Source organism: Paeniglutamicibacter sp. (assembly GCF_046714615.1).
In the GTDB taxonomy this organism is placed as follows: domain Bacteria; phylum Actinomycetota; class Actinomycetes; order Actinomycetales; family Micrococcaceae; genus Paeniglutamicibacter.
Genome location: NZ_JBKKAP010000146.1, coordinates 1 through 115,343, shown reverse-complemented (window position 1 = coordinate 115,343; position 115,343 = coordinate 1). Strand labels below are relative to the sequence as shown.

At 64.2% G+C, this 115,343-nt stretch carries 96 protein-coding genes and 4 pseudogenes (1 of these 100 running past the window's edge); 43 read left to right on the top strand and 57 right to left on the bottom strand.

Going from position 1 to position 115,343, the window contains the following annotated elements; genetic code table 11:
- The 6 genes from recO to ACLQ7E_RS17490 all read right to left on the bottom strand — a co-directional run.
- On the bottom strand, positions 1–320 hold the beginning of the coding sequence (gene recO, locus ACLQ7E_RS17515; RefSeq protein WP_411733850.1) for a DNA repair protein RecO. 433 nt of this gene lie to the left of the window's left edge; the window shows 320 of its 753 coding nt (coding positions 1–320); the start codon lies at positions 318–320; its stop codon lies beyond the left edge, outside the window.
- An 81-nt stretch (positions 321–401) separates the two neighbouring features.
- A complete protein-coding gene (leuA, locus tag ACLQ7E_RS17510; RefSeq protein WP_411733849.1) occupies positions 402–2,141 on the bottom strand; it encodes a 2-isopropylmalate synthase in 1,740 nt (579 codons plus the stop codon).
- Positions 2,142–2,396: 255 nt separating this feature from the next.
- On the bottom strand, positions 2,397–3,368 hold the full coding sequence (gene era / locus ACLQ7E_RS17505) for a GTPase Era (RefSeq protein ID WP_411733848.1): 972 nt from the start codon (positions 3,366–3,368) through the stop codon (positions 2,397–2,399).
- A complete protein-coding gene (locus ACLQ7E_RS17500) occupies positions 3,365–4,675 on the bottom strand; it encodes a hemolysin family protein (protein WP_411733847.1) in 1,311 nt (436 codons plus the stop codon). Before ACLQ7E_RS17500 ends, era begins: the two co-directional genes overlap by 4 nt.
- Positions 4,675–5,148, bottom strand: coding sequence for an rRNA maturation RNase YbeY (ybeY, locus tag ACLQ7E_RS17495; protein ID WP_411733846.1), 474 nt, complete (start codon positions 5,146–5,148; stop codon positions 4,675–4,677). The genes ACLQ7E_RS17500 and ybeY overlap by 1 nt, the downstream gene beginning before the upstream one ends.
- Positions 5,145–6,260: a PhoH family protein gene (locus tag ACLQ7E_RS17490; protein ID WP_411733845.1), complete on the bottom strand. Its 1,116-nt coding sequence runs from the start codon at positions 6,258–6,260 to the stop codon at positions 5,145–5,147. Before ACLQ7E_RS17490 ends, ybeY begins: the two co-directional genes overlap by 4 nt.
- 385 nt (positions 6,261–6,645) lie before the next feature.
- On the opposite strand from ACLQ7E_RS17490, the gene ACLQ7E_RS17485 reads away from it, so the two are divergent.
- A complete protein-coding gene (locus ACLQ7E_RS17485; RefSeq protein ID WP_411733844.1) occupies positions 6,646–7,575 on the top strand; it encodes a GerMN domain-containing protein in 930 nt (309 codons plus the stop codon).
- Between the two features lie 94 nt (positions 7,576–7,669).
- Here the strand turns inward: ACLQ7E_RS17485 and ACLQ7E_RS17480 are convergent, their stop codons facing one another.
- From ACLQ7E_RS17480 to hrcA, 3 genes are read right to left on the bottom strand one after another with little or no spacing between them, the layout of a single operon-like run.
- Positions 7,670–8,473 (bottom strand): 16S rRNA (uracil(1498)-N(3))-methyltransferase, encoded by an 804-nt coding sequence (locus tag ACLQ7E_RS17480; RefSeq protein ID WP_411733843.1) that lies wholly within the window; start codon positions 8,471–8,473, stop codon positions 7,670–7,672.
- Positions 8,470–9,609: a molecular chaperone DnaJ gene (gene dnaJ / locus ACLQ7E_RS17475; protein WP_411733842.1), complete on the bottom strand. Its 1,140-nt coding sequence runs from the start codon at positions 9,607–9,609 to the stop codon at positions 8,470–8,472. The genes ACLQ7E_RS17480 and dnaJ overlap by 4 nt, the downstream gene beginning before the upstream one ends.
- A gap of 49 nt (positions 9,610–9,658) precedes the next feature.
- Entirely contained in the window at positions 9,659–10,672 is a 1,014-nt protein-coding gene (hrcA, locus tag ACLQ7E_RS17470) for a heat-inducible transcriptional repressor HrcA (RefSeq protein WP_411733841.1), read from the bottom strand.
- A 279-nt stretch (positions 10,673–10,951) separates the two neighbouring features.
- On the opposite strand from hrcA, the gene ACLQ7E_RS17465 reads away from it, so the two are divergent.
- Positions 10,952–11,806: a DUF3097 family protein gene (locus ACLQ7E_RS17465; RefSeq protein WP_411733840.1), complete on the top strand. Its 855-nt coding sequence runs from the start codon at positions 10,952–10,954 to the stop codon at positions 11,804–11,806.
- Positions 11,807–12,030: 224 nt separating this feature from the next.
- Entirely contained in the window at positions 12,031–12,444 is a 414-nt protein-coding gene (locus ACLQ7E_RS17460) for a DUF4870 domain-containing protein (protein WP_411733839.1), read from the top strand.
- 96 nt (positions 12,445–12,540) lie between these two features.
- On the opposite strand, the gene hemW is transcribed toward ACLQ7E_RS17460, so the two are convergent.
- Together hemW and lepA are read right to left on the bottom strand one after the other, a co-directional pair.
- Positions 12,541–13,770 carry a radical SAM family heme chaperone HemW gene (hemW, locus tag ACLQ7E_RS17455; RefSeq protein WP_411733838.1) on the bottom strand — a complete coding sequence of 410 codons (1,230 nt, stop codon included), beginning with the start codon at positions 13,768–13,770 and terminating at the stop codon, positions 12,541–12,543.
- 2 nt (positions 13,771–13,772) lie between these two features.
- A complete protein-coding gene (lepA, locus tag ACLQ7E_RS17450) occupies positions 13,773–15,617 on the bottom strand; it encodes a translation elongation factor 4 (protein WP_411733837.1) in 1,845 nt (614 codons plus the stop codon).
- A gap of 134 nt (positions 15,618–15,751) precedes the next feature.
- On the opposite strand from lepA, the gene ACLQ7E_RS17445 reads away from it, so the two are divergent.
- Positions 15,752–16,327, top strand: a complete 576-nt coding sequence (locus tag ACLQ7E_RS17445; protein ID WP_411733836.1) for a type II toxin-antitoxin system PemK/MazF family toxin — start codon at positions 15,752–15,754, stop codon at positions 16,325–16,327.
- Positions 16,328–16,335: 8 nt separating this feature from the next.
- Here the strand turns inward: ACLQ7E_RS17445 and ACLQ7E_RS17440 are convergent, their stop codons facing one another.
- Positions 16,336–17,385: an AraC family transcriptional regulator gene (locus tag ACLQ7E_RS17440; protein ID WP_411733835.1), complete on the bottom strand. Its 1,050-nt coding sequence runs from the start codon at positions 17,383–17,385 to the stop codon at positions 16,336–16,338.
- 322 nt (positions 17,386–17,707) lie between these two features.
- Between ACLQ7E_RS17440 and ACLQ7E_RS17435 the strand changes: the two genes are divergently transcribed.
- Entirely contained in the window at positions 17,708–19,552 is a 1,845-nt protein-coding gene (locus ACLQ7E_RS17435) for an FAD-dependent oxidoreductase (RefSeq protein WP_411733834.1), read from the top strand.
- Positions 19,553–19,868: 316 nt separating this feature from the next.
- Positions 19,869–20,129, top strand: a complete 261-nt coding sequence (gene rpsT, locus ACLQ7E_RS17430) for a 30S ribosomal protein S20 (RefSeq protein WP_411733833.1) — start codon at positions 19,869–19,871, stop codon at positions 20,127–20,129.
- An 841-nt stretch (positions 20,130–20,970) separates the two neighbouring features.
- Here the strand turns inward: rpsT and holA are convergent.
- Both holA and ACLQ7E_RS17420 read right to left on the bottom strand, forming a co-directional pair.
- Positions 20,971–21,969 carry a DNA polymerase III subunit delta gene (gene holA, locus ACLQ7E_RS17425; RefSeq protein WP_411733832.1) on the bottom strand — a complete coding sequence of 333 codons (999 nt, stop codon included), beginning with the start codon at positions 21,967–21,969 and terminating at the stop codon, positions 20,971–20,973.
- Positions 21,970–22,033: 64 nt separating this feature from the next.
- Positions 22,034–24,592: a ComEC/Rec2 family competence protein gene (locus ACLQ7E_RS17420; protein ID WP_411733831.1), complete on the bottom strand. Its 2,559-nt coding sequence runs from the start codon at positions 24,590–24,592 to the stop codon at positions 22,034–22,036.
- A 274-nt stretch (positions 24,593–24,866) separates the two neighbouring features.
- Here ACLQ7E_RS17420 and ACLQ7E_RS17415 point away from each other — a divergent pair, with 274 nt between their 5' ends.
- From ACLQ7E_RS17415 to ACLQ7E_RS17395, 5 genes are all read left to right on the top strand, one after another.
- Complete coding sequence (locus ACLQ7E_RS17415) at positions 24,867–25,046, top strand: hypothetical protein (protein ID WP_411733830.1); 180 nt, start codon at positions 24,867–24,869, stop codon at positions 25,044–25,046.
- 294 nt (positions 25,047–25,340) lie between these two features.
- On the top strand, positions 25,341–27,257 hold the full coding sequence (locus ACLQ7E_RS17410) for a hypothetical protein (RefSeq protein WP_411733829.1): 1,917 nt from the start codon (positions 25,341–25,343) through the stop codon (positions 27,255–27,257).
- A 119-nt stretch (positions 27,258–27,376) separates the two neighbouring features.
- The gene (locus ACLQ7E_RS17405; RefSeq protein ID WP_411733828.1) at positions 27,377–27,793 is read left to right on the top strand and encodes a hypothetical protein; all 417 of its coding nucleotides are present in this window, start codon (positions 27,377–27,379) and stop codon (positions 27,791–27,793) included.
- Between the two features lie 6 nt (positions 27,794–27,799).
- Entirely contained in the window at positions 27,800–28,099 is a 300-nt protein-coding gene (locus ACLQ7E_RS17400; protein WP_411733827.1) for a hypothetical protein, read from the top strand.
- A gap of 11 nt (positions 28,100–28,110) precedes the next feature.
- Positions 28,111–28,629, top strand: coding sequence for a hypothetical protein (locus tag ACLQ7E_RS17395; RefSeq protein WP_411733826.1), 519 nt, complete (start codon positions 28,111–28,113; stop codon positions 28,627–28,629).
- A 342-nt stretch (positions 28,630–28,971) separates the two neighbouring features.
- Here the strand turns inward: ACLQ7E_RS17395 and ACLQ7E_RS17390 are convergent.
- A pseudogene (locus ACLQ7E_RS17390) lies at positions 28,972–29,475 on the bottom strand (transposase); the annotation flags it as partial.
- Between the two features lie 267 nt (positions 29,476–29,742).
- The gene (locus tag ACLQ7E_RS17385; RefSeq protein ID WP_411733825.1) at positions 29,743–30,705 is read right to left on the bottom strand and encodes a hypothetical protein; all 963 of its coding nucleotides are present in this window, start codon (positions 30,703–30,705) and stop codon (positions 29,743–29,745) included.
- An 806-nt stretch (positions 30,706–31,511) separates the two neighbouring features.
- On the opposite strand from ACLQ7E_RS17385, the gene ACLQ7E_RS17380 reads away from it, so the two are divergent.
- Entirely contained in the window at positions 31,512–33,788 is a 2,277-nt protein-coding gene (locus tag ACLQ7E_RS17380) for a beta-glucosidase family protein (protein WP_411733824.1), read from the top strand.
- Between the two features lie 23 nt (positions 33,789–33,811).
- On the opposite strand, the gene ACLQ7E_RS17375 is transcribed toward ACLQ7E_RS17380, so the two are convergent.
- On the bottom strand, positions 33,812–35,275 hold the full coding sequence (locus ACLQ7E_RS17375) for an MGDG synthase family glycosyltransferase (RefSeq protein WP_411733823.1): 1,464 nt from the start codon (positions 35,273–35,275) through the stop codon (positions 33,812–33,814).
- A 311-nt stretch (positions 35,276–35,586) separates the two neighbouring features.
- On the opposite strand from ACLQ7E_RS17375, the gene ACLQ7E_RS17370 reads away from it, so the two are divergent.
- Positions 35,587–35,949: a DUF1003 domain-containing protein gene (locus ACLQ7E_RS17370; RefSeq protein WP_411733822.1), complete on the top strand. Its 363-nt coding sequence runs from the start codon at positions 35,587–35,589 to the stop codon at positions 35,947–35,949.
- A 287-nt stretch (positions 35,950–36,236) separates the two neighbouring features.
- On the opposite strand, the gene ACLQ7E_RS17365 is transcribed toward ACLQ7E_RS17370, so the two are convergent.
- The 8 genes from ACLQ7E_RS17365 to ACLQ7E_RS17330 all read right to left on the bottom strand — a co-directional run bounded on the left by ACLQ7E_RS17365 (position 36,237) and on the right by ACLQ7E_RS17330 (position 44,839).
- Positions 36,237–37,883 (bottom strand): ABC1 kinase family protein, encoded by a 1,647-nt coding sequence (locus ACLQ7E_RS17365; protein WP_411733821.1) that lies wholly within the window; start codon positions 37,881–37,883, stop codon positions 36,237–36,239.
- 322 nt (positions 37,884–38,205) lie between these two features.
- Positions 38,206–38,448, bottom strand: a complete 243-nt coding sequence (locus ACLQ7E_RS17360; protein ID WP_411733820.1) for a cation transporting ATPase C-terminal domain-containing protein — start codon at positions 38,446–38,448, stop codon at positions 38,206–38,208.
- Positions 38,445–39,272, bottom strand: coding sequence for an HAD-IC family P-type ATPase (locus tag ACLQ7E_RS17355; protein WP_411733939.1), 828 nt, complete (start codon positions 39,270–39,272; stop codon positions 38,445–38,447). The genes ACLQ7E_RS17360 and ACLQ7E_RS17355 overlap by 4 nt, the downstream gene beginning before the upstream one ends.
- Complete coding sequence (locus ACLQ7E_RS17350) at positions 39,272–40,237, bottom strand: HAD-IC family P-type ATPase (protein WP_411733819.1); 966 nt, start codon at positions 40,235–40,237, stop codon at positions 39,272–39,274. Before ACLQ7E_RS17350 ends, ACLQ7E_RS17355 begins: the two co-directional genes overlap by 1 nt.
- Positions 40,201–40,551, bottom strand: a complete 351-nt coding sequence (locus tag ACLQ7E_RS17345; protein WP_411733818.1) for a hypothetical protein — start codon at positions 40,549–40,551, stop codon at positions 40,201–40,203. The genes ACLQ7E_RS17350 and ACLQ7E_RS17345 overlap by 37 nt, the downstream gene beginning before the upstream one ends.
- A gap of 77 nt (positions 40,552–40,628) precedes the next feature.
- Positions 40,629–40,949 carry a cation-transporting P-type ATPase gene (locus ACLQ7E_RS17340; RefSeq protein WP_411733817.1) on the bottom strand — a complete coding sequence of 107 codons (321 nt, stop codon included), beginning with the start codon at positions 40,947–40,949 and terminating at the stop codon, positions 40,629–40,631.
- A gap of 750 nt (positions 40,950–41,699) precedes the next feature.
- The gene (locus tag ACLQ7E_RS17335) at positions 41,700–42,920 is read right to left on the bottom strand and encodes an NADP-dependent isocitrate dehydrogenase (protein ID WP_411733938.1); all 1,221 of its coding nucleotides are present in this window, start codon (positions 42,918–42,920) and stop codon (positions 41,700–41,702) included.
- Between the two features lie 74 nt (positions 42,921–42,994).
- The gene (locus ACLQ7E_RS17330) at positions 42,995–44,839 is read right to left on the bottom strand and encodes a phosphoenolpyruvate carboxykinase (GTP) (protein ID WP_411733816.1); all 1,845 of its coding nucleotides are present in this window, start codon (positions 44,837–44,839) and stop codon (positions 42,995–42,997) included.
- Positions 44,840–45,335: 496 nt separating this feature from the next.
- Between ACLQ7E_RS17330 and ACLQ7E_RS17325 the strand changes: the two genes are divergently transcribed.
- From ACLQ7E_RS17325 to ACLQ7E_RS17305, 5 genes are all read left to right on the top strand, one after another.
- The gene (locus tag ACLQ7E_RS17325; protein ID WP_411733815.1) at positions 45,336–45,707 is read left to right on the top strand and encodes an ArsR/SmtB family transcription factor; all 372 of its coding nucleotides are present in this window, start codon (positions 45,336–45,338) and stop codon (positions 45,705–45,707) included.
- Complete coding sequence (locus ACLQ7E_RS17320) at positions 45,707–47,368, top strand: SulP family inorganic anion transporter (protein ID WP_411733814.1); 1,662 nt, start codon at positions 45,707–45,709, stop codon at positions 47,366–47,368. Before ACLQ7E_RS17325 ends, ACLQ7E_RS17320 begins: the two co-directional genes overlap by 1 nt.
- A gap of 170 nt (positions 47,369–47,538) precedes the next feature.
- On the top strand, positions 47,539–48,522 hold the full coding sequence (locus ACLQ7E_RS17315; protein ID WP_411733813.1) for a beta-ketoacyl-ACP synthase 3: 984 nt from the start codon (positions 47,539–47,541) through the stop codon (positions 48,520–48,522).
- 260 nt (positions 48,523–48,782) lie between these two features.
- Positions 48,783–48,989: a hypothetical protein gene (locus ACLQ7E_RS17310; protein WP_411733812.1), complete on the top strand. Its 207-nt coding sequence runs from the start codon at positions 48,783–48,785 to the stop codon at positions 48,987–48,989.
- Positions 48,990–49,304: 315 nt separating this feature from the next.
- The gene (locus ACLQ7E_RS17305) at positions 49,305–51,737 is read left to right on the top strand and encodes a phosphoketolase (RefSeq protein ID WP_411733811.1); all 2,433 of its coding nucleotides are present in this window, start codon (positions 49,305–49,307) and stop codon (positions 51,735–51,737) included.
- Positions 51,738–51,847: 110 nt separating this feature from the next.
- Here ACLQ7E_RS17305 and ACLQ7E_RS17300 read toward each other — a convergent pair whose 3' ends face one another.
- Positions 51,848–52,999, bottom strand: a complete 1,152-nt coding sequence (locus tag ACLQ7E_RS17300) for an acetate kinase (RefSeq protein WP_411733810.1) — start codon at positions 52,997–52,999, stop codon at positions 51,848–51,850.
- Positions 53,000–53,643: 644 nt separating this feature from the next.
- Positions 53,644–53,901 carry a metal-sensitive transcriptional regulator gene (locus ACLQ7E_RS17295; RefSeq protein WP_411733809.1) on the bottom strand — a complete coding sequence of 86 codons (258 nt, stop codon included), beginning with the start codon at positions 53,899–53,901 and terminating at the stop codon, positions 53,644–53,646.
- A 533-nt stretch (positions 53,902–54,434) separates the two neighbouring features.
- Here ACLQ7E_RS17295 and ACLQ7E_RS17290 point away from each other — a divergent pair.
- The 4 genes from ACLQ7E_RS17290 (at position 54,435) to ACLQ7E_RS17275 (ending at position 57,900) form a co-directional block, all read left to right on the top strand.
- Complete coding sequence (locus ACLQ7E_RS17290; RefSeq protein WP_411733808.1) at positions 54,435–55,832, top strand: MBL fold metallo-hydrolase; 1,398 nt, start codon at positions 54,435–54,437, stop codon at positions 55,830–55,832.
- Between the two features lie 105 nt (positions 55,833–55,937).
- The gene (locus tag ACLQ7E_RS17285) at positions 55,938–56,522 is read left to right on the top strand and encodes a rhodanese-like domain-containing protein (protein ID WP_411733807.1); all 585 of its coding nucleotides are present in this window, start codon (positions 55,938–55,940) and stop codon (positions 56,520–56,522) included.
- Positions 56,523–56,642: 120 nt separating this feature from the next.
- Positions 56,643–56,939 (top strand): rhodanese-like domain-containing protein, encoded by a 297-nt coding sequence (locus ACLQ7E_RS17280; RefSeq protein ID WP_411733806.1) that lies wholly within the window; start codon positions 56,643–56,645, stop codon positions 56,937–56,939.
- Positions 56,940–57,003: 64 nt separating this feature from the next.
- Positions 57,004–57,900, top strand: a complete 897-nt coding sequence (locus tag ACLQ7E_RS17275; protein ID WP_411733805.1) for a sulfite exporter TauE/SafE family protein — start codon at positions 57,004–57,006, stop codon at positions 57,898–57,900.
- Between the two features lie 268 nt (positions 57,901–58,168).
- Here the strand turns inward: ACLQ7E_RS17275 and ACLQ7E_RS17270 are convergent, their stop codons facing one another.
- The 3 genes from ACLQ7E_RS17270 to ACLQ7E_RS17260 form a co-directional block, all read right to left on the bottom strand.
- Positions 58,169–58,450, bottom strand: a complete 282-nt coding sequence (locus ACLQ7E_RS17270; protein ID WP_411733804.1) for a hypothetical protein — start codon at positions 58,448–58,450, stop codon at positions 58,169–58,171.
- Between the two features lie 131 nt (positions 58,451–58,581).
- Positions 58,582–60,168, bottom strand: a complete 1,587-nt coding sequence (locus ACLQ7E_RS17265) for a DUF4389 domain-containing protein (protein WP_411733803.1) — start codon at positions 60,166–60,168, stop codon at positions 58,582–58,584.
- Between the two features lie 48 nt (positions 60,169–60,216).
- Positions 60,217–60,399 carry a hypothetical protein gene (locus ACLQ7E_RS17260; RefSeq protein ID WP_411733802.1) on the bottom strand — a complete coding sequence of 61 codons (183 nt, stop codon included), beginning with the start codon at positions 60,397–60,399 and terminating at the stop codon, positions 60,217–60,219.
- 235 nt (positions 60,400–60,634) lie between these two features.
- Between ACLQ7E_RS17260 and ACLQ7E_RS17255 the strand changes: the two genes are divergently transcribed.
- The 3 genes from ACLQ7E_RS17255 to ACLQ7E_RS17245 all read left to right on the top strand — a co-directional run bounded on the left by ACLQ7E_RS17255 (position 60,635) and on the right by ACLQ7E_RS17245 (position 63,989).
- Positions 60,635–60,937, top strand: a complete 303-nt coding sequence (locus tag ACLQ7E_RS17255) for a DUF4193 family protein (RefSeq protein ID WP_411733801.1) — start codon at positions 60,635–60,637, stop codon at positions 60,935–60,937.
- A gap of 676 nt (positions 60,938–61,613) precedes the next feature.
- Positions 61,614–62,117, top strand: coding sequence for a hypothetical protein (locus ACLQ7E_RS17250; protein WP_411733800.1), 504 nt, complete (start codon positions 61,614–61,616; stop codon positions 62,115–62,117).
- Positions 62,118–63,089: 972 nt separating this feature from the next.
- Positions 63,090–63,989 (top strand): hypothetical protein, encoded by a 900-nt coding sequence (locus ACLQ7E_RS17245; protein ID WP_411733799.1) that lies wholly within the window; start codon positions 63,090–63,092, stop codon positions 63,987–63,989.
- 688 nt (positions 63,990–64,677) lie between these two features.
- On the opposite strand, the gene ACLQ7E_RS17240 is transcribed toward ACLQ7E_RS17245, so the two are convergent.
- On the bottom strand, positions 64,678–65,433 hold the full coding sequence (locus ACLQ7E_RS17240) for a DUF4386 family protein (protein ID WP_411733798.1): 756 nt from the start codon (positions 65,431–65,433) through the stop codon (positions 64,678–64,680).
- 665 nt (positions 65,434–66,098) lie between these two features.
- Between ACLQ7E_RS17240 and ACLQ7E_RS17235 the strand changes: the two genes are divergently transcribed.
- Together ACLQ7E_RS17235 and ACLQ7E_RS17230 are read left to right on the top strand one after the other, a co-directional pair.
- Complete coding sequence (locus ACLQ7E_RS17235) at positions 66,099–67,070, top strand: magnesium transporter CorA family protein (protein ID WP_411733797.1); 972 nt, start codon at positions 66,099–66,101, stop codon at positions 67,068–67,070.
- A 608-nt stretch (positions 67,071–67,678) separates the two neighbouring features.
- On the top strand, positions 67,679–68,230 hold the full coding sequence (locus ACLQ7E_RS17230) for a hypothetical protein (protein ID WP_411733796.1): 552 nt from the start codon (positions 67,679–67,681) through the stop codon (positions 68,228–68,230).
- Between the two features lie 148 nt (positions 68,231–68,378).
- On the opposite strand, the gene ACLQ7E_RS17225 is transcribed toward ACLQ7E_RS17230, so the two are convergent.
- The gene (locus tag ACLQ7E_RS17225) at positions 68,379–68,711 is read right to left on the bottom strand and encodes a flavodoxin family protein (RefSeq protein ID WP_411733795.1); all 333 of its coding nucleotides are present in this window, start codon (positions 68,709–68,711) and stop codon (positions 68,379–68,381) included.
- Positions 68,712–68,967: 256 nt separating this feature from the next.
- On the opposite strand from ACLQ7E_RS17225, the gene ACLQ7E_RS17220 reads away from it, so the two are divergent.
- Both ACLQ7E_RS17220 and ACLQ7E_RS17215 read left to right on the top strand, forming a co-directional pair.
- Complete coding sequence (locus ACLQ7E_RS17220) at positions 68,968–69,762, top strand: hypothetical protein (protein WP_411733794.1); 795 nt, start codon at positions 68,968–68,970, stop codon at positions 69,760–69,762.
- Between the two features lie 388 nt (positions 69,763–70,150).
- The gene (locus tag ACLQ7E_RS17215; RefSeq protein WP_411733793.1) at positions 70,151–70,384 is read left to right on the top strand and encodes a hypothetical protein; all 234 of its coding nucleotides are present in this window, start codon (positions 70,151–70,153) and stop codon (positions 70,382–70,384) included.
- Between the two features lie 206 nt (positions 70,385–70,590).
- Here ACLQ7E_RS17215 and ACLQ7E_RS17210 read toward each other — a convergent pair whose 3' ends face one another.
- The 5 genes from ACLQ7E_RS17210 to ACLQ7E_RS17190 form a co-directional block, all read right to left on the bottom strand.
- Complete coding sequence (locus ACLQ7E_RS17210; protein ID WP_411733792.1) at positions 70,591–70,896, bottom strand: hypothetical protein; 306 nt, start codon at positions 70,894–70,896, stop codon at positions 70,591–70,593.
- 741 nt (positions 70,897–71,637) lie between these two features.
- Positions 71,638–73,536 carry a heavy metal translocating P-type ATPase gene (locus ACLQ7E_RS17205; protein ID WP_411733791.1) on the bottom strand — a complete coding sequence of 633 codons (1,899 nt, stop codon included), beginning with the start codon at positions 73,534–73,536 and terminating at the stop codon, positions 71,638–71,640.
- A 448-nt stretch (positions 73,537–73,984) separates the two neighbouring features.
- A complete protein-coding gene (locus ACLQ7E_RS17200) occupies positions 73,985–74,938 on the bottom strand; it encodes a lysostaphin resistance A-like protein (protein WP_411733790.1) in 954 nt (317 codons plus the stop codon).
- 1 nt (position 74,939) lies between these two features.
- Positions 74,940–75,473, bottom strand: coding sequence for a type II CAAX prenyl endopeptidase Rce1 family protein (locus tag ACLQ7E_RS17195; protein ID WP_411733789.1), 534 nt, complete (start codon positions 75,471–75,473; stop codon positions 74,940–74,942).
- The gene (locus tag ACLQ7E_RS17190; protein WP_411733788.1) at positions 75,467–75,787 is read right to left on the bottom strand and encodes a hypothetical protein; all 321 of its coding nucleotides are present in this window, start codon (positions 75,785–75,787) and stop codon (positions 75,467–75,469) included. Before ACLQ7E_RS17190 ends, ACLQ7E_RS17195 begins: the two co-directional genes overlap by 7 nt.
- Before the next feature lie 317 nt (positions 75,788–76,104).
- Between ACLQ7E_RS17190 and ACLQ7E_RS17185 the strand changes: the two genes are divergently transcribed.
- Positions 76,105–76,995: a lysostaphin resistance A-like protein gene (locus ACLQ7E_RS17185; protein WP_411733787.1), complete on the top strand. Its 891-nt coding sequence runs from the start codon at positions 76,105–76,107 to the stop codon at positions 76,993–76,995.
- A gap of 40 nt (positions 76,996–77,035) precedes the next feature.
- Positions 77,036–77,872 carry a type II CAAX prenyl endopeptidase Rce1 family protein gene (locus tag ACLQ7E_RS17180; protein WP_411733786.1) on the top strand — a complete coding sequence of 279 codons (837 nt, stop codon included), beginning with the start codon at positions 77,036–77,038 and terminating at the stop codon, positions 77,870–77,872.
- Between the two features lie 409 nt (positions 77,873–78,281).
- Here ACLQ7E_RS17180 and ACLQ7E_RS17175 read toward each other — a convergent pair whose 3' ends face one another.
- The 5 genes from ACLQ7E_RS17175 to ACLQ7E_RS17155 form a co-directional block, all read right to left on the bottom strand.
- On the bottom strand, positions 78,282–78,644 hold the full coding sequence (locus ACLQ7E_RS17175) for a hypothetical protein (protein ID WP_411733785.1): 363 nt from the start codon (positions 78,642–78,644) through the stop codon (positions 78,282–78,284).
- Positions 78,641–79,657 carry a serine hydrolase domain-containing protein gene (locus ACLQ7E_RS17170; protein ID WP_411733784.1) on the bottom strand — a complete coding sequence of 339 codons (1,017 nt, stop codon included), beginning with the start codon at positions 79,655–79,657 and terminating at the stop codon, positions 78,641–78,643. The genes ACLQ7E_RS17175 and ACLQ7E_RS17170 overlap by 4 nt, the downstream gene beginning before the upstream one ends.
- Positions 79,658–79,995: 338 nt before the next feature.
- Positions 79,996–80,592 carry a DUF3267 domain-containing protein gene (locus tag ACLQ7E_RS17165; RefSeq protein WP_411733783.1) on the bottom strand — a complete coding sequence of 199 codons (597 nt, stop codon included), beginning with the start codon at positions 80,590–80,592 and terminating at the stop codon, positions 79,996–79,998.
- 38 nt (positions 80,593–80,630) lie between these two features.
- Entirely contained in the window at positions 80,631–81,617 is a 987-nt protein-coding gene (locus ACLQ7E_RS17160; RefSeq protein WP_411733782.1) for an alpha/beta fold hydrolase, read from the bottom strand.
- A gap of 75 nt (positions 81,618–81,692) precedes the next feature.
- On the bottom strand, positions 81,693–82,199 hold the full coding sequence (locus ACLQ7E_RS17155; RefSeq protein WP_411733781.1) for a flavodoxin family protein: 507 nt from the start codon (positions 82,197–82,199) through the stop codon (positions 81,693–81,695).
- An 803-nt stretch (positions 82,200–83,002) separates the two neighbouring features.
- On the opposite strand from ACLQ7E_RS17155, the gene ACLQ7E_RS17150 reads away from it, so the two are divergent.
- The 7 genes and pseudogenes from ACLQ7E_RS17150 to ACLQ7E_RS17120 form a co-directional block, all read left to right on the top strand.
- Positions 83,003–83,626: a lysostaphin resistance A-like protein gene (locus ACLQ7E_RS17150; protein ID WP_411733780.1), complete on the top strand. Its 624-nt coding sequence runs from the start codon at positions 83,003–83,005 to the stop codon at positions 83,624–83,626.
- 1,094 nt (positions 83,627–84,720) lie between these two features.
- Entirely contained in the window at positions 84,721–85,014 is a 294-nt protein-coding gene (locus tag ACLQ7E_RS17145; RefSeq protein WP_411733779.1) for a universal stress protein, read from the top strand.
- Between the two features lie 257 nt (positions 85,015–85,271).
- Positions 85,272–86,183, top strand: coding sequence for an ATP-binding cassette domain-containing protein (locus ACLQ7E_RS17140; RefSeq protein ID WP_411733937.1), 912 nt, complete (start codon positions 85,272–85,274; stop codon positions 86,181–86,183).
- Positions 86,183–87,634: an ABC transporter permease gene (locus ACLQ7E_RS17135; protein ID WP_411733778.1), complete on the top strand. Its 1,452-nt coding sequence runs from the start codon at positions 86,183–86,185 to the stop codon at positions 87,632–87,634. Before ACLQ7E_RS17140 ends, ACLQ7E_RS17135 begins: the two co-directional genes overlap by 1 nt.
- 388 nt (positions 87,635–88,022) lie before the next feature.
- Complete coding sequence (locus tag ACLQ7E_RS17130) at positions 88,023–88,928, top strand: potassium channel family protein (RefSeq protein ID WP_411733777.1); 906 nt, start codon at positions 88,023–88,025, stop codon at positions 88,926–88,928.
- A gap of 1,433 nt (positions 88,929–90,361) precedes the next feature.
- Entirely contained in the window at positions 90,362–91,711 is a 1,350-nt protein-coding gene (locus tag ACLQ7E_RS17125; RefSeq protein ID WP_411733776.1) for a sensor histidine kinase, read from the top strand.
- 152 nt (positions 91,712–91,863) lie between these two features.
- A pseudogene (locus ACLQ7E_RS17120) lies at positions 91,864–92,001 on the top strand (DNA polymerase V subunit UmuC); the annotation flags it as partial.
- Positions 92,002–92,342: 341 nt separating this feature from the next.
- Here ACLQ7E_RS17120 and ACLQ7E_RS17115 read toward each other — a convergent pair.
- Positions 92,343–92,892, bottom strand: a pseudogene (locus ACLQ7E_RS17115) (Na+/H+ antiporter NhaA); the annotation flags it as partial.
- A gap of 187 nt (positions 92,893–93,079) precedes the next feature.
- On the opposite strand from ACLQ7E_RS17115, the gene ACLQ7E_RS17110 reads away from it, so the two are divergent.
- Positions 93,080–93,505, top strand: a complete 426-nt coding sequence (locus ACLQ7E_RS17110) for a universal stress protein (protein ID WP_411733775.1) — start codon at positions 93,080–93,082, stop codon at positions 93,503–93,505.
- A gap of 304 nt (positions 93,506–93,809) precedes the next feature.
- Positions 93,810–94,262: a universal stress protein gene (locus ACLQ7E_RS17105; protein WP_411733774.1), complete on the top strand. Its 453-nt coding sequence runs from the start codon at positions 93,810–93,812 to the stop codon at positions 94,260–94,262.
- 596 nt (positions 94,263–94,858) lie between these two features.
- On the opposite strand, the gene ACLQ7E_RS17100 is transcribed toward ACLQ7E_RS17105, so the two are convergent.
- Complete coding sequence (locus tag ACLQ7E_RS17100) at positions 94,859–95,590, bottom strand: hypothetical protein (RefSeq protein WP_411733773.1); 732 nt, start codon at positions 95,588–95,590, stop codon at positions 94,859–94,861.
- 218 nt (positions 95,591–95,808) lie between these two features.
- Here ACLQ7E_RS17100 and ACLQ7E_RS17095 point away from each other — a divergent pair, with 218 nt between their 5' ends.
- Positions 95,809–96,270 carry a hypothetical protein gene (locus tag ACLQ7E_RS17095; RefSeq protein ID WP_411733772.1) on the top strand — a complete coding sequence of 154 codons (462 nt, stop codon included), beginning with the start codon at positions 95,809–95,811 and terminating at the stop codon, positions 96,268–96,270.
- Positions 96,271–96,398: 128 nt separating this feature from the next.
- Here the strand turns inward: ACLQ7E_RS17095 and ACLQ7E_RS17090 are convergent, their stop codons facing one another.
- The 5 genes from ACLQ7E_RS17090 to ACLQ7E_RS17070 form a co-directional block, all read right to left on the bottom strand.
- Complete coding sequence (locus ACLQ7E_RS17090) at positions 96,399–97,052, bottom strand: helix-hairpin-helix domain-containing protein (protein WP_411733771.1); 654 nt, start codon at positions 97,050–97,052, stop codon at positions 96,399–96,401.
- A gap of 230 nt (positions 97,053–97,282) precedes the next feature.
- Positions 97,283–98,434: a DegV family protein gene (locus tag ACLQ7E_RS17085; RefSeq protein WP_411733770.1), complete on the bottom strand. Its 1,152-nt coding sequence runs from the start codon at positions 98,432–98,434 to the stop codon at positions 97,283–97,285.
- Positions 98,435–98,456: 22 nt separating this feature from the next.
- Entirely contained in the window at positions 98,457–100,973 is a 2,517-nt protein-coding gene (gene leuS, locus ACLQ7E_RS17080) for a leucine--tRNA ligase (RefSeq protein WP_411733769.1), read from the bottom strand.
- 242 nt (positions 100,974–101,215) lie between these two features.
- Positions 101,216–102,730 carry a glycerol kinase GlpK gene (gene glpK / locus ACLQ7E_RS17075; RefSeq protein ID WP_411733768.1) on the bottom strand — a complete coding sequence of 505 codons (1,515 nt, stop codon included), beginning with the start codon at positions 102,728–102,730 and terminating at the stop codon, positions 101,216–101,218.
- 46 nt (positions 102,731–102,776) lie between these two features.
- On the bottom strand, positions 102,777–104,495 hold the full coding sequence (locus ACLQ7E_RS17070) for an FAD-dependent oxidoreductase (RefSeq protein WP_411733767.1): 1,719 nt from the start codon (positions 104,493–104,495) through the stop codon (positions 102,777–102,779).
- A 185-nt stretch (positions 104,496–104,680) separates the two neighbouring features.
- Here ACLQ7E_RS17070 and ACLQ7E_RS17065 point away from each other — a divergent pair, with 185 nt between their 5' ends.
- Positions 104,681–105,697, top strand: coding sequence for an alpha/beta fold hydrolase (locus ACLQ7E_RS17065; RefSeq protein WP_411733766.1), 1,017 nt, complete (start codon positions 104,681–104,683; stop codon positions 105,695–105,697).
- A 78-nt stretch (positions 105,698–105,775) separates the two neighbouring features.
- Here the strand turns inward: ACLQ7E_RS17065 and ACLQ7E_RS17060 are convergent, their stop codons facing one another.
- The 8 genes and pseudogenes from ACLQ7E_RS17060 to carB form a co-directional block, all read right to left on the bottom strand.
- Positions 105,776–107,827: a primosomal protein PriA gene (locus tag ACLQ7E_RS17060; RefSeq protein ID WP_411733765.1), complete on the bottom strand. Its 2,052-nt coding sequence runs from the start codon at positions 107,825–107,827 to the stop codon at positions 105,776–105,778.
- A gap of 226 nt (positions 107,828–108,053) precedes the next feature.
- A complete protein-coding gene (gene metK / locus ACLQ7E_RS17055; protein WP_411733764.1) occupies positions 108,054–109,259 on the bottom strand; it encodes a methionine adenosyltransferase in 1,206 nt (401 codons plus the stop codon).
- A gap of 200 nt (positions 109,260–109,459) precedes the next feature.
- The gene (gene coaBC, locus ACLQ7E_RS17050; protein WP_411733763.1) at positions 109,460–110,752 is read right to left on the bottom strand and encodes a bifunctional phosphopantothenoylcysteine decarboxylase/phosphopantothenate--cysteine ligase CoaBC; all 1,293 of its coding nucleotides are present in this window, start codon (positions 110,750–110,752) and stop codon (positions 109,460–109,462) included.
- Positions 110,753–110,857: 105 nt separating this feature from the next.
- The gene (gene rpoZ, locus ACLQ7E_RS17045) at positions 110,858–111,121 is read right to left on the bottom strand and encodes a DNA-directed RNA polymerase subunit omega (RefSeq protein WP_411733762.1); all 264 of its coding nucleotides are present in this window, start codon (positions 111,119–111,121) and stop codon (positions 110,858–110,860) included.
- Between the two features lie 111 nt (positions 111,122–111,232).
- Complete coding sequence (gmk, locus tag ACLQ7E_RS17040) at positions 111,233–111,811, bottom strand: guanylate kinase (protein ID WP_411733761.1); 579 nt, start codon at positions 111,809–111,811, stop codon at positions 111,233–111,235.
- 11 nt (positions 111,812–111,822) lie between these two features.
- Positions 111,823–112,158 (bottom strand): integration host factor, actinobacterial type, encoded by a 336-nt coding sequence (mihF, locus tag ACLQ7E_RS17035; RefSeq protein ID WP_411733760.1) that lies wholly within the window; start codon positions 112,156–112,158, stop codon positions 111,823–111,825.
- Positions 112,159–112,552: 394 nt separating this feature from the next.
- Positions 112,553–113,416 (bottom strand): orotidine-5'-phosphate decarboxylase, encoded by an 864-nt coding sequence (pyrF, locus tag ACLQ7E_RS17030; RefSeq protein ID WP_411733759.1) that lies wholly within the window; start codon positions 113,414–113,416, stop codon positions 112,553–112,555.
- Positions 113,409–115,118, bottom strand: a pseudogene (gene carB, locus ACLQ7E_RS17025) (carbamoyl-phosphate synthase large subunit); the annotation flags it as partial. The gene pyrF and the pseudogene carB, both read right to left, overlap by 8 nt.
- Between carB and ACLQ7E_RS17020 the strand changes: the two are divergent.
- The coding region (locus ACLQ7E_RS17020) for a hypothetical protein (protein ID WP_411733758.1) at positions 115,117–115,343 on the top strand (227 nt) is incomplete at its 3' end. The pseudogene carB and the gene ACLQ7E_RS17020 overlap by 2 nt on opposite strands.

Sequence of the window (115,343 nt, the reverse complement as noted above, 5' to 3'; positions counted from 1 at the left end):
GCCGTCTCCAGCATCGCCGCACCGGCGGTGTAGGCGGAGTAGTCGGCCACGAGCGCCTGCCCGTAGGGGTGGCGCAGCTGGGCCTGGATGATGGTGTGCAGCGAGCGGCCGGCCACGATCTGCGCATCGACCTCCATGAACGGCTCGAGGGTTGCCCCCATTTTGGAGCTGGTGCGCCGCACCCCCTTGGCCACCGCACGGATCAGGCCCAGTTCCGGGCTCAGCAGCGTGATGATCCGGTCGGCCTCGCCCAGTTTGTGGGTGCGCAAGACAATACCGCGGGTGCGGTAACTCTTTGCGGTAAACCCTGAACGTGCCACGCTGTCCATCATCTCAAAATAATGGGGGTCCCGTGCACCGTTGCGGCGTACGGGACCCCCATGTACTACGTTTTCCCGGTGTCAGTGCTGGTCGCGCACCGCGCGGTTGACGGCCGAGATCACTGCCTTCAGCGAGGACATGGTGGTGTTGGTGTCAACGCCCACGCCCCAGAGCACGCGCTCGCCCACGGCGCATTCGACGTAGGCCGCGGCGGAGGCGTTGCCGCCCTCGGACAGGGCGTGCTCGGTGAAGTCCAGCACGCGAACGTCCACGCCCTCGTTGGACAGGATGTTGACCAAGGCGTTGATCGGACCGTTGCCGGCGGCCGAGCGGCGGTGCGGGGTGCCGTCGATGAGCAGCGTGGCGGTCAGCGCGAAGCTGCCGTCCTCGGCGGTGTCGGCGGTGGCCGAGCCGAGCTTGAAGCGGCCCCACTCCTGCGCATCCGAGCCCTCGGTGACCGGCAGGTACTCGTCCTGGAAGACCGACCAGATGGCTGCCGAGGAAATTTCCCCGCCCTCGCCGTCGGTCTTGCGCTGGATGACGCCGGAAAACTCGATCTGCGCGCGGCGCGGCAGGTCAAGGGAGTGCTCGCTCTTGAGCAGGTAGGCGACCCCGCCCTTGCCGGACTGCGAGTTCACGCGGATCACTGCCTCGTAGGAGCGGCCGATGTCCTTCGGGTCGATCGGCAGGTACGGCACGCCCCAGGTGATCTCGTCCACGGTCTTGCCTGCCGCGGCGGCCTCGGCCTCCATGGCCTCGAAGCCCTTTTTGATGGCGTCCTGGTGGGAGCCGGAGAAGGCGGTGAAGACCAGGTCTCCGCCGTAGGGGGAACGCTCGGCGACGGGCAGCTGGTTGCAGTATTCGACGGTGCGGCGGATCTCGTCCATGTCGGAGAAGTCCAGCATCGGGTCGATGCCCTGGCCGAAGAGGTTCATGCCCAGGGTCACCAAATCGACGTTGCCGGTGCGTTCGCCGTTGCCAAAGAGGCAGCCCTCGATGCGGTCGGCGCCGGCCAGGTAGCCGAGCTCGGCGGCTGCAACGCCGGTGCCGCGGTCGTTGTGCGGGTGCAGGGAGAGCACGATCGAGTCGCGGTTCACCAGGTTGCGGTGCATCCACTCGATGGAGTCGGCGTACACGTTCGGCGTGGCCATTTCCACGGTTGCCGGCAGGTTCAGGATCATCTTGTTTTCCGGGGAGGCCTCGAGGACCTCGGCGACGGCGTCGGAGATGCGCTGGGCGAATTCCAGTTCGGTGCCGGTGAAGGACTCCGGGGAGTATTCGTAGGTGATCTTGGTGCCGACCAGCTGCTCCTCGTACTTCTTGCACAGCCGCGCGCCGGTCAGGGCGATGTCGACGATGCCGTCCTGGTCCTGGTTGAAGACCACGCGGCGCTGGAGCACCGAGGTGGAGTTGTACAGGTGCACGATGGCCTGCTTGGCACCCTCGAGCGCCTCGTAGGTGCGCTCGATCAGGTGTTCGCGGGACTGGGTGAGGACCTGGATGGTCACGTCGTCCGGGATGCCGCGCTCGATGAGCTGGCGGACGAAGTCGAAGTCTGTTTGCGAGGCGGACGGGAAGCCGACCTCGATCTCCTTGAAGCCCATCTTGACCAGGAGGTCAAACATCTTGTGCTTGCGCTCGGGGCTCATCGGGTCGATCAGGGCCTGGTTGCCGTCGCGGAGATCCACGGCGCACCAGCGCGGGGCGGTGGTGATGTATTTGTCCGGCCAGGTGCGGTCGGGCAGCGAGACGTTGATCTGGTCCTGGAACGGCACATACTTGTGGACGGGCATTCCGGAGGGCTTTTGCAGGTTTTGCATTTCAGTGGGCCTTTTCCTTGGTGGTGAGAAAGTGGGCCGGGACAGTGGGTGACTCCGCAGCGAGGGGTCGGCCGAAGGACGCGTTAGAGTCCTGTTTGGGTCTCGCCGCGGCGGCTTAGTAGAAGTAGTCCGAAATGCACAACTTCACCATAACACCAGGAGTTGGCTGCACCGGAAGCCGGTCGCACAATATTGCAGTTGCTTGTCACATAGTGCCGGGCGCCCCGGAATCCCGGAGCGCCCGGCGGTGCGCATCTAGAAGCCGAGCTTGCCCAGCTGCTTCGGGTCGCGCTGCCATTCCTTGGCGATCTTCACGTGCAGGTCAAGGTAGACGCGGGTGCCCAGCAAGGCTTCGATGGCCTTGCGCGAACGCGTTCCCACGTCGCGCAGGCGCGCCCCGCCCTTGCCGATGATGATGGCCTTCTGGCTCGAGCGCTCCACGTAGAGGTTCACCCGCACATCCAGCAGGGGGCTGTCCTCGGGGCGTCCCTCGCGCGGGATCATTTCCTCGACGACCACGGCCAGGGAGTGCGGAAGCTCGTCGCGCACACCCTCCAGGGCGGCCTCGCGGATCAGCTCGGAAACCATCTTGGCCTCCGGCTCGTCGGTCAGTTCGCCATCCGGGTACAACGGCGGGGAAAGCGGCATCTGCTTGACCAGCACGTCGGCGACCTCGGAGACCTGGAAGTCCTTGGTGGCGGAGACCGGGACGACCGCGGCCCAGCCGCCCTCGCCCAGGGTGTCGACCCCGAGCTGGGTGACTGCCATCAATTGGGCCATCAGCGCTGCCCGGTCAACGGTGTCGGCCTTGGTCACGATCGCGACGATGGGCTTTTTCTGCAACTGTGCCAGCTGGGTGGCGATGAACCTGTCGCCGGGGCCGATCTTCTCGTTGGCCGGCAGGCAGAAGCCGATGGCGTCGACCTCGGAGAGGGTGTCCGCGACCAGGTCGTTCAGGCGCTGGCCGAGCAGGGTGCGCGGGCGGTGCAGGCCCGGGGTGTCGACCAGGATCAGCTGGGAATCCTCGCGGTGCACGATGCCGCGGATGGTGTGGCGGGTGGTCTGCGGCTTCGAGGAGGTGATGGCCACCTTCTGGCCGACCAAGGCGTTGGTCAGCGTCGACTTGCCCGCGTTGGGGCGGCCCACGAAGGAGGTGAATCCGGCGCGGAAGTCATCGGGCCAGCCTCCGGTGGGCAGCATCTGTGGCTTCTTGATGTTCCGGCTCATGATTGCTCCTTGTGATGCCCTGCATCTTTGGCGGCGGATTGTTCGCCGGTCTTGGGTTTTGTTTCTGCCTTGCGCACCAGGATCTTGCCGATCCTGTTGCGTCGTCCGCTCAGGGAGAGGACCTTCATTTCAATGCCTTCGATGGTGGCGTGGGATCCGAGCACCGGCACCGATTCAAGCACCTTGCCCAGCAGCCCGCCCACCGAGTCGACCTCGTCCTCGTCGATGTCGATGTCGAAGAGTTCGCCCAGTTCGTCGATGGAGGTGTGGGCGCGCACCACGAAGCTGCCGTCGCCCACCTCCTCTATCTCGACCTTTTGCCGGTCGTACTCGTCGTCGATCTCACCGACGATTTCCTCGATGAGGTCCTCCAGGGTGACCAATCCGGCGGTTCCGCCGTATTCGTCGATCACGATGGCCATGTGCGTGGATTCCTGCTGAAGTTCGGGCAGCAGCTCGGCCACGGTCTTGGACTCCGGGACGTAGCGGACCTTGCGGGCCAGGTCCTCGACCAGGTCGGTGCTTTCCGGGCTCAGGTGCAGCTTGTAGGCCACGTCCTTGAGGTAGACGATGCCGAAGATGTCATCGGCGCTCTCGCCGATCACCGGGACGCGCGAGCATCCCGAGGCCAGGAACAGGTCCATGGCCGCGTTGAGCCCCTCGCCCTTGGCGATGGTCTTCATCTCGGTGCGCGGCACCATGACCGAGCGGACGTAGGTGTCGTCGAGGTCGAAGACGGAGTTGATGATTTCCGCCGCTTCGTCCTCCAGCCCGTCGCCCTCGGTGGCCCGGTCAACCAAATCGCGCAGGCGTTCCTTGGACAGGAAGCCCTCTTCCTCGGCGACCGAGCGCGGGCTCAGGGCCTGGCCGATGCCCACCAGCCAGGTCGGAATGGGCCCGAGCACCACGCGCAGGAAGCGGACCAGCGGCGCGGTGTAGCGCACGACGGTGTCGGCGTGGCTGCGCCCCAGGCGGCGCGGGGAAACCCCGACCAGCACGAAGCTGACGGCCGCCATGGTGACGGTGGCCAGCAGGCCGGCAAGCCAGATGTTCTCGAGGCGGTCCAGGTAGAGGATGGCAACGGCCACGGCCGAGGCCGTCTCGAACCAGATCCGCCAGAAACGCACCGCGTGCGTGTGGCTCTGGGCGTCGGAGAGGATGTTGGCCAGGTGCGGCGAGGCGTAGTCGTTGCGCAGCGCCTCGGCCTGCTGCCGCGAGATGTAGAGATACGCCGACTCGGCGGCGGTGAGGAGTGCTGCACTGAGGATGAAGACCAGTGCACAGAGCGCGAGGATGACCGCGGTCACTAGTCCATCGTCTCCAGCGGAGCCGGGCGGCCCAGGAAGGCTTCGAGCAGCTGGCGCTGGAGGGAGAACATGATTTCCTTCTCCTCCGGCTCGTCGTGGTCGAAGCCCAGCAGGTGCAGCATGCCGTGGGTGGTGAGCAGCAGGATCTCGTCCTCGACGGAGTGTCCCTGGGCCAGGGCCTGGGTGGTGGCGACCTGCGGGCAGATCACGATGTCGCCGAGCATGCCGGCCTGGGTGGGCGAGCCGGGGACGCCGGGGCGCAGCTCGTCCATGGGGAAGCTCATCACGTCGGTGGGGCCCTCAAGGTCCATCCACTCCACGTGCAGCGCGCTCATCGGCTCCTCGTCGAGCAGGATGATGGAGACGTCGGTTTCCGGGTGGACATAGAGTTCGGCCAGGATGTGGCGTCCCAGCGCGTTGATGCGCTCCAGGTCCGCGGCGATCGCCGATTCGTTGTTGACCTCTACGCTCATGGGGACTGCTCCTGGTTTTCGGGCGCGCGGCCCTGCTGTTTCTTTTCGGGCGGGTGTTCGGGGTTCTTCGAGGTGGTGGCCCGGCGGCGGGCGCGGGCCTTGGAACGGTTGAAGTTGGGGTCCTGGCGCACGGTCCAGCGCTCGTAGGCGCTGACGATGGCGCCGACCAAGCGGTGGCGGACCACGTCGGTGGCATCCAGCTCGCAGAAGGCGATGTTGTCAACGCCCTCGAGGATCTCGGTGACCACCCGCAGCCCGGACTTGGTGCCGCCGGGAAGGTCGACCTGGGTGATGTCTCCGGTGATCACGATCTTGGAGCCGAAGCCCAGGCGCGTCAGGAACATCTTCATCTGTTCGGGTGTGGTGTTCTGCGCCTCGTCCAGGATGATGAACGCGTCGTTCAGGGTGCGCCCGCGCATGTAGGCCAGCGGGGCGACCTCGATGGTGCCGGCTGCCAGCAGCCTGGGCATCGAGTCGGGTTCGATCATGTCGTGCAGTGCGTCGTAGAGCGGGCGCAGGTAGGGGTCGATCTTGTCGGTGAGCGTGCCGGGCAGGAAGCCCAGCTTCTCCCCCGCCTCGACGGCCGGGCGGGTCAGGATGATGCGGCTGACCTCCTTGGCCTGCAGGGCGGCGACCGCCTTGGCCATGGCCAGGTAGGTCTTGCCGGTGCCGGCGGGGCCTATGCCGAAGATGACGGTGTTCTCGTCGATGGCGTCGACGTAGCTCTTCTGGTTCACCGTCTTGGGGCGGATGGCCTTGCCGCGCCCCGAGAGGATCTTCAGTCCCAGCACCGATTGGGCGTCGTCGGCACCGGAGTTTTCCAGCATGCGCACCAGCTGCTCGATGGTCTGGGCGGAAATGCGGGTTCCGTTGCCGGCCAGCGTGCGGGCCTCGGTAATCACGCGCAGTGCCTTGTGGGCCTGGGTCGCATCGCCTGCGACCTTCAGCTCGTTGCCGCGGGCGTGCAATTCCACCTGCGGATAGGCTCCGGCGATCACGCGCAGCAGCTCATCGTGTGCGCCGAGCGTGGCGACCATTTGGTCCGAACTGTCGAACTGGACCAGGGCGTCGGTTCCCCGGGGCTGGCCCACTTGGCTCACTTGTTGGTCCATACGACTGTTGCAGCCTCCGCATTCCGTGCCGGCGAATGGCGCCTGCGGTCTTTCCGCGGCCATGGTTCCCTGCACTTCACCAATCCTATCGTGGATGGCGGCGCCGCGACCGGGCCGCGGCGGCCAAGACGGCCGCGGCATCGCTGCGGGGCATGGGTCCGGCCAAAACCGGAGGCTGAAAGGCATTCGAACCGGTTGTGCAACGATTCGGGCACAACTTCCATTCGTACATATCAATCACGCAACAGTCCACGCGAATCGCGGATTTCAGGCCCTACCGGCAGTCAACTTATGCCAAGCTGGGAAGCGACCGGAGGCAACACTCCCCGCCATGCCGGTCCCGCCGTACTCCCCCAGCGTCTTTGCAGAGAGCCTTCCTATTCCGATGTTCCGTTCCCGTCGCTCCCCCCGTTCCCGCCTTGCGGTGCTGGGGCTCACAGTGGTGCTTGGCACCCTTGCCGCCTGCGGGCTGGCAGTCCCGGGCGAGCAATATTCCATGCCGAAGGCGGCAACCAGCGTGCAGACGCCGGCGCCGCTGCCGAGCGTGGAGATGGAATCGCTGAACACCAACGCACACATCCCGGTGTACTGGTTGGCGGAGAACGACGGAACGGTCTCGCTGTATCGGGAGTTTGTCCGCGTCAAGGGGGCTGGGGACCCGATTGCCGATTCGGTGCGCTACATGCTCTCGCAAAAGCCCGCCGACCCTAGCTACTTCAGCGCCTGGCGGCCCAGTTCGGCGGTGGGAGCGTCGATCAGCTCCGACAACGTCATCACCGTTGACCTCTCGGCCAAGGCCTTCGACTCGAACGTCGACGAGGGCCTGGCCGAACGCTCCATCGCGCAGCTGGTGTTTACCGCCACGGCCGCCGCCTCGAACGCCGGGATCCTCACCGAGGGGCTGGAACCAAGCGTGCGGATCCTCGTCGACGGGGAAACCGGGTACGACGCCTTTGGGCGCATTGCCCTCGACCACAACTTCGTGCGCGATGCCACGCTGGCCGCACCCCTGTGGATCATCGACCCGCAATTCGGCACCACGGAAAAGGCGGGCCAGGTCACCTTCCACGGAGTGAGCGCAATGTTCTCCGGCGGGGAGTTCTGGGAAATCACCCGCCGCGGGGAATCCACCGACGAGAGCACCGTCGTGGCCTCCGGGGCGCTGCACACCGGCGGCGACTCGCTGGGCCACAACGAATTTTCCTTCAGCTATGTGCTGGCACCCGGGGACTACAGCTTCTCCGCGTGGGGCATCGACGCGCAGACCGGCCACCACGCCGGCACCGAATCCAAGGACTTCACCGTCAAGCAGTAGCGTCGGTACGCACCTTCCCGGTGCCCCCCCCGGATGCAAAAGATCCCCCTGCCCCGTCCGGATTTTCCGGCCGGGGCAGCGGGATCTTCCGGATTTAAAGCTGTCCCAGCAGGTGTCTGGTGAGCACCAGGGCCGCGGGACCGGCGGTGGAGGCGCGCAGCACGTGGTTTCCCAGCAGCGCGACCTTGGCCCCGGCTGCGGTGAACTTCGCCAGTTCGGCATCCGAGATCCCGCCCTCGGGCCCCACGACCAGCTGGATCTCCGGCCGCGTCCCGGATTCGGCTGACGCCGGCACCGGGTTGGTTTCCAGCCAGCCGGCCACGATGGCGGCGAGGGACTCGGTGCCGGCCTCGTGCAGGACGATGACCAGGGCCGGGGCAGGGTCGGAGATCCGCCCGGCGATGTCCCGGGCGAGCTCTGCGCTGTTGAGCATCTGGCGGACCTCGGGCAGGAACGTGCGGCGGGACTGCTTGAGCGCGGCGAGCACCGTGCCCTCCCACTTGGCCAACGCCTTGGCCGCCTTTGCGTCGTTCCAGCGCACGATGGCACGATCCGACTGCCAGGGACGCACCGCGTCGATGCCCAGCTCGACCGCCGACTCCACGGCCTGCAGGTCCCTGTCCCCCTTGGCCAGCGCCTGCACCAGGGTGATGGCCACCGGCGGCAGCGCCTCGATTTCCAGGCCGCGCACTGTCGCATCCAGCGCGGCCTTGTGCGTCGCCGTGACCTCGGCGATCGCCCGCACCCCGGAGCCGTCGACCAGGTCGATCGTTTCGCCGGCGCGGACGCGCTTGACGGTCACCGCGTGGTGGCCCTCGGGGCCGTCGAGCCGCAGTTCGGCGCCCACGTGCGCGTCCTTGAGCTCACCGGGGGCCAGGAAGAAGCACTGGTTGCTCATGCGCCCAGGTTGCCCAGCTTCCCGCGCAGCCGCGAGAACATGCCGCCGCTGTTTTCCATGCGGCCCTCGGCGAATTCCTCGCCGCGGAGCTTGGCCAGCTGCTCGAGCAGCTCGCGTTGGGCGGCATCGACCTTGGTCGGGGTCTCGACCTGCAGGTGGACGATGATGTCCCCGCGCTTGCCGCCGCGCAGCCGCGGGACGCCGAGGCCCGGAAGGCGCACGGTGTCACCTGACTGGGCACCGGATTCGACCTCGATGACCTGGGAACCGTCGAAGGTCTCCAGGTCCAGGTCGGCGCCGAGGGCGGCGGCGGTCATCGGCACGTTCATGCGCGCATGCAGGTCCACCCCGTCGCGTTCGAAGATCTTGTGCCGACGGACCTCGATCTCCACGTAGAGGTCGCCGTTGGGGCCGCCGCCGGGGCCTGCCTCGCCCTGGTTTGCCAGGTGGATGCGGGTGCCGCTGGCCACGCCGGCGGGAACCTTGAGCTGCTTGGAGATGCGTTCGCGGACGCGGCCCTGGCCGTTGCAGTCGATGCAGGGGTCAGGGATGGTGGTGCCGTAGCCGCGGCAGGCGGCACAGGTCTCCACCGTCATCATCTGGCCCAGGAACGAGCGCACCGGGCGCTGGACCTGTCCGGCGCCGTGGCAGATGGAGCAGGTGACCGGGGAGGTGCCCGGGCGGCAGCAGCTGCCCGCGCAGGTCGTGCAGGTGACTGCCGTTTCCATTTCCAGCGGGTACACGGTGCCGGCGACGGCATCGGCCAGGTCGATGGTGGCGGTGATCAATGCGTCGCGGCCGCGCTGGGTGCGCGATGCGGGGCCCTGGGCCCCGCCGCCTCCGCCGAAGAACTGCTCGAAGATGTCGCCGAAGCCGCCGCCCCCGCCAAATCCGCCGCCGCCGCCGAAGCCGGTCTGGCCGGTGCCGTTTTCGTTGCCGGTGGAATCGTAGTTGGCGCGCTTGTCCGCGTCGGAAAGCACCTCGTAGGCGCGGGTGACCAGCTTGAACTTCTCGCTCGCGTCATCCCCGGGGTTCACGTCGGGGTGGAGCTTGCGGGCCAGCTTGCGGTAGGCCTTCTTGATTTCCTCGCTGGTGGCGTCCTTGCTGACGCCCAGGACTTCGTAATGGGTGCTCACAGTGCTCGCTGTGTCCTTTCGTACTTCACAAAATGTGTTTCGACCCGCATTAGCCGGCCAGGATTCGGGAAAGATATCGGGCGACGGCGCGAACCGCGGCCATCGAGGTGGGGTAGTTCATCCGGGTCGGGCCCAGCACGCCGATCATGGCCTGCTCGCCGGGACCGTATCCGGTGGCAACCACCGAGGCCTCGGTCAGCGCCCCGTACTGGTTTTCCGTGCCGATGCCCACGGCAATGCCGTGCGCGTCCTGCTCGAGTTCGGAGAAGAGGCGCAGGAGCACCACTTGTTCCTCGAGCGCCTCCAACACCGGGGTGATGCTCAGCGGGAAGTCCATGTTGGCCCGGGCCAGGTTCGCGGTGCCGGCGGTGATGATGCGGTCCACCGAGCTGTTCCGGGCCAGGGCACCCAGGACCTCGGCCAGGGCGCGGACCGCCGGGGCCAGTCGCGGATCGACCGTGTCCGGGACGCCCTGGGCGAGCCGGGCGACGTCGGAAATCGGCTTGGCATCCAGGACCGAAAGCAGCGCCGCGCGCAGCCGCTGCAGGTCCGTCTCCCCCACCGTGGGCGGGAGCAGGATGACGCGCTGTTCGACCTTGCCGCTGGAGGCGATGAGCACCACCAGGGTCTGCCCGGCGCCCAGCCCGACCAACTCGATGTGGCGCACGGTGGCGTTGGAGTAGTGCGGGACCTGGATCAGCGCGACTTGGCGGGTGATGCTGGCCAGCAGCCTCACGGTGTTTTCCAGCACATCGTTCACATCGTGGGAACCCTCAAGCAGCGCCGCGATGGCACGCCGCTCGGCGCCCGAGAGTGGCTTGATGTCGCCGATCTGGTCGACGAAATGCCGGTAGCCCTTTTCCGTGGGGATCCGCCCGGAGGAGGTGTGCGGGGCAACGATGAGCCCCTCTTCCTCCAGGGATGCCATGTCGTTGCGGATCGTGGCGGCGGAGACGCCCAGGTCGTGGCGTTCGAGCAGGGCCCGCGAACCAACCGGCTCGCGTGACTGCACGTAGTCTTCAACGATGGCTCGAAGGACCTCGAGCCGACGCGGTTCGGTCATTCTCACCTCTCCTGACAAGCCGGATCACCATGGTCAAGGGGGCGCTGCACTGGCCCCGGCCGGGCACCGGGGTCCGGAGGCGCGCATTGGCACTCGACACGTTCAACTGCTAAGTCTAATACGTTTCACATCGCTTGTTAGCATGGTTTGGTCCTTGACCGCGATGCCGCGTTCGACACACCGGCCAATCGCCGCACCGCACGCGGCCCGCCGTTTGGCGATCGGCGCCGCCGCAGGCATCGCCCGGGGACCTGTTGACCACTAGGTGAAAGTGACACGATGAGCAACCACGGCTGGGGCGCCCAGGACATCAGCGCCCCCAAGAAACTCGTACTGCGCAAGGTCCCGCTGGCGCTCGGCCTGCTGCTGGAGGACGTGGAGAGCGGGTGGGTCGGCGAGGTCGTGCGGACCGAAAAATCCGGCGGCATGCGCGTGATGGTCCTCGAGGACCGGCGCGGGCGCACCAAGTCCTTCCGCGCCGGCTTCGGCTTCCTGCTTGAGGGCGAGCCTGTGGAAGTCATCGAGCCCGCCGCCGCTCCCCCGGCACCCCAGGGAACCGCGCGCAGCGCCTCGGGTTCGCGCATGGTCACCGAGCTGAAGGCGCGCACCGCCCGGGCCAGCCGCATCTGGGTCGAGGGCAAGCACGATGCCCAGCTGGTCGAAAAGGTGTGGGGCCACGACCTGCGCGTCGAGGGCATCGTGGTCGAACCGCTGCACGGCGTCGACGACCTGGCCGGCGCCATCCGCGCCTTCGCCCCCTCCCCGCAGCGCAAGCTCGGCATCCTGGTCGACCACCTCGTTTCGGGGACCAAGGAGGCGAAGATCGCGGCCGAGGCGATGCGCGTGCCCGGCGCGGCCGGCAATGTGCTGATCGTCGGGCACCCCTACGTCGATGTGTGGCAGGCCATCCGGCCCTCCGTCCTGAAAATCAGGGCGTGGCCGGTGGTGCCGCGCGGCACCGACTGGAAGACCGGCATCCTCAAGGGACTGGGCTGGCCGCACCAGGAGCAGATCGACATCGCCCAGGGATGGGAGAGGATCCTGGGCCAGGTGCGGTCCTACGCCGACCTGGAGCCCTCACTGCTGGGCCGGGTCGAGGAAGTCATCGACTTCCTGACCGCCGAGGACCACTGAAAACCGCACGGAGCGGGCAACCGGCCCGCCTGCCGGGCAGTGAGGTTACTCACCGCGCGCACGCATAGTGGGCACGTGGGCCATTCGGGATGGCGCATAATCCACACCAAATCCGCGCGCCCGGCCCAAATGCGCGCAGAACGGCATTTCGTGTTCACCCGCGGTGCCCGTTTGGGGATAAACTGGCCAACGGTTCATCCAACCCAACGAAGAGGACATCAGAAGTGGTAAACGAGGCACGAAATGCACCCGGCGGCGACAGCCAGCCGGATCGATTCGAAGGTTCCTCGGCCGCACCCCTGCCCCTGACTCCCTCCGAGGATCGCCAGTGGGCCATGATCGCCCACTTCGGCGCGATCCTGGGATGCGTTCCCGCGCTCATCATCTACGCGGTGTTCAGGGCCCGCGGCCCGTTCACGGCACAGGAATCCAAGGAAGCGCTGAACTTCACCTTCCCGCTGACCGTCCTGGCCATCGTGCTGCACCTTTTCTCGATGATCCCCGGTGTCGGCTGGTTCTTCGCGATCCTGGTCGTGGCCATCTGGCTATTCCTGACCATGAGCGGCGTGCGGGCCGGAATCAACGCCAACAAGTCGCGCCCCTACCGCTACGGATTGAACCTGCGCCTCTTCCACTAGGAATAGCACACACGTACAAAAACGGTGTGGAACTTGGAAACGCCTCAAGGCGAATCCGGGCTCCACACCGTTTTTTGTTGCCGGCCGATGCCGGGTCTAGAAGTCCAGCAACCGCCGCAACACGGCATCTGCCAACAAACGCCCCTGCAGGGTGAGGACGACTTTCTTGGCGAACGCCGCCTCCGGCACCACCAAACCGTCGGCGATCAACCCCGCAATGGCGGCGCGTCCAGCTGGCTCCAGATCTCTGGTGTCCATGCCATCGACGATGCGCGTGAGCAGCATGGCCCGCTCCAGGTAGCGCGCCTCGGCGTCGGGGGTTTCCCGGCCTGCCGCCGGTGAGGTGCCAGCGTCGATGCGCTGCTGGTAGGCCGCCGGGTGCTTGACGTTCCACCAGCGCAGCCCTCCCACATGGGAGTGCGCGCCCGGGCCCGCTCCCCACCAGTCACCGCCCCGCCAATAGGCCAGGTTGTGCAGGCAGCGGTTGGCTTCGTCCTTGGACCAGTTGCTGACCTCGTACCACCCGTATCCCGCGGCGGCGAAAAGCTCGTCGGCGATCAGGTACTTGTCCGCGTGGTCGTCATCGTCGATGTTGGCCACTTCACCGCGGCGGATTTGCCCGGCCAGCCGGGTGCCCTCCTCGATGATCAGAGCGTAGGCCGAAATGTGGTCGGGATCGTAGGACAGCGCCGTTTGCACGCTGGTGCGCCAGTCCTCGATGGACTCGCCCGGGGTCCCGTAGATCAAATCGACGCTGACCTGTAGGCCTGCTTCCTTGGCCCAATTCACTGCCATGCCAACCCGCTCGGGGTTGTGGGTCCGGTCAAGGGTCGCCAAAACATGAGGGACAGCCGACTGCATGCCGATTGACACGCGGGTGAAACCGCCGTCGGCCAGCACCTGGAGCGATTCTCGGGTGACCGAGTCCGGGTTGGCCTCGGTGGTGATTTCCGCATCGGGAGCCAGCTCCCATTGCGTGCGGATCTCGGCCAGCACTCGCACCAGATCCTGCGCGGGCAGCAAGGTAGGAGTACCGCCACCGAAGAAGACGGTGGAGACTTCGCGCCGGGGAACACCGGATTGCTCAAGGACCTTCGCACCAAAGGCAATTTCCGCGGAGACCGCCTCGGCGTAGGTGTCCTGGCTGGATCCGGAGCCGAGCTCGTGCGCGGTGTAGGTGTTGAAGTCGCAGTAACCGCAGCGCACGGCACAGAAGGGAATGTGGACGTACACCGAGAAGGTGCGCTCCGCGGCGCCGTCGATGCAGGTTGCCGGAAGCAACCCGTTGGACGGCGCCGGATCCCCGAGGGGCAAGGCAGAAGGCATAACTACTTCTTCTTGGGCTCGTCGGATGACAGGGCGACGATGAAGGCTTCCTGGGGAACCTCCACGCGGCCGACCATCTTCATCCGCTTCTTGCCGGCCTTCTGCTTTTCCAGCAGCTTGCGCTTACGGCTGATATCGCCGCCGTAGCACTTGGCCAAAACGTCCTTGCGGATTGCGCGGATGGATTCGCGGGCAATGATGCGTGAACCGATGGCTGCCTGGATCGGCACCTCGAACTGCTGGCGAGGAATGAGTTCGCGCAGTTTTTGGGTCATCATGTTCCCGTAGGCGTACGCCTTGTCGCGGTGTGTGACGGCGCTGAACGCGTCGACCTGCTCGCCCTGGAGCAGGATGTCGACCTTGACCAGATCAGAAATCTGTTCGCCGTCGGCCTTCCAGTCCAATGATGCATAACCACGCGTCTTGGACTTGAGCACATCGAAGAAGTCGAAGACGATTTCTGCCAGCGGAAGCCAGTAACGGATCTCCACGCGTTCCTCGGAGAGGTAGTCCATGCCGCGCATGACGCCACGACGTGACTGGCACAGTTCCATGATGGCGCCGACGAATTCGTTCGGTGCCAGGATCGTGGCAGCCACCATCGGCTCGTGGACCTCGAGGATCTTCCCGTCGGGGAACTCGCTCGGGTTGGTCACGGTGCGCAGCTTCTTGTCATCGGTCATGACCTCGTACACCACGTTGGGCGCGGTGGAGATCAAGTCCAGATTGAATTCTGCTTCGAGGCGTTCACGGGTGATTTCCAGGTGCAACAGGCCCAGGAAGCCGACGCGGAAACCGAAGCCCAGGGCCACGGAGGTCTCAGGGACGTAGGTCAGTGCCGCGTCGTTGAGCTGCAGCTTGTCCAGCGCGTCGCGCAGTGCCGGGTAGTCCGAACCGTCGATCGGGTACAGGCCGGAGAAGACCATCGGCTTCGGGTCCTGGTAACCGCCCAGGGACTTTTTGGCCGGCTTGGCAAAGTTGGTGACGGTGTCGCCGACCTTGGACTGGCGCACGTCCTTCACACCGGTGATCAGGTAGCCGACCTCGCCGACACCCAGGCCCTTGGAGGGAACCGGTTCCGGTGAGGAGACACCGATTTCCAGCAGCTCGTAGGTGGTGCCGGTGGACATCATCTGTACCTTCTCGCGCGGCGAGATGTGGCCGTCGACGACTCGGACATAGGTCACGACGCCGCGGTAGGTGTCATAGACCGAGTCGAAGATCATGGCGCGGGCCGGTGCGTTCGGGTCCCCTATGGGTGCTGGCAGGTCGCGAACCACCTTGTCCAGCAGTGCCTCGACGCCCATGCCGGTCTTGCCCGAGACCTGAAGGATGTCCTCGGGGTCGCAGCCAATGAGCTTGGAGATCTCCGCTGCATACTTTTCCGGCTGCGCGGAGGGAAGGTCGATCTTGTTGAGCACGGGAATGATCGTCATGTCATTCTCCATGGCCAGGTAGAGGTTCGCCAGCGTCTGGGCCTCGATGCCCTGGGCGGCGTCGACCAGCAGGATCGCGCCTTCGCAGGCGGCCAGCGAACGCGAGACCTCATAGGTGAAGTCGACGTGCCCGGGGGTGTCGATCATGTTCAGCGCGTAGGACTGCCCGTCGACCTCCCATGGCATGCGAACGGCCTGGGACTTGATGGTGATGCCGCGTTCGCGCTCAATATCCATCCGGTCCAGGTACTGGGCCTTCATATCGCGTGAGGAGACGACTCCGGTGAGCTGCAACATCCGGTCGGCCAGGGTCGACTTGCCGTGGTCGATGTGGGCGATGATGCAGAAGTTTCTGATGATCGCCGGATCAGTCGCGGCAGGCACCGGTGCGGTGCGGGCCATGGGTGACACGTAAGGGACCTCGCTAATGGGGGACGAAAATGTTTGGTGTGGTGCAAAATACTTCGCACAGGCCATTGTCCCATGATTGCGGCACCGTGTCGCACTTCGACTCAGGGGCCTGCCCCTACTGGTAGTTTGACCACATGAAGTTCAACACCGCCGCCGTTCTCAGGTTCCTGGGCCGCACGCTCTCCTCCGCACTCAGGGGCGCCACCAAGCAGCAACCCGGCACCAGCCGCCCGGCAGGCAAGCGTCCCGCCGCCACCTCGACCCGCAGGCCGACCTCGGCCCTTTCCCCCGCAGCGGGCGAGTCCGCCGGCTGGGAATTCGGCGGCTACCCCGGGGACTTCCGGGGACCGGTAAACGCACGGTACGCCCCCCAGGCCGACGGGCAGCCCGATCCCGGGGAAATCGTGTGGGCGTGGGTGCCGTACGAGGAAGACCATTCCCAGGGCAAGGACCGTCCGGTGCTGCTGGTTGGGCGCGATGGCCAGTACCTGCTCGCGTTGATGCTGACCTCCAAGGATCGGAACAACGAGCAAACCCGGGACCGGGACTATGTCGACATCGGCACCGGCAGCTGGGACCGGCAGGGCCGCCCCAGCGAGGTGAAAGTGGATCGGGTGATCCGCCTGCGCGAGGAGGGAATCCGCCGCGAGGGTGCCGTTCTTGGCCAGCAGGCCTTTTCGCGTGTCTCCGAACGGCTGTCCATCGCCTGATCCCCGGCCTACCGCGCGGGTCCCTGCAACGCTTGCCTGCGCAGGGCCAACGGCGAACTGCCGAACCGGGCCTTGAAGGCGCGTGCGAAATAACCTTGCGACGCGAAGCCGACCTGGTCCGCAATTGCACCCACCGGTGTCGCATGCCTGGCCGGATCGGACAAGAGGTCCCGGGCCAGCTCCAGGCGGCGCTCCCGGATGTAGCTGCCCGGCGGCTCCCCCGCCTCCGCGAATATCCGTGACAGGTGGCGTTCGCTGATGCCGATGCCCGCGGCAATCCTGGGGGCCCCGAGCTCCGGATCGCACAGATTGTCCTCGATGTAGCTGCGCGCGGTCGCCAGGTGTCCGACCCCGGACCCGCTGTGGCCGCCGGCAATCAGGTGCCCGAGCAGTTCCAGGGCAGAGCCCTCGGGACACGCCGGACGGCCGGAGGCCCCCTGCCCGGCCAGCGTGTCGCTGACCAATCTTGCAAGTGCACGCAGCTGCTGGTTGGATGCCGCGCCGTGGTTGAAATCCAGGACCCGGGGCTTGAGCAGCGGCTGGCCACCGGAAAGTTCCATGTAGGCGTCCCGCGGAATCGTGAGGACCATTTCCTTCAGTCCCCTGCTGAAGCCCCGCATGAATGGGAGGTCCGCGTCGGCGATGATGGCCTGGCCTGGCTTGACCGATTCGTGGCCATCACGGTGGTAGAAGAGGGCTTCACCCTGAAGCGTGAAGAAGACGGCGATGGCATCCGTGGGATTCCGCCGAATGAAGCGCTCGTTCCGCTCCACGATCTGCGCGCTGCCCGTGACGCCGGCAAACCTCAGCGACCCGTAGCCCAAGCTCACTTCCCGGGCCTCCAGCGGTGATTCATCCATGGTCCGGATATCCAGGGGAATAAGCGCCCTGGCATTGTGGTGCTCCCACAGGTCGAGTCGGTTGGCTGCGGCAATTCCGTTGGTGCTGAACCTCAGTTGCCTGGCCTGCCGGGATCCGGGCAACGAGGAGCCGGGTTCGGCGCTTTCTTCCGGCCCGGCGGCGGATCCCTGCCCGGCATCAACGTGTTTATTGCCCATGGAGCCACCAGTGTAGCGCGAGTCACATGCAGTCGATAGCGCACTTCCGACCGCCTGCCGGCGAGTCCTGTGGGGTCGCGAGTGCAGGGGGTTCCAGTCGAAGGGTGGGGCGCAGCACCCAGGCAACCCGCCGACCCGCCTGCCCGCCCGCCCCCACAATGAACCGCGCTGAGTGATTTTGCACACAGCGGACAACTTTTGGCACCAGGCGGCCACGGACGCCTTTGGCCGCCCCACCCGCGCCTGTGGCCTGCAACACTTTTGGCATAGCCCAGCTTCCCCGCCCAAGGCGGAGAGCGATAGCCCGAAAGGGAGGCACCCAATGCCTATTTTCAATGATGGAATCGCCGAAACCGCATCGCCGGAGACCGCGAACGTTGTCCAGACGGACGTCCTGATTGTCGGCTCCGGCCCGGCAGGCAGCTCGGCGGCACTGTTCCTGTCCAACCAGGGCATTCCGAACATCATGATCACCAAGTACCGCTGGACCGCCAACACCCCGCGGGCCCACATCACCAACCAGCGCACCATGGAGGTGCTCCGCGACGCCGGCATCGAGGACCAGGTCCTGGCCGAGGCGACGCCGCACGAGCTCATGGGTGACACCGTCTACTGCGAGTCGATGGCTGGCGAGGAAATCGGGCGCCGCCCCACCTGGGGGTTCCGCCCCGATCGACGGGCAGACTACGAGCTGGCTTCGCCGTCGATGCCCTGCGACATCCCGCAGACTCTGCTGGAACCGATCATGCTCAAGAACGCCACGATGCGCGGCACGCAGACGCAGTTCTCGACCGAGTACCTCAGCCACACTCAGGACAGCGAGGGAGTGAGCGTTCAGGTGCTGAACCGGCTCACGGGCCACCAGTACACGATCCGCGCCAAGTACCTCATCGGAGCCGACGGCGCGCGTTCAAAGGTCGCCGCAGACATCGAACTTCCCATGGAAGGCGCCATGGACATCGGCGGCTCCATGAACATCACCTTCAAGGCCGACCTTTCCCACCTGGCAGCACACCGCCCCTCCATCCTGTACTGGGTGTTCAACCCCGGATCCAACATCGGCGGCTTGGGGGCCGGACTGATCCGCATGGTCCGCCCCTGGAATGAATGGCTGATCTGCTGGGGCTTCGACATCAACGGCGAACCTCCGGTGCTCGACAACGTCGAGGCCATCCGCGTGATTCGCAACCTGGTGGGCATCCCTGACCTCGAGGTGGAGATCCTGGGCTACTCGCTGTGGGGCAACAACGAGCAATATGCCACGCACCTGCAGAAGGGACGTGTCTTCTGTGCGGGAGATGCCATCCACAAGCATCCACCAAGCCACGGGCTGGGCTCCAACACCTCCATCCAGGATGCCTACAACCTGTCCTGGAAGCTGGCTGCCGTGCTCAAGGGGCAAGCCGGCGAGGAGTTGCTGGAAACGTACTCGGTCGAACGCGCCCCCGTGGCCAAGCAGATTGTCACCCGAGCGAACAACTCCGGACGCGAGTACAAACCGATCTTCGACGCACTGGGCGTCACGGATGCAGCCACCGATGAGGAATTCATCGAAAAGCTCAAGCTCCGAAAGGAGAACTCCCCCGAAGGCGCCGCACGCCGCAAGGCACTCCGGGTTGCCCTGGACAACAAGGACTATGAGTTCAACGCCCAGGGTACCGAGATCGGTCAATTCTACGAATCGAGCGCGGTGGTATCCGACGGCGGCACGCGCCCCGAACCGACGGAAGACCCGATGCTCCACCACCAGAAGTCCACCTACCCGGGGCTGCGCCTTCCGCATGCCTGGATCGGCGACAGGGACAAGAAGTTCTCCACCCACGACATTGCCACGGGCACCCAGTTCACGCTATTTACCGGCATCACCGGACAGGCGTGGGCCGATGCGGCGATCGAGGTCGCCTCACGGCTGGGCATCGCGCTGCAGGCCGTGGTCATCGGCGAGGGCCACGAGGTGCAGGACCTCTACGGAGACTGGTTGCACCAACGCGAAGTCGAGGAGGACGGCGTCATCCTGGTCCGCCCGGACAAGCACATCGGATGGCGGTCGCATTCCATGGTTGAGGAGCCGGAGACTGCGCTTTTCGAGGTGCTGTCCTCGATATTGGGACTCACCTCCCCCGGCGCAGGAGCGTCGGTCGACGAGCTGATGGAACTTACACACTAGATTCCGAGACGTACGGCGGTGCTCCCGGCACCCTGCCTTTCGAGGCGGGGTGCCGGGCTTTCCGTTTCCGGGGCACGGCATCGCTTGGGGAAACCCACGAACCCCGCTTCGCCGCGGCAGGCGTAGCTCACACTGCTGGCGGCGGTATCGACTCGTGATGGCCATCCGAACCTGCTAGTATTATTTCTTGTGTGTCCGCGCAGGTCGACGGGCACTTCTCCCGGGTCGCCATAGGTATCCCCACGCCGCTCAGTCAATGGCCCGGAAGATATCCCTCACCGACCATTACAAGCGATGAGCAAGAGAGTTTAATACAGTGGCTAATATCAAGTCCCAGAAGAAGCGCATTCTCACCAACGAGAAGTCGCGCCAGCGCAATGCTGCCGTCAAGTCCGAGATTCGCACCGCAATCCGCGCAGTGAACACTGCCGTTGCAGCCGAAGACAAGGATGCAGCAGCAGTTGCCTTGGTTGCAGCCGGTCGCAAGATCGACAAGGCCGCCACCAAGGGTGTGCTGCACAAGAACAACGCAGCAAACCACAAGTCGGCCATCTCCAAGAAGGTTAGCGCCCTCTAAGGATTGCTTCACTGAAGCGTCAGGCTCCTTTTCCTCCATATCTAGGGGAAAGGGAGCCTTTCGTGTTTAATCAGCCCGCACGGTTCTCCCCCCCAATTCGCGGCCAACAGTAAGAATGGTTGTCGGAATCGCCTGCGACCGTCCGTTCAGAATGATCGGCTTTTCATCGCCCGCTTGCCGATTCCTGCCGGGAAACAGACAAGGGTACTATCACCTACGTGCTCAGAACACCTGTACCGGCAGATACCTTAATGGGGCAGGACACGTAGGCCAAAACCGACCTTCTCCGGTAGGTTCCGATTGGATCGCCAAAGCTCGGACCACGGAAGCACCCGAACGATGGACAGTCGCTATTAGAATGGACGTGACGTTGCCCGGCATTTCCGTGCCAGACTGGCCTGAGTCTTGCAGCAGATAAGGCGAAGACTGCGGAACCGTCCATTTGCCGTCAGCCGATCTCATGACGGGTTGAGGGTTGCACTCGCTCCCGAAGCAGGCGGCAACCGAGTCCGGCTCGCTGGCAAACTCGAGTTCCACATCGCCCACATACACATACCCCACTGCCGGGCACGCGATGCCGGGCCGCACCGCGATCAGGACAAGGGTGGCGAGAACCGCAAACATCGCCAAGGCAAGCACGGCGACCCATCCAGACTTCATGGTTAGAGACTAGCTCACCATAGGTCGCGCGCCTCTGGCCATGGGGATGGGTCCTGCCATCGCCTTTCCAGCCCGAGGCACCCGGCCACAATGGTTCTCGGTATCGCGGGGTCGTTGGCTTTGCACCTTCGCGCTCCAGGGCTCGTGCGTAATAGCCAATGACCGTTACGAAGGCGGTGCCCTAGCGGCGTGCTGCCAAAGAAATCTGGGTCACGGCCCGCTCTACGGCGTATTCCGGGTCGCGCGAGGCACCCTTGACCTGCGAATCCGCCTCGGCCACCAGTCGGATGCAGCGGGCGAGGTCATCGACGTTCCAGTGCCGGGCCTGTTCCTGCGCCTGCTGGACCTGCCAGGGCGGCATACCCAGTTCGCTGGCCAGCTGCCCGGCCGACTTGCGTGCTCCGGCAACCTTGGCGACCTGGCGCAACTTCATGGCCAGCGTGGCAACGATCGGTACCGGGTCGGTGCCCGTGGCCAGGGCGTGGCGCAGCGTGCTCAACGCAATGTCGGCCCGGCCGGCCAACGCGGCATCGGCCACCTTGAATCCCGTGGCCTCCACACGGCCGCCATAGTACTTGTCCACCATGTCCTGGTCGATGGCACCGGTGGTGTCCTGCAACAGCTGCGAGCAGGCAGCGGCCAGCTCCGACAGGTCACTGCCCAGGGCGGCAACCAGGGCGCGGGCGCCCTCGGCACTGAGCTTGCGCTTGGCGGCCCGGAATTCCTGGGCCACGAATTCGATCTTTTCGGCGTCCTTCTTCAGCGGCTGGCAATCAACCACCACTGCACCGGCGGCCTTGAGCGCATCCAGCAATTTCTTGCCGCGCACTCCCCCGCCGTGGTGCATGACCAAGGTGACCTCGGGTGCCGGGGACTTCGCGTAGGCAAGTGTGTCGTTGAGGAAATCTTCGTTCATGGTGGCCAGTCCACGGACCTCAATGAGCTTGGTTTCGCTAAAGAGCGACGGGCTCGAGGCCATCAGCATTTCGCCGCGCTCGTAGCTGTTGGCCTCGAAGCGGGTCAGTTCGATTTCGGCTGCGGCGCGCAGGGTGCTGCGTACGGCCTCGAAGGCCCGGGTGGCAAGCAGCTCCTCGGGACCCTGCAACAGGATCAACGGGGCAGGCACGACGGACCGCCATGAAATGCCCGCATTCTTGGATGTGCCTCGTGGCGCTGCCATGACCGACCTTTACCTAGTGTTTGACGAACCCCATCGATCCTATCGCCAACCCGAAAGCGCTTCGTCACTCCCCGCCCTTTGCCGGCTTCCGTGTCGATGCCGGTTCCGGTGACGGGCCCAGCGAGGAGACCCGCAACGCCTCCCCGTCCCAGCCAACGATAATGGTGCCGCGGAGGTCGGTGCGCATCACGGCCACGTGGTTCTCCTCCAGGGCCCGCAGCGCCTCGTCGGAGGGGTGGCCATAGGTGTTGTCACTGCCCACGCTGATCAGCGCCAGCGCCGGGTGGACCGTTGGCGCCGTGCGAACCCCGCCGTTTTCGGCACCGTGGTGCGACACCTTCAGGATATCGGCGCGCCCGATGAGTCCCCTGTCGATGAGCTGGTCCATGGCTTCATCCTCCATGTCCCCGGTCGCCAGGATCGATATCCGCCGTTGCACCCCCGGCACCTCGATCTCGAAGCGGATGACCAGGGATGCGTCGTTTTCGCCAGTGAACACCCCGTCCGCGAATGGACCCAGTACCCGCCAGGCCACGGTCCCGGCGGTTCCTGTCGCCCCGGATCCGAGCTGGGTGGCAGCTACTTGGGTGCCCCGGGAGTCGGTGAGCCGTGGCGGATCCGCAGGGTCATCCGCCGCCGAGTAGAAGATCCTGTCAACTGGCCGCCGTTCACCCACTCCGGAAATCCCGCCGTCGTGGTCGGCATGGCGATGGGTGATGAAGAGGGCCGCGACCTTCTTGACGCGCATCCGTTTCAGGCAGGCGGCGATGTCGTCGGCCGTTTTCCCGGTGTCAATCACCACCGCCCCGGCATCCCCGGCGTTGAGCAACAACCCGTCTCCCTGACCGACGTCGCAGGCAACCACAAGCCAGTCGACGACTGGTGCCGGCACCAGGGCAGTGACCGGCAGCAGCAGCCCCAGCAACACCCCCGTCACCACGCCCTGCGCCGCCAACGCAGTGCGTGATCTCCAGGACCCGGCGGACGGCTTTACGTGGCCCAGCCCGATCAGGGTCCCAAGGACGATTCCCCAGGCCAGCAAGACGCCCGCCACCCCGACCGGCCACGGACGCAGCGCCCCTGGCAGCGAGGCGATCCAGGTACCCACCAGACCCACCAGCATGGTGGGCATCCCGGCCACCCACACCAGGACCATGCCCACCAGCGGAAACACCATCAAGACCACCACGGCGAGCGTCCCGGCCACGGTGATGAGGGAAATGAACGGCGCGACCAAGAGGTTTGCCGGCACCGAGTACAGCGAGAAGGCCGGGTTCAGCGCCACCAGGACCGGAAGGCAGGCGATCTGCGAGGCCAGGGAAATCGCCGTTCCCTCGGCCAGGATGGCTGGCAGCCAGCGATTCAACCGTGCAGCCATCGGTCGGCCGATGACCACGATGCCTGCGGTGGCCAGGACGGAAAGCTGGAATGCCGGTTCGCCGGCCAGCCACGGGTCGATGGCCAGCAAGACCACCACCGCCAGGGCCAGGGCCGCGAGGGCGTTCCTGCCGCGGGAGACGTGCAGACCCACTGCCGCGATGGTGCCCATCACCGCTGCGCGCAGCACACTGGGTTCATAGCCCACCAGGAACACGAACCCGAGCAATGCCGCCAGACCCAGCCCCAGCGTCGGCAGGCGGCCGAGTCCCAGTAATCGGCAGAGGGACATGACGAAACCGAGCACCATGGCACAGTTTGCGCCGCTGACAGCACTCAAATGTGAAAGTCCGGCCACCTTCATGGCCTCATTCAGGGCCTCGTCCGCCCCGCTGCGGTCCCCGAACACCATGCCGGGGAGCAGGGCGCGGGCCGGTTGCGGAAGCGATGCGCAGGCCGCCACGAAGCGGGCGCGCATCGCCTCGAAAACCCCTGGCGGCTTGGGCTCGCCCACCGGCAGCAGGTCCGCGGCGGCGTTGAGCCAGAAGCGCTGCCGGTCCCCGGGCTCGGCGGCCGAAACCTTGGCCAGCACCTCGACGGTGCTGCCGCCGGCCGGCGGGACGCCTCCGGCGCGGGATTCGGCATAGCTCAGCCGCACCGGCACTCCGGAGACGACCCAGTTCCCTCGCCGGGCCACGGAGAGCACGCGCGCCTCGACGGTGAACTGTCGATGTTCCCGGGCGTCCTCGGAGAACCTGTCGATGACGCTCCCGGCCCTCGGGGCTGCGGTGAAGGCGAGCTGGACACGCACCGGCGACCCGCCGGACGCCGCTTCCTCCAGCTCGGCCGGGTTGCTGCCAGCCCCGGTCAGCACCAATTGCGTTAAGACCAACGCGGCAGCGGCACAGGCAAGTGCCGGTGCTGCAAAGCTGGGCGTCGCAACTCCGCCCAGCCGCCCGTGCCGGGGACGCAGCAACGCCAGCAACCCCGTGCCGGCGGCCAGCCACAGCCCCACCGCCCAATACACCTGGCGGGCTTCGGCCAGCTGCACCCCGCCCAGCGCCGCGGCCCAGGTCGCGGCCAACGCCCAGCAACCGCGCACATCGATTGGCCCCGGTTCCGGATCCGGCTCGTCTTTCGGCCGCCGTGCCAGCGCAGCGCGGAGGAATTTTACGAGCCTGCCGACGACGGGAGCCAGGTTCCGCCAGCTTCCTACTGCAGCATCGCCCCATTCGTGAGAACCCATGCACTCAAGACCACACGATGACCGTTGCCATGCGGTTCGGGCAGCGCCCGGCTGTGGACAACAACGGTGCCTTCCGGGAATCGGCAGCAGGAAGGAGCACGGTATCGGCACTGCTGCCAAGTCGCACCGTGGGCTCGGTCTGGCCGATTCAACCGGCATCATGGCTGGTTTTTCGGACAGGCGGACGCACATAAAGGAGGCTGGCGGCAACGATTCGGCTTCTCCGAGGTCGAGTAGCGCGCGTTCAAAGTTGGCAAGTAGCCAGACGTTGCCCGTGGCCAGATTGGAGGGGCACCTCAGGGGTGGCGGCATTTTTCACGAGGCGGGAGTCGACCCGAGCCAAGGCCTGCTGGTGCGCAACATCTTCAAGAAGGAAAGGCTGACCGGCCCCGATGGCCTCACGCCCGCCAAGGCCATGGCCTACGTCCGCGAGCAGAGGGTGAAGAGCCTCTAAATTTGCGAGTCTTGGAAAATTGCAGTTAGTAAACCATTTGGCGTTTCATCGTCCTGTGGATACGATGGCCATGTTGGAAAAGGTGCGCACAAAGCGCGAAGAGTGGATCCAGCTGCAGTGGCCTTCTCAAAAATGTTGTCACCACGGTCCTGCGGCACCTAGTGACACCGTTGCTGCGGCAGGGCCGGGCGATTTCTGAATGTTGAGGATTGTCGGCGCGCCCTCCTTCCCTGTACTGGGATATGCCAGCGCACGGGGAGGGCGTTCCAAGGTTGCGTGTGGGAAAGGTTTCGAATGGACTTCGACGAGAGTGTCGCAGATCAGCTGATGTCCGCGTCCGATGAGGCAGTTGCAGTGTTGAGCGAGCAGCGTGGGCCGCGAGCATCGGTGACGGGAGAGGCGCTGGATGAGTTTCGTGGGCCGTTCGCCGTTATGTTCCAGCGGAATGCTGCTGCCCAGTCGGCGGCACGGAACGGCCTGGTTTCGGCGTTGGAGGAACTAGTGGATCAGGTTCGCTTCGCGAAGGCCCGGGCCGAGGAAGCAGGCCGGGAATTGAAGGCCGAGCAGGACAATGCTCGGTGGCACCTGATCCATGGCGAGACCTTGGTTCCTGGTGTGGCAAATATTTGGACCCGGGTTCTGGGGCTTGCCTTGTCCCACTGGTTCTCCGAGTCCGAGGTACGCCGTCCTGAAGTGGCTCTTCCACCGCTAATCTTCGAACCACACGTGTGGGCAACCAGCGGGGGGTCTGGCACGAGTTCTGCCGTTCCGGACGCCTTGAGGCAGGCGGCGTCATTGGTCTTTGACCAGAAGGATGCCGCTGAGCGGGTGTGCCAACGCGTCGTGAGTGCCCTTGGTCGGTTCCAGGCTTCGTGTTCCTGGGCATTGAGTGACGTTGGCACGTTCACGCCAGCGGTTTCTCAATTCAACAAGGATGACCTTGTTGATGCCGGCAAATTGTGGCGGATTGCGGAAGCGTTCGGTACCGCGGGGCAAGACACCGATCTGGCGGTGCCGGTTGAATTGTCCACGACGGCTTTGACCCTCGCGGTCTCCCCGAGCGAGGTGCCCGGGGAAACTCTCTTGACGTTCCTCGCAACGGCTTCGCCACTGGAGGTGGAAGTTGCGTCGGGGAATCGGGAATGGGTCAAACCCTTGGCGTCAGTGCCCCTGGAACGGATCGCCAAGTGGTGGGCCGGGCTCAAGGGCAACGGCCCCGACATCGGGGGTGGGCTTGACGCGGCGAACGGGTATTCGGCGCAGCAGGCGATGTTGCTGGGGGCGGCACCCACGGTGTTCAGGAACCTGGACGGGATGCCCGCGTCGGCCCGGGTGTATGCGAATCAGCTCGCGGTTCCCACGGATATTGAGGCAGCCGAAAAAGAGCTGACCGCGCTTCAGGAACACAGTAGGTTCTCTCGTGCCGATCCCAAGGGCGACGATAACCGCATGGAGTTCCTCACCTCGGAGATCGCGTACCTAAAGGCCGTCCAGTCCGGGAACGTGCAGCTCTACCTGTATGACCGTCGACGGTCGCGGATCGTTGAGATGATCGGCACCCCGGGCGAGGACACGCGGCGGGTGGTCACGTATGTGCCGGGCACGTTCACGAGCCTGAAGAGTTTTTACGACGGTGGAACCCAGGAATTCTCGAGGTACCTGGTGGGGGAAGCCCGGGGCACGGTGGCGTTTGTGTACAAGGACGGGCTCTTCCCGGGGGAGAACCAGCGCGAGGGCGGGTTGAATCTTCGCCTGGGCGAGGCCAACGACCCGGAACGTGGCTTAAACGCTGGACGGCAGTTGGCAGGCTTCCAACCGGGGATGCAATCGGATCCGCTCCTTCGGGGCACCGAGCAGGTAGGGATCGGGCACAGCTGGGGGTACCAGAACCTCACAAGCTCTGAAATCTTTGGCGCCGAGTATGAGAAGTCCATCTCCCTCTCCGGGGCCGGGATACACGAACAATGGGTCCCCGACGCGGGGACACTCTACTCGAATTTCGTGTACGAGGACGACGCCCTACGCTGGGCGCAACTAACGGGACAAGTCTGGGACGGTAAAGTGCCTAGTGCCGAAGAGGGCTTTGCGAATCATTTCTACGCCAGGCCCGACGGTGAGGTGCATCCGATAGATAGCCATAGTCTCATCGCGACCAACAGCCAAGAAAACGACGAGGTACTGAAGCACGTGCTCAACGAGGTAATGAAGTGATCCGGACCCGATTCGCAGCCATCGCTGCGGTGGCGCTGATGTTAAGTCTTAGCGGGTGCATGCCAAGTGATCAGTCTGGGGACCCGACCAGCGTGACGACAACGGAGGAGGGAGGCGCTGTGGAGAGCGAATTGACATGGCAGGAAGCCAAGGCCCGGACGTTGGCCATGCAACTGGAAATCGCGGAGCTGATTCCCGAAGCCAAGGTCGTCAAGATCCATAACAAGAAAACCGGTACCCTGTTCAGCTGCAGCGAAACACAGCATCGATGGAAAGGTTCAAACACCGTTACATTGACAGAGGGCACTGAACCAGAGCCCCTTGTCAGGGCAATTGAAGCCCATTTCCAGGACAGTCGATTCGATATCGAGGCGGGCATTGACAATGTGGGAAATTATGAAGTCCAGTTACGGTCATTGAACACTGCAGAGAACTATATCGTGGCTGCAGGATGGGACCCTGACACAATTCGTATCGATTCAGGATCTCCCTGCTTCACGTTGCCTGAGGGTGTCTATCCGGGCGGCGATTTCTAGGCATTGATGGCACAGGGGGTGCTCGCTGGACGCCCTGCGACACTTCCTGATTTTGACCTTGATCGACAGAATTCGGCCAAGGCTGACGCCTCGACATCGGTAGTGCTGACGGCTGCGCACGACGAGAGAATCGCTGGCTGGTCCGCTGCTTGCGCCGTGATGAGCATTTCAGCGACCCGCTCTGCGCCAGTGAGCGACAGCATTCGTCTACGAAGTCTAGGAGATGAAAACGGTGGTGCCATCGCGTCCGACAGTCAAGACAATAAGAAAGTACTCAAGGACCTGGAAAAGCTGATGAAGAAATGAATCGGTTGCGATTGGCCGCCGTCGCGGTGGCGCTGCTGGCAAGTCTCAGTGGGTGTATGCCAAGTGATCGCTCTGGCGATCTAACCAGCGCGACGACAACGGAAAATGGAGAAGCTGTGGGGAACGTATGGACGTGGCAGAAGGCCAAGGCCCAGACGCAGGCCATGGAACTGGAAATCTCCAAGCTGATTCCCGAAGACAAAGTGGTGAAGATCGACCGAGGCAAAACCGGCATTCTGCTCAGCTGCAGCGAAACTCAACACAATTGGAATGGGGCGACAACTGTCACCTTGAACAAGGGGACAGAACCAGAGCCTCTCGTCAAGGCGATTGAAGCGCATTACCAGGACAGCCGCTTCACCATCGAAACAGATCTCGACATCGTAGGAGACCACCGGATTCAGCTACGCTCTCCGGACACTGCAGAGAATTACATCATCGTAAAAGATGGCCCGGGGACGATCAGTATCGATTCTGGTTCTGCATGCTTCACCCTGCCTGAAGGAGAGTATCCGCGTGGTGATTTCTAGGCATTGATGGCCAAGGTGGGTGCTCGCTGGGTGTCCCTGGGATTTAGGTACTGGGGGCTTATCTGGGCGCACATGACCGATGCAGCCTTCGGTACGGGCGTCGACCAACGTCATAGTCTCTCTCGGGCCTCATCATTGTCCGCAAGCGCGAAATCAGCCATGCCCCAGCCCGGATCTTTCATCGGGCGCCCGGGCGCCGTCGGTTCCGTGATTTTCCCGGGTCGGCGGCCCTGCCCGTTTTCGGGCAGCCGGCTGGCGGCCAGGTCGCCGGCCGGTGACGCAGGGATCCACGTCCCGGGGTCATGGTCTTTCGTCTCGTGGTGGATAGGGAAGCCCGCCGGTTCAGGCGGCCAGGTGCCCGTGCCTGAAGTGCTGGTGGGCGCGGATGATGCGTCGGTACAAGTCCAGGGCCAGTTCCGCCTAGGGCGCCGTGCGCGGGAGACGCAAGATGGTTTGCCGTCCGCCGGGCACCAGTTTCCCCGCCACCGAAAACACCCGGTACCACCACCGTTTCGCGTCCCAAATACCGGCGGCATGAACCGAGGTCAGGATTGAGAGCTGGATCCAGCTGAGAAGGTTCATCGCGAACATCGCCTGGTTCGCCCACGCCTCATCGGCGGCAAACGCAAAGTAGGGGAACCTGCCAAGTCCCGTGTTCTTCAGCGCACAGATCCGGTTTTCACACCGCCCCCTCCCCCGGTGCCGGGCGTCCAGGATCGACAGGCTGTAGCGCGGTGCGTTGGTGAGGAACACGATGACGCGGTTCTCGTCGGTGTCAAACAGGCTCGTCTTCGCCCCCGGGTGCAGGGGCTCGGCCTGCAGTTAGTTCGTGGTTCCCGGCGGGTACTTGCCGCGGAACGGGTCCTGGCGCTCATCGACTAGTCCGGCGTACCTGCAGGTCGCCGAACGAAGGACAGACTGTGGGGGCACAATCGCGCACTAGACAATCGCAAGGTTGAGGCAACCACCGACAAGATTTACTGAATATTCCCCAAAACCCACTTCGGTGTCATCATTACTCTTTCCCGCCAGGAGCACAGCGTGCACACTGTGGCGGAGCCGTTAAAACAACGGGGCTGCTCCGGGTGCTCGCGTACAACCTGCTCAAGCCTGCTAGTTAATGTTCAACCCACCTTTATAGACAACAGTATCTCCGCTGACCGCGCTGAGGTGGGACAGCCCCGAGACCTTCATCGCCTCGCCCAGCGCCTCGTCTGTCCCGCTGCGGTCCCCGAACACCATGCCCGGAAGCAGCGCACGTGCAGGTTGCGGCAGTGCCGCGCTGGCACCGACGAGGCGCTCGCGCATTGCCTGGAACACCCCCGGGGCCGGCGGGCTGCCCACCGGCAGCAGGTCGGCGGAGGCATTGAGCCAGAAGCGTTGCCGGTCCCCCGGCTCGCTGTCGGCGACGGTGGCGAGCACCTCCACCGTGCTGCCGCCGGTCATCGGAATTTCCGGGGCCCGGGATTCGGGATAGCTCAGCTGCACCGGCACCCCGGAGCTCCGCCAGCTGCCGTTGCCGGCAACCACCAGGGCGCGCGCGTCGACGGTGAATTGCCGGTGCGGCCGCGCGTCCTCGGAGAACCTGTCCGTTTGCATCGATGCCCGCGGTGCCGCGGTGAACGCCAGCTGGATCCGCACCGGGGTCCCGTCGTGCGCAGCCTGTTCCAGCGAGACCGGGTTTGTGCCCGCCCCGGAGAGCACCAGTTGCGTGAACACCAACGCCGCCGCGGCGCAGCAGAGGGCGGGTGCGGCAAAGCTGGGCGTCGCGGCCGGCCCCAGTCGCCCGTGGCGCGGGCGCAGCAACGCCAACAGTCCTGCCCCGGCAAGCAACCACAATCCAACCGCGCAGAACGCCTGGTGCAGCTGTCCCAGCTGCACCCCGCCCAGCGCCGCAACCCAGGCGCCGGCCAACGCCCAGCACCCGCGCAGGTCGACGGGTCCGGGTTCCGGATCGTTCTCACCCTTCGGACTCCGGGCCAGGGCTGCATGCATCAGGTCCGCGAGCCCACGCATGGCGAGAGCCGGATTCCGCTTGCCTCCTGCGACGTGAGCACGCCGCGCGTAAGAGTCCATGCCCTCTAGTGCACGCGATCCCGGCTACTACAAGGCCCGGGCGAGAACCAGCTGTGGAGAACGAGCCTAGAAATCATCACCCGCATACTCGCCCTCTGACAACGTGAAGCAGGGAGAACCAGAAGCAATACGAATTGTGTCAGGATCCCACCCCCGCTCCGATGAGGTAGATTTCTGCAGTATCCGGTGAGCGTAGCTCATTGGCACGCGCTGGACTTAGACATTTTCCGCCACTCGATTCGTTCCACCCATCGCCTCGGCCGCACTGCGACAGGCCACGAGCAACCGGCCCGCCGAACATGGGCCGGCCGGCCCGACGCGTCGACCGCAGCCTTCCACTCACCCGCCGTCTACGAGCGACACACTGCAACGAGTTGCCTGCACGCTGCGCACCACGGGACCTAAGTGCACAATTTCCCGCCAGCACCATCAAAACCCCAGTGATGAAACGTGGATTGCTGACGAAACCGTAGACGGTGGTGAAGTCCGGGTTATCCCCGAAGAACATAATGAGCACCCAGATTGCGCCGGCGAGCATCAACACTGCATACACCAACACGAACCACGTCCCACGCCAGGTGGGAGTGAACCGATTGAAGTAGGCCTCAAAGGGGTCGCCGCCACACCTACGTGATTGAAGTGTTGGTGTGGAAGGAAGTCAGGTAGCGAGGCATCGACGGGATCGGTTCTGGGAACTTCTGCGGCAGGGCCACTCGGCCGGGCGTCGTGTGAGGCTGTGGGGTGCATAGGACTCAATGTCGGTTGGTAGATACCGGATGAGGCCAGCAGAGTGCAGACTTTAGTGCATGGACATGATTGCAGGGCCTCGGGTTGCGCGAGCGCAGAAGTGGTGGAGCGGCGATACGCGCCCTGCGTCGGGGAAAGCGATGACGGCTGAAGGCGGCGCGTATGACGAGGCAGTCCGGTCAGTGAGGGCGGGCACCCTCGATGCGGACGAAGCTGCGGGCCAGCTGATTGACAGGATGACCGATCGGGAGCTCCTCGGGTTGCTCGACGGCGACTCCCCCAGGCGGCTGCTGCCGATCATCCCGGTTTTGCACGGTCGGCGACCGTTCGTTGCCGGGGCGGTTCCGCGGCTCGGCATCCCGGGCATTCGGTTCAGCGACGGTACCCGCGGCGTCGTGATCGGCGCCTCCACCGCATTCCCTGCGGCGATGGCGCGGGCCGCGACCTGGGATCCGTCGCTGGAGGAGCGCGTTGGCCTCGCCATCGGTTTGGAGACCAGAGCGCGGGGCGCAAACTACTCCGCTTCCATCTGCGTCAACCTGCTTCGCCACCCCGCGTGGGGCCGGGCGCAGGAGTGTTACGGGGAGGATCCGGTGCTCACAGGCCTGATGGGATCGGCCCTGACCCGCGGTGTACGTGTGAACGTGATGGCGTGCGTGAAACACTTCGCGCTGAACTCGATGGAGAACGCGCGCTTCGAAGTCGATGTGTCACTCGATGAGCACTCCCTGCACGAGGTGTACTTGCCGCACTTCAAGGCAGTCATCGAGGCCGGCGCCGATTCCGTGATGAGTGCCTACAACAAGGTGCGCGGCGAGTACATGGACATCAATCGCGCGCTACTCACCGAGGTGTTGCGGCACGAATGGGGTTTCTCCGGGTTCGTGACGAGCGACTGGGTCTTCGGTACCCATGACGCGGTGCTCAGCCTTGAAGCGGGAATGGATATCGAGATGCCGTTGCGACTACTGCGCGCCCGCGATCTGCCGGTCGCGCTACGCAGCGGCGAGGTGGCCCGCGCGACGGTGGAGCTGTCCGCGCGCCGCATTCTGCGCACCAGCGTGCTGCATGCCGCGAGGCGCGAGGCGGCCAGGCCAAGCGTAAGCCTCATCGCTTCCCCGGCGCATCGGGCGCTGGCCCACCAGGTCGCCGCGGAGTCGATCGTGATGTTGAAAAACGACAGCATCGGTGCTGCACCACTGCTGCCGTTGGCCCCCACCATCGGTCACCTCGCGGTGATCGGGCGACTTGCGACTCGCGCGAACCTCGGCGATAACGGCTCCGCACGCGTGCGGCCCCCCTCCACCAGCTCGCCGCTGCAGGGCCTGCGGGAAGCGCTTCCCCGGGTGCGGTTCACGACCGCCTCCGGTCGGAACGTGTCCGCAGCGGCCGCGGCGGCTGCCGCGGCCGACACGGCGATCGTCATCGTCGGGCTGGATGAGCACGATGAGGGCGAATCGGTCGTCACCGGCGGCGTCGACGTGGGCGTGCTCGGACGGGCATTCGCCTCCGGCCCCCTGCGTCGGACGTTCGTCGCACTGGCACACGTGGCGTCGCGCTTTGTCCACGGCGGCGACCGCACATCGCTTGATCTGCACCCCTTAGATGTGCGCCTCATCCGCGCGGTCACCGCCGCCAACCCCCGGACCGTTGTGGTTCTGATCGGCGGCAGCGCGATCCTGACGCAGGCGTGGCGAGCGAATGTGCCGGCGCTCCTGCTGGCGTGGTACGGCGGGATGGAGGGCGGCCGCGCGCTGGCGAGCGTGCTCACCGGCGCCGCGGAGCCCGGCGGACGACTGCCCTTTGTGCTGCCGACGGACGCCGGGCATCTACCGCCCTTCGACCCCGCGGCGAAGAACGTCGTCTACGACGAGCACTGGGGTCAACGCAGGCTCGATCGCGAGGGACACGCGCCAGCGTTCCCGTTCGGGTTCGGCTTGGGCTACACGAGGATCGAGCATCGGCTGCTCGGGCACAAGTTCAATGAGACAGGGGGCAGCGCGCAGGTGCTAGTCACGAACACCGGGGAGCGCGCGGGCTCAACGGTCGTGCAGGTCTACGCCGCGGACATCTCGGTGCGCAGGCCGGTAGCGCAGCTGTTGGGCTTTCGAAAGGTGATGCTGCAAGCAGGCGAGGAGAGAAGCGTTCAGGTCACCCTGGATGCAGGGCCCACGCTGCAGCGTGATCCGGTGACGCGGCGCTGGTCCCCCCGCGCGGGTGACTGGGCCCTGCTCGCTGCCCAGCACAACCCCGACAGTTGGGCGGGTGCTGCCCCATTAGAACGCCCTGGGATTCGACCAGGTGATAAAGGCGCCACGGATCCTCGGCCGGCGTGAGGTCACCATGGGTCGTATACCGCTCACTCGGGCAGAGTGCTAAATGGTGCCGAGGGGCCCTCGACACGCACCTGCAGCACGTCCTCGCCCCGCAGCATGGCGCGGAATAGCCGTCGTTCCTCCCACTTCAACGACATGGGCGAGTGGTCGCGGCGCAGGATCAGATTCCCGTCCTCGGTCGCATACCGCTTCTGCAGCACCACCAGCTCTTCTGCCCGCAGCAGCGCCACGGTGCTGCCCTCCGTCTTCTCGATGAGGCGGACCAGCGATGAGGGGCCCGTCAGATCGGTGGCGACAACGCGCCGCTCACTCGCGTCAAGGATCGTCTTCTGCGCAGCACGGGTCACCACCAGGGGACGCGACGGCCCGTCCAGCAGGCCGCTGAGCACGTCGGCCGCCGCGTCAGGACGGCCGGTTTTCTGCGCCGCCACCTGCATTCTCCGAAGCCGGCTCGGCTCACGCAGCACCTCATCAATCTTCCAGCCGATCGTGGCGGCAGAGTTGCAACGCACGGCTGCCCCCTGCTCCATGAGGTAGTCGCCGTTGCGAATTTCCTGCCCCGGGATAGGGTTCACCAGCACCATGGGCAACCCTGCGGCCATGCACTCCGACGCAGTTAACCCGCCTGGTTTACCCACGAACAGATCGGCGCGACGCATCAGCTGCCCCATCTGAGTCGTGAATCCGAGCACGTGGTAGCGGTTGGAGGCGGGCGCCACCAACGCCTCGATGCGTCGCCGCAACGCGTCATCGTGTCCACAGACCACCGTGGCCGTGTAAGCGGAGCGCATATGCAGCGTCTGCCGCACCACTGCCTCGGCATAGTCGCCGCCTTTCGCGCCAGCGGAGATCAACAGCATCGGGGGCCCGCTGCCATCGCGCGCGGGCGTGAGGTGCGGCTCCGCCGCGATAGGGATTCCCGTGGCCTTGATGCGGTCGGCGGGTAGGCCCAACGCCGTCAGCTCGATTCTCCCTTCCTCCCTGGCCACAAAGAGTTGGTGGAAGGCGCTTGTGAGCCACAGGCCCTGGAAGTCGTAGTCAGTCGTGACGATGGCAGTCTTCGCATCGATCAGACCACGCAGGAGCAGGGTCGCCAGCAGCTGGGCCGGCAGGAAGTGCGTACATACGATCGATGTCGGTCGGAATCGCTTGATCGCCCGGATGACGGGAAGGGCGTTGATCCCTGTCCAGGGGTCGATCGGTCCGCGGCGCCGGAACGGCGGGTCGCTGGCGTCGTAACCCCACTCGATGAGCCATGGCAGGTCCTCGACTAAGGCGAAGTAACCCTTCGCCAGCACGTCGCGGTAGAGCGCGCTACTGACCTGCAGCACGTCCAGCACCTGCACCTCGTGAATGTCGGTGCGCGCGGAACACACCTGCTCTACCGCCGCAGCGGCGCTGTTGTGCCCCGATCCCACACCTGCGGACAGGATCATGACGCGCTCACCTCCGGCGGTGTGGGGGCCAATTGCCGACGTTTTGCGCATAAAGAAAGGCTAGCGTACCGCATCACCCCCCACCGATCCTGTCCATCCTCGGGCGGAGCGAGGCGCCAGCGTCGGTTCACCGCGGGACAACCAAACCTAACGTCGTGGCCCTTGACCGGCCTGCTCTACGGGCTTCAATCGGGTCAGTGTGTCAACTACCCAACCGCTCCAGCAGCAGGCTCAAGCGTGATTTGGGCTGAAGGGGCCCTTTCTCGGAATAGGCTTAGCCATGGACAATCAGCAGAAGACATGGCACGCCGAGCATAAGGCCTCACTTACCAACGGGCAACGGGCAACGGGCCGCTGACTATATGCGTAACGGGATGGGTAGTTGGCCGTTCGTGGTGGGCTTTCTTGTCTTCATGATCATGTGGGCTGCGACCAATACGTGGGTGCTGTCTTCCCGTGCGTGGGATCCCTACCCATACATTCTGCTCAACCTTTTCTTGTCCATGTTGGCTGGCCTACAGGGTGCAATCTTGTTGATCGCCGCCAAGCGTCAGGACGCCATTGCGGCGGCCATGGCGCAGCACGACCTAGAAACCAACTTGATGGCAAAAGCCGAGATCGAGCAACTCAGCGTCATCAATGATCAGCAGTTAAAGATCCTGAAGGAGTTACTTGCGCTGGGTGCGGTAAGGAGTTCCGATGCCGCTGTCCGGGAAGGGATCTGATGTCGAAGGAATGATGGTTTGCAGCCGGACAGTATTTTTGCAGTCGGCCGATGGGATCGAACCGAGGTCTTAATCACCTCCATGATCGCGTCATCACAGCGAAGACCGCCCGCCCGGGCTTCGGGTGTCTCAGGAGTGCCGCCCCTTTTGACGGTGATTGTGTCAACGACACCGGCGTGGCCAAGGAGGAGGAGAGGATTCCTTCCATAAACTCGCCTAAACGGGTGGTCCAAGATATCTATATCTTCTCAGGAAGGGATGCCATGATGTCAGGCCGCGGCCCCCAGTTAACGGTTTCCTCGGTACTTCCTACGTCGGGCCGTCCAGGCTAGGTAGGCTCCCAGGGATCCGGCCGCGCCGAGGCCGGCGCCCAATAGCGGATTTTGCCAGGTCCGCAGCCGCTCCCGGTCGGCCGCCGTCAGTTCGCCGATTCCCCGAATGAAGGCAGCGGCAATCATGCCGGCCACCAGCCGGTTCCCGATTCGTTCCACTCGTCCCACCAAGGGCTCCAGTTCCTCAGCGCGCAAGTGGACTTCAACACCGCCATCAATGTTCTCGAGGAGCGTGCGTAGCTTCTCGGGCAGGATCATTCCCAACTCAGCGGCTTCCAATCCCGCCTTGCCCAGCCACTGCGCAAGATTGCGGGGACTGAACCGATCTCGCGCCAGGGCCTTGGCATAGGGACGAAGTATCTCACCGAGGCTAAACTCCGGGTCCAACCGGACACCCATGCCTTCGGTCATCAGGACCATCTTGAGCAGCATCGCCATCTCCCGGGGCAATTGGAGATGGTGGTTTCGCAGAATGGCCAGCATCTGGGTGATCAGGGGCGCGATCTCGACCTCGCTGAGTTCGTGTCCCTGGTAGAGCTGGATAAAACGGCCCGAGTCTTGCCGGAGCACACCGCGGTCCACGACCGGGCGGGTCACGGAGATCGTTCGCAGTGCGGAGCTGACCTTTTCAGGATCGTTGCTGGTGAAAGCGAACAGCAGCGTTCCCAACTGTCCACGGAGTTTTTCGTCAATTTCCCCGACCATCCCGAAATCGATCAAGGCGATCCTGCCGCCGGGCTGAATGAACAGGTTGCCGGGGTGCGGATCGGCGTGGAAAAACCCGTCTTCAAAGATCATCTTCGCTGCGGCCCGTGCCGCACGTTCGGCCACCTGGCCTCTGTCGATCCCGGCGAGGTCCAGGGCCTCGATTTGGTCCACCTTGATGCCCCTGATCCGCTCCATGGTCAGCACTCGGGACGTGGTTGTCGCCCAGAAGATCGCGGGAACATAAATGTCCGGGATTGCCGCGAAATTCTCCGCAAAGCGCTCGGCATTGCGTCCCTCGCGCAGATAGTCGAGCTCGGCGCGCAGGGTGTCTGCGAACTCGGTGGCGATCCCCGTCACATTGTAGTCAGCGGCGGCTTCCCAGCGCCGGCTGGCGTGGGCGGCCAGGTTTTGCAGGATCTCCAGATCCTCATCGATCCGGCTGACGATGCCCGGGCGTCGCACCTTCACCACGACGTCGGTGCCGTCAGCCAGCGTCGCTGCATGGGCCTGGCCAATCGAGGCGCTGGCCAAGGGTTCATCGTCAAACGAGGCGAAGAGCTGTTCAGGGGTTGCGCCGAGTTCCTGGTGGATCAATGACCGGATCTCGGCAGGTGACACCGGGGGCGCGGCATCCTGCAGCTTGGACAGTTCGCTCAGGTAGGCGGCCGGCAAGATGTCGGACCGGGTGGAAAGAAGCTGGCCGAGTTTGATGAAGGTGGGACCCAGTTCCTCCAACGCCAGCCGAAGCCGCATAGGACTGGTGGGCTCCTCTGTGGGCATCATGGCATGCCCCTGCAGCCAGCGCTCCAGCCCCATGGTGCTGGCCAGGAATCCCAGCCCGTGCCGGGCCAGGATTTCGGCAATCTGGGCAAACCGTTCCAGATGGGTATTCATGTGCGGCAGCTTCCTTCCCCTGGTGTCCCGGCCCATGCGGTCGGCCCGGACAGGTCGGTCATGGTCTTGATCCTACGGCGCGGAGATGGAAATCCTGTGTCACGCGGCTCCGGACCCTCGAGGCATCCGGAATGCTGGAGTCTCTGCTTCAGGCTTCCTGCTCGGCATGGGGAGTTGATCCTCGTTCTTGCCCCGGGGTGATCCACGACGGCGGTCGCTCCTTCCCGGGATCCCCTATGGGTTCGGGGTTACCGAGACGCCGCGTCGGGTGCGCATGGTCCCCTTGCCGATCGCTGCACCGCAGATTGGCTTTTCGTGATCGTCAAGGCTTTCTCGGGTTGTTTCGCTCCAGCATCCGGTAAAGCAGTTTACGCAGTTCATCGAACCACAACACGGTGGAGGCCATGGCGATGCAGACGGCCCAGTGCGCAGGGTCCAGGGACGCGGTTCCGAAAGCACGTAGCAGCAGCGGCAGTTCCACCACGGCCAGCTGTAGTGCAGCCGCGAGCATGACCGCTCCCCGCAGCCATTTGTTGACGAAAAGCTGGTGGAAGGCACTGGTCATATCCGAACGCGAGTTGAAGGCGTTGAACAACTATGCCAAGACCAGGGTGGTGAACCCGGCGGTTCGAGCCACATCCAGGGAGTCGCTGCCGCCGGCAGGAAGATGTCGATGGTCGCCAGCGAGGCAACGCCCATGACCAAACCCACGGACAGGATCCCTACCCACATTCTCCGCCCGAGGATCCGGTCGGTCATTTTCCGCGGCGTCCGCGCCATCACATCGCCTATTTCCGGGTCCACCCCCCTGGCCAGAGCCGGCCCTGAATCGGTGATGAGGTTGATCCACAGGATCTGGGTGGCCAGCAGCGGCAGCGCCACTGCCTCGCCGCCGGCCCCTGCCAACCCCATGGCACCAGCGAAGGCCACCCCGAGGAAGACTGTGAAGACCTCCCGCATGTTGGAAGAGAGAAGATAGCGCAGGAATTTTTCGATGTTGTCGGAGATGACCCGCCCCTGGCGGACCGCGGAGACGATCGTGGCGAAGTTGTCATCGCCGAGGATCATCTTGGAAGCCTCCTTGGTCACTTCGGTTCCCGTGTTGCCCATGGCAACGCCGATGTCGGCGGACTTCAGGGCCGGGGCGTCATTGACACCGTCCCCGGTCATGGCCACGACATTGCCCTGCGCCTGCAGCGCATCGATGATCTGAAGCTTGTTATGCTGGGACACGCGTGCGTAGACGGACATGGACGCGGTGACGGCGCGCAGCCCCGCGTCGTCAAGTTCATCGAGTTGGGCCCCGGTGACGGCCGTGTCACCGGGTTCCGATAAGCCCAGATCGCCCGCAATCCGCGCGGCGGTGACGGGATGGTCACCGGTGATCATCACCACCGGATGCCCGCGCGCCGGGCCTCGGTCACGGCCACTGCCGCTTCGGCGCGCGGCGGGTCAATGATGCCGGCCACCCCGACATATACGAGGATGTTTTCATCGGCCTCGTCAATCAGGGCTGCTTCGTGACGGACGTGCTCCCCATACCGACGGTAGGCCACGCCCAGGGTACGGAAGGCCTGCGCGGACAGGGCCTCGACGTCGGCCAGGGCCTTGCTGCCCAGCGTCGCATCCAGCGGAACGCTGTCCTCGCCCACCTGCATCCGGGTGCACCTTCCGAGAAGAACGTCCGGGGCACCCCTAGTGACCAGGGTGAGGTGATCGAACTCCTTGTGGCGCGCCAGCGCCGACATCAGCTTGCGCTCCGAGGTGAACGGTACTTCACCCTGCCGTTCAAACTCCCCCACGCGTTCGGTCCCCCCCTCAAGCTTCAGTGCGGCAACAAGAAACGCCGCTTCCGTGGGGTCGCCCTGGATCTGCCACTCACGCTCGTTCTCCGTAAGCTGGGCGTTATTGGCGAAGGTCCCGCCCGCCAGGACCATCAGGGCCTCCTGCAGCACCATCGGATCCTTGGCCTCCTGGCCGTCCTGGAGAACCAGGCCTTCGGGCCGGTAACCGATGCCGGTGAGCTCGATCTGCCCCGATGCCGTGAGGATCCGACCAATCGTCATCTCATTCCTGGTCAGCGTTCCGGTCTTGTCCGAGGCGATGACCGAGGCGGAGCCAAGGGTTTCCACCGAGTGGAGTTCCTTGACGACAGCATCTCGTTTGGCCATGCGCTGGACACCGATCGACAGCACGACCGACAGGATGGCAGGAAGCCCTTCGGGCACCGCGGCCACCGCCAGCGAGACCCCCGGCAACAAGACCGTCACCAGGTCCGCCAGCGAGGAAACGTCGTTGACCAGGACGATGGTCACCATCACCACGGCGATGACAATGACCGTGATGCCCAGCAACTTGCCGACGCCGCGATTTCCACCTGCAGAGGAGTCGGCTCGGACTCGGTCTGTTCCAGCATGCCCGCGATGGCGCCCCCTTCGGTGTCCATGGCCATCCCGGTGACGACCGCACGGCCCACCCCCTGGACGACCCCAGTGCCCTTGAAGACCATATTCAGGCGGTCACCGAGCGGCACTTCCCCGTCCAACATCGAGGGGTCCTTGATGACTGCTTCACTCTCACCGGTCAGTGATGCTTCGGAAATGCGCAACGAGGTGGCGGTAATCAGCCGGGCATCGACCCCGACCGCATCGCCCTCGCCCAGGACCAAGATGTCTCCGCGGACCAACTCCGCGGACGGGACCGTCTTGAGCTAACCATCGCGCCATACCGTGGAGGTTGCGGCCGTCATCGATGCAGGGCAGCGACGGCGTTTTCCGCCGCGTTCTCCTGAACGAATCCCAGCATCGCATTGAGCAGGACCACCGCCGCGATGACCACGGCATCTATGGGCACACCGATCGCGCCTTCAATCACCCAGGCACCCAGGGAGATGGCGATGGCCGCCAGCAGCAGATAAATCAGCGGATCCTGAAACTGGGCCACAATCTTTCGCCACATCGGCACCGGCGCGGCGGCGCGAAGTTCGTTGGGCCCCTCCGACCGCAACCTGCGTGCGGCCTCGGCTTCCTCCAAACCCGTTGCCGGGTCAACACGAAAGACAGTCAAGGCATCCGCAGTTTCCTGCAGATGTCAGGCGGCATGTTCGGGGACGGTGATTTCTGCTCCGGAAGACGACATGAAAACTCCTTGAACACAGGTGGAGGGTCCCGCGGCATCCCAGACACTGTGTTGTCGGGCCATAGCTTTGAGTCTAGGCGGTCTCAGTGGTCGCGTAAGGCCGGCTACCGCGGTGCCAAAGCGGCGCTGGTAAGGACGGAGGACGGGTCGGAACGAGAATCCCCGGGCCAAAGACTTGCACGTCACCATTCACGACTCACGCCAGACATCGGAGTCGCACTGGGGCGGAATGAGGGGCTGGTTTTACGATTACCTCCAAATGTACCTGCCCTGCACTCGCGCATTTTGAGGCCGTCCGCGTTCACCCACTTAAACAAGACGGTTCATCGCATTCTGCGGCGGTAGCGTCCAAAGCGAGAATCGTGGAGACGCTCATTGGCGCCGTCATACAGGTCAATATGAGCAGGGTTCCGGGGCTTCCCACGGTGCCAATTGACTGTGGCAAACGACGCGAAGAAAACCACGGACATGGGCGCGACGAAATGAATCGGGCCGGGAACAAGCGGTAACGTACTGTGTCTCCGGAACAATCATCACGGCGGCCGCGAACTTCCCCGCTGTACTCGTCACCGCGACACGCGAGCTCATGACAGCACCCTGGACAACCGATCGATACCGGTGCCCAGGGTGCTGTGATCCGCACCGTTTCCAGGCGTACTCGCTACCGTGGGGACCGGGCTATCGGTTCAGGCGCGAATTCAAGCGGGTATCAAGCTCTGCGAGGAATTGTTCCGTCGTCAGCCATTCCTGGTCCATTCCCACCAAAAGAGCCAGGTCCTTGGTCATGAACCCTGCCTCGACGGTCTTGATGACGGTGTCTTCCAGATCCAAGGCAAAACCGACGACGGCCGGGGTGCCGTCCAGTGTTCCGCGGTGGATGAGTCCGCGGGTCCACGCAAAGATGGAGGCGATGGGGTTGGTGGAGGTGGGTTTACCTTGCTGGTGCTGCCGATAGTGCCGGGTCACGGTCCCATGCGCTGCCTCGGCCTCGACGGTCTTTCCGTCCGGGGTCATCAGGACGGAGGTCATCAGCCCGAGCGATCCGTAGCCCTGGGCGACGGTGTCGGATTGGACGTCGCCGTCGTAGTTCTTGCAGGCCCAGACATAGCCGCCTTCCCACTTCATGGCCGATGCGACCATGTCATCGATGAGCCGGTGCTCGTAGGTCAGCCCGTCCTGGTCGAAGAGTTCCTTGAATTCGGTGTCAAACACCTCCTGGAAAAGGTCCTTGAACTGTCCGTCGTAGGCCTTGAGGATGGTGTTCTTGGTGGAGAGGTAGACCGGGTACTGCCGCTTGAGTCCGTAGGCGAATGAGGCGCGGGCGAAGTCGCGGATGGAGTCGTTGAAGTTGTACATCCCCATTGCCACGCCGCCGCCTGCGGGGTAGGTGATAACGTTTTGGTGGATTTCTTCACCTCCGTCGGACGGGGTGAACGTCATGGTGAGGGTGCCTGGACCCGGGACCTTGAAATTCGTTGCCTTATATTGGTCACCAAAGGCGTGGCGGCCGATGATGATGGGTTTGTTCCACCCGGGAACCAGGCGCGGGATGGTTGAGATGATGATCGGTTCGCGGAAGACCACGCCGCCAAGGATATTGCGGATGGTTCCGTTGGGGGACGCCCACATCCGTTTCAGTCCGAATTCCTCGACACGGGCCTCATCCGGGGTGATGGTCGCGCACTTGATTCCGACGTGGTGCTTCTTGATGGCGTGTGCCGCATCCACCGTGACTTGGTCGTCGGTGGCGTCGCGGTTCTGGATGGATAGGTCGTAGTACTCCAGATCCATGTCCAGGTAGGGAAGGATCAGCTTGTCCCTGATGGCCTTCCAGATGATGCGCGTCATCTCGTCCCCGTCGAGTTCGACGACGGTTCCGGTGACCTTAATTTTTGGAATCATTTTTTTCCTGGGTTTCTGGTGTCCCTGTGGAGGTGATCGCAGGGACACCGGGTTTCCGCGCGGTTGCGCAACTAGCTGATGGACGAGGACCGGGTGAAGCGTTCGGTGAGCACGTCCAGTTGGGCGGATAGTTCTTTCGGCAGGGAATCCCCGAAACGGGCGTACCACTGCTTGATGCTCTCGATTTCCTGGTCCCATTCTTCGGGGTCGACGTCCAATGCGATGCTCAGGTCCTCGTCGGTGACATCCAGTCCGGCGGTGTCGAGGGATCCGGGGGCCGGGACGTAGCCGATCGGTGTTTCGATGCCGGCGGCGGTTCCTTCGATCCGCTCGATGGCCCATTTCAGGACGCGGGAGTTTTCCCCGAAACCGGGCCAGAGGAACTTCCCGGCGGCGTCGCGGCGGAACCAGTTGACCAGGAAGATGTGCGGCAGCTTTGACGTGTCCGTCGATTTGCCGATGTCAAGCCAGTGCTGGAGGTAATCGCCGGCGTCGTAGCCGATGAATGGCAGCATCGCCATCGGGTCGCGGCGGACGACGCCGACCTTGCCTGCTGCAGCCGCTGTCGTTTCGGAGGACAGGGTCGAGCCCATGAAGACCCCACTGGTCCAGTCGCGTGACTGGGTGACCAACGGGATGGTTGTCTTGCGTCGGCCACCGAAGAAGATGGCGGAGAGGGGGACTCCGTCGGGGTCGTCATATTCGGCTGCCAGGATGTCCACCTGGCTGATGGGTGTGCAGAACCGCGAATTGGGGTGGGCCGCAGGCTCGCTGCTGGCCGGCGTCCACTCTCTGCCGGTCCAGTCCGTCAGGTGTTCCGGCGTTTCTTCGGTCATGCCTTCCCACCAGACGCCCCCGTCGTCGGTTAGGGCAACGTTGGTGAAGATGGTGTTTCCCTTGGTAATGGCATCCATGGCGTTGGGGTTGGTGTGCCAACCGGTTCCCGGCGCGACGCCAAAAAGGCCCGCTTCGGGGTTGGTGGCCCTTAGCCTGCCGTCTTTGCCCACGCGAATCCAGGCAATGTCATCGCCCAGGGTTTCGACCTTCCAGCCCTCCACGGTGGGGTTCAAAAGGGCCAGGTTGGTCTTGCCGCAGGCGGACGGGAAAGCTGCGCTAATGAAATGCGACTGCCCTTCGGGGTTGGTGAGCTTGAGAATGAGCATGTGTTCGGCCAGCCAGTCCTCCTGTCTGGCCATCGCCGAGGCAATGCGCAGCGAGTAGCATTTCTTGCCCAGGAGGGCGTTACCCCCGTACCCGGAGCCGTAGGACCAGATCGATTTCTCTTCCGGGAAGTGGACAATCCATTTTTCCGCATTGCACGGCCAGCTCACGTCTGCCTGTCCCGGTTCCAGCGGTGCGCCCACGGAATGCAGGGCGGGGACGAAGTCGGCGTTGAGCTGGTTCATTTTGGCCAATACGTCGGACCCGGAACGCGTCATGATGTGCATCGACGCCACGACATACGCGCTATCGGTGATCTCCACGCCGAACTTGGGGTTCTCCGCCTCCAAGTGCCCCATGACGAACGGGATGACATACATGGTCCTCCCGCGCATGGAGCCCGTGAACAGCCCCCGCAGCTTCTCTTTCATGGTGGCCGGGTCCATCCAGTTGTTCGTGAACCCGGCGTCTCGCTCCTGCTCGGAACAGATGAACGTCTGTTCCTCTACCCGGGCAACGTCGTCCGGGTCGGAGAACGCGGCAAAGGAATGGGGGTACTTTTCATCTGCAAGCCGTACCAAGGTGCCGGCACCGACAAGCTCATCGGTGAGCTTCCGGTACTCGGCTGCAGAACCATCAACCCAATGGATCTTATCCGGGGTGGTCATTGCTGCGACCTGCTCAACCCATTGCAGCAGGCGGGCAGGGGCATGGGGTGTGAAACCTCGGACTACGGGTTCTGTGAAGTTGTGCATGATCGTCTTCTTTCCTTCTCGATTCGGCACGGGATACAGGGAGGGTCCTTTGCGGCTTAGATAACGCAAGTGCGGCGGTGCGCCAAGGTGCCGTCGTTTCCAGTCTTTTGGACTCATAATTTCGTCATGTGGCTTGTCGGCCTGTCGAAGGAAGTAGCTAAGTCAGCACGTGCTGAAGGGCTCTGCAGCAAGGGGGCTCTGGGCCGTGGTTTGGGGATCATTCCTCTAGGGATCGAGTCGGGGAGCAACCACAAACGGGATCAGAAATGCCGTCGTCACTCCTATGATGCCTCCGAGGAATACGAGCCCTTGCCATTGCCATTGCGGAAGTGCCCAAGCTTCTCCGATGAGGTAGATCCCCCCGACAAAAAGCGCAAACGAGATCAGAAAGACAAGGACATTCTTCATATGTTGTATCCAATCGATGGATGGGTGGTTCCATCATCTTACAACATCATGATATGATAAACTCATCAAATCATGAGAGGGTTCAACCATGGAACAATACTTTGACGCGCAGCGTCCGCTGTATGAGGTGAAGGCGAACCTCTTCAAGGGCCTGTCACATCCAATACGGGTCAGCGTGCTGGAGGTGCTAACCCGAAAGGCCGAGGTTTCGGTGGCGGAGTTGCTCACGAGCACGGGGCTGGAGGCCTCGCACCTCTCCCAGCATTTGTCGGTCCTGCGGCGGCACAACCTTGTAGTCGCCGAACGGCGTGGCAGCCAGGTGTTCTACAGGCTGGCTTATCCCCAGGTAGCGGACCTGCTTCGGGTGGCCCGCGCGCTATTGGGCGAAATCTTGCAGACAACACATGAGCAGCTCGCCACGAGCGCCAGCTTGCCCGAGCTTGTCCAGGATCTCAGCTAATGCCGCGACTCCCCTCCGCCCTGCGTTCCGTGGCAACATTGCTGCCCAGTTGGCGTGATTACCGCCAGCTCCCCACGACATGGCGACAGGACCTGCTGGCCGGCGTGACCGTTGGAATCGTCGCTCTACCCCTGGCGCTGGCGTTTGGTGTGAGTTCCGGCGCCGGCGCCGAAAGCGGGTTGATTACCGCCATCATCGCCGGCATCATCGCGGCAGTCTTCGGCGGCTCCCATATCCAGGTGTCGGGTCCCACCGGGGCGATGGTGGTGGTCCTCGGACCGATCGTGGCAACCCAGGGCCTTGGCGTGTTGGCGGTGGTTTGTGTGATGGCCGGCCTCATCGTGGTGGCGGCAGGATTGCTGCGCCTGGGTCGGACGATCACTTACATACCGTGGCCGGTGATCGAGGGATTCACGCTGGGCATCGCCGTCATCATCTTCCTCCAACAGGTCCCCTCGGCCTTCGGCGTCCCCGCAGGGCCAAGCAGCAATGCCTTCATGGCCGCCGCGCAATCGCTCCAAGCCGTGGACGCGGCAGCCCTCTGGGTTCCCTTGCTGGTTGTTGCCGTGGTCATCGCCGTGATGGTCCTTGCCCCGCGCATCCACAAGGCCATCCCCGGGTCGATCATCGCGATCATCATCGTCACCGTGGGCGTGAACCTGGCCCAGCTGCCCGTCGCGACCATTGGGGCATTGCCCGATTCCCTGCCCGCACCCCGGCTCCCCTCGGCGGACTGGGAAACCCTGACAGCCCTTCTGGGGCCCGCCCTCACCATTGCCGCACTGGCCGCCATCGAATCCCTGCTGTCGGTTCGCGTTGCGGCCTCAATTTCAAACACGGGACCATACGACGCCGACCGTGAACTCGTCGGCCAGGGCCTCGCCTCCGTGGCCTCGGGCTTCTTTGGTGGCATGCCCGCGACCGGCGCCATCGCCCGAACCGCGGTGAACATCCGCGCCGGCGGGCGCACCCGCATGTCCGCAATTGTCCATTCGCTCGTTTTGATCATTGTCATCTACTCCGCGAGCGGTGTCGTGGGCAGCATTCCCCTCGCCGCACTCTCCGGGGTGTTGATGGTCACGGCGGCCAGGATGATCTCCATTGCCACCGTCAAGACAATTGTCGGGTCCACCAAGTCGGACGCTGTCGTCTTCATCGTCACGGCGCTGATCACGGTCAGCGTCGACCTGATCTACGCGGTGGGCATCGGCATTGCCGTTGCGGCCTTCTTCGCACTGCGGGCCTTGGCGGATTCCGCCGGGGTACACCGGGAAGAGCTCCCCATTCCGGAGGCTCCGGGGGACGAACACATCGCCGTTTTCCGCCTTGACGGGGCACTGTTCTTCGGAGTCGCCGAACGAATCCTTGCCCGCGTCGGCAAAATCGAGGACGTCACCGTGGTGATCCTGCGCATGTCGCAGCTCCAGATCCTCGACGCCACCGGCGCACAAGTCATCACCGAGCTCATGCACGGACTGGAACGACGTGGAATCACCGTGCTCATCAAGGGAATCCGCCCCCAGCACCTGCGCCTGGCCACCAGGATCGGTGTCATCTCATCACTGCGGCACGAAAACCACCTCTTTGACACGCTCGAAGACGCCGTGGAGCATGCGCGAAGCCATATCCTCCGGGCTGAACACGGACCGAATCCTTCCTAAGTCCAAGAAAACCCTATTGGAAACAATGGTCGATGCCGACAGGTCCGCACCTGAGGGGATACGAACCCTTAGGCTCAGTAGGAGATCTGGGCTGGGCATTCGGTGTCCGCCAAGAAAATTCCGCAATATCCTCCGCGTCGCAGTTGGCGCATGGAAACAATGGAGTCACTATGCAGTTACTGAAGGGTCCTGTTGGTTCCCAAGTCGTCGGGTTAGGCCATTACCAGCCAGCGAACTCGATGACAAACCATGATCTTGCCAAGCTGGTCGACACCACCGATGACTGGATTCAGTCCCGGACTGGTATCGTCACCCGGCACATTTCCGAGCAAACCGAAACCGTCGCGGACATGGCTGTCGCCGCCGGGCGGCACGCCCTCACCGACGCAAACGTCGGGATCGACCTTGTCGACTTGATCATTGTTGCCACCACCACTGCAACTGATCGCACGCCGAATACCGCCGGACGAGTTGCCCACGCCTTGGGTGCCCTTTCGCCTGCAATCGTTGACATCAACACGGCCTGCTCGGGATTCTGTCATGCCCTTGGGCTCGCGGACAGCGCCATCCGGACCGGTACTGCCACTGTCGCTCTTGTCATTGCCTCCGAGCAGCTTTCCGCCGTGACTGATTGGACGGATCGTGGCACCTGCATACTGACCGCTGACGGCGCCGGAGCCATGATCGTCACGGCCAGCGATTCTCCGCGCATCAGTACCGTCACTTGGGGATCCGATAACCGGATGACCGATGCGGTTCGCATCCAAGCGCCGAGCAATCGTTTCGAACAAAACGGCCAAACCGTGTTCCGGTGGGCGATTTCCGACGCCGCCAAACACGCCAATAAAGTCATCGAACAAGCTGGCTACACCGTCGATGACATCGACGTCCTCGCCGCTCACCAAGCCAATCTACGCATCATTGAACCTCTGGCCAAGCGCCTTGGACTTGATCACAAGATCGTCCTGGCCGACGTCTCGGAATCGGGTAACACCTCGGCGGCCAGCATCCCCCTGGGGCTCTCCAAATGGTGGCATAACGGCAAAGTACCCGCCGACGCACTCACCCTCCTTTTCGGTTTCGGTGGTGGCTTCGCCTACGCCGGCCAACTCATCCGCACCCCGGCCAGGAATCCGAACCGTTCCCATCCATAGGACGAGGAAGGCCGACCTCCGACTCGTGCAATCCCTCGTCGGGGAGTCTGCGTCGAAGAGCTTCACATATCCGGGAACCTTCTACTCAATGTCTCCCCGCCACCACTTGTTTCTCTTCACCGACTTCGCCACGGTGATCAAGCTTCTGCTTGAGTCCGCGACGCACGCGCCGACGGAGGACACTCTGGCAGGAGCCAACGCCTGGATTGCCGCAAACCGGCCTTTGGTCACCGATTCCGAACGGAACGAATGATATGGACTTGCATCTGAAAAACATCAAGGCAGCGGCGGCCCGGAACGCGCCCCGTCAGGCCCCTGCCACACCGAATTACTCCGGAGTGGAACACACCGAGCTGGTCCTGGCTTTGTGCCGCGCCATGGCCGCCAGGGTTCCGCCCGCCGACGCTGCTTCAGCGGCAGGCCTGAGCCTGCCCGAACTCTTCAACACCCTGCGGGGCCACCCCTGATTCCAATCGCCCTAGCCGGAGTTGTTCGCCCACGACAGTACCCGACTGACGGCCCCTGCCAATGGCCAAGTTTTCATAAAAGCCTTTCTGTCTATGGCTTATGCGCGTCATAGCCAGTAGGTTCAGAGCCGTCGCCTAAACACTGTTTCCCCGCCATCCACCTCAGGGAATTGTCCCTGGATCCGGGTTAGACATCCTGATCGGAACTATTGTTCTGACGCTGCCGATCGCAACGTCGGGACCCGGTGGCGCACGGCATATACAGCGGTTCGGTCACTCATCATCACGTCGAAGCGAAAGGCACCGACCTCCTCCATGAATCTCCCCCCAGAACTGTCCGAAACGGATAACGTCCTAACACCGCAAGAACTGCAGCGCATCCACGCCTGGTGGCGGGCGGCAAACTATTTGTCCGTGGGGCAGATCTATCTCATGGACAACCCGCTGCTGCGGGAACCGCTACTGCCTGAGCATGTCAAGCCGCGACTCCTGGGGCACTGGGGCACAACCCCGGGGCTGAACTTCATTTACGCCCACTTAAACCGGGCCATCATGGAACGGGATCTGGAGATGATGTACGTCATGGGTCCGGGACATGGCGGGCCTGGCCCGGTCGCGGCGGGATGGCTGGAAGGCACCTACAATGAGACCTATCCCAACGTCTCCCAAGACCTGGAGGGGATGAAACGGTTGTTCAAGCAGTTCTCCTTCCCCGGAGGCATACCCAGCCACGTTGCCCCGGAAACCCCCGGATCCATCCACGAAGGCGGGGAGCTGGGGTATTCGCTCTCCCACGCCTACGGGGCGGCCTTTGACAATCCGGAGCTCATAGTCGCCGCCGTGGTGGGAGACGGGGAGGCAGAGACCGGACCGCTGGCGGCCAGCTGGCACTCCAACAAGTTCATGAACCCCGCCCGTGATGGTGCCGTGCTGCCGATCCTGCACCTGAACGGCTACAAGATCGCCAACCCCACAGTCCTGGCCCGGATGGACCGGGACGAACTGGACGCACTGCTGCGAGGCTACGGCCATACCCCCTACTATGTGGAGGGCGAAGACCCCGAACAGATGCACCAGGACTTCGCACGGACCCTGGATGCCTGCATCGACTCGATCCAGGAGATCAGGCGCGGTGCCCGGGAGGACGGCCGGATCGAGCGGCCCCGCTGGCCGATGATTGTGCTCCGTTCTCCCAAGGGGTGGACCGGCCCCGCCGAAGTCGACGGGAAAAAAGTCGAGGGTTCCTGGCGATCACACCAGGTGCCCTTCAGCGCCGCACGCGAAAACGACGGCCACCGTCAGATCCTGGAGGCCTGGCTGCGCAGCTACCGCCCGGAGGAGCTCTTCGACGAATCAGGGGCCCCGGTTGAAGAGATCCGCACCCTGCACCCAACAGGTCCGCGGCGGATGAGCGCCACCCCGCACGCCAACGGCGGGGTTCTGCTGCGGGACCTGCGGATGCCCGATTTCCGCGACTACGCGGTACCGGTGAACGAACCTGGCACCGGCGCGGTGGAAGCCACCCGGGTGCTCGGGCAGATGCTGCGGGACGTCATGGCGGCGAACATGGACAACTTCCGGGTCTTCGCTCCGGATGAGAACAACTCGAACCGGCTCGCAGCCGTCCTCGAAGCCACCGACCGCACCTGGAACGCCCGTACCGTGCCCGAGGACGACCACTTGGCTGCCGACGGACGGGTGATGGAAATCCTGTCCGAACACACCTGCCAGGGTTGGCTTGAAGGCTACCTGCTCACCGGCCGACACGGATTTTTCTCCTGCTATGAGGCGTTCATCCACGTCGTCGATTCCATGTTCAACCAGCACGCCAAATGGCTGGACACCAGCAACGGGATTCCCTGGAGACGGCCGGTCGCCTCCCTCAACTATCTGCTGACCTCGCACGTCTGGCGGCAGGACCACAACGGTTTCTCCCATCAGGACCCCGGCTTCATCGACCATGTGATCAACAAGAAGTCCGAGGTGATCCGGGTATATCTCCCTCCGGACGCGAACACCCTGTTATCGGTCGCCGACCACTGCCTACGCAGCCGCCAGTACGTCAACGTGATCGTGGCCGGCAAGCAGCCGCAGATGCAGTACCTGGGCATGGCCGACGCCATCGTGCACTGCACCAAGGGCATCGGCATCTGGGACTGGGCCAGCACGGACTTGGATGCCGAACCCGATGTGGTGATGGGCTGTGCCGGGGACGTGCCGACCATGGAAACCCTTGCCGCCGTCGCGATCCTGCGCTCCCGGTTCCCGGACCTCTCCATCCGGGTGGTCAACGTCGTGGACCTGCTGCGGCTGCAGGATGAGGCCAATAACCCGCATGGTCTGGCCGATCGTGAGTTTGATGCCCTGTTCACCACGGACAAGCCCGTGATCTTCGCGTACCACGGCTACCCGTGGCTGATCCACCGGCTCACCTACAGGCGCACCAACCACGGTGACTTCCACGTCCGCGGGTACAAGGAGGAAGGCACCACCACAACGCCGTTCGACATGTGCGTGCTCAACCAGATCGACCGGTTCAACCTGGCCATCGATGTGATCGACCGGGTGCCGCGGCTCCAGGATATCTCGGCGCACGTGCGCGAGGAGCTCAAAAACAAGCTCATCGAGCACCGCCAATACATCCGAACCCACGGTGAAGACATGCCCGAAATCAGGAACTGGCAATGGACGGCTGTTCCCGGTGTCGCCGACCAGTCCAAGCATGAAGCACTGGAGAATCCCGTCTAACGTGGCCCAGGCCCATCCCGGCGGTTTGCGCCTTCCCAGTCAGGCTGTCGCGGTGTCCTTTGATGCCGTGCCGTTGGACATCGTTCCGTCTTGCCCGCGTGGGGGCAGGTTCAGTGGGCCCCGACGACGGCGACGGTTGCCTCGGCGATGGCGTGCTCCTCATCCGTGGGGACCACCAGCACTGGAATGGCCGAATCCGGTGTGGAGATGGTCCGGCCTTCTTCCAAGCCAGTGGCTTCCTCGTTCGCGGCAGGGTCGAGGCTGATGCCCAGCGCTCCGAGCTTGGTCAGAAGCCGGGCACGGAAGGGGGCCGAGTTCTCTCCGACACCGCCGGTGAGCACTACTGCCTGGGCCCCTCCGCAGGCCACGTGGTAGCCGCCGATGTACCGGGCGAGCCGGTGCGCCGCTGTTTCCAATGCCAGCTCCGCTTCCTCGTTCCCGGCCGCGGCCGCCTCGGTGATGGCGCGCATGTCGTTGTGCCCGGCCAAGGCCTTGAATCCGGAATCCTGGTTGAGCAAGCTGTCCAGTCCGTCGGCGTCGTAGCCCTTGCGCAGCAGGAATACCAGCACGCCGGGATCCACGTCCCCGGACCGGGTGCCCATGACCAGGCCCTCGAGGGGCGTGAAGCCCATGGAAGTGTCCACGCTTCGCCCACCACGGACCGCTGTGACAGAGGCGCCATTGCCCAGGTGGGCGACGACGCCGTCGAACTCCTCCCACGGCACGCCCAGCAGGTCTGCGGCCCGCCGTCCCACATATTGCACGCTGGTGCCGTGAAAGCCGTAGCGGCGGATCCCGTAACGCCGGTAGAGCTCGTCCGGCAGGGCGTAGCGCCAGGCATGCTCGGGCAGGGTGCGGTGGAAGGAGGTATCGAAGACCGCCACCTGCGGCACCTTCGGCCAGGCTCGGGTAGCTTCCCGGATGCACTGCACACCGGGCGGGTTGTGGAGCGGGGCCAGCTCGTTCAGCTGCTCGATGGCGCGGATGATCTCATTGTCGATCAGGGCGGGTCCGGTGAAGCGTTCACCGCCGTGGACCACCCGGTGTCCTACGGCGTCTACGGTGCGTCCGCCGAGGACTTCGGCGAGTTCACCGCTGACGATGTTGAAGGCCTGGACATGGTCGGCCACTTCTCCTTCGCCGATCTGTTCCACGATGCCCTTGGCGATCCTCACGCCGCCGGCGCACGGCTGGTCCGGGTCGAATCGGCGGACCGAGTACTTTAGTGACGAGGAACCGGCATTGAGGACGAGGACGAGCATTGGTCAGCCTCCTGGGATCGGGCGGGCATTCAGATTCCGAATTTACCGGCTAGCCGGCAGCACCCACGATCCTACATCCGTGCTGAAACGTACAGGAGGACCCCCAGACCTCAATCGTGCCTGGAAGGACCTTGAAACCCACGTTGATGCACCGAGCGGGACGCTCCGAGCCCGATTGGCCATTGTCGGCAGAAGTTCCTGTTCAACTATTTTCATCCCTACCCCCTGGCTTCCTGCACATCCCGATTGGTATCATTTTCGCCACCCCTCTCGCAGCGGGCGCAGAGACTAGGACCGATGAAACGCCTCATGGGGGCAGCGACCGGTCCGGCGCGCGGGCAAGTCCTCGCCGCCACCTCGGATGCCTGACGGCAGCCCCCAGTGGTGGCTCGTGACAGCTTCCTTGATGCACGCAACGGGCCATGTTCTTGCCCGAACCCGGCCAGGGGCACCTCCCGGTCATGGCTCTCAATGGCAGGAAACCCGTGTGCCGATGAACTTCACCCCAGGTACGGCTCCATGGAACCGTCGTGGGCGTCCAAATACTCTTGTGACCCGACAATCCAGGAATAACCATGAGCATCTGAGTTGATCATTCCGGCCTGCTTAGCTCCTGAAGGAAGCGACTGCTGGATAGGCTGAGACTAGGCCAATGAGAGGAAAAGCTTTTCCATGTCGGCAAGGTCTGCCGTGGAGTCCTCGCTCTTCAGGCATTGCTCGAGTCCGGTGGCGATGATGGAGAACCCGGCGCGGTCGATGGCCTTGGAGGCGGCGGAAAGCTGAGTAACCACCGCGCGGCAGTCACTGCCTTCCTCCAGCATGCGAATCACCGCATTTAGCTGGCCCTGGGCTCGCTTAAGCCTGTTGATCGCGGGTTTCACAGTGTCCGCTTCCAATTGCATGGCGGTTTTCTCCTTGGTGGTCGTTTCAGTCAATTGTATACCCCCGGGGGTTTCCGGACGTTTTGAGAGCGATGACTTTAATACCCCCAGGGGTATGTGCGATACTCGAATGCAAGAGGGGCCGCCGAGCCCCGTTGATATCACAAGAACCAAGGAGCCAACACATGTGCCGCGCCACCAAATGCCGCAAGTGCCAGAAAACCACCTGGGCCGGATGTGGCCAGCACGTCAAGCAGGTCATGGCACACGTGCCCCGCAGCGAGCGCTGCTCCTGCGATCCGAGCGCCCCGAAGGAGCCCGGCAAGGGAGGTGGATTTTTCGCACGCCTCTTTGGTCGCTAAACCCAACCGCTCAAGGCCTGCGGCGATCGACACCACTGACGACGGTGACGATCGCCGCCTTTTTGCTTCCGCGAGCACTTCCCGAATGGCCGATGAGCCATTTGACGGATACCCCAGGGGGTATTATTGTTGGTACAAAGCCAGATACCCCTGGGGGTATCTTGAATGATCTACGGAACCCAAGGAGAGACCATGCTTCTCGAACGCATCTATGACGAGGACCTCGCACAGGCCAGCTACCTCATTGGCTGCCAGGCCAAGGGCGAGGCCGTCGTGGTCGACGCACGCCGCGACATCCGGGTGTACCAGGACCTCGCCGCAAAAAACGGGATGAAGATCGTCGCCGTCACCGAGACGCACATCCACGCCGACTACCTTTCGGGCACCCGGGAGCTGGCCGCGGCAACCGGCGCGGCGATCTATGTCTCGGGCGAGGGCGGGACGGACTGGCAGTACGAGTTCGAGGCCGAACGCCTCCTCGACCAATCCACCATCACCCTGGGCAACATCACCGTCAAGGCCCTGCACACCCCCGGGCACACCCCCGAACACCTCTCCTTCTTGGTCACCGACGGCGCCTTCAGCGACAAGCCCGGCTTCCTGCTTTCCGGGGACTTCGTCTTCTCCGGCGACCTGGGCCGTCCGGACCTGCTCGACGAGGCAGCCGGCGGCATTGACACCCGCTTCGCCGGGGCCCACGACCTGTTCACCTCCCTGAAGGAAAAGTTCCTGGTCCTGCCCGACTACGTGCAGGTCTACCCGGGCCACGGCGCCGGCAGCGCCTGCGGCAAGGCACTGGGAGCGATCCCCTCCTCCACGGTCGGCTACGAACGCAACTTCGCCTGGTGGGGCCCCTACCTGCAGGCAAATGACGAGGAAGGCTTCATCGAAGCACTGCTCGACGGGCAGCCCGACGCCCACGCCTACTTCGGCCGCATGAAGCGCGAAAACCGCCGGGGCCCGGCCATTCTGGGCTATCGCCCGCCGCTGGCCGAGCTCGCTCCCGGGGATGTCGCGACCGCCCTGGCCGCGGATGAAATCGGCGTGGTCGACACCCGCCACCATGCCGCGGTCCACGAAGGCACCGTCGCCGGGGCCCTGAACATTCCCGCCGGGACCAAGGCCGCCAGCTACGGCGCCTGGGCCGTGGACCCGGAAACCGACCAGCGCCCGCTGGTGCTGTTGGCGCCCGACGCCGAAGCCGCCACCGACATGTGGGACCACCTCATCCGCGTGGGAATCGACAGCGTCGCCGGCTACATCACGTCCCTGGACGGCCTGCCGGTCTACGTGCCTCGCACGATCTCCCCGGCCGAGCTGGCGGGGTTCGATGCCGCCCTGCTGTTGGATGTGCGCAACAAGACCGAGTACTCCGCCGGGCACGTGCCGAGTTCCGAGCAGCTCAGCGCCGGACGCGTCCTTTGGAACACCGACAGGCTTCCGTCCGACGGCGTAATCGTGAGCTACTGCCAGTCCGGGGTCCGCAATTCCGTGGCCTCCTCCGCCCTGCGCCGCGCCGGGTTCGACGTCGTCGAGCTCGAGGGCAGCTACGCCGGCTGGGCCAACTGGAAGCAGCTGCAGGACGCCTAAATCCCCACACACCACCACCCATTCCGCTTATTTTCGGTCCCGCATCCCCCTTTCCGGATGCGGGACCGGCCAGGTGCCATGCCCGGCAGAAAGGGCCCACAAGCCATGAACCCCACCCCCCAGACCACCAGCCCCGAAGAACTCCAGGAATGGATCGCCACCGGCTCCGACGTCGTGGTGCTGGACGTACGCTCCGCCGCCGAATTCGAATCCCTGCACATCCTGGGCTCCTACAATGTCCCCCTCCCGTTGTTGGCCGAACACACCGAGGAACTCGCCACCAAGCTCGCCACCAAGGTGGTGCTGGTCTGCCAATCCGGCGTGCGCGCCACCGAAGCCAAGACAAACCTCGCGTCAGTCGGATTCGGCAACGCCCATGTCTTGGCCGGCGGCGTCCCCGCTTACAAGCAGGCTGGCGGCCGGACCGTGGAGGGTTCCAAGCGCTGGGACCTGGAACGCCAGGTGCGCATGGCCGCAGGTTCCCTGGTGATCGCCGGCCTGGCCGGCGGGAAGTTCCTCTCCCCGCAGATCCGCACTGTCGCCGGGGTCATCGGGGCGGGCCTGACCTTCTCCGCGGCCACCAACACCTGCGCCATGGGCAAGGCCCTGGCCAAGATGCCGTGGAACAAGACCGGCAACGAGCCGACCCGCGCATCGGTCCTCGCCCAGCTTCCGCCCAAGAAGTCCTAGCACACACCCGGTTGGCCCGCGGCCAACCGGGTTCCTCCCGGTTTCCGGGCCCGGGTCGCGTTGATCCGGGCCCGGGAACCAGCCACATGCCGCTTGAACACGCCCCCGAAGGAGCAGACCATGCCAGAAATCACCATCACCGACACCGACAAGCGACGTGCTGCGGACCAGCTCCTTGACGTCCGCGAAGACTTCGAAATCACCGAGGGCATGATCCCCGGCGCCATCCACATCCCCATGGGGGAACTGAACACCCGCCTGGGCGAACTCGACCGGGCCCGCCCGGTCATCGTCATCTGCCGCAGCGGCAACCGCAGCGCCCGCGTCGCCGACGCCCTCACCGGGGCCGGTTTCACCGCCGACACCATGGCCGGCGGCATGATCGCCTGGCAACGCGCCGGCCTAGCCGTCACCTAAAGCCACGCCCCGGCGCCAACCCCGCGCGCCCCCCTGCCCTTCCTCCCCAGACAAGGCCCCCTCCATGACCCTCACCCTCGTACTGACCCTCCTGCTTTCGGTGCTGATCGGGCTCTCGCTCGGCCTGCTCGGCGGGGGCGGGTCCATCCTCACCGTCCCGATCCTCACCTACGTTGCAGGCATGAACCCCAAGGAAGCCATCGCCGCCTCGCTCTTCGTCGTCGGCGCGACCTCCGCCGTCAGCGCCGTGACCCACGCCCGCAAGAAACGCGTCAAATGGCGCACCGGGCTGATCTTCGGGGCCGCCGGCATGGCCGGGGCCTTCGGCGGCGGCCTCCTGGGGGGCCATATTCCCGGAACGATCCTCATGATCGCCTTTGCCCTCATGATGGTCGCCACCTCCCTGGCCATGATCCGCGGCCGCAAGAACCACACCACCGCCACCCGCGACGCCGAGCTCTCCGTGCTCAAGGTCATCCTCGAGGGCCTGGTCGTGGGCCTGGTCACCGGACTCGTCGGCGCCGGCGGCGGTTTCCTCGTCGTCCCGGCACTCGTCCTGCTCGGAGGCCTGTCGATGCCCGTCGCGGTCGGCACCTCGCTGGTGGTTATCGCCATGAAGTCCTTTGCCGGCCTCGGCGGCTATCTCACCGCCGTATCCCTGGATTGGGCGCTGGTTGGCGGGGTCACCGCTGCCGCAATCCTCGGCTCGTTCATCGGTTCCCGCCTGAGTGGGCGCATCCCCGAAGCCGCCCTGCGCAAGGGCTTTGGCTTGTTCGTCCTGGCCATGGGCGTCTTCGTGCTCGTCCAGGAACTCCCCTCCCCCGCGAACCTCGCCCTCGGCCTCACTGCCACCGCAATCACCGCGGCCTCCGCACTTTGCTGGTTTGCCATCCCCGCATGCCCCCTGCGACGCAAGTCCCTTGAGTCCTCCGCTGGCTCCCAGATTGCCGAAGTCCACTAGCAGCCGGCTCCTTCCCGTCCCGCACCTTCATCCCGCCACGCGAGGAGTTCCCGTTTGAAGTCGGCCGTCGCCATGCGCAGCGCTTCCCTGGGATTCGGTTCCGTGAGCCGGAAGTGAGTCCGACGTGCCCTTTGCCCGGCCATGGTCGTACGACCGCGCGACTGAGCTTCAACTTGACACGGTTCGGAAATGATCACCAGACGATCGCCGCCCTCGCAGTTGTTACGTCCAAGATCGCGAGGATCAGCCTATTGGGACTTGGGCGATCTCAAGCAGCGCTGTCAAGGCGGCGGGACCGACGGTTGAAGAGCACTGCAGCGACCGCACACGCGATCCCGAAGGCGATGACACCAGGGAAGCCAATATAGAACTCGAACACCAATGTGCCGCCTTCAGAGAGTCGGTCCGCGGTGAAGAACGACGGCATTGTGACCGATCTTCCCGTGATCCAAACCACCAGACCGGCGATCATGCCGAAAATGAGGGCAAGGATCAGACCGCTTGCCAGTCCTTCGGCAGCCGATTTGGCCATACTCTGAGTCTTGCTCATTGCCCTCCTGTCAGTGCTGATGCTGAGAGCTTACGTGACACCGTGTCGAAACATGGCTCATCAGCTGGGTGCGGCCCGGCCTCGGCACGCCGCTCCGAAGGGGCTGAACCCATCCGGCGGACCACGCAGGTTCAGGTGGAAACGGGCGGTTGGTTCCCCGGTTCCGGAGTCCCGTTCCCCTCCACTGTTCCCTGCCCATCGGGCGGAGCGGCGGTCGGGTCAAGTGGTCCCTGATCGAGGCGAAACGGCGGGTACTCATCGCGCATCAGCAACACATACGCGGAGACCCGGTAGACCCAGCGGTTCACACCCATGATCAGGGCGAACAACCCGTGCCAATAGCGGCCGGTGAACAGCAGTAGCACCGCGGCGACCAACACGAGCAGCCCCAGCAGCGAAGGTCCCCAGGTATTGCTGGAAAGCTCCGCGCCGTCCTCCCAGCCGCCGCTCCACGTGGCGCCGGTGCCGCTGGTGAAGATGCCAATGACCAGCAGGTGCGGGATCGCCAGCAGCCACCACTTCACCAACACCAGTCCACGAGAGAGCCGCTGCGGGTAGGCGACATCAAGGTCGGCGGGATAATCGGCGCTCGCCAAGGTGAAGGGCGGGTACCTGTCGGTGCCCAACGCGGAGTACCCGTAGAAACCCACCCTCCAGGACCAACGGAGCACACCGACGTTGTAGCAGAACCAGGACCTCGGATAGCGGCCGGTGAACAGGATCGCGACCCCGGCAGCGATGGTGGTCACCACGAGGCCGACCCACAGCAATGCCAGGACAATGTAGTGCGGCACCGCCAACAACCACTTCACCAGCCACAGCCCCCGCGACAGCCGTTCGTCCAGAACACCGGAAAATCTGAGCGGATACACCGAGAACGGCGTCTTCCCCCGCCCCGCATGCTCCGCCAGGGCGGCCCCGGGACCTTGGCCGGTGCGCGGACGGGCGGCGTCGATGTCCCGGCCCAGCCCGGCCGTTCCCAGCAACAGCAGGGGGATTCCGAGGACCAGCGCAATCAGGCCGGCGACCAGCAGGCCGGTGCCGATCGGCCCCAGCAAGTCAGAGCGGGCACCGGCCTGCAGGTCCACCCACACCGGAGCGCTGGCATCGGCGTTCATGACCACCAGGGCCCATCGGCCGGGCTCCAGGTCCCACGAGATCTCCTGGGAACCGGGCCCCGAGGCCGAGGCGGTCCAGAAGTCCTGTTCCCCCGGGGCGGCCGGGACCCGGTTCCCGGCCGTCGTCCGCTCATTGTCCTTCAACCACGACATACGCCCCGGCCATTGGTCGGCAGAAGACAAAGTGGTGTCCCCGAGGGAGGAGCGAGCCACGTCCTGCAGGTACGCCTCGACGTCTGAGGCTTCGGCTATCCCGACGAAGATCTCCTGGTCCGGGACGACATTCGCGACGCGCACGTGGATGCTGGCCAAGTCCCCGATCTGAGGGAGGGCACGCATGCCCTCGGACCCAGGGTCGAGGACCACCGACGGGCTGGTCAGCGCATATCCCGTGCTCCGATATCTTTCGGTGTCACCCACAAGGTAACGGCCGTCGCGCTGGGCTGCGTCGGCGCCCAGCGTCACGGCTCCGCCGATGGCCAGACCCAGTCCGAGCGTACTGAGCAGCACGCCGAGGACCAGCAAAACCCAGTGTCCTGGCTTCATGCGTGCCGGCGGCGAAGGGAGGGGTGCAAACGGTGGAGCTGCATGGGAGGCCATGGCAATCCTTTCGATGCTCGTGACTGTACCGTTGACCAGCGTGAACGCCTATGGTGGGGCGGGCCGGATCCTGGCAGCAATAGCGGCTCCCCACTGCCGCGCCCGGGTTTCATCCTCGGGCGGCAACTGGTTGGTGGAGCTGACGAGGAAGTTCCCCGGCCCGGCCACCAGGCTGAAACCGTGGCGGCGCAGGGCCTTCGCGATCGCCTTGCCGGCCCGACCGATGAACAAAGCCGGAGCCTTGACCCAAGGGTCCAAACCAGCCGCTCCTCTGCCGTTGGGCATGTCTTCTCAAAGTAGGTGCCCCACCGTCCCAAATACCGTTTCCTTGGTTTTCTTGAGTAACTGGTTGAGGGATCAAGCGGATATCCTTCGTTCGAGCACGCGCGGTTTTTGGGGGTTTGCCTCCGCGAGTTCCCCGGGTCTACACTTTCGACACCACACAGACCTGCCCGGGGGAAAGACCATGGCCCAGGATTACGACGAAGCTCGACCGGAGGTGGCTGAAGCTTCCGAACGCACCTTGAAAGACGTCCGGCAAATGGATGCACCCAGCGCCAAGAGCGTCCAATCCGACCTGGAGGAAACGGACCTTTCCGAGGGAACAGAGCTTCCGGGGGCGATCGTGCTCGATGAGCTCGTGGTGGAGGTCGTTCCCCAGGGATCGGATGAGTTTGTCTGCGGGGAATGTTTCACCGTCCGGCACCGAAGTCAGGCAGCCAGGGAGTTCGATGGTGTGAAGATCTGCCGCGATTGCGCGGAACTCTAGGAACCCCCGGCTCCTGGCGACGAGACGACGCAAGGCCCGGTTGGCGGCCGCGGCACTATGGCATCCATTCGCCCGCGCAATCTGGCCAGCTTGGCGACGGCGAACAGTTCACCCTTCGTTCCGGTCTTGAACGCCGTCCGTGCGTGGGCCACACTGATTCTGAACCCTTGGATCAAGCCGCGTGAACGCGTCAACAAACAATTGCATAGATCAGGATGGACCATGAACGTGCCTCAGCCGTCTTCCGACGGAGCCGAACCCCACCACCCTTCCTTGCTTCTTGTTGGCAATCCGGAACCTGTTCCCCTGGCATTTGGATCGTCTGCCACATGCGAAGTGTGCCAAACCGCGGAATTTCTGGTCTTTGAGAAAATCGCTCCCGTCCAGGGTTTGGGAGCGGTCCGGCCCATTGAGTGGGACGTCGACTACTGGTGTGGAAAGTGCGAAACCTATTACGGGTTTCGGGCACAGGGTCGCAGCAGGGACCAGCACATCCTGTAATCGAACCCCGCGGGACATGTCAGAAGCCCCCGACCTGCGCACCGGTCGATTTCGTCGAAACGGCCTCCAGCGACTGATACCGAATATCGGTGATTCATATCGGGACCACCGCCACGAGCTATCTCTAGCCAGGCACACATGGCCCAGCGCCAGAACCTTAGGAAGGTCGTGAATCGTGAGTCTCCCGATTTCCAGCAGGATATTTTCGAGCGCACTCGTCGTACTTCTGATTTTCGGTGCCGTTTCGGCATTCGGTGGAGCCGTGCTGGCGATTGTCTTCAACGGAGCGGGGGTCCCGTTGGAACATCTGGCTGGCACTCCGTTCTCGACCTTTTTCATCCCGGGTCTCATACTGGGCGGCATCTTGGGCGGAACCCAGTTGGTCGCAGCATTGGCCTTGCTCAGACGACGCCATTGGGCGCCGCTGATGGCGGCGATTGCCGGTTTTGGAATGTTGATATGGATCTTCATCGAGCTGGCCATTGTTGGCTATTCCTGGCTGCAGAGCGTCTACTTCGGGCTGGGCGCGTTGGAACTGATCCTCGTTCTGGCCCTGCTGGGAATCGCGCCCGGACTCGTTTCTCCCGGGCACACAAACCTGCCAGCAATTGCAGGACCGATTGGTACCGGGCCCCGTCAAGCCAGCCGTCGTAAGAAAAGGCAACGTAGCCGCGCCTAATGGGATGCGGAATACTTTCCTGCGCTGCTGGGGCCTCCTCTGTGGCCCGTCCTCCGGGCCTGCTGTGCGGTAGATGGTGTCCATGGGGCGTGCATCGCATCCGCCAGCGGAAAATCGTCCGGGGCTTGAAAGGGACGCCACCTCTTCGCGGGAGCTTTGGGGGTGTCAGGCCACGATCGTCTTCGGCCTCACGCAACACCCTGGCTGCACCGTCATGGCATGTTGTCGCCGTCCCACCGCCGCAAATGGCGGGTTCGGGCGCTCCACACCATCAACGTCGGCCCTGGCGGGCCTATGCACGGTTCCTGCTTCCGTTCAGAAGACATCCGTTGATGGAAACGGGGTTTGCCCCCGAGCACAGGACCGTGAGATACCGGTCTGCATACTGTCCTGCACACACCGGCCTTTCCACGTTACTAAGTGCCACGTTGAATCGGCCCCGCCTGATGCACACACACACACACACACACACACACCGGGCGGGGCCTCCCATCATATCGCCGGAAGGCCGGCCGCTCCCCGGCCTTACGGGTAAGACCGATCGATTCGGCCTGCCGAAAACATTGCCATGATCTTGTGCAATACCAGATCGCGATCTTGAGGTACCCCCGGGATAGTGATTGATGTAGCCGGTCTTGGGGGCCGGCTAACCAAATGCAGCGGCCTGCCAGCCCTGATTCCCTTTCCCTGGGGACATCGCCCCGCGGATCTTATGAAACCTGCGGCAACACGCAGCCTCGAAAATATCCGAAGCCATCTGCACAGGTTCCGGTGAACGACCGGCTTGCGGGAAGCCAAGGAACCTGTTGCATGAGGAGCGCGTGGGCTAGCAACCCACCTACACGCGCGATGACAATCCGAACACTTTCGTGGCGAGACGGCCGAGGCTCAAGCTCAAGGCGCGTTTGATAAGCAATTCTGCCAGGACCTTCGCCTCTCGCGGTCCGTCGGTACGCGGGCTTGACTACTCGCATGAACACGAACGTGGAACCAAGGGCCCGGACCTTTCGCTTTCTCATGCGGGCGACGATGCTGCATGTCGTCACGTATCTGGTGGTCGGGATCGTCGCGTCGATCGTGCTCGATTATGCGTCGTTGTTCGCCCGGCCTGTTATCCGTGATTACATGGTCGAGTTCGGATCGGTGTCTCTGTTCATCGGCCCGGTCATTCAGGTGTTTCGTGGCATCATCATCGCGGCCGTGTTGCTGCCCTTCCGTGAAGTCTTCGCGCAGCGGCTGGGATGGCTCTGGTTGTGGTTGATCCTCGTCGGCATCGGGATCTTGTCCACCTCGGCAGCAGCGCCGTCCTCAATCGAAGGCATCACCTACACGCAGCTTCCACTTTGGTACCACGCCATCGGGATGCCGGAGATGCTCGTGCAGACACTCACTTTCAGTGTGCTCGTCGCCCTTTACGAACGCCACCCGGAAGGCCTGCTCGCAGGGCTTCCACCAGTCTTCGAACGTCTTGTGCGCGCGCTGGTCTCAGCATCGCTAGCCTTCGTCGGCTACGCCTTGATATCGGTGGTATTCGCCGTCTTGTCCGGCGCTACCATCGACGCCGCACAGTCTTTGAGCGTGCAGGTCCAAGGATTGTTCGTGGGACCTTTCCTCATCAACTTCGCGCTCGCTTTCATCGCCGCGGGGGGCCTCACCCCCGCACGGCGCATTATTGTCGGAGTCGGGTCATATGTCCTGAGTGCCGCGATGATCCTGACGTACCAGACGATCTTTCTCAGCATTCCCAACATCGTATACGCGTCGGTCGCACCGATTCTTCCAGCGGTCGTGGTCTGGCTGCTCGCCCCCAACCGAGAACGGGCTGAGCCCAACACGCCAACAATCTCGGCAACCCAGCGCGATCTTCGATAACGGGGCACGACTGGATTACCCGTCCCGCAGCCATGATAGAGATTTGCTTTTCAGGCAACGCTGGAGGATTGAGCGGCACGTTCAAGAAGGCACGGCGCGCATCAAACTGTCACGGACGGGCGCCCACGTACGACGACGCTCTAGCCCAAATGAGTTTCGGATCGTGGCGCTCCCTGATCCTGCGCCGATCGTAGCATCCGGGAGGGGTCGAATCTGGGACGAAGCTCTTTCAAAGGCACCTGCAATCAAGAGTCATTCAGTTTCGCTACACACGCGGACAGCTTTCCCTTAGATTGCCAGGATCAGGCCTAGCAGAGGGCTGCGCCATGACGGTGGAGGCGATCGCGAACCACCACGCTCTGTCAGAACTTGCGGACCGGTCTTGAAGAAGGCGGGCATGTGGAGTTTTGGCTAGTCATTCGTTGAGAAGGTTCGCCACGGGGTCCTGAGGCTTTGTGGTTCATGCACCAGCGTCTAGCAACGGTGACGAACCTCGACGAAAAATAGGACAAGGTGGTGACCTCGCTGCCACGGTCCCCAATGGCATCAACGGTCGGTTTCCCGCCGGGCAGGCATTTAGTGGGAAACAGAAAAGAAATGACGTGCAAGTCGATCGAGGTGAACCTGCTTCCCTGGGCAGTGCCAGGCCAGTCGAATGACGAGATAATGAAGCCATCGGCCCCGAGCTTTAGTTGGTCGTTGGCGGGACCATCAGCCCTCCAGCGGCGGACACGGGTGGTGTCCGCCGGCCGAGCAAGATGAGTGCGACCCCGACGGAGATGAACCAGGCCCAGAGCAGGATGCCGTAGCCCCAGTAAAAAAATGGCGCGGCGTACCGGAGTGCTTCGCTGAGCATGCCCAGCGCCCCAGTCACCGCTCCGAGCCATCCGATTGCGCGCGGCATGACACCTCTTGTCATCACGACAGAGATCAGGAGGATGCCCGCGGCGGACAGGACAGCGACAATCGCCGGGGTGTTGTTCTCGGCCACAATCGCCTCCGCAGCGATTGCGAACCGGTCGCGCTCCGCGACGGCTGCAGCCATATACTGATCGCTGAGGTACACGAGGGTGAGCGAGCCACGGCTGGTGACGGGGATGGCCAGGAACATGGCCCACGACAACGCCCCGAGGAGGGCGCCGATCAGGGCGAAGCTCTTGTTGATGGGTTTCAGCGCAATGAAAAGAGCGACGAAGACCAGCACAGCGAGAACATTCGGGAGGATCCACAGCACCTGTTCCAGCACATAGGGCACCTTATTTGCGGCGATGAACTCCAGCGTCTCCGCACCTCCATCCACCGGCGGTGGAGCGACGAAGTCCACGACAAGCGCGCCGATCAACAGCAGCACAAAAGCGATAGACCCGATCCCGGCCACCAAGTAGAGGGAACGCCACGTTGGCATCCCCGCCTCGCTGAGCGTTCCTGACGCGTTCACGGTCATTTTCCCAGTCCTTCACGCCGGCCTAGTCAGACCCATCGGCGCAGGTAGCGTGTTCGGGGCGGTCGGCCGGTTCGGTTCGGTGTGTTCCTATCGTCGTCCTACTGAGGCTGTTGATGAAGTGGCTTAGGTCCCATGAGCAATAGATACAAACCATACGGCGGCAAGTGGGCGGTCGAGACTGAGGCCTACTGTCTGCTGGCTGAACTTGCCTCACAGAGGAACAACTTGGAACAGACCCAAGGACTCTGAACGGGATCAAACACTATTGCTCGGTAAGATACCGGATGCGCATGCGATCGCCGAGCAGCTGATGTTCCATGTGCCCGATGGGGGTGGCGAATGGATCTTGCTGCCGAGCCTCTAGATCGCATACTCCGCGGTCGGCCTTGGGGAGCTCGGGTGCGTACTCGCATTGTCTCTCGCCTCAGGACGGATTAGGGGGATCCGACCTCTTTGGCGGTGAGCCGTTTCCGCGCGGACTCCTGCTCGAGGAACTCCCGCTCAAATGCCCCCAAGACACGGAGAGCGTCCACGAAAAGGCCAGATCCATAAATGTCGTTACCTTCGCACAAGCTGGAACGGTTCACTCTCAGACGGGCTTCTTGATGCCAGCGGTTTCGGCGATGCGCCGGCCTTGATTGCACAGCGACTGTGATACTGGCGGTATGAACACCACAAGATGCTATCGTCGAGGAGTCCTACTGGATGAAGGCTTCCCGCTGGAGGGGCTCGATGAACATCTGATTCACGAAGACACCGTCATCTGGGTCGACCTGTACAGGCCCACGCCGCAAGACCTGCAGACCGTTGCCGACGAACTCAGCCTGCATTCGCTCGCCGTCGAAGGCGCTACGACGGTGCAACAGCGACCCAAATTCAACCGCTACGAGCATCATGACTTTCTCAGTGCTTATGCTGTCCGCCTTGATACAGCCTCGGGGGAGCTGGGTACGGCTGAGATTGCGGCCTTTATCACTCCCAAGGCCCTTATCACTGTGCGCAAGGATGATGCTTTCCCCATTCAGGATTTGATTGACCACCTAGAACAGAACGCCGAACTCATCACGCATGGCATCAGTGCGCTCCTCTACGGGCTGCTCGACTTCATAGTCGACGGGCACTTCGACACCGTGCAAATGCTCGATGAACAAATAGAGACCCTCGAGGACCTGCTCTTCGACGAACGATCCCACGACACTGACGTGCAACGCCGCAGCTTTGAACTGCGAAAGAGTCTTGTTCGACTACGTCGGGTGGTGCTTCCAATGCGCGAGGTTATCAACACGCTCATTCGACGAGACGTCCAGCTGGTTCCCCGCGAAATGGCACCGTACTACCAAGACCTCTACGACCACGTGCTGAGAGCCACCGAGTGGACCGACAGCTTACGGGATCTGGTCTCCACGATCGTGGAAACCAATCTGACCATCCAAGGCAATAGACTCAATATCATCACCAAGAAGGTCACAAGTTGGGCCGCCATCATCGCCGTACCGACCGCTATCACCGGTTTCTACGGCCAGAATTTGCCCTACCCCGGCTTCGCCCACGAGTCCGGCTTTATCGCATCAACGCTTTTGATTGCGGTGCTGTCGGTAGGTCTCTTCATAATCTTTAGGCGCAAAGACTGGCTATGAGCCCACACGCTTCGCCGCAGTTGCGCGTTGAGGTTTCCGTGCCCGCGAAGATCTCCATGAACAATGAGCCCTCGCCTCCATCAGCGGTCGGGCATCACTAGTGCCGACCTTGCACGACTCGAGAGCGTGAGCCCACAGTCGATGAGCTCGACAGTCGGTTCCCTCATCCTGGGCGGCCACGTGCTCGCAACCCCGTCTGCGGAAGACGGCCGGCGGCGCGAGTTGCATCTCACCGATACCGGGCGTGACCTCGTAGAGGCGGTGCGCCCTGAAAAAGTCCTGAGCAGCTGCCCTGAATCTCCCTCCCTACTGTCAGACTGGCCGTGTCTGTAGGCTCGGGCTATGGATACCGCGGAGCCAGGACCCGAAACCAATGTACTCAGGGTGCATGACTGCTGGAGGTATCTTTGCTCTGCCTCCGACTGCAGTGGAGCCTACCTCTTCGGGGCACAGAGACGTCGGCTCGAGCACGTGGCAGGCCGCACTGTCTGGAGTGGACACCGGAGAGCGGTAGGCGCATGACAGGCTCATTCATGCGGCGGTGGGTACTTGCCGTTACTGCAGGGGAAGCCATCGGATTCATGGTCCCGGCCGCAGTGGGTGGACTGTTGGCGCTGGCAGCAGCGCCGGGCATTGTGGTCTACCCTTTGATGATTGTTGCCGGCGCGTGCGAAGGGGCCCTGCTCGGGGCCGGTCAGTCGATCGGTTTTGGTCCTTCGGTCGTACGACGTTCCTCGTGGGTCGTGGCTACCGCAGGGGGCGCTGCAGTCGCATGGGCCATTGGTATGCTGCCCAGCACGATCGCCGGCTTCGACCCAGGTTCTCCGTCAGCCCTGCCCTGGATTCTCGTGGGCGCGGTACTGCTTCTGGTTTCGATTCCGTCCTTGCAATGGCTTGTCCTGCGCCGCCTGATCCCGCGTTCCTTCTGGTGGATTCCCGTTAACTCTCTTGCGTGGTCAGCCGGTATCCTCTGGACATTGGCACCGTCGCCGTTCATCGACGAAAAGACACCATTTCCGGTGCTGTTGGTGGTCTACGTATTGGCGGGGATTCTTATGGCTGCCACCGTAGCTTCACTGACCGGCTTCGCTGCGCGGCGCGTCGTGGAATCCGCTACTTCCAAGGGAGCAGGAGGCACCGGGGCCGTTGCATCCGAGTAGCAGAAACGACCTCTCTGGAACTGGACTCGGCCCGCGGCCAACTGTCCTGCTCCACCACATCGCCCGTGGCCATGGGCATCGAATGCTTCGAGGATAAGGCCGAACAAATCCTCGCCGAGGCCGTGCAGGCTGCTTTCGGAACTACCACCTAACCTGCGGACCGCCCCGGGGAAGCGTGCTGCTCTCTGTGCTTGCGCATGCCTCGTTGAACGCTGGGTGGGGTTTTGTCGCGTTGACCCGGCAGACATCGATCACTGTCTTCGTGTGTGGGTCCCCCGACGACCAACAGATCGAGGCCCCTTAGGTCTATCCTGCCTACAGCGTAGACGGAAACCACGTCAGTCGCCGTCGCCAGTCCTTCGGCTATTGCTTGGGCAATGCGGTGAGTATTGCCGTACATCGACTCGTAAACAACGGCTGCTTTCAATGTCCTGCCTCCAAGCTGCAACTTGTTTCGGCATCCGTCGTCGAACGTGGGCATTGATAGGGATGAACGCCTCTGACTTCCGACGTTACAGGTCCGTGTTTTGGCCTGCTGCTGAGGTAGTCCATCGTGTTCTTTCTCGGACAGGCCTTGCGGCTATCGCCGCCACCGACTTCACTGGGGCATACAGGCGCAGCTCAAAGTACTCCGCGCCGCGACCCCGAGAAAAATCAGCCAGCGCACCCTTCCCCGAAAGGGCACCATGCTCAGTCATATCAACCTTCATCGGTCCCTGTGGGCTGTTATCAGCATCATGACACTCGTTGCCGCAGCATTAGGGCTGTGGCGCCCCGCGATCTACGACGGAATCGTCAGCGAAGAACTCATCCCGGGGGCCTTTTCACAGGACCTGCTCTCCGTGGCTGCCGCGCTCGGCCTTCTGTACCTGGCCGTCACGGCCCACGGCAACCGGGTGAAACGGCAGATCATAGCTCTGGGGCTCCTGGGATATCTGTTCTACGCATACGGGATATACGTCATCGAGCGCGCCTACAACGGCCTGTATCTCGTTTACATGGCAGTTTTCACCTTGGCCTTTTGGGCTCTGGTCTGCGCCGGAGCCCACATACGCCGTGACCTCCCCCAGCCGGCCCTCCCGAAAACTGTTCGGCTGCTATCGGCCTCCGGTGCCATCCTGCAGCCACTCATCTTCTACCCACTCTGGATAGGGATGCTCCTGCCCTTGATGCGCACCGGGGAGCAGATCGACTCCCTCTACTCAATATTCATTCTGGACCTGTGCTTCATCATGCCCACCTTCCTGATCCTCTCCGTCCTGGCCTACAGGTCGCATGGAACCGGGCTGCTTCTACTGCCTGCTATCTACGTTCTCGGCTTCACCCTCATCTTCTCCCTGGCGGTGGGCGAGCTGGTCAAGCCGCTGTTCAATGCCACGCTGAACCCGGGGGAATTCTGGCCCGCACTCGGGCTTTCCATGCTCTTCCTAGTACTGGGCATCCTGCACTTGAACAAACTTCGTATCGACGAGGCTGGGATGACAGCGGCAAATGGTGACAACGGCGCCTATAAAGCGGAAAGGCCGGCGTAAGGGGAACGCCGCGCAGAGCCCGTCTGCGACGGTCCTGCCGCCGGGTTGTCAACAGCCCGTTTCTCCGGCTCCTCGCCAACAGCTCGGGTCGAGGGCTCCACCGGCAATGATGCTCCCCATCATGGTCATTGCCGGTTTGGTTGGCGGCCCTCTAAATGGCCAATGCCGACCAGTGCCTACCCACGGGGCTCTTCTCGGCCATGAAACTTCCGCTGACGTGCAGAAGTTGAAGAGGACAGTTACGGGAGAGACCAACAAAACATGCTGCCTCGCTTTAGCGTCCTGAAGCCTGCGGTTCGTGAGACGGATAGACAGACAGTGGGGCACTACCGGCAGTAGCGGACCCAAAGCTACATGCACCCTATTGCGGTGGGCTCTACTTCGCCAAATGGGAGTTTCCCGGAACGAACACCTGGATCTAATTTCCGTCGTCCTTGACGAGCGCGTCGTGCTGCTCGTGATGGGGGCGACCGTGCTGCTCGGCACGATCCCCTTCGCGCAGTGGTTTGTGCTGCACCGCGAGGGGGCGTTTCGATGGGTTCCGGTGAACGTGGGTGCCTGGCTTCTGGCGATCCTGTGGACTGCGGCGCCGTCACCCTTCGTCGACGAAGGCAGCCCCTGATTCTGGTCGCAGCCCTCTACCTCGTCGCGGGCCTGCTGATGGCTGTCACGGTCGCTGCGCTGACGGCTCCTCTGGCCCGGTCGCTCTTCGGGAGATGACCGCGCGTGTGTGTGTTGCCGGTCGAACAGACCGAGCAGCGCGAGCACACAGCCGAGCTTCGCCAGGCCGATAGCGGAATAGACGATCTGGAGGATTGGCAACGTGATTCATCCACCGCTGATGTCCGGCACATGGAACAGCAGTTGCTCCGCGATGATCCAGATCACAAGCGCGAATCCTGCGACCGCGGTCCAGAAGGCCGCCGAAGCCCGGCGGAGCAGCAGGTGCACGAAGGCAAGCAGCTGTGTTCCGCCGACCACGACGAAGAGGATGATCGCGGGCCACAGGTAACTTTCGAACGGACTGCCCTCAAGGAAGTCGAGTCGCCAGCCCGGAGCGCCACGGGGGCCGAGATAGACGAATCCGGCGATGGCCGAAACCACGCAGAACCCAGTGAAGATCAGGAGCAGCACACGCCACACGCTTCATCACCCCCCTCGTGATGCGGCCCAGTCTGCAGCGATCCTCGTAGCGACACGAGTGGTCGCGATGACTCACAAGAAACCTCTGCGTAGGTAACCTTTCTCTCATAGGTAGTGGCAAGCCTGAGGCTGGATGCCAGACTTGACCCGCATGGGCCGGGCGTGACTCGTAACTGTTTTGACCTGCCCTCGGCAGTGTCTTTCCCCTGGCTTGTCCGCTCAGCCCGTGAGGCCAGTTTGGCTCGCACGGTGGCCTGATAGGAGGTTGTCCATCCCGCGGCACCCCGCAGGACGTGACTCGTTAGAGAATTGCCTCGGCGCGATCCCACCCCGGCTGGCCGACCATTATCCCGTCTTGGGAAGGAAGCCACTGCCATGATTGCAGTCCGGGAAAAACTCAAACATCGTCGGCGTGGGCACCCACGCCCGCACCAACACCTACGCCATCCTGGAGGCAGCCACCGGCGAGGTCGTGGATACGGCCACGTTCCCCGGTCGCCGCCGCCCTCTTCGCCCACACCGCCGAGGACGCACACCGCACCGCCGTCCACACCCAAATCCTGGCCGCCGAGGCCGACGAGTCGTATGAGTTCTGAATGACGAGCTCGTTCCACATGTCCCAGCAGAAGAGGCCGGCCTCTACCCTGTCGTGCAACGCACTGTCGGCGCTTTATGGGATGCATCATGTGCTGAACCTCCACTTTGCCAAAGTACAAGGTAGAGGAAGTGTGGTCAGCCCGTGTGGCGTGCGCCCGCTCGCGGGCTTTGGTCCGTCTGCGCCGCGTTCGTATCCGCTTCGCGTTCGTCGAGCCGACCGCCGACCGCGCGCAGGGCGGCGAGGATCGCCGCCAGATCGACAAGTTCCTGGATGAGCGCGCCAGCCGTCGCGGGAATCACCCCGAACGCGGCGATCACCATCAACACGACCGAGATTGCAATTCCTAGCCAGATGCTTTGCAGGGCGATCCGAACGGTGTCGCGTCCGACTCTGACTGCCAGTGCAACGCGGGAGATGTCGTCGACGAGGATCACGGCATCCGCCGATTCGCTCGCCGCCGTTGCGCCTTTGGCGCCCATGGCGATGCCCACATCCGCCGCAGCGAGCACGGGCGCGTCGTTCACTCCGTCACCGACCATGATCACCGGCCGCTCCGCGATACCTCCGACCTCGGCCACTTTGTCCGCTGGCAGGCATTCCGCGCGAACCCGGGTGATGCCCAGCTCCGACGCGACGTGCTGTGCCGTTTCTGCGGCATCACCGGTGAGCATCATCGACTGCCTGACGCCCAGCTTCTCGAGCCGTTGCAGCGTGGCTTTCGCGTTCACCCGCAGGCGGTCGCTTGCCAGCAGTGCTCCCGCGTACACCCCGCCGATCGCCACATAGATTGCCAGTTCGCCAGGTCCGATCTGCGTGCGCCGCGCTTCCGGAGCGTGCTGGGCGACGAACGCGAACTTCCCGACCACCACCTCGCGGCCCCGAATACTAGCGACCACGCCATTTGTGGCGGCTTCTTGCGCCGTCGCGGCCTCGTGCAATTGGAGTCCACGTTCTTTGGCCGCAGCGATCATCGAAGCCGCGAGCACATGCGACGAATACTGCTCGGCGCTCGCCACGGAGCTCAGCACCTCGTCCGCTGTGAACGGAGGCTCGGGCCGAACCTCCGCGAGGGCTGGCGTTCCATAGGTGAGGGTGCCGGTCTTGTCGAAAACGACCGTCTTCGCCGCCGACAGCTGTTCCAGAACCCCACCGCTCTTCACAATGACGCCATTGCGCGCTGCCCGGCTCATACCGCCGATGAACGCCACTGGCGCCGCGATCAGCAACGGGCACGGGGTGGCAAGCACCAGCACCTCGGCGAACCGCACGGGATCACCACTCAGCCACCAAGCGACCGCCCCCAGGGCCAGCGAGAAGATCGTGAACGGTACGGCGTACCGGTCGGCGAGCCGAACGACCGGCGCTTTGCTCTCAGCGGCCTGGGCGACCAGTGCGACGATCTGCTGGTATTGACTAGCCGACGCTGTCTCCGTGGCTCGGATCTCCACGGCTTCCTGCCCGTTCACGGCGCCACTGAGTACCGCGTCTCCGGTCCGTTTCTCCACGGGGATGCTCTCACCAGTGATCGAGGATTGGTCGAGGGTGGTCTCGGCGGAGAGGAGCACGCCATCGACCGGCACGATTTCCGACGGGCGCACGAGCAGCACGTCGCCCACCCGCACCGCATTGACCGGCAGGTCGCAGTAGCCGCCCTCCATAGAGCGGTGCGCGAGCTGCGGCACACGGTTGAGCAGCGCGTCCAACTCGCGTTTTGCCCGCTGGTTTGCATAGTTCTCCAGGGCGTCGCCGCCGGTCAACATGAGAACGACGACTAGGGCTGCGATGTACTCGCCGACCACGACCGTGGAGACGATGGCTGTCACCGCAAGGATGTCGAGCCCGAATTCCCGACGCAGCATTGCCCGCACCATCCCCACGGCCTGCCAGGCAGCGATCGTGAGGGAATATGCGCTGAACAGCCACTGCACGAGCCAGCCTGCGCCGCCAAGTGCCAGAAGGATCCCGGTGACGCCCACAACAATCGTGAGCGTGACCAGCCAATACCGCCGTGCGAGATCAAGACTGTGGGACATGAGACCAGTCTTGCAGAAAGGCCACGGCGGCACGCCAAAATTGGTGAAACCGACTCCGATAAACCCGGAATTCTCCGGACGAGCCGCACCTCAGCCGAGCATGGGGCCACCAACTGGAACAGCGGACCGAATTGGATGGATGACGCGTGGATCGCAGGATCGAGTTCACCAGGTCCTGCGCGACGGCGACGAGAAAGGCGACGACGGGAAGATCGCCATGCGAACGGGCACTGCACTCAGCGGTTGGCAGAGGAGAGACCAGCTTCGGCCGCGACTGATTGCCCACGCGGAGGCGTTGACTACCGCTGAGACGGCACCTAGTCCGTGAACGCGAAGCATGTCATTCCTGAGGCCCGACAGGCCGACACCCAATCGGCACGGGTGGCGCACCCGAGAGACTGTGGCGGTGGAGACCCTAGAGTGGTACCTGCGGGCCCGCTGCGGAGCCTCATCCCATGCTGTTGACCGCGATGTGCACGACGGACGGGACGAGCAAGCTGCGTGTGCGTTCAAAGAGAATCCCGAATGAGAGTCCCAGGAGCCCTTGCTGGACGATGGTGATGGCGATGGCCGGCAACAGTCCGGCATGACCAGTGTTGGCAAAGCCGGACCCGAGGTGCCAGACGCCGAACATGAGGGCCTGAAGCACCAGCGCCCAACCTGCCCCTGCGAGCAGCCGCAGGCGCGTTTGCAAAAGACCCCTGAACAGGAACTCCTCGAGGAAGCCGTTCTGCATGAAATCCGATATGAAGCCGCCCAATAACCGGACGATCGTCTGCTGCCCGATGATCAAGGTGAAGGCGAGCCAGATGACCGGAAGGGCGCAACAGATCAGCAGCGCCCGCCCCACCCGGTGGCCTTTCACGAAGCCCAGCGCCGGAAGGCGCGCGCTGGCCAACAGCAGCACGACGAGCGGAATGAGCACATACGTAACAGGGTTGACCAGGAAGGTGCCCAGCCCCTCACCGAACCACCGTTCGCCCAGGCGTTGGAGCCATTCGACCAGAGGCGTCCACAACGGGATGTCCGCGTTTCCGTCGATGACTTTGTGGAAGGCAAGGCCGTTCCACGCGGTGAGGGCGATGAAGACCGCGACCAGCCCGAGCTGCACCCACACCCGGCGGCGTGCGGGGCCGGCAACGGCTCTCACGGCCCGTGCCGGCTCGGTGACTCCCGTGACAAACAGGCTGAGCAGGAGCAGGACAGAGCCGACGACTATGCCGCCCACCGGGATGCCGTGCCCTCCCGCAATCAGCACCATCACGGAGGTGAACCATACCGCCGCGAAGAACCACGCCGGCTTTGAGACGGCCGATCGTTTCAGCGCGTGGACAATGTTGCCGCGAAAATTCGATTGCGTGCGGGTGGCAGTCAGGTGGCGCTTCGCCGTTTCTCCTCTCACATCAGCCGACCCGAGAGCCGAGATCGGTCGAAGGGAAAACTACCTCGGTCGCTGCCGTGCCGCGATTGAGCACGGCCACGATGATCGCCACGGTGACAAACAACCACATGTCCCAAGGCTGGGCGTCGGGCCAGATCGGATTGTTCATTTGGGCATGGAACACGAAGGCCACGGCGAGGCTTCCGCGAGCGGTATTGAACATGGGGGTGAGGATGACGCTGATCGCGATGATCCCGAAGAAAAACGGCCAGTAGTCCCACGCCGCCTGCTTCGTGCCGCTCAACAGGAAGGACGGGGTGTGCCAAAGCGCCACGACGAGACCGAGAAGGAGGCTCGACCACAGAGGCACAAGCCGCCGCTGCAGCAGCGGCAGCGCCACACCTCTCCAGCCCAGCTCCTCGACGGGGCCGATGAGCAACATCGCGAGCAGCGCCGGCAGCAACTGCCAAACCGAGGAGAACGGGAACGGGTCGGCCAGGCTCCCCTTGACCAGGGCACCGGCGTAGAACACCGCCGGCATGCCCAGTATCAGCACGAGCCACCACACCACTGGCATGCGCCACAGTGCGAAGCGGCGAAAAACGAGCCCAGACCCTTGAGCCCGTAGTGGCGCCATACCATCAGGACGCCGACGATGCCCGGAGAGTAGACCATGAAGATAAAGACCGGATTCGTGTAACCCATGGGCCCAAAGATGGCTTCCACCTGCTCCTGGAACACCACGTAGAGAATACCCGCCCCCCAGGACAGCGCGAATGTGGCGATGAAGAAGGCTAGCATCGAGCGGAACGTCATGCTGTCCGTCGTCGACGTGGGAGTGCCAGGGAGCCCGGTGGTGCTGCTGGTCACGAGGACCTCATCTTTCGGATGCGGCCGCCTCGTCGCTGCCATCTTCACGAAGCGTGGCAACTCACCGACGACTCAAGGCCCACGGTAACGCATCGGGGACGGCCTGTCGCCACCCGGGGACACTTCCGCGGACAGGCCCTGCGTTTGGGGAGTGACAAAGGACCATCATCGACCCCCGCACCGGTCTTGTAATGGGACGAATATGTGGTGAGAACCCCAGCCATGATTGGCTGGGGCTGCGTCTCCCGTGGCCAGCAGCCGGACCCCGCGTACCTGATGCCCGTTCAATTCGCCGATAAGAGCTAGAGTTCGGTGGTATGGCCCTATACAACAGTCCGACTTGGCGGCAACCTGTGTTCGGTGCGCTCTCAGGGATCGTGGCTACCACCGCAATCAACCTGAGCGGACAGTCTGCCTTCGCCCTTCGCCGCCCTCGCACTGTTTCCCTTGATGGGTGTCTATTGGTACCTGGGGCGCCATTCCCGCAACAAGATGGGGCTGGTCCGCGGTCGACCACGCCATTACGGTGTTGGTCTCCTTCATCCGCTCCTGGTGCTGGGCGTTCTTGCCTTAGCGGCGTGGCTCGGCGATGCCATCAATACGCGTGGCACAGACTGGTCAGCCGCGATGATCGGATTCCTGGCCACTACGTTCGTGACCATCCTGATGGGGTTGCTCACCGAGGAGGGGTCTTCCGCGGTTGGTTATGGTCGTCCCTCCGTAGCTCGGGTGTCGGGGCCGGCGAGCTCGTGGTGTGGACGAGTCTGGCGTGGAGTCTTTGGCATGTTCCGGTGTTGCTCTTGGGCACGGACATCGAGACGTCCGCGGCCCAAGTACCGATATACTTCGCCAGTGCGTTCACGATTGGGATCATCTGGGGCATGTTCCGGCTGATCTCAGGGTCAATTGTCGTCACGAGCGTCGTCCACGGCGTCTGGAACGGCGCGGTGTGCGTCTTCTTCGGAATGGGGGCCACTGAAGGTGCGCTTGGCATCAAGGAAACTGCTGTCTACGGTCCGGAAGTCGGTGTGCTCGGGCTCGCTATCAACATCGTAATAGCAATTGGGCTCTGGCAATGGTACCGAAGTGCAAGCCGGAAGAGGCTCGCTCGCGTGCAGCCGAGTCCGTCTGTGGAGCTCCCGCTGGATACCATCCCGAAGGCTAAGGGCAGCGCCAGCAACGGTCTGGAGGCCGAAAATTTCAGCTAAAGAAGTACGACATCTCCGAATCTTCTTCACTACAACAATTTTGTGGACGTGGACTGCCGGATCAGCTTTCGTTCTGCTGGGTGTCAACGACACCGCCGTCGGCGAGATCATCTTCTTGTTCTCGGCCGGGATAGTTCCGTCGGCCGTCGGGCTCATCATGGTGTTCAGGACCTATACGAAGGACGCTCGCAAAGACTACTTCAAACGGTTCACTCCTACCTGGCGTGGGACGTGGTTCGTGCTGGTGTATGCAGTGTTGCTGCTCGCCGTTGCAACTTGGGTGCTCGTCACGTTCTTCGGGGAGAACCCGGACTTCGCAACCGTCAAGGGCTTTGTCAGCATTCCGTTGACCATCCTGGGTTTCATCTTCGGCCTGTACATGTGGGGGCCAGTGAATGAAGAGTTCGGGTGGCGGGGCTACGCCCTCGACAAGATGCTGATCAGGCACGGCTTGGTGAAAGGCTCGCTGATGCTCGGCTTCGTCTGGGGCATCTGGCATCTCCCATGGATCTTCTTCCCCGGGCAGTGGCAGGCCCAGGCGTTTCAGGTCTCGCCCTGGTGGTTCGTCGTGTACGTTGTGCAGTGCATGATCTTCAGCGTCGTGATCTCCATCGCGTACATACTGTCCAAGCGCAGCTATTTTGTCGCCGCTACCGTGCACGGCGTCGGCAATGTGGTCGTGGGCCTCTTCTACTTTGAGGTTTCTCTATCGGGGACGGTCTGGTTCTCCGTCACGGCAATCGCAGTGAGCCTGGCGATTATCGGAGCGACGTTTGGGCTGTTCGGCAGGCGATTCAGAGCACTGTGCGCAAGGGAATTCGAGCAGATTCACGCAGACCGAGACGAGTTCGGCGTGAGTGAGGCGTACAGCTCTTGAACTCTGCCTGATGAGTACGGTCGGGAAGCTGGGTGGATTAGTCGAAGGAGCGCCAGTGCGTGCGTACACGCTGGGGTGGTTGCTTGACGGCGATCCCTCTATCGGTTGGCAAGTGCTCCGCGATCTGACCGGGGCACCACGCGAGGTTGGTTGAGGCAGAACGGGCACTAATAACAACGAGCGGAGTCTACGTTGTCCCGTACAACCTTCTTCGCTCTGCTCTTCGCGGCTACCATCTTGGGGATTCTCGCCAGCCGCAGACGCACGAGACGGCGTCTCGGTCAAGCAGGGCTGGTTGCCGTTGCTGTCCAAATGATCGCGGTCGTCGCATCCACCGTGTGGGCGCTGATCGATCGGGCGCCTGCCCACCACCTCAAGCTCGATCCTGGGCATCACGAAAGCCGTGGCTTCACGTCACCGCGATGCCGGCCATCGCGAGCACCAGGAGCAAGATGCATGAGGTGATCACCAAACTGGGATGGCTGCCCTTCCCGGATTTCAGTGCGGGCCAGCGCCACGCGAGCACGGCGGCGGCCCCGACCGCGAGAACTGCGTAGCCGAGCCATATCCAGAAGGGATCGAGAGCCCCCATCAGAACCGCTGGGAGCACCATACCCAGCAGTACGGTCCCGGCGATGACACCCAGTACGTGCGTTAGAGCGCGCTGGCGCGTAGGACTGTGCCGGGCGATGTGCCAGATACCCCAAACACCCCACCCGGGAACGCCGAAAGCAAGCAACGCGGTCACAGCCAACACGAGGGTGTCACTCACGTTGACGCCCCCTCGTCCAGCAGCGCCCCAACAAGGTCGCCCTGGAGCATCACCAGCTGCGCCCCCGTCGGCACGGAATTGACAATGTAGGCTAGACCGCGCCCGGTCCGGGGGCAGTAGCCCACGAAGGAATGGTGAGACCCGGTTAGCCCGTTGTGGAAGATCAAGTCCTCCCCTCCTGGAGTCGTGGCGCGAACCCAGGTGATGGCGATCTGCGCTTCGGGCATCCACGGCAGGATCGGTGCGGATGCCACCGGCTCAAGTCCAGCCGCCCCAGGCTGGCGCTCATCCCGAGTCAAACGCATCCAGGAGGCGAGGTCCGCGCTGGTGGACCACATGCCGCCGCCGGGCGCCAGTCCATTTAGTGTCCATGGCTCGGCAGGACGCCCGCCGAGCAGACCCTTCTCCCACCCCTTGGGCAGACCGCCCCGGTTAACCGGAAGGTGAGTATCCCGCAGGGACAACGGCTCGAGGATCCGCTCGGTGAGTAGCTCCTTGTAGGTAGCTCCGGCCTTCCTGGCCAGCAGGTGTGCCAGTAGTGCAATGCCCGCCGTGGAGTAGGAGTATTCGCCCCGCGCCTCCAAGCACTGTCCGAGTACGTCGGACACCGTCTCATCCCCGTCCTGATGTGCTCCGTCGGCGTGGAACAGGCCAAACCACGCGTTGCGGCTACCGGTCTGGCTGGGCGTGAAGTCCGGCAGACCAGATGTGTGCGATGCGAGTTCCTGCAAGGTCACGCGCGCCAGCTCCGACTCATTCGCATCGACGATCTCGGTGACCGTCGTGTCCAGGGTCACTTCACCCGTTGCGACCATGTCCATCAAGACAGCTCCACAGAATGTCTTGGACACCGAACCGATCTCGAACGGCGTTCGCTCGTCGGCACCGATGCCTGCGTATCTGGTGGCGTCGCCGTCGACGTAGGCAAGTGCAACCCGGTTAAGCCCTCGCAGGTGTGGCTCCACCTGAGCCAGCAATGCTGGGTCCCCGCTGCGGCCGGACGCCTGGCCCACCGGATGGGGTCCGACCGAAGTCAATAGCCCTGCCGCGCCGAGACCCGCCCCCGCGCACAGCAGGGCCCTTCTGGAAATCTGACTTGGTCCCCGGCTTTGCTTCATTCTTAAGATCCTACGCAAAGCCGCCCGGATAAGGCGCAAGTGAGCCGCCCTGTTCGTCGTACTGCGGGCGACGCATGCGAACGGCGTCTGGACGTCGGTGCCATCGCACTCGTGTGGAGACGTTTGAAGATGACAGCTGCCAAAGAGACCACCACAACTTGCGGTTTCACTAAAGCCGCCACCGTCGGGAGTAAGGCCCACCCAAAGTGATAGAGGCCCTATCGTGGCGGACTCTACTGCGCCGCACTGGAGTTTCCCGGCACGTACACGTGGATCTGATTTCCGTCGTCCTTGACGAGCGCGTCCTGCTGCTGCCGTGACACGACGTAGACCTCGACGAAGTCCCCGGCCGATCCGGCAAAGTTCAGTGTCAAGAGGATGTATGCGCTCAGCAGATAGTCCGACGGGAGTGTGAACAGGGCTACGACCAGCACAATTCCCCAGATGGCGGCTGGGGCCAAGGCAACGATTACCGCGCTCCGGCGAGTGAGAAAGGCATGGTTTCCGGTGGTCAGGAAGGGGAACCTCACCGCGTATGAAGGCTTCATCTTGGTCAACAGCTGCAAGGCCACCCCGTGCGTCACTTCGTGGACCGCCATGTAGACAAGGCAAACGGCCAACGTCACAGGGATGGTGACGAGGTGAGGCCAGGACGTGGCCGGGGGTAGATCGAGTAGCAGCGCGGCTACCGCGGCAAGGAGAACCACCAGTACGAAGATTCCCTGGACTGCGACGGTTAACTTTCTGTCCTTCTTGAGATCGACCGTCGTGTGCTGCTGGTAGCTGGACGGCAATTCGATGGTGTCCCGCAACCTGGACTGATCGCTCATACTGTGTCTCCTTTTAAGTCCGTTCGATCTCTGGTAAGTCATCTGTACACGGCCGGCCGCTGGGATTCCTCGTTTCCGAATGACGATGCGGTTGCTCTGCCGAGAAACTGTTCGATCGATTCAGCCATTTCCTTTGAGTGCGTCCAGTGCAAGTAGTGACCGCCATTGAACACCACGAGTTCCGAACGATCCACGGATTCCAGTTGCTGCTCGTGCGCAGGACGCCACTGCGCGTTGGCGTCGATGAGTTGCTGCGACAGGAACGCCAGCACCGGAAGCTCTGAGGGGTAGCTCAATCCCGCCACCGCATCGAAGTTCTCCGCGGACCTGTTGTTCTCATCGATCATCGCCGGATTGGCATAGTTCCAGATCGTCATCAACCGGATCTGCTCGATGGCGCTTTCGGAGTAGACACCAGCGGGGGCCGCTGGTGCGGTGATTGCCGGGCTCAGCACGGTCATCCATCGCACCCAGCCGGTCACCAAAAGGAACCGTTCCCAAACGCCGATCTCCGGCGCAACGGCGAAGGCCTCGGGAACTGTCCCGTCCATGGTGACCAAGGCCGAGACCTCGCCGGGGAAACGATTGACGTAGTCCAGGCTGTAAATTCCGGCCAGGGAGTGGGCTGCCAGGACGTAATCTTTGACCTTGAGTTCCGCGAGCGTGTCATGCAGCTCGATGGAGATTTTTTCAACGGTTCGCCCGGGGACATCCAGATCGCTATAGCCATATCCGAACCGTTCGATCACGACAACGGTGTAGGTGTCGTTGAGCTCTTCGACCAGGGGCGTGAAGTCCAGTACAGGTGAGGCGGTGCCGTAGCCACTGAGTAGTACCAGGGTCTGCTCACCATTCCCGGTCACCGACGCGTTGACTTTGCCGCCATCGATGCTGACTCTCTCGCCATACGGGTCAACGTTCGCCTTCTCGATCGCGCCCAGGACCAAGTTGCTGGCCATGGAGAGCACCACCAGCGCAACGGTTGAGATCCCAATGCCCCCGGCAACCCGCAGACGTTTTCTCACCCTTCATCCACGAACTGCGCAGCAAAGGCGGGTTGAGGCCGTTGGCGCACTTGCGATCGGGTGTGCTGCGAGATGTCAGTCGCCAAGGGATGCGAGGATCTCATCTGCCCACACCGCCGCGCGTTCGAGTTCTCCGTCAAGGAGTGGACCCTCGTAACCGTGCACGCGGAAGGTCTCCTGCTTGATCGAGGTCTCGAAACCAAGGGATCGTATTTCGTGCTTGGCTGCCTTCGCCGCTGAGCCCGGCAACCGCGGCTTGTCGACGCGGGTGTCGAACGTGGCCGCGGGGATCTTGGTACTCGGTCGTTCGAGTTCGTTCAGCCATTCGCGGATGCCGCGAACCGGTTCGTGCGGGGCTTGGTGCGACTTGACCGCATCAGCTCGTGTCGCGGCTCGCGACATGGAGAAGGCGTGCGTCGGACCCCCAACAATGATCAGATCGTAGCCACCGACGGACACTGGAGCGGCGTCAGAGTCGACCACGTCGACGGTGGCGCCGGTGCTGAGCCTGGTGGCGATTGCGCGGGCGACCATCTCGGAGTTTCCCCACAGGGACTCGTAGATCACTAGTGCTCGCATCATCTCTCCTCTGTGAGCGATACCAAAAACAAGGGTCATTCCCACACTAGACCCAACGTCGTGTCGTTGGCGGGCCTCGGCGGGGCGGCGTCGAGGTTTGCCCCTGCTGGCGTGTCTGCCATTTTCGGAAGTCGTCTGCGCGGAATGGTCAAAGACGTCTACGCAGCGACTGCAAGCCCGGAAGGTAGCGGTCTCCGGGGTACCTCCGGCAGGTGACTACTCCCATCCGACCAACCGGCGTCCACCTTTATGGATTCCCAGACGGTCCCCTACGCGTCAGCGCCGAAGCGTGGGGTCCATGCCACCAGGCCCAAGCAACCCAAACGACCCAGTGCGGATCATCGCGTTCATGGCTGCCGTTGTGGGCGGAACCACCTTGGTCATAGTGGCCGCGCATTGGGTGACCGATTCCGGGGCGGTCGGAACGGCCGCTGGCGTGATCGCAGGGGTGCTGTCCGCGGCAATGTACCCGGTCCTGTTTCGGAAGCACTGATGGCTTCGCACCCGCATTTCCTGAATCGTCCCGGGATGCTTCACTGAAGCGATGTGGCGGGTCGTTGGCAGTCCCACCATCTGTCATGGATTCCCGCAAACAAACCCCAGCAGCGACCCTAAGAGTCCATGCAAGGGACGTAGTCTGGCCAAGACCCGTAAACACGGATCATCATCGGAGGAGTCACATGCGCTAGCTGCAGGACACCAAGCCCATCGGGCATGCACTGATCTGGATTGCGATCTACATCGTAGCGGTCAGCATCGGCGACTTCTTCGGGGAGAAACTCGGCTTTCCCGGGTTCACCAGCATCGTGCTCATTGCTCTGTCGATCGTGCTGATCGTCTATCTGCGGTTTGGTGGACGGCTTGCGTTTTACGGAGTTCGATCGGTGCAGCCCGGCACACTGCCAGCCGCGCTCTTCTATCTCCCTCTCTTTGCGATCGCTTTTCTGCAGTATGCCAAGGGATTCGCACCCGACCTTGACCCGCAGATCATCCTGTACGCGATTCTCCTGATGACGGCCGTCGGATTCATTGAGGAGCTCCTGTTCCGTGGCTTTTTGCTCCAGGCGTTGAGGGCGCGCGGCAGATCCACTCGCGCGATCGTCATTTCGGGAGTCACCTTCGGCAAAGGCCACATCATCAACCTCTTGCGCGGGTACTCGCTCACCGACCAGGCTCTGCAGCTGGTCGCGGCAGTGCTTATCGGCATCGCCCTGGCATACTGCGCAGTGCTCACCGGAAGCATTATGCCCGGCGTTGCATTCCACGTCTTGTTCAACATCAGCGGCACGATCACCGCTCACTCCGTGCTGTGGGATTCAGTCATGGTGGGGATCATCGCGGTCGTGATGATCCCCTACATTCTGTTCTTGCGGAATCGCCTTGCCAAGGTCGGACCAGCGGTCAGCGCTCCTGCCTTCAAGGTGGTCTGATGCCACGGCAACGTCGTGCACCGTCAGTCCCTGACTGGTTCCTCGCACCGAAAACGGCCCGGCATTTCTTTCTTGGCGGGTCAGAAGGTCATTCAATGAATCAGGCAACACTCCGTCTGATAAAGGCTGAATGAAATGAGCTTGGAGCAGCGCACGGCCGGGAATGGTAGGGCGCGGGGTTGGATTGCATGCTCGACAACGAGGGGACGGTTCCGTGCATGAAATGCATCGTCAATGAATACGACTGTGGACGATATGGCAGAGTGGCGCCGATGACTCCTGACAAACCACGTCAGAAGTCGCCTGCACCCGCCCCAAAATCCGGGAATCCCAATGCAGTCGACTTCGGAAAGTGACAGACGAACCAATTTTCCAGGGCGGGAACCCACATCCCCACGATGAGGGGCCCGCACCGTGAGTTCTCGATTCGTGTCTTTCTCGAAATCCTTCGTTTCCGAGAACTGCGATTGCCAATCGTTCCGCCACCACCCCCTGCGGTCCCGATTCTCTTCCCACTGAGGTGTAGCCACAAGGGGTAGCCGACAGAATCTTGGATTCTTCATCAACCCTTAGGTGCTTCAGTCTTCCTGTCAGTCAGGTACACAGATCGTAGCGATCATTCTTTGTCGGCCATTCCCATCGCCGAGGCCAGCATGGGCAACGCCAGTTCGTTACTTTTATCAAGCAAGTCCGAGTTCTTTCCTTGATACTCTACAAAAACTTGAAGTGTGGAAAACGCCGCCACAGATGCAGGTCGTCGACAAGGGGCATCGCCAGTCCCCGACAGACAACCGACAAGGCTTCGTCGGCATGGGCGGCTGCAACCGGCAGGGCGCTCATCGAGTATGTTGCCTCAATCTTCCGAAGGCTTCACTACGCCTCGCACGGCGCCTCGAATAACGTGGAAAGACCACCCACCAGACATCGGAGATTCTCATGGGGCAGGCATCCGGAACACCAACAATCATCGTGGGATTGGATGGCTCTGAGGCCTCACTCGAAGCCCCCCGACAAGCCCGATACCTGGCAAAGTCCTCGAATGCCAGTATCGAGGCCATCGGTAGCTGGGAAAACCCCGATTGTATGACGGCTACGTGCTGATTGGCATCGAAGGGTTCAGGGAAAGCGCCGCGAAGGTCGTGACCCAGGCGGCGCGAAGTGTTTTCGGGTCTGACACGCCTCCGAACCTCAAGATCAGCCTTGTGCAGGGAAATCCGAAATCCTCACTCGTCAAAGCCAGTGGGAACACCGATTACCTCATCGTGGGCAGGCGCGGCCACGGCAATATGGGCAAGCTGCTGATTGGGTCGATCAGCGCTTCCTGCATCGCCCACGCAAAATGCCCCGTCCTGGTGGTTCACACGCCGGAGGACCGGGAAAGCCACTAACCCCGTGACTGTAACGGGGCGGCTTGTGGATATCCGCTTTCCTGAACGAAAGTCACCGGCCAGTCGAGACCTCGATCCGCCGGGGCATTGGGGTCCGCAGCGGTTGGCCCCCCCGGGCGGCTCTTCCCTAGAGGTTTGCCCGCTTGTAGGCTGTGAAGCCGAGGGCCGGGAAGTCTGACCGGCCCGGATAGTGTGCCCGCGCAACTCCTTGGTGGTTTCCCTGGTCGTTGTCGCTGGACGGAAGCAGCAGGTCCACAATGAGTGCAGCATCAGATCCAGTGATTGAAACCAGGTCGCTCACCAAGGATTTTGGCTCGAATCGGGCGCTCGATGGCTTGAATCTTAGCGTCCCGACCGGGGAGGTCCACGGCTTTTTGGGTCCCAACGGTGCCGGCAAATCAACGACACTGCGGGTGCTCCTCGGGCTCATTCGTCCCACGTCGGGTTCCGTCCGAGTCTTCGGGATGGACCCCTGGCACGAGACAGCCAAGACGCACCAAGACATCGCCTACGTGCCCGGGGACGTGAGCCTGTGGCCGGATCTTTCCGGCGGCGAGGTCATTGATTTGTTGACAGGCCTGCGCGGCGGCGCGGACAAGACGTTGCGCCGCCAGCTGGTCGAAGAGCTTGAATTTGATCCGCGGCGTAAGGCCCGCACGTATTCAAAGGGAAACCGCCAGAAGGCATCATTGATCGCGGCATTTGCACGCCCCGCGCGCCTGTACCTTCTGGATGAGCCCAGTGCCGGTCTGGATCCGCTCATGGATTCCGTGTTCCGACGCCATGTCCGGCGGGTCACCGACGAGGGTGCAACAGTCCTGCTCTCCAGCCATATCCTCAGCGAGGTCGAACAGCTCTGCCACCGGGTGACGATCATCCGTTCCGGCCGGGCCGTCGAAACAGGGACACTGGGCGAATTGAGGCATCTGAAGCGAACCCACTTCAGGATTGAAGGCGCCACTAATGCTGCTCGGTTGGCGCATCTCCCTGGCGTGCAGGACGTCCGCGCCGAGGGCGACATCCTAGAGTTTGATGTGGACACCGCCGACCTTGACTCCGTTTTGGAAGCTGTCGCGGCGGCCGGCGTCAGCGGATTGACCGTTTCTCCTCCATCCCTGGAGTCCTTGTTCCTTCGCCACTACGGCGCCCGGAACGGGCAGGTGCGCTGATGTCCGGCATCATGCGCCTGGCGGATGGCCAGGCGCGGCGGGAGCGGGTGTTGCTACCATTCTGGATCCTTGGCATCGCGTTTCTGGGACTTGTCACGGCCAGCGCCGTGTCCACCCAGTTCGGCGACGAAACCGATCGGACCGCCATAATCGCCGTGGCTGCGGCCAACCCTGCCTTCCTGTTTGTGCGCGGCCTGCCCGACGGGACAAGTCTCGGAGCGGTGGTTTTCTTCCAGGGCTATGCATTCACAGCCGTGCTCGCGGGACTGATGAGCACCTTCCTGGTCATCCGCCATACCCGTGCCGATGAGGAGTTGGGGCGCGCCGAACTCATCGGGTCGACCACGCACCGGCGGGCAGCATCGCTGGGCTCAACGCTACTTCTGGGCACGGCCGCGAACCTGGTACTAGCCGCGGCCGTGGCCACGGGCTTCGTCGCGGCTAGGCTCCCCGTTGTTGGCTCGGTGACCGCTGGGGCCGCCGTCGGTGCGGTGGGACTGTTCTTCGTGGCACTCTCGGCTGCCGTTGCGCAGGTGATGCCCTCGGGGCGCAGCGCCAACGGTGCAGCGGCAGGATTGGTCGGTGCGGCGTATCTTCTTCGCGGTGTCGGGGATGCCTTCGGCATCCCCAGTGCCGATCTCACCCAGGTGACCGGCCATTGGCTTTCGTTGCTCTCGCCGATCGGTTGGGGCCAGCGCTCCCGGCCCTTTTCCGTCGCCGAGCCAACCCCGCTCCTGGTCCTGATGGGCGCCGCCGTCCTTCTGGCGGTGGCCTCAATGCTGATCCGTAGCCGCAGGGACCTGGGCGCGAGCCTGCTGCCCGAGCGTGCCGGCAAGGAGCATGCAGGGCTTGGCGGTACCTCGTTGCTGGGTTTGGCCTGGCGCCTTCAACGGCCCGCTTTTATCGGATGGTGCGTCGTCGCGGCAGCGCTGGGAGGCATCGCCGGTGGTTTCGGGCCGGTGGTCACCGATGCGGTTTCCGGCAGCGACACGCTGAGGGAATTGATCGGCAGACTCATCCCTGGCAGCCGGGCGGAGATCATCGATGTGTTCACCACCGCCCTGCTGGGCATCGTCGGTGTCCTCGCCGCGGCCGCCGGCATCCAGACGATCCTGCGGCTGCGGGTGGAGGAAGTCGAAGGCCGGGCGGAACTTCTACTCTCCACGGCACGGTCCCGGGCCCGCTGGCTCGGGGCAAACACGGTCCTTGCGGCAGCCTCCGTGGCGGCCGTGGCCCTGGTCGCAGGATCTGCGGCGGCCATCAGCCTTTCCCTCACCGCCTCGGGGAACAGGCCGCCCGGTCTGATGCTGGGTGCCGCGCTGGCGCACGTCCCGGCAGCCATCGTGTTCCTCTCGGCAACGGCCGTCGCCTTTGCAATCGCCCCCCAGGATCAGTGTTCCAGCGGGATGGGGCATGTTGGCAGTCGGCCTGGTTTTGGGCCAGTTCGGTGAGCTGTTGGGATTGCCGGTGTGGCTGCAGGATTTGAGTCCGTTCCGCCATTCCGCGGCAATGCCCATGGAACCTTTCGACCCCACAGGGGCGGGGATGATGAGTGCCATCGCCCTGCTGGGAGCGGGACTGGCTGCCTTTTTGATTGGTCGGCGCGACCTCACGGGATGAGTTGGACCGGCTGGAAAGGCCCTCGGGTCCCTTCGCTATGCCGCACCGGAGCCAGGCACTTGCCGTCGGTGGACCGCCCATCGACGGCAGGATGGCGTCCGCCGGACTTATCCGTCAGGTCGTTCGAGGTGTGAGAGGTTGCTCGCGGGAGCACTCCACGTCCGACAGCACCGCGCGCTGTGGACAGGCATTGGGATTGCCTGGACCGTATGCTGAGGCATGGACTTCACTGACATCGTGGGAACTACCATCGGTGCAGGACTGATTCTGCTGATGGTCGCCGACGTCTTTCATACATTGCTTTATCCCCATGGCATGGGGCCGGTCTGCAAGGTCATCATGCGCGGACTCTGGCTACTTTCCAGACGACTCCGTGGCCGTGCCTCCCCCGTGGCCGCACCTGTGGGCATGGCTGCAGTGATTGGCGCCTGGGCATCCTTATCGATCATGGGGTGGGCCCTGATATACCTTCCGCATTTGCCGGCCGGATTCGTTTACTCCCACGGCGTGCCACAAACCGGAGACCTCACCGAAGCCATCTATCTCTCGATGGTCAGCCTATCCACTGTCGGCTACGGCGAGATCGTTCCGGCGACGCCTTGGCTGCGGTTGGCCATGGCGGCCCAAGCCGTGACGGGTTTCGGGTTGCTCACGGCGACGGTCTCCTGGATTCTGCAGACCTACCCCGCCCTGAGTCGTCGACGATCCCTGGCCCACGACCTGAACTTGTTCCGCGAGGCAGCCGGTCCCCTGGGCGTCTCGGCGCTGGAACCCGGGCATGCCGCGGCACTGCTCGAATCACTGGCCAGAAACATCTCCACGGTCAGCATTGACCTGCTGGCATTCAATGAAACCTACTACTTCAACGAAACAAAGCAGCGGGGGTCCCTGCCTACCACCCTCGCCTACGCCCAGCAGCTGGCCACCGATGCCCTGGACAGCACCAACGCCGATCTGCGGTTCTCTGGCCGCATGCTGCATGCGGCGCTCGAAGACCTAGCCGAAGTCCTGCGCGGAAAATTCGGCCACGAGGGGCCCACCTCATCCGAGGTCTTTCACAGCTACGAAACACGCCACAGGCACCGCAGGAATCCTGACGGCGAGGCAACTCGGCAGAAGCGATAGTCGACATCACGATGCCCGGCGGCGGACGACATCTTCTTCCATAGCGAACACACTGCTACCCCAGGGCCGACGAGAATTTGCGTTGGGAAGCGCATTCTGCTGTGCCCCGCCGCACATGGCAGGGTTTTTGCAGGCAGCCTCGCGTCAAGCTCTAGGAATTGCTCGTTTCCTGCAGCCCCAGGCACCTCGCTGGTTCGGGGAGGCAGCCATGATTTCGGTTGGGCGAACCAAGATCCCCGCTAAGGGGTGGTGGCCTCCGTGGCCGGGAGGTGGGGATCACACAATCCGTCGACGAGGTAGAAATCGCGCGGATTCCTTCCCTGCAAGCCAGGAGGGGCGGAGGCTCGCCCACTGGCCCAATATCCGCAGGCTTCCTCGCTCACGGCCAAGTCGCGTTCCACCCGCGAGCGATACCATCTCGAGGTGATTTCCCCTTCGACGTAGGTGCAATACCCGTGAAGCGTTCCATGGCGGTCATCGAATGCGGAAAGAGCAAACACCACATCCGGCCAGCTGCCCAGCTCATATCCGGGCCGCCCCCAGCGCGGAACCTTGGTCCAGGGGTGCCTCAGCATCAGTGGCCAGTCAATACCGTCACCGTCGAGCGAGCACTGCGGCTAGGACGGAGGCGGCGAGGATGGCGACCTTCGCATGGTCGTTGGCGGGGTTTCCGCCCACAAGGGGTGTTATTGCAATTGTTGTCCAACATTGACCGTAAGAAAAGGGCGGAACGCTCTGGACATGCGCTCCGATGCCTCCGGCATATGTCGCGGCCTTGTGGTTTCGCGGCCCAGTGCCCACGATGTGGACATCAGAATCTGTCTGGCCGAGAATCGCTCTAATCAGTTCACGAACCTCCTGATCACCCTCAATAACAACAGCAACCCGGGAATCGTCCATAGCCATCCCTGATCATTTGAGTGAAATCTGTCGTTGACAGAGAGACTTTTGAGCACTGGAAATATGTGCTCATTTGCACCGTATGACATCATTACTACCTGTTGCCCCGAAAATTATCCGGTGCGCCAGGCAGGGTCCCCTGACACGTCACGGCACGATCGATCCATGGATCCCTGGGCGCGACGCATGCCACAGATGGAAGTCCCATGACTCAGTCCAGAACAGCCGGTTTGGTTCAGCGTCACTTCCATGCCCGTTCCTTGCGGGTTAGGGTCATCCTTTCCCAAGCACCGCTCAGCCTGACGGTAATTTTAATGGTGGTCCATGCCGGTGCCTTTTTCCCGCAGATTTTCACCAGTCCCATCTTTGCCGCTGGCCTATGGCTGCACACCGCCATCTTTGTCCTCTGCTTTGTGGTTCCGTGGGACAGGCTCCCGCATCCCACCTTCCTAGTCGTTCCGTACCTGGATTTTGTGGCTGTTGGATTTACTCGCGAGGGCAGTCTTCCGTACGCAACGTCGGCTGGATTGCTTATGCTGTTTCCTGTCTTTTGGCTCTCTGCCTCGGGTCTGGCGCACAAGACGGCAGTTTTCAGCAGCCTGCTGGGAACTTTGTTGATCATCTGGACCCCGCTTATCCTTGTCGGCACCCCGGTAACGGCGGAGCAACTGAGCAAGCCCCTGCTCTTCCCGTTCATGATGGCCGGCTTTTCCTTCGCTGTGGTGAGCATGACAGCACACCTGGACCGCCAGCGTCTGGCCGTTCTCGCCAAGGATGTCCAGCTGCGCGCCGCGTTGGATGCCAGCCGCCGGCGCGAACGGCTTCTCTCCACTGTCCTGGACGCGATCCCCGTGGGCGTGGTGGTGGTGGATGCTCAGGGCCATCACCAGTTGATGAACTCCACCCAACAGACCTTCCAAGCCTTTGCCGTCCCCGATCACGTAGAGGATCCTGCCGAGAAGGACCTTTTGCTCTTTGGATCGGACAAGGTGACCCCTTTGGGGGCCGAGGCTCGCCCCGTACGCCGCGCCGTTTTGGGCGAGTCCTTCACCAACTGCGACCTCTGGGTCGGCTCGGGCGACCGAGCCCGCGCCTTCTCCACCACTGCCCGCACCATGAAGGATGCTGATGGCAACTACGATGGTGCTGTCATTTCCTTCCACGACATTACGGACATGCTTGCCGCGCTGGCCGCCAAGGATGACTTCGTTGCCAGGGTCTCCCATGAATTTCGAACACCGCTGTCCTCCATCCTTGGCTATGCAAGCCTGATCATGGACGACGGCCAGGACCTCCCCTCCGAGGTAACCAGCTCCCTAGCCGTCATCGAACGTAACGCCGAACGCCTGCTGGGTCTTGTCAATGACCTGCTGGCCACAAAATCCATGATATTCCAGCCCGCTCCCACCGACTTTGCCCAACTAGTAGCGCACAGCTTGGCGGCAGCAGCCCCTTCGGCAACCGCAAATGCGGTCACCTTACACAGTTCGGTCGAGGGTCCCATGCCTGTCGTCGTTGACGCCGGGAGAATCGGACAGGTGCTGGATAACCTCATCTCCAACGCCATCAAGTACTCGCCCGATGGGGGCGCCGTCACCGTGCGGGCGTGGACCGAGGGCGAAGAGCTCCTGTGTACAATCCAAGACACAGGAATAGGCATGAACAACACCGAGCAGGCAGAAGCATTCACCAAGTTCTTCCGTGCCGACCTGGCCCTGAAGCGCGCCATCCCCGGTCTCGGCCTAGGCCTACTGATCACCAAATCCATCGTGGAAATGCACGGCGGGGCCATTAGTTTGCAAAGCGCGCCGGGAGCCGGGACCACTATCCGCTTCACCCTGCCACAGTCCGTATCCACGCACGGTGTACTCCACGACCGCTAGAGAGTCTCTCCCAATGGTTGTCTTCGGGGTTTGGGACTATTGATGGCTGTCTTCCCGCTAAGCTATGTTGCCTGCTGTCCACAGACAGCCTATGGCCCTTTTTGTCATTTTCCTCAAATGGCGAATGCACTGGTTATCCAAAGTCGTCTGCACTGGACTGCACTGCGCTGGGCCGTCCGTTGGCGGAAGGGCGCCCGGTCATTGTCCTTTCCAACAACGACAGTTGCGCCGTGGCGCGGTCCTCCGGGACAAAAGCGTTGGGCATCCCGATACGTGAGCCATGGTTCAAGCACAAGGCCCGTGTCGACCGGATATAGGTAATGCGCGGTATTCGGATTCGCGCTATTTGAGCTGCTTTGGCAGAGGTCCGGGTCGGTCCCGGTCGGAGCAGCATTGGAATGAATCCCGCTCCGGGCGACGCCGAAATCATTTCCGCGAGCCCATGGTGATCAAATACGGCCGTCTGGTTTTCGGTGCCCGTGTCGGTCATGTGGTTCCGCGTCGTTGTGTCTTTCGCTGATTGCCGTTCCCGTGTCCCTGCCGATGAAGGCTTGGGTATCGGGGGAAGGATGTTGGGAAGGGGTGCCGTCCGTTATCGGACTGCTGCCACGTTCATGGGGCCTGGACGGTTTCACTGCCCCCGCTGGTAGTCATCCGGGATTCCGTCCGCGTCCGCGTCGATGGCTTCCTGGGCCTGCAGTCTCTTGTATTGCCGGTTCCGGCTGCCGAGCAGGATCGAGGCGAGCACTGCGGCCAGGACAGAGGCGGCGAGGATGGCGACCTTCGCATGGTCGTTGGCGGGGTTTCCGAGTCCGAAGCTGAGTTCGGCCACGAGCAGGGAGACGGTGAAGCTGATGCCTGCCAGCAGGCTCACCCCCCAGCATGTCCACCCATTTGAGTTCGGGGTCCAGGGTAGCCTTGGTGAATTTGGAGGTCAGCCAGGTGGCGATGAGGATGCCGATGTCCACGGGGTCGGTGAAGGCAGAGCGCAATCCGTCGATTCCTCCCCCGGCGACGCCGGCGGAGAAGAACGCGAACACCGGCACGGCGAAACCGGCCGAGAGCGGGCGGAAGCGGTGCTCGAAGATCTCGGCCAGCCCGGGGCCCTCGGGGCGCACCCCGTGCCTCGTGGCGCGCAGGACCGGAACGGTGAAGTCCAGGGCGGCTCCAGAGACCGCTGCGCAAAGCATCCGACCGGCCATTGGCTCTGTGCTGGAATGGGCCGATGCAGCTGTCATTGGAACCGCCGACCACCTAGAACGACCAAGTCCCAAAAGCCAGGATCTGCGGAGGTATAGTGAGGTCCGGCGGCACCCCTGAGCGGTTTCGTCGAACAATCCGCCCTTGTGAGGAAATGAGTTCACCACCATGGAAAACACCCCGCGCAGCAAGATCGTTGTCGGCATCGACGGGTCATCTGAGTCGGTCAACGCACTACGCTTCGCATCGGACCTTGCCTCGGCAATGGGCCACGATCTGGTGGCCTTCGCTTCCTGGCTCCCGCGCCTTGTCCTGGAGGACTATACCCCCGAGTGGGCGCCAGAGCAGGACGCCCGCGAGAACTTAGATAAGGCAATTGAGCAGGCCTTCGGCGCGGACGTCCCACAAAACCTGCAGCGCGAAGTCATTGTGGGACCGGCGGCTCCCAACCTGCTCAAGGCCTCAAAGGATGCCGCAATGGTCGTGCTGGGCACTCGCGGCCGCGGCGGCTTCAAGGGCTTGGTCATGGGATCGGTCTCCAGCTCGCTGGCCGCCCACGCCTCGTGCCCGGTGCTGATCCACCACGGCGAATAACAGGCGCTACACCACTGGGCAATACCAGGCGACGGATCCCTTGTGGGCACCCCCGGGGATTTTCCGTTGCAACGATCTCCACCTTGATAGCCGGATGACCTATCGCGAGAGCCGGTACGCTGATCTTGCGGCCTCTTCAATCCGCACGGCAGGCCCCTGTAGATCGTGAAGTAGTGACTCTCAGGAAGGCCGGGGCAACCTGCACCGGCGGATCTCTACTTGTCTGGACGAAGGGGGTCCCCTGGTGTTCCAACGGTGCGGTGAGTAGCTTGGGAAGATCAACCCCTTGGCATTGGAGGCTTCCATGAGACTTGGATCCGGAATATCGAGAATTGTAGTGGGCGTGGACGGGTCGTACGCTTCCCTCGAAGCACTCCGGCACGCCCAATACCTTGCAGGCTCCTTGAACGCCCACATCGAGGCCATCAGCTGTTGGGACTACCCCCGGATGTATGACAGCTACATACTCGCGGGCATCGAGGGGTTCAAGGAAGGCGCCGAGAAAGTCTTGAACCAGGCGATCACTAGCGTTTTTGGAACGGACACACCAAGCAACCTCACGGTCAGCCTGGTACAGGGGGATCCCAGGTCCGTGCTCATCAAAGCCGGCAGGAATGCCGACCTGCTCATAGTCGGCCGCAAAGGCCACGGCATGCTCACTGGCCTGCTCACTGGTTCGGTCAGCTCGTTTTGCATCGCGCACGCCACATGCCCAGTCTTGGTCGCCCCTACCCCTGATAATGCAGAAAATGAATGATCTTACCCGAGGCACCGAACTGCCGACTTACCCGAATGACGACACGGGCATTATCCAACGAACTAGGCGAAGTCTCCGAGAACCTCACCGTTTCGGGTACGTCCCAACAGACCACATTCAGCTCTGCATGTTCATGGAGAACTCTGTCGAGTATGTGAACACGCCCTGATCCTTCGGATCCTAGCGTGAGTTTCCCGGCTATTTCGTCTTCGAGGGCCCCGACAGAAAATGTTCCGCGGAAGTAGCGGGCGGGTCAGGGCCTTCGCTTTGCCTTAATGTGAATGACCTAAAGTATGACTTATGGCATGGCCATGGACAAGAAAATGATCCAGGGCAAACCGTTCTGTTACCTCCGCGAAATGGCCCGGGTGGACGGGAAACCGAAGATGGTTTCCGGACGGTACCTGGGCAGTGCCAAGGAGATCGAGAAGCTCCTTGACGCCAAGGAATCCGCGGTCGTTCCGGAGAAGACCCGGCACCTGGGGTTCGCGGATTTCGCCGCGGTCTGGGGGCATCCTGCAGCATCTGGACATCGCCGGGTTCATCGACGACGTCGCCGGCCAGCGACGTACAGACGCCGGCGCTTCGGTGGGCACCTACCTGTCCTTGGCGTCGTTGAACCGGGTCGTGGCCCCCATTTCAAAGGCCGGCTTCAGTGACTGGTGGAAGACCACCGCGGCGGACCGCTTCACCAAGATCCCCCATCGGTGCTGGATCACCGCAGGCTCTGGAAAGCCGCCCACCACCCGTCGTTGGAGCAGGTCGCGGTGATCGAGGAACGCATCGCGTTGGCGACGATCACCGAATTCAACCTGGATATTTCCGCCCTGGCGCTGGTCATGACCAACTTCGCCACCTACATCGATTCCGCCGACGACAAAGCGCCGATCGCCCAGCGAGGCAAGGCCAAGCAGAAACGCACCGACCTGCGCCTGGTCGGCCTCGGACGGGTGATCACCCGCGATGGCGACATTCCGCTGCTGGCCCACGCCTATCCGGGAAACAAGCCGGACGTCACCCAGTTCCCGCTGATGATCGATGCCTTGGGAGCCCGGCACCGCAAACTCGCCGACATCGCCGGAAGCGGCGACAGCCCCGAGACGATCGTGGTGTTCGATGCCGGACAGAACTCGGCCTCCAACTTCGCCCGGGTCACCGACATCGACCTGGAATTCGTCGGCTCCAACCCGCCGTCCCACGTCGCGGACCTGCTCACGATCCCGGCCACGGACCGCGCCATCGTGGACGAGGCCCACTTCGGCGGGCTCAGTGCGGCCGAAACCCGGCGGGTGGTCTACGGGACCGAGCGCCGGGTGATCCTCACCCACTCGCCGACCCTCCACGAGAAGCAGGTCGCAGGCTTTGTCCAGTCATTGGCCAAGGCCCAGGCCCAGGCCCAGGCTCGCGGACCTCGCCGTCACCCTGGCCCGCGGCAAGACCCGCCGCACCACCGCCGAACTCACCGACCACATCTCCTCCATCACCCGCGACTCTTGGCTCCGCCGCGTCCTTCACTGCGAACTGGCCGGCCGCCCACCGCCTCACGGTGGGAATCAACGAGACAGCCCGCCAGGAACTTCAGGACGAGTTGTTCGGCAAAAGGGTCCTGGTCACCACGCACGAGGACTGGCCCGTGGACGACGTGGTGGAGGCCTACCGGTCCCAGTCCGATGCCGAATTCGGATTCAGGCAGCTCAAGGACCCCCACGTCGTCTCGTTCTCATCGATGAACCACTGGACCGAGCACAGCATCCGCGTCCACACCTTCACCGGCGTCCTGGCCGTGCAGATCGCCCACCTGATGCGCCGCGAAGCCGAGACTGCCGACGAACACCACTCGGTCCGCGAACTGCCCGAACGGCTGGGAAGCATCCAGGAAACCGTGATGATCTATCCCTCCACCGGTGGCCACCCCAAGGCCCGACGCATACTCACCGAGGAAATCGACACCCACGCCAACCTCGCCGAGGTCCTCAACCTCGGCAAGTGGGCCCCGAAGAAAAGTTAGGTCATACACTTCCGGTCATTGGAAACCGACTTTGACTAGGCATAAAAGGAGTTTCGGACCGAATAGCTAGGAAATTCCCGTTAGGAGCCCGGAGAATTTGCCGCCGGCCCGGCCACTCCCCGGGGCACTCATTCAAAGACCACGTGTTCGCGGAGGTTCCCCATCAGGGCCGGTCCAATGCCGCTGACAGCATCAAGTTCGCCGAGGTTCTTGAAAGGTCCGTTGGCCTGACGGAACTCCAGGATCCTCCCGGCCAGCGACGGCCCGATTCCCGGCAGCTCCTCCAGTTGTGCCTGCTCGGCGGTGTTCACATTGATTTTCCCCGGCGGCGCGCCTGGCCCGCCCGCGCCGTCCGAACCGCCGGAAGCCTGGACCCCGGGCGCCGGAACCTGCCCGGTCTCGCCACGGCGCGGGATGCGAATTTGTTCGCCATCACGGATCTGTGCCGCCAGGTTGATCGCCTCGGGGGCGGCATCCTTCGCCAGCCCGCCAGCCAGATCCACCGCGTCAAGCACCCTGGATCCCAGCGGCAGGGAATACACCCCGGGCTTATTCACGGCTCCAACCAAGTGGACCACTGCGCTGGCGCCGTTCCCCGACGGGCCGACGACTCCCGGTTCCGGCGGGTTTTCCTCCGGCTCCGGGGTCCCCCGCGGTTCCAGTGGGGCATCTTGGGCACCCGGATCCACCGCTGGACCCGTCTGGGCGGTCTCCGCCACTTCCAAGGGGATGGATTCCGCGCTGTTTGGAGCTCGCGGGGGCGGGTTGAACAGCAACGACACCGAGATCCATGTAAGTGCCCCTAGAATCAAGACGATCGCCGCCGACCTGCCAATGAGCACACGCAGGCGACCCGGGACCGGAGCCAGGTTGCTCCTTGCGGCATGATCCACCCACTCATGAGAGCCCATGCACTCCAGTGCACACGATCCTGAGGTCCGTGCTGCCCTGTCAGTGCCCTGCTGTGGAGAACCACGACGCGTTGCCGCTTGGGAAGGGCAGCAAAGGGTTGCTATTTCGTCCCGGGGACCTCGTGGGCGCCCGGCTCGACTGGCGTTGCGGGCCCTTTGGTACCTTGCGACGAGGGTGCAGCCGCGCGGCGGCCCTTAGGTTCGGGCTTTGCCTTAGGTTCAGGTTTGGGCTTGGGCTCCGGCCGGGGCTTGGATTCGTGGCGGGTAGGTCCGGGTGCCGGTGGCGCGATGCCGCCGGAAATGGCCACGGCCAACACGCCGACCCCGGTGTGGGCGCCGAGCACCGCGGGGACCGGGACGGCCAGGACCTCGAACAGCGAGGCGCCGGCCAGTTCCTGCACGATTTCCTCGGCGGCGTCTTGGTTCCCGAAGTAGTGCACCGCCAGGCGCGCCGCCGGTCCCCGCGCCGCTGCTTCGTCGCGGGCAATGGTCACCAGCCGGGCCAGCGTGCGCGAATGGGTGCGCACCTTTTCGTGGGCGACGATCTGCCCGTCGCGCACCGAAAGGATCGGCTTGACGTTCAGCAGTGTGCCCAGCACCGAGGCCAGGGTGCCGATGCGTCCGCCGCGGCGCAGCTGTTCCAGCGAGGGAACGGCGAAGTACACATGGTTTTCGGCAGCGCTCTTGGCAACTGCCTCAAGCTCGCCCAGCGGCGCGCCGGCGGCTGCAAGCTCCACGACGTCCATCACCGCAAATCCCTGGGCCAGGGCCACGGTGTGCGAATCGACGACGATGACAGGCACCGGCGAGGATTGGGCGGCCAGTCGGGCGGCATCAACGGTCCCGGAGAGCACCGAGGAGAGGTGGATGGAAATGATTTCCTTCACCCCTGCTTCGGCGAGCTCCTGGTAGGCGCGCAGCATCTGCCCGGGGGCCGGTCGCGAGGTGCGCACCGCCTTGCCCATGGCCAGGCCCAGGGCCAGCTCGGTGGGCACGTCGTCGGTGCCCTCGGAAAAGATCTGGTCATCGACCATCACCGGCATGGGCACCACACGCAGGAAGTGCGCGTGCTCGCGTGTCCAGGCCTCGGGAAGCGCGGCGGCCGAATCGCTGACCACTCCCACGGGCACGAAGCCCCGGGGCGGGGAGGTCAGGCGCGTTGGATCGGTGCCGCGCTGCCGCCACAGCCTTCCCATCCAACCGCCGGCGCGCGTGGGCCTCGATGGCTGGATGGGAAGCTGGGACGGGTCCATCTCTGTAGGGTACCTGCCTCGGCTAGGAGGCGGGTACCACGTTGACCAGTTTCGGTGCACGCACGATGACCTTGGCGATCGCCGCACCGTCGAGGTAGCGGACCACCGCCTCGTCGGCCAGGGCCAGTGCCTCGAGTTCCTCGGCGGTGATGTCCACCGAGACCTCCAGGCGCGCCCGGACCTTGCCCTTGATCTGCACGACCGCCGTGACGGTGTCCTGGACCAGCAAGGACTCGTCGACCGCCGGCCAGCCGGCGTTGGCGACCGAGGGCTCGTGGCCCAGCGCCGCCCACATGTCCTCGGCCGTGTACGGGGCGAAGAGCGAGAGGATGACCGCGACGGCCTCCGCGGCCTCGCGGACCGCCGGATCCGCGGCACCGGCGCCGGAGTCGATGGTCTTGCGGGTCGCGTTGACCAACTCCATCAGCTTGGCGACGACGACGTTGAACTTGCCGCCCTCGAGCATTCCGGCAGCCTCGTGCACCGCCTTGTGGGTGACCTGGCGCAGTGCCTTGTCACCGTTGGCCGGGTCCGTGCCCGGTTCGTTGTCGACGTCCTGCGCCATGCGCCAGGCGCGGGCCAGGAACTTGGAGGAACCGCCCGGGGACACATCGGCCCAGTCCACGTCGTCCTCCGGCGGGGAGGCGAAGATCATGGTCAGCCGCACTGCATCGACGCCGAACTTGTCCAGCTGCTCGCCCAGGTCAACGCCGTTGCCCAGCGACTTGCTCATGGCCTTGCCGCCGTTGAGCACCTGTCCCTGGTTCAGCAGGGCGCTGAAGGGTTCCTTCACGTCGATCAGGCCCAGGTCGAAGATGACCTTGGTGAAGAAGCGCGAGTAGAGCAGGTGCAGGATGGCGTGCTCGACGCCTCCCACGTACTGGCCCACCGGCATCCAGTCGCGCACCGCCTGCGGGTCGAAGGGACCCTCGGTGTACTGCGGGGAGACGAAGCGCAGGAAGTACCAAGAGGAGTCCACGAACGTGTCCATGGTGTCGGTGTCGCGCTTGGCGGCGCCGCCGCACCTCGGGCAGGCAACGTTGACCCATTCCTCGGCAGCTGCCAGCGGGCTGGTGCCCTTGGGGGCCAGCGCCTCGCCGCGCAGGTCATCGGGCAGGCGGACCGGCAGCTGGTCATCGGGAACCGGGACCTCGCCGCACTCGGTGCAGTGGATGATCGGGATCGGGGTGCCCCAGAAGCGCTGGCGGGACAGCAGCCAGTCGCGCAGGCGGAAGTTCACGAACTTCTCGCCGGTGCCGGCCGCCTCGACGATCTCGATGGCGCGGGCAATGCCCTCGGCCTTGGGCAGGCCATCCAGTTCGCCGGAGTTCACCAGCGTACCCTCGCCCGAGGTGGCGACACCGGTCTGCACAGGGTCTTCCTCGCCGGTGTCCAGCACCACGCGCACGGGCAGGTCGAAGGTGCGGGCGAAGTCCAGGTCGCGCTGGTCGTGCGCGGGCACGGCCATGATCGCGCCGGTGCCGTATTCGGCCAGCACGTAGTCGGCTGCCCAGACCGGCAGCTTTTCGCCATTGAGCGGGTTGATCGCGTAGCGGCCGGTGAACACGCCGGTCTTCTCGCGCTCGGTGGCCTGGCGCTCGATTTCCGAGAGCCCCTTGACCTTGTCCTGGTAGGCCTCCAGGGCCTCGCGGTGCTCCTCGGTGACCAGTTCGCCGGCAAGCTCGGCATCGGCTGCCACCACGAAGAAGGTGGCGCCGTGCAGGGTGTCGGGGCGGGTGGTGAAGACCGTGGTCTTGTGCGCTTCCTTGGACTCGGTGGCCTCGATGACGAAGTCCACGTGGGCGCCCTCGGAGCGGCCGATCCAGTTCTTCTGCATGGCCAGCACGCGCTCGGGCCAGTGGCCCTTGAGCTCTTCCATGTCATCGAGCAGGCGGTCGGCGTAGTCGGTGATCTTGAAGTACCACTGGTTCAGCGACTTCTTGGTCACGATGGTGCCGCAGCGTTCGCAGGCGCCGTTGACTACCTGTTCGTTGGCCAGCACGGTCTGGTCGGTCGGGCACCAGTTCACCGGGTGGTTCTTGCGGTAGGCCAGGCCCTTTTCGTAGAAGCGGGTGAACAGCCACTGCGTCCAGCGGTAGTACTCCGGGTCCGAGGTGTGGATGCGGCGGGACCAGTCGGCCGAGATCGCGTAGCGCTTGAAGCTGGCTGCCTGGGTGTCGATGTTCGCGTACGTCCACTCCGAGGGGTGGGCATTGCGCTTGATGGCGGCGTTTTCGGCGGGCAGCCCGAAGGAGTCCCAGCCGATGGGGTGCATCACGTCGTAGCCCTTTTGGCGCCAGTAGCGGGAGACGACGTCCCCCATGGCGAAGGCCTCGGCGTGGCCCATGTGCAGGTCGCCGGAGGGGTAGGGGAACATGTCAAGCACGTAGCGGCGTTCGGCACTGCCGTCGTCCTTGGGCGTGAAGACGCCGAGTTTGTCCCATACCGGAGCCCACTTCGCTTCCATGTCCTGGAAGCTGTAGGCCGCTGCGGTGGACTCGTTGTCCGCGGTATCGGTGCCGGTGGGCTGGGTGCTCACTATCGTGTTTCGCCTTCTTTTGTTCATGCGCCTGTGGGTGGAACGTGGCCGGCTTGCAGGTCAGTGGGTGCATCGGCGGCAAAGGCGCCCTGACACACAAAAGCCCCTTGCATGCAAGGGGCGGCCGCATGGGTGTATCCCATGCGGCTAGGTTAGCAAGAGCACTGCGTTCATGCCCACATTCTACCCCACGCGGCAGGGCCCCCGCCCAGCCGCCGGGCCGGGCCCACGGCCCGAGTGGGCTAGCGCACGTCCTCGTCCACCCAGTCCAGGGTCCGGGTCACTGCCTTCTTCCACAGCCGCAGCTGGCGCTCGCGCTCGGCCGTTTCCATCAAGGGTTCCCAGCGCTTGTCCTGCACCCAGTTCTGCGCGAGTTCGGCCGTGTCCTTCCAGAAGCCCACGGCAAGTCCCGCGGCGTAGGCGGCGCCCAGCGCGGTGGTCTCGGTGACCTTCGGCCGGATCACCGGCACGCCGAGCACGTCGGCCTGGAATTGCATCAGCCCGTCGTTGGCCACCATGCCGCCATCGACCCTCAATTCCTTCAGCGGAACCGGCGCGTCGGCGTTCACGGCGTCGAGCACCTCGCGAACCTGGAAGGCGGTGGCCTCAAGGGCTGCGCGGGCAATGTGCATCTTGTTGGCAAAGCGGGTCAGCCCGACGATGGCCCCGCGCGCATCGGCCCGCCAGTGCGGGGCGAAGAGCCCGGAGAACGCCGGGACTATGTACACCCCGCCGTTGTCAGGAACCCCGGCGGCCAGCTCCTCGACCTCCGCGGAGGTGGAGATCATCCCGATGTTGTCGCGCAGCCACTGCACCAGCGATCCCGCCACCGCGATGGAGCCCTCCAGCGCGTAGACCGGGGCCGCGTCGCCCAGCTTGTAGGCCAGGGTGGTCAGCAGCCCGTTGTTCGATCGCACGATCTTTTCGCCGGTGTTGAAGATCAGGAAGCAGCCGGTGCCGTAGGTGTTCTTGGCCTCCCCGGCACCGAAGGCGGCCTGCCCGAACGTCGCCGCCTGCTGGTCGCCCAGGATCCCGGCCACTGGCACCTCGCGCAGGAGCTGGGAGGAGTGCACGGCACCGTAGATCTCGGAGGAGGACCTGATCTGCGGCAGCATGGCACGCGGGACGCCGAAGTCGGCAAGGATTTCCTCGTCCCAGTCCAGCGTGGCCAGGTCCATGAACAGGGTGCGCGAGGCGTTGGTGACATCGGTGACGTGCACCCCGGCGTCAACCCCGCCGGTCAGGTTCCAGGTGACCCAGGTGTCGGTGGTGCCAAAGAGCAGGTCCCCGGCCTCGGCGCGGGCCCGCACCCCCGGCACGTTGTCCAGGATCCACTTGAGCTTGGTGCCGGAGAAGTAGGGGGCCAGCGGCAGGCCGGTGCGCTCCCGGTACCGCCCGGTCCCGCCCTCGGTTGCGAGTTCCTCAACGATTGACTGCGTGCGGGTGTCCTGCCAGACGATGGCGTTGGCGACCGGCTCGCCGGTGAACCTGTCCCACACCACGGTGGTTTCGCGTTGGTTGGTGATGCCGACGGCGGCAATGTCGTGCCGGGTGAGGTTCCCGCCTGCCAGCGCCACCGCGATGACCTCGCGGACGTTGCGCCAGATCTCGGTGGCGTCGTGCTCCACCCACCCGGGGTGCGCGAAGATCTGTGCGTGTTCCAGCTGCCCGGAGGAAACCGGCGTGCCGGCATGGTCAAAGACGATGGCCCGGGAACTGGTGGTGCCCTGGTCGATCGCGATGACGTACTGGTTCATGTCGGTGCCTTTCAACGGCGGAAAGCGGCTTGCTGTGTCGTGTGCGCTAGGCGTTGCTCAGGGCAACGCGCGCCCCGTGCTCCTCGGAGAGCACGCGCCGGCACTCATCGACCTGCGCCGCGGTTTCGGCCGGGTCCCAGCCGAGCACCGGCGCCAGCGCCTCGGCCACCTGGGCCAGCAGCGTCTCGGTGACCATTCCGCGGAAGGCCAGCGAGGTGCGGCGGATGAACACGTCGGCCAGCGAGCCGAGCTGCTCGAAGGTGCCCAGATAGCGCACCTCCGCCGCGGAGAGCTCCGGGCATCCGGGCAGCGTCGGGTCGTTGGGCCCGATGTGCTCCAGCACCGCGTCGGCGCGGGTGCCATAGCGTTGCAGCAGCACCTCGAGCCGTGCCCGCGGGGCCCTCCCGGCGCGCCGGGAATACCAGGTCTCCAGGGCCGCAGGGGTCTTGGGGTAGTCCCGTCCTCCGCCGATGGGCAGCGACCGGGTGCCGGGGGTGGGCGAGACCCCGAGTTCGGCCAGCACCTTGTTGCCCAGTGTCCTGCCCAGCGCGCGGAACGTCGTCCATTTCCCGCCGACCAGCGACAGCATCGGGGTGTCTCCTGCAAGCCTTGTGTGTTCGATCCGGTAGTCGCGCGAAACGAAGCCGGGGGCGGTGTCGTCGTGGCGCGGCAGCGGGCGCACCCCGGAGAACCTGTAGACGATCTGCTCCTCGGACACCGGGATGGACGGGAAGACGTGGCCGATCAGCTCGAAGAAGTACGCGACTTCCTCGTTGGTGCAGCGGGCGGGTTCGCCCATGTCCGCGTCGATGTCGGTGGTGCCCACCAGCACCCGGTCCCCCAGCGGGTAGATCAGCACGATGCGCCCGTCGGAGTGCTCGAAGAAGATCTCCCGCCCGTCGCAGGCGGCCAGCAGCCCGGGATGCTCAAGCACGATGTGGCTGCCCTTGGTCCCGCCCATGAAGCGGCTGGGGGTGCCGATTGCCGCGTTGGTCACATCCACCCAGGCGCCGGTGGTGTTGACGATGACCTGCGCGTCGAAGTCGAACTCCGCCCCGGTGAGCTCGTCGCGCAAATGCGCCCCGCGCTCGCCGTGCCCGATCAGGGCCACGTAGTTGCTGGCCCGCGCGTGCGGGTTTGCCTCCAGCCCGTCGCGCAGCACGTCCAGGGTGAGCCGTTCGGGGTTGTGCACCGAGGCGTCGAAGTAGGTGGCGGTGTACTTCACGTCCGCGCGCAGCTTGGGCAGCACCGCGAGGGAGGCCTTCGCCCCGCGGAACCGGTGCCAGGGCGTGTTGCGCCCGATGGCCCCGGCGAACACGTCGTACATGATCAGGCCGATCTTGATCAGCACCGCCCCGCGTTCGGCCCGCAGGCCGGGCCTGTGGGTCACAAAGCGCAGGGGCGCGGCCAGGAGCCCGGAGAAGGTGGAGAAGATCGGGACGGTGGTTCGCAGCGGCTTGACATAGTGCGGGGCGATCTCCAGCAGCGTGTTGCGTTCCCGCACCGCCTCGTGGACCAGGCGGAATTCCCCGTTTTCCAGGTAGCGGATGCCGCCGTGGATCATGTGCGAGGAGGCGCCCGAGGCGCCCTGGCAGTAGTCGCCGCGTTCCACCAGCGCCACGTCGACGCCCTGCAGCGCCAGGTAGCGGAACGTCGCCACCCCGTTGATTCCCCCGCCGACGATGAGCACCTTGGCTCCGGGCCGGGCGCGCAGTGCCGCCAGTTGGGATCGGTGGGACGCTGCGGCTTCCACGGTGGGGGCCATCCTTCGGTGTTGCAGTGGGCGTAAAGCGTGCTTCACATGGTCTTCCCGACATTACCGGGGCGCGGGTGCCGGTGCCTAGACCCCTGGATGAAGCGTAGGCGAATCGTTGCCGAATCGGAGCCGAACGAGTGCCCGCCCCCCTTCGCCTATCCGGCGCATCCCGCGCCGCGGGATAGGCTGGATCCATGCTCCCGACCTCGCCGCATTCCTCGCGCCGCGCCCTGAAAAGCATTCACCACGTGCACGGCTCGCGGGTTTCCACCTGGACCTACCCGGCGCTCGGCCCCTGCCGCGGCGTCATCCTGGCGGTGCACGGCTTCCGCGGCGACCACCACGGCCTGGCCCGCATCATCGATCAGCTGTCGGACTTCGCGATCATCGTGCCCGACCTGCCCGGCTTCGGCGCCTCGACCCCCTTCGCCGGGGATTCGACCCCTGCTTCCGGCGTGTCGGACCCCGGCGCGCCGGTGGCTGCGTCGTCCGCGGCGGCGCCGAGCCACGACGTTGCAGGCTACGGCGAGGTCATCGGGGCGCTGCGCGAGGAGCTGGGGCTGGGCCCCGACACCATCCTGCTGGGCCATTCCTTCGGCACCATCGTCGCCGCGACATTCCTGGCGCGGCATCCGGGCACCTTTGCCCGCTTGGTGCTGATCAACCCGATCTGCGAGCCGGCGCTCGAGGGCAGCCAGGCCGCGATGTCCCGGGCCGCCGGGGCGTACTACGCCGCCGGGGAAAAACTGCCGGCACCACTGGGCGAGGCGCTGCTGCGCTCGCGGTTCATCACCGATGTGATGTCGCTGGCCATGCTCAAGTCGAAGGACCCTGCGATGCGCGCCTATGTCCTTGACCAGCACCGGCGCTACTTCTCCGGTTTCACCTCGCGGGCCACCCTGCGCGAGGCCTATGGCGCGTCGATCACCGCGACGGTGCGCGATGTCGCTGCACGCATCAACGAGCCGGTGCTGCTGGTGGTCGGCGAACATGACGAGCTGGGGTCGGTGCCCGCCCAGCGTGCCCTGGCCCGCACCTTCCCGCGGGCGCTCATGCGGGTCATCGGCGATGTCGGGCACCTGATCCACTACGAAAAGGCACCCGAGGCCGCATCGCTCATCGAGGAGTTCCTGGCCAATGAGCACCCCTGGGTCCCGCGGGGAATGCCGCGCATGCTGTACCCGCACCAGGACCAGGCGAACGCACAATAGCCCGGGCAAAACGGGCCGACCGGGCCAGTTGAAACTCCGGGCCAGGTGGGGGCCGGGCCAGTCGAGGCCTGAAGAACCCTAGAGGATGCCGTCGGGGTCGATGCGGATCGAGACGATCGGTTCCTTCGCCGCACTGAAGGTGGCGCGCAGGGCGCGCAGGGCGGCGGTGACAGCGGGGCCCTGCGCGTAGGAGAAGAACAGCAGCCAGCGGTGCTCGCCCTCCCCCAGCAGCACCGGCCCGTGCCGGCGCACCTCCTCGCCCAGCGCCAGCGCCGCCATGAACTTGTCGGCCGTCGCCGCAGGTCCCTTGACCATCGCGGTGCGCACGGCAGGGGGCAGGCCCAGGGTGCGGCGCTCATCGAGTTCCGCCTCCGCGTAGGCGGCGGCGTCGAAGCGCACCAGCGCGCGCATCGGCTCCCCGGGCTCCCCCGCGACGACCACTGTGCCGCCGCCCGGGCGGCCCCCTGACGCATCGCGCCCGCGGGCCAGATGCGCTGCCCCCATCCAGCGGTTGAGCACCTCCTCGCCGGTGCGCAGCCCCTCGCGGGCCATCATCCGGTCCCCGTCCAGCAGCAGCACCGCCGCGTACCCGTTCTCGGCCACCGGCTCGGCGCCCGGGGTCGCCACGACCAGCGCCGGGACGGACGGAACCGTGTACAGCGGCTTCGCCCCGGTGGCGGCAACGACCTTGATGTTGGGGAAGGCGCGACCGAGCTCCTCGGCCGTGCGGTCGGCGCCGATGGACGCGGCACGCAGTCGCATGAAGCCGCACTCGACGCAGTTCCAGCCGTTTGCCACCCGCCCGCACCAGCCGCAGGCGGGCGCCCCGCGGGCGTCGTCCAGCGCCAGCGGACCGTTGCAGGCGGTGCAGCGGGCGGGGGTGCGGCAGCGTTCGCAGCGCAGCGCGGGCATGAACCCGGTGCGCGCGACCTGCACCAGCACCGGCCCGTGCGCCAGTGCTGCCTTGGCCTCGCGCCAGGCGGCTGCAGGGAGCCGGGCAGCGTGCAACAGCGGGTCGCGGTCGGCCTCGAATTCGTCGGAGGCGGCAATGACACGCGGCGCGTGGGCGCGCAGCAGCTTCCGATCGGCTCCCAGTTCCTTCGCCCAGCCGCTGCGGACCAGGCGCTGGGCCTCGGCGCTGCGCCCGGGCGCTGCAAGCAGCAGCCCCGCGTTCTCGATCCCGCAGCGCAGCAGCAGGACCTCGCGGGCATGGTGGTAGGGGGCGCGCGGTTCGGCGTGCGAGGTGTCGGCGTCGTCCCAGATGACGGCCAGGCCCAGGTCGCGCACCGGGGCGAAGGCTGCATTGCGGGTGCCGACGACCAGCCGGGCGTGTCCGCGGGCGACACGCAGGAAGCTGCGGTAGCGCGGGGTCGCCCCGTCCTCGGCGCTGAGCCGGGCATAGGCGTGTGCGCCGATGCGCCCATCGAGGGTGGCGCAGAGCCTGGCGAGGTCGCGGGCGTCGGGAACCACAATGAGCACCCCGCGCCCGGAGGCCAAGGTCAGTTCGGCGGCCTCAAGCAGCAGCACCGGCCAGTCCCCGGGCCGGTTGGGCACGGCCGACAGCACGGCGCGCGGGGCGCCGCCGGCGCGCAGCGCCTGGGCGAACTCGGCGCCGCCGTGGTACTCCGTGAGCAATGCGTCGGACGGTTCGTCCGGGGAATTTTCTGCCGGTTCAGCTTCGGGCGCGGACTCGTCGGCCACCGGTTTCTCGGTCTCCACCCGGGCCATGCGGGCCGGGACGGCCGAGCGCAGCACGTCCCACACCCCGCCGGCATAGCGTTCGGCCACGGCCCTGGCCACCGCGAGCACCGGGGCGGACAGGACAATTTCCGGGGACACGACGGTGCGCAGCGGCTGCAGCTTGAGCCCCGGCTCGGAGTGTTCGAGCCGCTCGGCGAGGTAACCGGCAAGCTCCTGCCCGCCGAAGCGCACCTTGACCCGGACGCCCGGTTGCGCCGCCGCGTCGAGCTCTGCGGGCACCAGGTAGTCGAAGGGGCGGTCCAGGTGCGGGACGGCGGAGTCGATCACGACCCTGGCGACCGGCAGCTCGCTCGCCATGTTCGGGATGCCGGGCATCGGGGAGGACAGGTCAAAGCCCGCCAGCAACGAGGGCTGCGCCGCCTTCTCCATGCACCACACCTCCCCTTGAACGCCTTGAAAATTACACTACCGCCGCCCTGCCCGCCAGTGCGCGCCACTGCCCGACGGTGGGAACGGCTTGCCTCGCAGCGGGCCCGCCCCTCAGGGGGCTTAACTGCGCATCGGGTGCCGCATCGCCTCGCGGGCGCGGCACCCGATGCCCGGAACATGTCCCGGCCTGGGTCCTGGCGGCCCGTGGACCGGCAGGTGTGGGCGCCTAGGCGCCGAAGTACGCCTTCAGGGCGTCGACGCGATCCAGGTTCTCCCAGGTGAAGTCAGCTTCCTCGCGGCCAAAGTGGCCGTGGGCGGCGGTCTTCTGGTAAATCGGGCGCTTGAGGTCGAGGTCCTCGATGATGCCCAGCGGGCGCAGGTCGAAGATCTCGTTGATCGCCGCGGTGATCCGCACCGGGTCGACGGTCTCGGTGCCGAAGGTCTCCACGTACAGGCCCACGGGGCGCGCCACGCCGATGGCGTAGGCGACCTGGACCTCGACGCGGCGCGCCAACCCGGCTGCAACCACGTTCTTGGCGACCCAGCGCATGGCGTAGGCGGCCGAGCGGTCGACCTTCGAGGGATCCTTGCCGGAGAAGGCGCCGCCGCCGTGGCGGGCATAGCCGCCATAGGTGTCGACGATGATCTTGCGGCCGGTCAACCCGGCGTCGCCCACCGGTCCGCCGATGATGAAGGGGCCCGAGGGGTTCAGGATGATGCGGGTCTCGGAGGTGTCCAGGTCAGTGCCGGCAAGCACCGGATTGACGACCTCGGCCAGCAGCCCGTCCTTCAGGTCCTCCAGCGAGAACTCGGCGGCGTGCTGCGAGGAGACCACGATGGTCTGCACGGAAACCGGGATGTCCCCGTCGTAGCCGACGGTGACCTGGGTCTTGCCGTCGGGGCGCAGCAGGGACAGCGTGCCGTCCTTGCGCACCTGGGTCAGCCGCTCGGAGAGCCGGTGTGCCAGGTGGATGGGGGTCGGCATGAGCGTTGCCGTCTCGTCGGACGCGTAGCCGAACATCAGGCCTTGGTCGCCGGCGCCCTGCGCGTCGCGCGGGTCAACGGCGGTGCCCTCGCGGACCTCCAGGGAGTTGAACACGCCGTCGGAGATTTCCTGCGACTGCTGCCCGATGGACAACGACACGCCGCAGCGCGCGCCGTAGAAGCCGTTGGCCGAGGAGTCGTAGCCGATGTCCAGGATGGTGCGGCGCACGATCTCCGGGATCTCCACATAGCCGTCGGTGGTCACCTCGCCCGCCACGTGCACCAGACCGGTGGTGGTCAGGGTCTCCACGGCAACCCGGGAGTTGGGGTCCTGGGCCAGCATGGCGTCGAGGATGGCATCGGAGATCTGGTCACAGATCTTGTCCGGGTGGCCCTCCGTAACCGATTCGGAGGTGAAGAGGCGTAGCTGCGGGGTTTCTAAAGTCACCTTGCCACTCTACCGGTAAGAGCACACGCCGGTCGGATCCGCGGATCCGTGAAGTCATGTGGAAGTGGCCACACCGACTTCGTGACGATTCGTGGCGCCCGGCAGCGCTTCATGACGCAGCGCGGCACCCGACTTGACTCGTCGCTCGGCGCAGGGATCCACGGCTCAGGGATCGGAGCCGGGGTGGGAGCCGGGGTCGGTCAGTGCAGCCTGACGGGGGCCAGCGCCCGGGTGACGGCCTCGATGACGGAGGCGGCGACCTGATCCTTCGACCCGGAAGCGCGCACCGCCTCGGTGCCGTCGGCAAAGAGGATGGTCACCGAGTTCTCGTCGGTCCCGAAGGTCAGGTTCTCCCCCACCTCGTTGACGACCAGCATTTCGCAGCCCTTGCGCTTCAGCTTGGCCGCCCCGTATTCGAGCACGCCCGCCTCCGCGTCGCCGGTTTCCGCGGCGAAGCCCACGATCAGCCCCGGCAGGTCCCCGGCGCTGCCCCCGGCGGCGCGGTCGGCGGCGCGGTCGGCGACCAGGGTGGCCAGGATGTCGGGGTTGCGCACCAGGGTGATCACCGGGTCCGCGTGGTCGTCGGACTTCTTGATCTTCGAATCCACGTATTCGGCCGGGCGGAAGTCGGCAACCGCTGCACTCATGATCAACACGTCGGCGCCGCGGGCGGCCTCCGCGACGGCGCCCTGCAGCTGCCGGGCGGTGGAGGCGGTGCTCAGTTGAACGCCCGCGGGTGCGGGCAGGTCCATGTGGGCGGCGATGAAGCGGACAGTGGCGCCGGCCGCGAGTGCCGCCTTGGCCAGGGCGATGCCTTGGCGGCCCGAGGACCTGTTGCCCAGGTAGCGCACGGGGTCCAGCGGCTCCCGGGTGCCGCCGGCGGAAATCGCGACAACCTTCCCGGCCAGCGGGCCGACGGCCGGCACGGCTGCGTCCGGCGCGCCTGGCACGGACACGCCGGGTTCATCTTCAAGGTAGGGCGCGAGCGCCGCGAAGATGTCCTCGGGCTCGGGGAACCGCCCGGCACCGGAATCCTTGCCCGTGAGGCGCCCGACGGCGGGCTCGATCACGTGCACTCCGCGGCTGCGCAACAGCGCCACATTGGCGACCGTGGCGGGGTGTTCCCACATTTCGGTGTGCATGGCCGGGGCCATGACCACCGGGGCTCCGGTGGCCAGCAACGTGCCGGTGAGCAGGTCGTTGGCCATCCCGGCCGCTGCCCGCGCCATCACGTCGGCGGTTGCCGGGGCGATGACGACCAGGTCGGCTTCCTGGCCGAGGCGGACGTGGTTGACGGTGTCCACTGCCTCGAAGACCGAGGTGCGCACCGGGCGCCCGCTCAGCGCCTCCCAGGTCGCCAGACCCACAAATTCGAGCGAGGCCGCCGTGGGGATGACATCGACTTGGTGTCCCGCCTCTTTAAACAGCCGTAGCAGCAAAGCTGCCTTGTAGGCGGCGATCCCTGCGGATACACCTAGGACAATGCGCTTCACTGCTACCACCGATGCGTTAGTGCGTGGCGCCGGCCCGGAGGGGCCGGTTGGCCCGATCCAAGGTGCGCCGGCACGCACGCGTTGTAATCGTTTGCGGCCGAGTGGCTACTCGGCGACTTCCTCGATCTTCGTGACGTTGAGCATGCCCTCGTTGATTTCGCGCAGGGCGATGGACAGCGGCTTCTCGTTCAGGCGGGTGTCGACCAGCGGGCCGACGTACTCGAAGAGGCCCTCGTGCAGCTGTGCGTAGTACGCGTTGATCTGGCGTGCGCGCTTGGCGGAGTTGATCACCAATGCGTACTTCGAATCGGTGGTGGTCAGCAGCGAGTCGATGGACGGGCTGATGATGCCTTCAAGGTTCGTGTTCACGAAGCCTCCAAATAACTAGTTGGTGGATCAAGACGTATGGGTACTGCATCCGCCGCTTTGTCCCCGGCGCCATGCGGCACCGGGGACACGGAGGGCCTTACACAAAAGTTTTTAGCGTGCGTGCGGGGTCAACCCCATGAGGGTCACCAGCTCGTTTGCGGCCCGCGAAATGTCGTCGTTGACGATGGTCACGTCAAATTCCGATTCCGCGGCAAGTTCCAGTTTAGCGGTTTCCAGCCGGCGCTGCTGCTCCTCGGGTGTTTCGGTGCCGCGGCCCACAAGTCGGCGCACCAATTCATCCCAGCTGGGAGGTGCCAGGAACACGAATGTCGCCTCCGGCAGGTTCTCTTTCACCTGGCGCGCACCCTGCAGGTCGATCTCCAGCAGCACCCGCTTCCCTGCGGCCACCGCCTCCTCGACCTTGGTGCGGATGGTGCCGTAGCTGTTCTGGCCGTGCACGACCGCCCACTCGAGCATTTCCCCGTCCTTGACCAGTTCGCCGAACTTCTCGGGCCCCACAAAGAAGTAATGCACGCCGTCGACCTCGCCCGGGCGCGGGTTGCGCGTCGTGGCGGAAACCGAGAGCCACACCTGGGGGTAGTTGTCGCGAATGTGGGTGGAGATCGTTCCCTTCCCTACGGCCGTTGGACCGGCGAGGACTGTGACCGTTGGGTGGGGGCTTGCCGTCATGGTGTGCTTCGTTACGCTTTCGTTTTGGGTGGCGATTGCTGGAAATGATCCACCAATGCGATGCGCTGTTTGCGCCCCAGTCCGCGCAGGCGCCGGCTGGGTGAGATGCCTAGTCTATCGATAAGCGTGTGCGCGCGGATCTCGCCGACGCCGGGGACGGACTCCAGGAGGTCCATGACCCGAAGCCGCCCGATGGCCTCGTCGGTGGGAACCAGGTCCAGGAGTTCGTTGATTCCCAGCTTGCCGGTGCCGAACTGGTTCTTGATTTCGGCCCGGCGCGTGCGCGCAGCCAACGCCTTTGCCCGCGCGCGAATACGGTCCTCGTCTGAGAGTTCTCGCAGTACCATGCCTTTTGCCGCCATTCCATCTATTGGGTCAAGCACCAGGGCAACAAGCCCTGAACTGAAGATAACGAATGATGGCCCCCGATGCAATGGTTAATCGTGCTGTGGCTACCACAAATGCGTGAACGAGGGGCAAATTCCGGTCGTTGGGCGCATTGCCGGGACGCGGGTGTAACCAAGATCATCCCGCATTCTTCGTTTGGGGCCGGATGCGGGCCCCACAAGCACCGATGTGTCGGGTGCCCCGGGCGCGCGATGGACCGCACCCGGCCTGGCCGAATCGGGGCGCCGCCGTGGCCCTTGAAGGGGGACGACGATGCCCCCGGCGCGACCCCATGTGGGGTTGCGCCGGGGGCATCGAAAGGGAACCGAAATCCGGTGTCCGCCTCGCGCGTGCCTAGAGCAGCGAATCCCGGGTTGCAGCAGCGGCGTCGCGCAGGGCGCCCGCATCGGGACCTGCCTTGAGCACGTCGCGACTGGAGGTGCCGAGCACCTGCGGCCAGAACGCGCCGAAGGACGCCTTCATGTCCGCACCCGTGGCACCCTGGGCGCCGAGGCCCGGTGCCAGGATCGGGGCGTTGGAGGCAGCCAGGTCGATGCCCAGTTCCTCCAGGGCCGCGCCCACGGTGGCGCCGATGACCAGGCCGGTGGACCCGAACGGGGTCGCTCCGGCGTTCTCCGCCGCGACCGCACCGACGATGCCCTTGGCCACGGAGTCGGCGCCGCCGACGTGCTGCACCGATTTGCCCTCCGGGTTGGAGGTCAGCCCCAGCACGAACACGCCGCGGCCGGTGGCCGCCGCGAGGTCAAGGGCGGGGCGCAGCGACTCGTAGCCCAGGTAGGGGCTCAGCGTCACCGCGTCGGCGGCCAGCGGGCTGCCCTCCCCCAGCCAGGCATCCGCGTAGGCGGCCATGGTGGAGCCGATGTCCCCGCGCTTGGCATCCGCGATGGACAGGACGTGTCCCGCAGCGCAAAGCGCCAGGGTTTCCTCCAGCACCGCCAGCCCGCGCGAACCGTGGCGTTCGTACAGCGCCACCTGCGGCTTCAGCGCCGCGACGTGCCCGGCCAGGGCCTCGACGACCCCCAGCGAGAAGCTGCGCAGCCCGTGCACATCGTCTTCAAGCCCCCAGGCCGCAAGCAGCGCCGGGTGCGGGTCGATGCCCACGCACAGCGGGCCGTGCGCGGCCATGGCCGCGGCCAGGCGCCGCCCGAAGGGGGCACGGGCGCCCGCGGCGGCGGCGCGTGCCGCCGCGCTAGGCATTGGCGCCGTCCTTGTTCGCCGCGGCTGCTGCCGCAGCGGCCTCGGCCACGCCCGCCGCCTGCAGGGTCTTGGCGTGCTCCTGCAGCGAGGTGACGGTCCATTCGAAGTGGCGCATCGCGTCGATGGCCTGGATCGCGGCACCGAATTCGGCAACCGTGGTGATGATCGGGGTGCCCACCGAGACGGCGGCGGCGCGGATCTCGTAGCCGTCGCCGCGTGCCTCGCCGCCCGAGGGGGTGTTCAGGATCATGGCGATCTCCCCGTCGGTGATCAAGTCGACGATGTTGGACTCGCCCTCGATCGATCCCTCGCGGACCTTGCGGACCACGGTGGAGGGGATGCCGTTGCGGCGCAGCACCTCGGCGGTGCCGCCGGTGGAGATGATCTCGAATCCGATGTCGGCAAGGTGCTTGACCGGGATCACGATGGAGCGCTTGTCGCGGTTGGCGACCGAGACGAAGACCTTGCCCTTGGTCGGCAGCGGGTTGTTTGCCGCGGCCTGGGACTTGGCGAAGGCGGTGTCGAAGTACTTGTCGATGCCCATGACCTCGCCGGTGGAGCGCATTTCCGGGCCAAGCAGCGAGTCGACGACCTTGCCCTCCGGGGTGCGGAAGCGGGCGAAGGGAAGCACTGCTTCCTTCACCGAGACAGGTGCGCCCTCGGGCAGGTTGGCGCCGTCGCCGGACTCCGGCAGCATGTGGTGCACCGAACGCAGGTGGGCGATGGACACGCCGACACCGATCATCGCCGCGGCCTTGGCCAGCTGCACGCCGGTGGCCTTGGAGGTGAACGGCACGGTGCGCGAGGCGCGCGGGTTGGCCTCGATCACGTAGAGCACGTCGGAGGCCAGTGCGAACTGGATGTTGATCAGGCCGCGCACGCCCACGCCCTCGGCGATGGCCCGGGTCGCGGCGACCACGCGGTCGCGCACGTCCCGGCCCAGGGTGATCGGGGGCAGCACGCAGGCGGAGTCGCCGGAGTGGATGCCTGCCTCCTCGATGTGCTCCATGATGCCGCCGACGTAGAGGTCGGTGCCGTCGAACAGGGCGTCGACGTCGATCTCGATGGCGTCCTCGAGGAACCTGTCAACCAGCACCGGGTGGTCGGCGGTGATCTCGGTGGCGTTGGTGATGTAGCGGGCGAGGTTGGCCTCGTCGTACACGATCTCCATGCCGCGGCCACCCAAAACGTAGGACGGACGAACCAGCACCGGGTAGCCGATCTCGTCGGCGATGCGCTTGGCTTCCTCGAAGGAGACGGCGGTGCCGTTCTTCGGGGCGATGAGCCCGCCGGCATCCAGCACGCGCTGGAAGGCGCCGCGGTGCTCGGCCAGGTCGATGGCCTCGGGGCTGGTGCCCAGGATCGGGACGCCGGCATCGGCGAGCTCCTGTGCCAGCTTCAGCGGGGTCTGCCCGCCGAGCTGCACGAACACGCCCAGCACGCCGCCGGTGGACTCCTCGGCGTGGATGACCTCCAGCACGTCCTCGAGCGTCAGCGGCTCGAAGTACAGGCGGGTGGAGACGTCGTAGTCGGTGGAGACGGTCTCCGGGTTGCAGTTGACCATCACCGCGTCGCGGCCGGACTCGCGAACCGTCATCGCGGCGTGCACGCAGCAGTAGTCGAACTCGATGGCCTGGCCGATGCGATTCGGGCCGGACCCGAGGATCACCACCGAGGGGTTGGCGCGCACGTACAGATCGGTGGACACCTGCGCGGCTGAGTTCGAGGCGGCAACGCCGTACTACTACTCCAGCCATGAGCGCGATTCCGACCCTGTCGGGGAAGTGCGTCGTGGCGACAACGACTCAGTGGTGATCCTGGGGTCTGGGCCCAACCGGATCGGCCAGGGCATCGAGTTCGACTACTGCTGCGTGCACGCCGCGATGACCGTCCGTGAGCTCGGACGCGACGCGGTGATGATCAACTG

What these genes read in the sequence shown, in the direction of transcription:
- ACLQ7E_RS17305 (WP_411733811.1), top strand. Translation starts at nt 49,305, where the DNA reads ATGAATCTCCCCCCAGAACTGTCCGAAACGGATAACGTCCTAACACCG.
- ACLQ7E_RS17435 (WP_411733834.1), top strand. Translation starts at nt 17,708, where the DNA reads ATGCCTATTTTCAATGATGGAATCGCCGAAACCGCATCGCCGGAGACC.
- ACLQ7E_RS17290 (WP_411733808.1), top strand. Translation starts at nt 54,435, where the DNA reads ATGCTTCTCGAACGCATCTATGACGAGGACCTCGCACAGGCCAGCTAC.
- ACLQ7E_RS17060 (WP_411733765.1), bottom strand. Translation starts at nt 107,827, where the DNA reads ATGGAGAAGGCGGCGCAGCCCTCGTTGCTGGCGGGCTTTGACCTGTCC.
- ACLQ7E_RS17375 (WP_411733823.1), bottom strand. Translation starts at nt 35,275, where the DNA reads ATGCGCAAAACGTCGGCAATTGGCCCCCACACCGCCGGAGGTGAGCGC.
- pyrF (WP_411733759.1), bottom strand. Translation starts at nt 113,416, where the DNA reads ATGCCTAGCGCGGCGGCACGCGCCGCCGCCGCGGGCGCCCGTGCCCCC.
- ACLQ7E_RS17130 (WP_411733777.1), top strand. Translation starts at nt 88,023, where the DNA reads ATGGACTTCACTGACATCGTGGGAACTACCATCGGTGCAGGACTGATT.
- ACLQ7E_RS17245 (WP_411733799.1), top strand. Translation starts at nt 63,090, where the DNA reads ATGAACACGAACGTGGAACCAAGGGCCCGGACCTTTCGCTTTCTCATG.
- ACLQ7E_RS17300 (WP_411733810.1), bottom strand. Translation starts at nt 52,999, where the DNA reads ATGCTCGTCCTCGTCCTCAATGCCGGTTCCTCGTCACTAAAGTACTCG.
- ybeY (WP_411733846.1), bottom strand. Translation starts at nt 5,148, where the DNA reads ATGAGCGTAGAGGTCAACAACGAATCGGCGATCGCCGCGGACCTGGAG.
- ACLQ7E_RS17320 (WP_411733814.1), top strand. Translation starts at nt 45,707, where the DNA reads ATGCCGCGACTCCCCTCCGCCCTGCGTTCCGTGGCAACATTGCTGCCC.
- glpK (WP_411733768.1), bottom strand. Translation starts at nt 102,730, where the DNA reads ATGAACCAGTACGTCATCGCGATCGACCAGGGCACCACCAGTTCCCGG.
- ACLQ7E_RS17070 (WP_411733767.1), bottom strand. Translation starts at nt 104,495, where the DNA reads ATGGCCCCCACCGTGGAAGCCGCAGCGTCCCACCGATCCCAACTGGCG.
- hrcA (WP_411733841.1), bottom strand. Translation starts at nt 10,672, where the DNA reads ATGACCGAACCGCGTCGGCTCGAGGTCCTTCGAGCCATCGTTGAAGAC.
- ACLQ7E_RS17125 (WP_411733776.1), top strand. Translation starts at nt 90,362, where the DNA reads ATGCTGTTTCCTGTCTTTTGGCTCTCTGCCTCGGGTCTGGCGCACAAG.
- leuA (WP_411733849.1), bottom strand. Translation starts at nt 2,141, where the DNA reads ATGCAAAACCTGCAAAAGCCCTCCGGAATGCCCGTCCACAAGTATGTG.
- ACLQ7E_RS17365 (WP_411733821.1), bottom strand. Translation starts at nt 37,883, where the DNA reads ATGAATACCCATCTGGAACGGTTTGCCCAGATTGCCGAAATCCTGGCC.
- ACLQ7E_RS17400 (WP_411733827.1), top strand. Translation starts at nt 27,800, where the DNA reads ATGGCACAGGGGGTGCTCGCTGGACGCCCTGCGACACTTCCTGATTTT.
- ACLQ7E_RS17295 (WP_411733809.1), bottom strand. Translation starts at nt 53,901, where the DNA reads ATGCAATTGGAAGCGGACACTGTGAAACCCGCGATCAACAGGCTTAAG.
- ACLQ7E_RS17155 (WP_411733781.1), bottom strand. Translation starts at nt 82,199, where the DNA reads ATGATGCGAGCACTAGTGATCTACGAGTCCCTGTGGGGAAACTCCGAG.
- ACLQ7E_RS17420 (WP_411733831.1), bottom strand. Translation starts at nt 24,592, where the DNA reads ATGGGTTCTCACGAATGGGGCGATGCTGCAGTAGGAAGCTGGCGGAAC.
- ACLQ7E_RS17205 (WP_411733791.1), bottom strand. Translation starts at nt 73,536, where the DNA reads ATGTCCCACAGTCTTGATCTCGCACGGCGGTATTGGCTGGTCACGCTC.
- era (WP_411733848.1), bottom strand. Translation starts at nt 3,368, where the DNA reads ATGAGCCGGAACATCAAGAAGCCACAGATGCTGCCCACCGGAGGCTGG.
- ACLQ7E_RS17280 (WP_411733806.1), top strand. Translation starts at nt 56,643, where the DNA reads ATGCCAGAAATCACCATCACCGACACCGACAAGCGACGTGCTGCGGAC.
- ACLQ7E_RS17165 (WP_411733783.1), bottom strand. Translation starts at nt 80,592, where the DNA reads ATGAGCGATCAGTCCAGGTTGCGGGACACCATCGAATTGCCGTCCAGC.
- ACLQ7E_RS17385 (WP_411733825.1), bottom strand. Translation starts at nt 30,705, where the DNA reads ATGGACTCTTACGCGCGGCGTGCTCACGTCGCAGGAGGCAAGCGGAAT.
- ACLQ7E_RS17490 (WP_411733845.1), bottom strand. Translation starts at nt 6,260, where the DNA reads ATGGACCAACAAGTGAGCCAAGTGGGCCAGCCCCGGGGAACCGACGCC.
- ACLQ7E_RS17370 (WP_411733822.1), top strand. Translation starts at nt 35,587, where the DNA reads ATGCGTAACGGGATGGGTAGTTGGCCGTTCGTGGTGGGCTTTCTTGTC.
- ACLQ7E_RS17220 (WP_411733794.1), top strand. Translation starts at nt 68,968, where the DNA reads ATGACACTCGTTGCCGCAGCATTAGGGCTGTGGCGCCCCGCGATCTAC.
- ACLQ7E_RS17285 (WP_411733807.1), top strand. Translation starts at nt 55,938, where the DNA reads ATGAACCCCACCCCCCAGACCACCAGCCCCGAAGAACTCCAGGAATGG.
- ACLQ7E_RS17270 (WP_411733804.1), bottom strand. Translation starts at nt 58,450, where the DNA reads ATGAGCAAGACTCAGAGTATGGCCAAATCGGCTGCCGAAGGACTGGCA.
- ACLQ7E_RS17445 (WP_411733836.1), top strand. Translation starts at nt 15,752, where the DNA reads ATGAAGTTCAACACCGCCGCCGTTCTCAGGTTCCTGGGCCGCACGCTC.
- ACLQ7E_RS17275 (WP_411733805.1), top strand. Translation starts at nt 57,004, where the DNA reads ATGACCCTCACCCTCGTACTGACCCTCCTGCTTTCGGTGCTGATCGGG.
- ACLQ7E_RS17085 (WP_411733770.1), bottom strand. Translation starts at nt 98,434, where the DNA reads ATGGACCCGTCCCAGCTTCCCATCCAGCCATCGAGGCCCACGCGCGCC.
- ACLQ7E_RS17330 (WP_411733816.1), bottom strand. Translation starts at nt 44,839, where the DNA reads ATGCACAACTTCACAGAACCCGTAGTCCGAGGTTTCACACCCCATGCC.
- ACLQ7E_RS17215 (WP_411733793.1), top strand. Translation starts at nt 70,151, where the DNA reads ATGGGAGTTTCCCGGAACGAACACCTGGATCTAATTTCCGTCGTCCTT.
- ACLQ7E_RS17185 (WP_411733787.1), top strand. Translation starts at nt 76,105, where the DNA reads ATGGCCCTATACAACAGTCCGACTTGGCGGCAACCTGTGTTCGGTGCG.
- gmk (WP_411733761.1), bottom strand. Translation starts at nt 111,811, where the DNA reads ATGACGGCAAGCCCCCACCCAACGGTCACAGTCCTCGCCGGTCCAACG.
- ACLQ7E_RS17225 (WP_411733795.1), bottom strand. Translation starts at nt 68,711, where the DNA reads ATGCCCACGTTCGACGACGGATGCCGAAACAAGTTGCAGCTTGGAGGC.
- ACLQ7E_RS17355 (WP_411733939.1), bottom strand. Translation starts at nt 39,272, where the DNA reads ATGATCACCGGTGACCATCCCGTCACCGCCGCGCGGATTGCGGGCGAT.
- ACLQ7E_RS17105 (WP_411733774.1), top strand. Translation starts at nt 93,810, where the DNA reads ATGAGACTTGGATCCGGAATATCGAGAATTGTAGTGGGCGTGGACGGG.
- ACLQ7E_RS17265 (WP_411733803.1), bottom strand. Translation starts at nt 60,168, where the DNA reads ATGGCCTCCCATGCAGCTCCACCGTTTGCACCCCTCCCTTCGCCGCCG.
- ACLQ7E_RS17240 (WP_411733798.1), bottom strand. Translation starts at nt 65,433, where the DNA reads ATGACCGTGAACGCGTCAGGAACGCTCAGCGAGGCGGGGATGCCAACG.
- hemW (WP_411733838.1), bottom strand. Translation starts at nt 13,770, where the DNA reads ATGCCTTCTGCCTTGCCCCTCGGGGATCCGGCGCCGTCCAACGGGTTG.
- mihF (WP_411733760.1), bottom strand. Translation starts at nt 112,158, where the DNA reads ATGGTACTGCGAGAACTCTCAGACGAGGACCGTATTCGCGCGCGGGCA.
- ACLQ7E_RS17380 (WP_411733824.1), top strand. Translation starts at nt 31,512, where the DNA reads ATGGACATGATTGCAGGGCCTCGGGTTGCGCGAGCGCAGAAGTGGTGG.
- ACLQ7E_RS17465 (WP_411733840.1), top strand. Translation starts at nt 10,952, where the DNA reads ATGAGCAACCACGGCTGGGGCGCCCAGGACATCAGCGCCCCCAAGAAA.
- ACLQ7E_RS17410 (WP_411733829.1), top strand. Translation starts at nt 25,341, where the DNA reads ATGGACTTCGACGAGAGTGTCGCAGATCAGCTGATGTCCGCGTCCGAT.
- holA (WP_411733832.1), bottom strand. Translation starts at nt 21,969, where the DNA reads ATGGCAGCGCCACGAGGCACATCCAAGAATGCGGGCATTTCATGGCGG.
- ACLQ7E_RS17135 (WP_411733778.1), top strand. Translation starts at nt 86,183, where the DNA reads ATGTCCGGCATCATGCGCCTGGCGGATGGCCAGGCGCGGCGGGAGCGG.
- ACLQ7E_RS17065 (WP_411733766.1), top strand. Translation starts at nt 104,681, where the DNA reads ATGCTCCCGACCTCGCCGCATTCCTCGCGCCGCGCCCTGAAAAGCATT.
- ACLQ7E_RS17440 (WP_411733835.1), bottom strand. Translation starts at nt 17,385, where the DNA reads ATGGGCAATAAACACGTTGATGCCGGGCAGGGATCCGCCGCCGGGCCG.
- ACLQ7E_RS17480 (WP_411733843.1), bottom strand. Translation starts at nt 8,473, where the DNA reads ATGAGCAACCAGTGCTTCTTCCTGGCCCCCGGTGAGCTCAAGGACGCG.
- ACLQ7E_RS17485 (WP_411733844.1), top strand. Translation starts at nt 6,646, where the DNA reads ATGTTCCGTTCCCGTCGCTCCCCCCGTTCCCGCCTTGCGGTGCTGGGG.
- ACLQ7E_RS17110 (WP_411733775.1), top strand. Translation starts at nt 93,080, where the DNA reads ATGGAAAACACCCCGCGCAGCAAGATCGTTGTCGGCATCGACGGGTCA.
- ACLQ7E_RS17360 (WP_411733820.1), bottom strand. Translation starts at nt 38,448, where the DNA reads ATGACCAGTGCCTTCCACCAGCTTTTCGTCAACAAATGGCTGCGGGGA.
- ACLQ7E_RS17315 (WP_411733813.1), top strand. Translation starts at nt 47,539, where the DNA reads ATGCAGTTACTGAAGGGTCCTGTTGGTTCCCAAGTCGTCGGGTTAGGC.
- ACLQ7E_RS17235 (WP_411733797.1), top strand. Translation starts at nt 66,099, where the DNA reads ATGAACACCACAAGATGCTATCGTCGAGGAGTCCTACTGGATGAAGGC.
- ACLQ7E_RS17140 (WP_411733937.1), top strand. Translation starts at nt 85,272, where the DNA reads ATGAGTGCAGCATCAGATCCAGTGATTGAAACCAGGTCGCTCACCAAG.
- ACLQ7E_RS17325 (WP_411733815.1), top strand. Translation starts at nt 45,336, where the DNA reads ATGGAACAATACTTTGACGCGCAGCGTCCGCTGTATGAGGTGAAGGCG.
- ACLQ7E_RS17255 (WP_411733801.1), top strand. Translation starts at nt 60,635, where the DNA reads ATGGCCCAGGATTACGACGAAGCTCGACCGGAGGTGGCTGAAGCTTCC.